Annotated in this window: 97 protein-coding genes, 1 tRNA gene, 3 pseudogenes and 2 riboswitches (1 of these 103 only partly in view); of the genes and pseudogenes, 58 read left to right on the top strand and 43 right to left on the bottom strand. The window is 61.7% G+C overall.

Going from position 1 to position 115343, the window contains the following annotated elements:
* Together ERD78_RS02705 and ERD78_RS02700 are read left to right on the top strand one after the other, a co-directional pair.
* Window positions 1–455: the final stretch of an IlvD/Edd family dehydratase gene (locus ERD78_RS02705; protein ID WP_129967722.1), read on the top strand. It extends 1330 nt beyond the left edge of the window; the window shows 455 of its 1785 coding nt (coding positions 1331–1785); the start codon falls outside the window, past its left edge; the stop codon is at window positions 453–455.
* A 238-nt stretch (window positions 456–693) separates the two neighbouring features.
* Window positions 694–1455 (top strand): IclR family transcriptional regulator, encoded by a 762-nt coding sequence (locus ERD78_RS02700; protein WP_129967721.1) that lies wholly within the window; start codon window positions 694–696, stop codon window positions 1453–1455.
* A 23-nt stretch (window positions 1456–1478) separates the two neighbouring features.
* Here the strand turns inward: ERD78_RS02700 and ampC are convergent, their stop codons facing one another.
* Together ampC and ERD78_RS02690 are read right to left on the bottom strand one after the other, a co-directional pair.
* A complete protein-coding gene (gene ampC, locus ERD78_RS02695) occupies window positions 1479–2642 on the bottom strand; it encodes a class C beta-lactamase (RefSeq protein ID WP_209019933.1) in 1164 nt (387 codons plus the stop codon).
* Between the two features lie 104 nt (window positions 2643–2746).
* On the bottom strand, window positions 2747–3340 hold the full coding sequence (locus ERD78_RS02690; protein WP_218940748.1) for a helix-turn-helix domain-containing protein: 594 nt from the start codon (window positions 3338–3340) through the stop codon (window positions 2747–2749).
* 158 nt (window positions 3341–3498) lie between these two features.
* Between ERD78_RS02690 and ERD78_RS02685 the strand changes: the two genes are divergently transcribed.
* From ERD78_RS02685 to putP, 5 genes are all read left to right on the top strand, one after another.
* The gene (locus tag ERD78_RS02685; protein WP_129967720.1) at window positions 3499–4287 is read left to right on the top strand and encodes an aldolase; all 789 of its coding nucleotides are present in this window, start codon (window positions 3499–3501) and stop codon (window positions 4285–4287) included.
* 12 nt (window positions 4288–4299) lie between these two features.
* Window positions 4300–5388: a TRAP transporter substrate-binding protein gene (locus ERD78_RS02680; RefSeq protein WP_129967719.1), complete on the top strand. Its 1089-nt coding sequence runs from the start codon at window positions 4300–4302 to the stop codon at window positions 5386–5388.
* Window positions 5389–5484: 96 nt separating this feature from the next.
* The gene (locus ERD78_RS02675) at window positions 5485–6099 is read left to right on the top strand and encodes a TRAP transporter small permease subunit (RefSeq protein WP_129967718.1); all 615 of its coding nucleotides are present in this window, start codon (window positions 5485–5487) and stop codon (window positions 6097–6099) included.
* Window positions 6100–6101: 2 nt separating this feature from the next.
* Window positions 6102–7808, top strand: coding sequence for a TRAP transporter large permease (locus tag ERD78_RS02670; protein ID WP_129967717.1), 1707 nt, complete (start codon window positions 6102–6104; stop codon window positions 7806–7808).
* 310 nt (window positions 7809–8118) lie between these two features.
* Window positions 8119–9618, top strand: coding sequence for a sodium/proline symporter PutP (gene putP / locus ERD78_RS02665; RefSeq protein WP_129967716.1), 1500 nt, complete (start codon window positions 8119–8121; stop codon window positions 9616–9618).
* A 169-nt stretch (window positions 9619–9787) separates the two neighbouring features.
* On the opposite strand, the gene pdxR is transcribed toward putP, so the two are convergent.
* A complete protein-coding gene (gene pdxR, locus ERD78_RS02655; RefSeq protein ID WP_129967715.1) occupies window positions 9788–11209 on the bottom strand; it encodes a MocR-like pyridoxine biosynthesis transcription factor PdxR in 1422 nt (473 codons plus the stop codon).
* Window positions 11210–11315: 106 nt separating this feature from the next.
* On the opposite strand from pdxR, the gene ERD78_RS02650 reads away from it, so the two are divergent.
* Window positions 11316–11762, top strand: a complete 447-nt coding sequence (locus tag ERD78_RS02650) for a GNAT family N-acetyltransferase (protein WP_245152302.1) — start codon at window positions 11316–11318, stop codon at window positions 11760–11762.
* Window positions 11763–11867: 105 nt separating this feature from the next.
* Here the strand turns inward: ERD78_RS02650 and ERD78_RS19700 are convergent, their stop codons facing one another.
* The gene (locus ERD78_RS19700; protein ID WP_167668819.1) at window positions 11868–12092 is read right to left on the bottom strand and encodes a hypothetical protein; all 225 of its coding nucleotides are present in this window, start codon (window positions 12090–12092) and stop codon (window positions 11868–11870) included.
* A 5-nt stretch (window positions 12093–12097) separates the two neighbouring features.
* Between ERD78_RS19700 and ERD78_RS02640 the strand changes: the two genes are divergently transcribed.
* Window positions 12098–13111: a CaiB/BaiF CoA transferase family protein gene (locus tag ERD78_RS02640; protein WP_129967714.1), complete on the top strand. Its 1014-nt coding sequence runs from the start codon at window positions 12098–12100 to the stop codon at window positions 13109–13111.
* A 67-nt stretch (window positions 13112–13178) separates the two neighbouring features.
* Here the strand turns inward: ERD78_RS02640 and metG are convergent, their stop codons facing one another.
* Complete coding sequence (metG, locus tag ERD78_RS02635) at window positions 13179–15251, bottom strand: methionine--tRNA ligase (protein WP_129967713.1); 2073 nt, start codon at window positions 15249–15251, stop codon at window positions 13179–13181.
* 285 nt (window positions 15252–15536) lie between these two features.
* Complete coding sequence (locus ERD78_RS02630; protein WP_129967712.1) at window positions 15537–15791, bottom strand: hypothetical protein; 255 nt, start codon at window positions 15789–15791, stop codon at window positions 15537–15539.
* A gap of 167 nt (window positions 15792–15958) precedes the next feature.
* Between ERD78_RS02630 and apbC the strand changes: the two are divergent.
* From apbC to gcvP, 9 genes and pseudogenes are all read left to right on the top strand, one after another.
* Window positions 15959–16804 (top strand): annotated as a pseudogene (gene apbC / locus ERD78_RS02625) (iron-sulfur cluster carrier protein ApbC); the annotation flags it as partial.
* A gap of 5 nt (window positions 16805–16809) precedes the next feature.
* Entirely contained in the window at window positions 16810–18594 is a 1785-nt protein-coding gene (locus ERD78_RS02620) for an autotransporter assembly complex protein TamA (RefSeq protein ID WP_129967710.1), read from the top strand.
* Window positions 18591–22367, top strand: coding sequence for a translocation/assembly module TamB domain-containing protein (locus ERD78_RS02615; protein ID WP_129967709.1), 3777 nt, complete (start codon window positions 18591–18593; stop codon window positions 22365–22367). The genes ERD78_RS02620 and ERD78_RS02615 overlap by 4 nt, the downstream gene beginning before the upstream one ends.
* 78 nt (window positions 22368–22445) lie before the next feature.
* A complete protein-coding gene (gene dcd / locus ERD78_RS02610) occupies window positions 22446–23009 on the top strand; it encodes a dCTP deaminase (RefSeq protein WP_129967708.1) in 564 nt (187 codons plus the stop codon).
* A gap of 15 nt (window positions 23010–23024) precedes the next feature.
* Complete coding sequence (locus tag ERD78_RS02605) at window positions 23025–25286, top strand: arginine/lysine/ornithine decarboxylase (RefSeq protein ID WP_129967707.1); 2262 nt, start codon at window positions 23025–23027, stop codon at window positions 25284–25286.
* Window positions 25287–25342: 56 nt separating this feature from the next.
* The gene (locus ERD78_RS02600; protein ID WP_129968303.1) at window positions 25343–26617 is read left to right on the top strand and encodes a BaiN/RdsA family NAD(P)/FAD-dependent oxidoreductase; all 1275 of its coding nucleotides are present in this window, start codon (window positions 25343–25345) and stop codon (window positions 26615–26617) included.
* A 178-nt stretch (window positions 26618–26795) separates the two neighbouring features.
* A riboswitch (glycine riboswitch) is annotated at window positions 26796–26886 on the top strand.
* A gap of 20 nt (window positions 26887–26906) precedes the next feature.
* Window positions 26907–27011: riboswitch (glycine riboswitch) on the top strand.
* Window positions 27012–27061: 50 nt separating this feature from the next.
* Complete coding sequence (gene gcvT / locus ERD78_RS02595) at window positions 27062–28156, top strand: glycine cleavage system aminomethyltransferase GcvT (protein ID WP_129967706.1); 1095 nt, start codon at window positions 27062–27064, stop codon at window positions 28154–28156.
* 30 nt (window positions 28157–28186) lie between these two features.
* On the top strand, window positions 28187–28567 hold the full coding sequence (gcvH, locus tag ERD78_RS02590; RefSeq protein WP_129967705.1) for a glycine cleavage system protein GcvH: 381 nt from the start codon (window positions 28187–28189) through the stop codon (window positions 28565–28567).
* Window positions 28568–28572: 5 nt separating this feature from the next.
* Complete coding sequence (gcvP, locus tag ERD78_RS02585) at window positions 28573–31473, top strand: aminomethyl-transferring glycine dehydrogenase (RefSeq protein WP_129968302.1); 2901 nt, start codon at window positions 28573–28575, stop codon at window positions 31471–31473.
* A 90-nt stretch (window positions 31474–31563) separates the two neighbouring features.
* Here gcvP and aptA read toward each other — a convergent pair whose 3' ends face one another.
* Window positions 31564–32889 (bottom strand): omega-aminotransferase AptA, encoded by a 1326-nt coding sequence (aptA, locus tag ERD78_RS02580; protein WP_167668818.1) that lies wholly within the window; start codon window positions 32887–32889, stop codon window positions 31564–31566.
* A gap of 193 nt (window positions 32890–33082) precedes the next feature.
* On the opposite strand from aptA, the gene ERD78_RS02575 reads away from it, so the two are divergent.
* The gene (locus ERD78_RS02575; protein ID WP_129967704.1) at window positions 33083–34636 is read left to right on the top strand and encodes an aminotransferase-like domain-containing protein; all 1554 of its coding nucleotides are present in this window, start codon (window positions 33083–33085) and stop codon (window positions 34634–34636) included.
* Between the two features lie 135 nt (window positions 34637–34771).
* Here ERD78_RS02575 and ERD78_RS02570 read toward each other — a convergent pair whose 3' ends face one another.
* The 3 genes from ERD78_RS02570 to ERD78_RS02560 form a co-directional block, all read right to left on the bottom strand.
* Window positions 34772–35266 (bottom strand): dihydrofolate reductase, encoded by a 495-nt coding sequence (locus ERD78_RS02570; protein WP_129967703.1) that lies wholly within the window; start codon window positions 35264–35266, stop codon window positions 34772–34774.
* 10 nt (window positions 35267–35276) lie between these two features.
* Window positions 35277–36257: a thymidylate synthase gene (locus ERD78_RS02565; protein WP_129967702.1), complete on the bottom strand. Its 981-nt coding sequence runs from the start codon at window positions 36255–36257 to the stop codon at window positions 35277–35279.
* Between the two features lie 69 nt (window positions 36258–36326).
* Window positions 36327–36749, bottom strand: a complete 423-nt coding sequence (locus tag ERD78_RS02560; RefSeq protein WP_129967701.1) for an OsmC family protein — start codon at window positions 36747–36749, stop codon at window positions 36327–36329.
* 322 nt (window positions 36750–37071) lie between these two features.
* Here ERD78_RS02560 and ERD78_RS02555 point away from each other — a divergent pair, with 322 nt between their 5' ends.
* From ERD78_RS02555 to ERD78_RS20145, 15 genes and pseudogenes are all read left to right on the top strand, one after another.
* Window positions 37072–38745, top strand: a complete 1674-nt coding sequence (locus ERD78_RS02555; RefSeq protein WP_129967700.1) for a cbb3-type cytochrome c oxidase subunit I — start codon at window positions 37072–37074, stop codon at window positions 38743–38745.
* A 2-nt stretch (window positions 38746–38747) separates the two neighbouring features.
* The gene (locus tag ERD78_RS02550; protein ID WP_129967699.1) at window positions 38748–39365 is read left to right on the top strand and encodes a cbb3-type cytochrome c oxidase subunit II; all 618 of its coding nucleotides are present in this window, start codon (window positions 38748–38750) and stop codon (window positions 39363–39365) included.
* Window positions 39362–39958 carry a c-type cytochrome gene (locus tag ERD78_RS02545; protein ID WP_129967698.1) on the top strand — a complete coding sequence of 199 codons (597 nt, stop codon included), beginning with the start codon at window positions 39362–39364 and terminating at the stop codon, window positions 39956–39958. Before ERD78_RS02550 ends, ERD78_RS02545 begins: the two co-directional genes overlap by 4 nt.
* A gap of 85 nt (window positions 39959–40043) precedes the next feature.
* A complete protein-coding gene (locus tag ERD78_RS02540; RefSeq protein ID WP_129967697.1) occupies window positions 40044–40775 on the top strand; it encodes an SCO family protein in 732 nt (243 codons plus the stop codon).
* Window positions 40772–41392 carry a hypothetical protein gene (locus ERD78_RS02535; RefSeq protein WP_245152301.1) on the top strand — a complete coding sequence of 207 codons (621 nt, stop codon included), beginning with the start codon at window positions 40772–40774 and terminating at the stop codon, window positions 41390–41392. The genes ERD78_RS02540 and ERD78_RS02535 overlap by 4 nt, the downstream gene beginning before the upstream one ends.
* A 58-nt stretch (window positions 41393–41450) precedes the next feature.
* On the top strand, window positions 41451–42224 hold the full coding sequence (coq7, locus tag ERD78_RS02530) for a 2-polyprenyl-3-methyl-6-methoxy-1,4-benzoquinone monooxygenase (RefSeq protein WP_245152300.1): 774 nt from the start codon (window positions 41451–41453) through the stop codon (window positions 42222–42224).
* Between the two features lie 508 nt (window positions 42225–42732).
* The gene (locus ERD78_RS02525; RefSeq protein ID WP_129968298.1) at window positions 42733–43812 is read left to right on the top strand and encodes an MraY family glycosyltransferase; all 1080 of its coding nucleotides are present in this window, start codon (window positions 42733–42735) and stop codon (window positions 43810–43812) included.
* A 70-nt stretch (window positions 43813–43882) separates the two neighbouring features.
* The gene (tviB, locus tag ERD78_RS02520) at window positions 43883–45157 is read left to right on the top strand and encodes a Vi polysaccharide biosynthesis UDP-N-acetylglucosamine C-6 dehydrogenase TviB (RefSeq protein WP_129967696.1); all 1275 of its coding nucleotides are present in this window, start codon (window positions 43883–43885) and stop codon (window positions 45155–45157) included.
* Window positions 45158–45203: 46 nt separating this feature from the next.
* The gene (locus ERD78_RS02515; RefSeq protein WP_129967695.1) at window positions 45204–46229 is read left to right on the top strand and encodes an SDR family oxidoreductase; all 1026 of its coding nucleotides are present in this window, start codon (window positions 45204–45206) and stop codon (window positions 46227–46229) included.
* 1 nt (window position 46230) lies between these two features.
* A complete protein-coding gene (murJ, locus tag ERD78_RS02510; protein ID WP_129967694.1) occupies window positions 46231–47583 on the top strand; it encodes a murein biosynthesis integral membrane protein MurJ in 1353 nt (450 codons plus the stop codon).
* Between the two features lie 32 nt (window positions 47584–47615).
* Window positions 47616–48725 (top strand): glycosyltransferase family 4 protein, encoded by a 1110-nt coding sequence (locus ERD78_RS02505; protein WP_129967693.1) that lies wholly within the window; start codon window positions 47616–47618, stop codon window positions 48723–48725.
* 18 nt (window positions 48726–48743) lie between these two features.
* Window positions 48744–50645 (top strand): asparagine synthase (glutamine-hydrolyzing), encoded by a 1902-nt coding sequence (asnB, locus tag ERD78_RS02500; protein ID WP_129967692.1) that lies wholly within the window; start codon window positions 48744–48746, stop codon window positions 50643–50645.
* A 6-nt stretch (window positions 50646–50651) separates the two neighbouring features.
* Entirely contained in the window at window positions 50652–51785 is a 1134-nt protein-coding gene (locus ERD78_RS02495) for a glycosyltransferase family 4 protein (protein WP_129967691.1), read from the top strand.
* Window positions 51700–52827: pseudogene (locus ERD78_RS20150) on the top strand (glycosyltransferase); the annotation flags it as partial. The gene ERD78_RS02495 and the pseudogene ERD78_RS20150, both read left to right, overlap by 86 nt.
* A gap of 225 nt (window positions 52828–53052) precedes the next feature.
* Window positions 53053–54216, top strand: coding sequence for a glycosyltransferase family 4 protein (locus tag ERD78_RS20145; RefSeq protein WP_306669767.1), 1164 nt, complete (start codon window positions 53053–53055; stop codon window positions 54214–54216).
* On the opposite strand, the gene ERD78_RS02485 is transcribed toward ERD78_RS20145, so the two are convergent.
* The gene (locus ERD78_RS02485) at window positions 54213–55616 is read right to left on the bottom strand and encodes a phosphomannomutase/phosphoglucomutase (protein WP_129967689.1); all 1404 of its coding nucleotides are present in this window, start codon (window positions 55614–55616) and stop codon (window positions 54213–54215) included. The genes ERD78_RS20145 and ERD78_RS02485 overlap by 4 nt on opposite strands.
* 128 nt (window positions 55617–55744) lie before the next feature.
* Here ERD78_RS02485 and ERD78_RS02480 point away from each other — a divergent pair, with 128 nt between their 5' ends.
* Entirely contained in the window at window positions 55745–57157 is a 1413-nt protein-coding gene (locus ERD78_RS02480; protein WP_129967688.1) for an FAD-binding oxidoreductase, read from the top strand.
* Window positions 57158–57239: 82 nt separating this feature from the next.
* Here the strand turns inward: ERD78_RS02480 and fahA are convergent, their stop codons facing one another.
* The 6 genes from fahA to mutM form a co-directional block, all read right to left on the bottom strand.
* Window positions 57240–58559, bottom strand: coding sequence for a fumarylacetoacetase (fahA, locus tag ERD78_RS02475; RefSeq protein ID WP_129967687.1), 1320 nt, complete (start codon window positions 58557–58559; stop codon window positions 57240–57242).
* An 83-nt stretch (window positions 58560–58642) separates the two neighbouring features.
* On the bottom strand, window positions 58643–59944 hold the full coding sequence (gene hmgA, locus ERD78_RS02470; RefSeq protein WP_129967686.1) for a homogentisate 1,2-dioxygenase: 1302 nt from the start codon (window positions 59942–59944) through the stop codon (window positions 58643–58645).
* Window positions 59941–60174, bottom strand: a complete 234-nt coding sequence (locus ERD78_RS02465) for a DUF2783 domain-containing protein (RefSeq protein ID WP_129967685.1) — start codon at window positions 60172–60174, stop codon at window positions 59941–59943. The genes hmgA and ERD78_RS02465 overlap by 4 nt, the downstream gene beginning before the upstream one ends.
* Complete coding sequence (locus ERD78_RS02460) at window positions 60171–61856, bottom strand: FAD-dependent oxidoreductase (RefSeq protein ID WP_129967684.1); 1686 nt, start codon at window positions 61854–61856, stop codon at window positions 60171–60173. Before ERD78_RS02460 ends, ERD78_RS02465 begins: the two co-directional genes overlap by 4 nt.
* Before the next feature lie 21 nt (window positions 61857–61877).
* On the bottom strand, window positions 61878–62831 hold the full coding sequence (locus ERD78_RS02455; RefSeq protein WP_129967683.1) for an MBL fold metallo-hydrolase: 954 nt from the start codon (window positions 62829–62831) through the stop codon (window positions 61878–61880).
* Window positions 62832–63014: 183 nt separating this feature from the next.
* Window positions 63015–63842 (bottom strand): bifunctional DNA-formamidopyrimidine glycosylase/DNA-(apurinic or apyrimidinic site) lyase, encoded by an 828-nt coding sequence (gene mutM, locus ERD78_RS02450; protein ID WP_129967682.1) that lies wholly within the window; start codon window positions 63840–63842, stop codon window positions 63015–63017.
* Between the two features lie 91 nt (window positions 63843–63933).
* Here mutM and ERD78_RS02445 point away from each other — a divergent pair, with 91 nt between their 5' ends.
* The 10 genes from ERD78_RS02445 to ERD78_RS02400 all read left to right on the top strand — a co-directional run bounded on the left by ERD78_RS02445 (window position 63934) and on the right by ERD78_RS02400 (window position 72973).
* A complete protein-coding gene (locus ERD78_RS02445; protein WP_129967681.1) occupies window positions 63934–65715 on the top strand; it encodes a tetratricopeptide repeat protein in 1782 nt (593 codons plus the stop codon).
* Window positions 65712–66296: a lipoprotein insertase outer membrane protein LolB gene (lolB, locus tag ERD78_RS02440; RefSeq protein ID WP_129967680.1), complete on the top strand. Its 585-nt coding sequence runs from the start codon at window positions 65712–65714 to the stop codon at window positions 66294–66296. The genes ERD78_RS02445 and lolB overlap by 4 nt, the downstream gene beginning before the upstream one ends.
* Window positions 66297–66311: 15 nt before the next feature.
* Window positions 66312–67241, top strand: a complete 930-nt coding sequence (gene ispE / locus ERD78_RS02435) for a 4-(cytidine 5'-diphospho)-2-C-methyl-D-erythritol kinase (RefSeq protein ID WP_129967679.1) — start codon at window positions 66312–66314, stop codon at window positions 67239–67241.
* A 3-nt stretch (window positions 67242–67244) separates the two neighbouring features.
* Window positions 67245–67321, top strand: a tRNA-Gln gene (locus ERD78_RS02430).
* 104 nt (window positions 67322–67425) lie between these two features.
* Window positions 67426–68376 (top strand): ribose-phosphate pyrophosphokinase, encoded by a 951-nt coding sequence (locus ERD78_RS02425; protein WP_167668816.1) that lies wholly within the window; start codon window positions 67426–67428, stop codon window positions 68374–68376.
* A gap of 108 nt (window positions 68377–68484) precedes the next feature.
* Window positions 68485–69123, top strand: a complete 639-nt coding sequence (locus tag ERD78_RS02420; RefSeq protein WP_129967678.1) for a 50S ribosomal protein L25/general stress protein Ctc — start codon at window positions 68485–68487, stop codon at window positions 69121–69123.
* 100 nt (window positions 69124–69223) lie between these two features.
* Window positions 69224–69823 carry an aminoacyl-tRNA hydrolase gene (gene pth / locus ERD78_RS02415; RefSeq protein WP_129967677.1) on the top strand — a complete coding sequence of 200 codons (600 nt, stop codon included), beginning with the start codon at window positions 69224–69226 and terminating at the stop codon, window positions 69821–69823.
* Window positions 69816–70769 (top strand): CPBP family glutamic-type intramembrane protease, encoded by a 954-nt coding sequence (locus ERD78_RS02410; RefSeq protein WP_245152299.1) that lies wholly within the window; start codon window positions 69816–69818, stop codon window positions 70767–70769. Before pth ends, ERD78_RS02410 begins: the two co-directional genes overlap by 8 nt.
* A 65-nt stretch (window positions 70770–70834) precedes the next feature.
* Window positions 70835–71926, top strand: a complete 1092-nt coding sequence (ychF, locus tag ERD78_RS02405; RefSeq protein WP_129967676.1) for a redox-regulated ATPase YchF — start codon at window positions 70835–70837, stop codon at window positions 71924–71926.
* Window positions 71927–72268: 342 nt separating this feature from the next.
* Window positions 72269–72973, top strand: a complete 705-nt coding sequence (locus ERD78_RS02400; RefSeq protein ID WP_129967675.1) for a pirin family protein — start codon at window positions 72269–72271, stop codon at window positions 72971–72973.
* A gap of 129 nt (window positions 72974–73102) precedes the next feature.
* Here ERD78_RS02400 and ERD78_RS02395 read toward each other — a convergent pair whose 3' ends face one another.
* Together ERD78_RS02395 and ERD78_RS02390 are read right to left on the bottom strand one after the other, a co-directional pair.
* Window positions 73103–73642, bottom strand: coding sequence for a peroxiredoxin (locus tag ERD78_RS02395; RefSeq protein ID WP_129967674.1), 540 nt, complete (start codon window positions 73640–73642; stop codon window positions 73103–73105).
* 52 nt (window positions 73643–73694) lie between these two features.
* Complete coding sequence (locus tag ERD78_RS02390) at window positions 73695–73916, bottom strand: hypothetical protein (RefSeq protein ID WP_129967673.1); 222 nt, start codon at window positions 73914–73916, stop codon at window positions 73695–73697.
* A 183-nt stretch (window positions 73917–74099) separates the two neighbouring features.
* On the opposite strand from ERD78_RS02390, the gene ERD78_RS02385 reads away from it, so the two are divergent.
* Entirely contained in the window at window positions 74100–74534 is a 435-nt protein-coding gene (locus ERD78_RS02385; protein WP_129967672.1) for a GNAT family acetyltransferase, read from the top strand.
* Here ERD78_RS02385 and ERD78_RS02380 read toward each other — a convergent pair.
* Window positions 74503–75153 (bottom strand): class I SAM-dependent methyltransferase, encoded by a 651-nt coding sequence (locus ERD78_RS02380; protein ID WP_245152298.1) that lies wholly within the window; start codon window positions 75151–75153, stop codon window positions 74503–74505. The two genes, ERD78_RS02385 and ERD78_RS02380, sit on opposite strands and share 32 nt — an antisense overlap.
* Before the next feature lie 52 nt (window positions 75154–75205).
* Window positions 75206–75784: a TetR/AcrR family transcriptional regulator gene (locus tag ERD78_RS02375; RefSeq protein ID WP_129967670.1), complete on the bottom strand. Its 579-nt coding sequence runs from the start codon at window positions 75782–75784 to the stop codon at window positions 75206–75208.
* Window positions 75785–75897: 113 nt separating this feature from the next.
* On the opposite strand from ERD78_RS02375, the gene ERD78_RS02370 reads away from it, so the two are divergent.
* Window positions 75898–77187, top strand: coding sequence for an MFS transporter (locus tag ERD78_RS02370; RefSeq protein ID WP_129967669.1), 1290 nt, complete (start codon window positions 75898–75900; stop codon window positions 77185–77187).
* Between the two features lie 60 nt (window positions 77188–77247).
* On the opposite strand, the gene argC is transcribed toward ERD78_RS02370, so the two are convergent.
* Window positions 77248–78174, bottom strand: coding sequence for an N-acetyl-gamma-glutamyl-phosphate reductase (argC, locus tag ERD78_RS02365; protein WP_129967668.1), 927 nt, complete (start codon window positions 78172–78174; stop codon window positions 77248–77250).
* A gap of 285 nt (window positions 78175–78459) precedes the next feature.
* Between argC and serA the strand changes: the two genes are divergently transcribed.
* On the top strand, window positions 78460–79659 hold the full coding sequence (serA, locus tag ERD78_RS02360; protein WP_129967667.1) for a phosphoglycerate dehydrogenase: 1200 nt from the start codon (window positions 78460–78462) through the stop codon (window positions 79657–79659).
* Between the two features lie 21 nt (window positions 79660–79680).
* Here the strand turns inward: serA and ERD78_RS02355 are convergent, their stop codons facing one another.
* The 4 genes from ERD78_RS02355 to ERD78_RS02340 all read right to left on the bottom strand — a co-directional run bounded on the left by ERD78_RS02355 (window position 79681) and on the right by ERD78_RS02340 (window position 82500).
* The gene (locus ERD78_RS02355) at window positions 79681–80139 is read right to left on the bottom strand and encodes an RrF2 family transcriptional regulator (protein ID WP_129967665.1); all 459 of its coding nucleotides are present in this window, start codon (window positions 80137–80139) and stop codon (window positions 79681–79683) included.
* A 21-nt stretch (window positions 80140–80160) separates the two neighbouring features.
* On the bottom strand, window positions 80161–81420 hold the full coding sequence (locus ERD78_RS02350) for an NnrS family protein (protein WP_129967663.1): 1260 nt from the start codon (window positions 81418–81420) through the stop codon (window positions 80161–80163).
* Window positions 81413–81817, bottom strand: a complete 405-nt coding sequence (locus ERD78_RS02345; protein ID WP_129967661.1) for a group III truncated hemoglobin — start codon at window positions 81815–81817, stop codon at window positions 81413–81415. Before ERD78_RS02345 ends, ERD78_RS02350 begins: the two co-directional genes overlap by 8 nt.
* A gap of 80 nt (window positions 81818–81897) precedes the next feature.
* Window positions 81898–82500: a GNAT family N-acetyltransferase gene (locus ERD78_RS02340; RefSeq protein WP_129967659.1), complete on the bottom strand. Its 603-nt coding sequence runs from the start codon at window positions 82498–82500 to the stop codon at window positions 81898–81900.
* 64 nt (window positions 82501–82564) lie between these two features.
* Between ERD78_RS02340 and ERD78_RS02335 the strand changes: the two genes are divergently transcribed.
* From ERD78_RS02335 to ERD78_RS02325, 3 genes are all read left to right on the top strand, one after another.
* Complete coding sequence (locus ERD78_RS02335; protein WP_129967657.1) at window positions 82565–82906, top strand: protein tyrosine phosphatase family protein; 342 nt, start codon at window positions 82565–82567, stop codon at window positions 82904–82906.
* 105 nt (window positions 82907–83011) lie between these two features.
* A complete protein-coding gene (locus tag ERD78_RS02330; RefSeq protein WP_129967655.1) occupies window positions 83012–83473 on the top strand; it encodes a universal stress protein in 462 nt (153 codons plus the stop codon).
* A 2-nt stretch (window positions 83474–83475) separates the two neighbouring features.
* The gene (locus ERD78_RS02325; protein WP_129967653.1) at window positions 83476–84081 is read left to right on the top strand and encodes a glutathione S-transferase; all 606 of its coding nucleotides are present in this window, start codon (window positions 83476–83478) and stop codon (window positions 84079–84081) included.
* A 90-nt stretch (window positions 84082–84171) separates the two neighbouring features.
* Here ERD78_RS02325 and ERD78_RS19880 read toward each other — a convergent pair whose 3' ends face one another.
* The 7 genes and pseudogenes from ERD78_RS19880 to ERD78_RS02295 form a co-directional block, all read right to left on the bottom strand.
* Window positions 84172–84291, bottom strand: a complete 120-nt coding sequence (locus tag ERD78_RS19880; RefSeq protein WP_209019932.1) for an MFS transporter small subunit — start codon at window positions 84289–84291, stop codon at window positions 84172–84174.
* 9 nt (window positions 84292–84300) lie between these two features.
* A pseudogene (locus tag ERD78_RS02320) lies at window positions 84301–85729 on the bottom strand (L-lactate MFS transporter).
* A gap of 107 nt (window positions 85730–85836) precedes the next feature.
* The gene (locus tag ERD78_RS02315; RefSeq protein WP_129967651.1) at window positions 85837–86082 is read right to left on the bottom strand and encodes a formate dehydrogenase subunit delta; all 246 of its coding nucleotides are present in this window, start codon (window positions 86080–86082) and stop codon (window positions 85837–85839) included.
* Window positions 86079–86945, bottom strand: coding sequence for a formate dehydrogenase accessory sulfurtransferase FdhD (fdhD, locus tag ERD78_RS02310; protein WP_245152297.1), 867 nt, complete (start codon window positions 86943–86945; stop codon window positions 86079–86081). The genes ERD78_RS02315 and fdhD overlap by 4 nt, the downstream gene beginning before the upstream one ends.
* Window positions 86946–86955: 10 nt before the next feature.
* Window positions 86956–89901, bottom strand: coding sequence for a formate dehydrogenase subunit alpha (fdhF, locus tag ERD78_RS02305; protein WP_129967649.1), 2946 nt, complete (start codon window positions 89899–89901; stop codon window positions 86956–86958).
* 11 nt (window positions 89902–89912) lie between these two features.
* Entirely contained in the window at window positions 89913–91484 is a 1572-nt protein-coding gene (locus tag ERD78_RS02300) for a formate dehydrogenase beta subunit (protein WP_129967647.1), read from the bottom strand.
* On the bottom strand, window positions 91481–91987 hold the full coding sequence (locus ERD78_RS02295) for a formate dehydrogenase subunit gamma (protein ID WP_129967645.1): 507 nt from the start codon (window positions 91985–91987) through the stop codon (window positions 91481–91483). The genes ERD78_RS02300 and ERD78_RS02295 overlap by 4 nt, the downstream gene beginning before the upstream one ends.
* A 224-nt stretch (window positions 91988–92211) precedes the next feature.
* Between ERD78_RS02295 and ERD78_RS02290 the strand changes: the two genes are divergently transcribed.
* The 3 genes from ERD78_RS02290 (at window position 92212) to mobA (ending at window position 95213) form a co-directional block, all read left to right on the top strand.
* Window positions 92212–93321, top strand: a complete 1110-nt coding sequence (locus ERD78_RS02290) for a substrate-binding domain-containing protein (RefSeq protein WP_129967643.1) — start codon at window positions 92212–92214, stop codon at window positions 93319–93321.
* An 81-nt stretch (window positions 93322–93402) separates the two neighbouring features.
* Window positions 93403–94497, top strand: a complete 1095-nt coding sequence (gene moaA, locus ERD78_RS02285; RefSeq protein WP_129967641.1) for a GTP 3',8-cyclase MoaA — start codon at window positions 93403–93405, stop codon at window positions 94495–94497.
* Window positions 94497–95213 carry a molybdenum cofactor guanylyltransferase gene (gene mobA / locus ERD78_RS02280; protein ID WP_129967639.1) on the top strand — a complete coding sequence of 239 codons (717 nt, stop codon included), beginning with the start codon at window positions 94497–94499 and terminating at the stop codon, window positions 95211–95213. Before moaA ends, mobA begins: the two co-directional genes overlap by 1 nt.
* On the opposite strand, the gene ERD78_RS02275 is transcribed toward mobA, so the two are convergent.
* Window positions 95170–96363 (bottom strand): acyl-CoA dehydrogenase, encoded by a 1194-nt coding sequence (locus ERD78_RS02275; RefSeq protein ID WP_129967637.1) that lies wholly within the window; start codon window positions 96361–96363, stop codon window positions 95170–95172. The two genes, mobA and ERD78_RS02275, sit on opposite strands and share 44 nt — an antisense overlap.
* 49 nt (window positions 96364–96412) lie before the next feature.
* Window positions 96413–98119 carry a thiamine pyrophosphate-binding protein gene (locus tag ERD78_RS02270; RefSeq protein WP_129967635.1) on the bottom strand — a complete coding sequence of 569 codons (1707 nt, stop codon included), beginning with the start codon at window positions 98117–98119 and terminating at the stop codon, window positions 96413–96415.
* A 110-nt stretch (window positions 98120–98229) separates the two neighbouring features.
* Between ERD78_RS02270 and ERD78_RS02265 the strand changes: the two genes are divergently transcribed.
* Both ERD78_RS02265 and ggt read left to right on the top strand, forming a co-directional pair.
* A complete protein-coding gene (locus ERD78_RS02265; RefSeq protein WP_129967633.1) occupies window positions 98230–99159 on the top strand; it encodes a LysR substrate-binding domain-containing protein in 930 nt (309 codons plus the stop codon).
* Entirely contained in the window at window positions 99156–101045 is a 1890-nt protein-coding gene (gene ggt / locus ERD78_RS02260; RefSeq protein ID WP_129967631.1) for a gamma-glutamyltransferase, read from the top strand. The genes ERD78_RS02265 and ggt overlap by 4 nt, the downstream gene beginning before the upstream one ends.
* Window positions 101046–101070: 25 nt before the next feature.
* Here the strand turns inward: ggt and purU are convergent, their stop codons facing one another.
* From purU to ERD78_RS02235, 5 genes are all read right to left on the bottom strand, one after another.
* Complete coding sequence (gene purU / locus ERD78_RS02255; protein WP_209019948.1) at window positions 101071–101925, bottom strand: formyltetrahydrofolate deformylase; 855 nt, start codon at window positions 101923–101925, stop codon at window positions 101071–101073.
* A 10-nt stretch (window positions 101926–101935) separates the two neighbouring features.
* Complete coding sequence (locus ERD78_RS02250; RefSeq protein ID WP_129967627.1) at window positions 101936–103051, bottom strand: NAD(P)/FAD-dependent oxidoreductase; 1116 nt, start codon at window positions 103049–103051, stop codon at window positions 101936–101938.
* A 33-nt stretch (window positions 103052–103084) separates the two neighbouring features.
* A complete protein-coding gene (locus tag ERD78_RS02245) occupies window positions 103085–103609 on the bottom strand; it encodes a flavin reductase family protein (RefSeq protein WP_129967625.1) in 525 nt (174 codons plus the stop codon).
* A gap of 25 nt (window positions 103610–103634) precedes the next feature.
* Window positions 103635–104264: a pyridoxamine 5'-phosphate oxidase gene (gene pdxH, locus ERD78_RS02240; protein ID WP_129967623.1), complete on the bottom strand. Its 630-nt coding sequence runs from the start codon at window positions 104262–104264 to the stop codon at window positions 103635–103637.
* Between the two features lie 90 nt (window positions 104265–104354).
* The gene (locus ERD78_RS02235) at window positions 104355–105002 is read right to left on the bottom strand and encodes a gamma-glutamylcyclotransferase (RefSeq protein WP_129967621.1); all 648 of its coding nucleotides are present in this window, start codon (window positions 105000–105002) and stop codon (window positions 104355–104357) included.
* Window positions 105003–105268: 266 nt separating this feature from the next.
* On the opposite strand from ERD78_RS02235, the gene ERD78_RS02230 reads away from it, so the two are divergent.
* Together ERD78_RS02230 and ERD78_RS02225 are read left to right on the top strand one after the other, a co-directional pair.
* The gene (locus tag ERD78_RS02230) at window positions 105269–106183 is read left to right on the top strand and encodes a tRNA threonylcarbamoyladenosine dehydratase (protein ID WP_129968294.1); all 915 of its coding nucleotides are present in this window, start codon (window positions 105269–105271) and stop codon (window positions 106181–106183) included.
* A 91-nt stretch (window positions 106184–106274) separates the two neighbouring features.
* Complete coding sequence (locus ERD78_RS02225) at window positions 106275–107456, top strand: acyl-CoA dehydrogenase family protein (protein WP_129967619.1); 1182 nt, start codon at window positions 106275–106277, stop codon at window positions 107454–107456.
* Between the two features lie 16 nt (window positions 107457–107472).
* Here the strand turns inward: ERD78_RS02225 and ERD78_RS02220 are convergent, their stop codons facing one another.
* The 3 genes from ERD78_RS02220 to uvrA are packed head-to-tail and all read right to left on the bottom strand — an operon-like array spanning window position 107473 to window position 115208.
* Entirely contained in the window at window positions 107473–108177 is a 705-nt protein-coding gene (locus ERD78_RS02220; RefSeq protein ID WP_129967617.1) for an aminotransferase class IV, read from the bottom strand.
* A 19-nt stretch (window positions 108178–108196) separates the two neighbouring features.
* Complete coding sequence (gene pabB / locus ERD78_RS02215; protein WP_129967615.1) at window positions 108197–109360, bottom strand: aminodeoxychorismate synthase component I; 1164 nt, start codon at window positions 109358–109360, stop codon at window positions 108197–108199.
* A complete protein-coding gene (uvrA, locus tag ERD78_RS02210) occupies window positions 109347–115208 on the bottom strand; it encodes an excinuclease ABC subunit UvrA (RefSeq protein ID WP_129967613.1) in 5862 nt (1953 codons plus the stop codon). Before uvrA ends, pabB begins: the two co-directional genes overlap by 14 nt.
* Window positions 115209–115343 lie beyond the last annotated feature (135 nt).

Genomic DNA, 115343 nt, shown 5'->3' with positions numbered 1-115343 from the left:
ATGAACACACCCTGCTGGTTATTCGCAACGTGGGCCCCGTAGGGTATCCAGGAGGCTCGGAGGTCGTCAACATGCAGCCGCCGGCCGCCTTGATCGCACGGGGCATCGACACATTGCCCACCATGGGGGATGGCCGGCAGAGCGGTACGTCAGCCAGCCCGTCTATTCTCAACGTATCGCCTGAGGCCGCCATCGGGGGCGGCCTGGCGCTGCTGAAAACGGGAGACAAGGTTCGCCTCGACCTGAATGCGCATCGGGTCGATGTGCTGATTCCCGAGGCGGAGCTCGAACAGCGGCGCGCTGCATGGCGGCCGCCCGAACTGATCAACCAGACGCCATGGGAAGAGATTTACCGCAGCATGATCGGCCAGCACGGCACGGGTGCCTGCCTGGAGCCGGCGACGCTCTACCTGAATATTCTGGAGACGCGCGGAGAGGCCCGCAATAACCATTGAGCGAGCATCGGGTTCCGCACAATCCCGAATGGCACCGTCATGAAACAGGATCGGAACAGGATGGGAAGGCATGAACAGCAGTTTTGAAAATACCAAGCGGCGAAGCCTGCCGCCTCAAGGCGCTGCCGAATTCAAAGAGGCATTCGGGGCTACGATTTGACGCGGCTGTTCGTCGGTCCAGGCAAAGTAGCTGCCTGGGATGCATGACTTTGGGACTTTCATGGTGCAGTAGATAGAAATGAGTGATTTCAATTCCCCAGTGCCCGCAGTGGACAGGGCCGATGCCGTTCTGCAAGTGCTGGCTTCGAGCAGCGAGCCCGTGAGCCCAGCCGACCTGGCCCTGCATACCGGCCTTGCAAAAAGCACGCTTTACTTGTTGCTCACTTCGCTTGAACAGCGCCGATGGATAGAGAAAAAGGGAAGCGGCTACGTCATCGGCATCGGGCTCTACATGCTTGGCTGCTCCTATGTCCATTTCGATAACCTGCAGCATATTTTCCGGGCAGCCGCTGCGGAATTCGTCACAGCGCACAACGAAGTCGTCCAAATGGCCGTGCTGCAGGGCGGAGAGGTGGTCTATCTGGCCCGCGAGGATGCCCACCGCCCGGTCCGCCTGGTGTCCGATGTGGGGACGAGACTGCCTGCTCATACCTGTGCCCTGGGCAAGGCGCTGCTTGCTCAAATGTCCGACGAGGAGGTGCTGCGCTTGCTGCCGCGGGAACTCGTAGCCATCACCGACCGTACGATTACCCGGCATGAAGTATTGTTGGCGGAACTGGCGACGGTCCGCCGATCCGGACTGGCGCTCGATCAAGAAGAGGTGGCCGCGGGGCTGAACTGCTTTGCGGTCTACGCCGGCGAAACCCCGATGGGGCGCAGGATTGCGGTCAGCACGTCGATCCCCACCGACCGCCTGGGTCAGAAGCGGGAAAAAGCTATTGTGCAGGCCATTGTGCGGGTAGCCGAACAAGTCAAACAGTGTTTATCGGCGCGGGGTTGATACAGCGCGCCCCGACTGATGGGTCATTCCCTATCAGCAAGTAGCGCTTCAATCAGGGAGTAGGTCGCCTTGACCCGTGCCTGGATCGGAAAGTTTCTGTTTGCCAGGACGACGACGCCGAGGTTTTCTCCTGGAAGCATAGCCAGGTATCCGCCGAAGCCATTTGTTGATCCTGTTTTGTTGAGGATAACGCTCTGCTGTGGCGCAAGTGCGGGGTTCAGTTTCTCAACGGGTTGGGGGTGCAGGATGAAGTCGTATCCGTTGCCTGATTCCATTGTTTCCACATCGACAGGCCAGGGATATTGCTCCCAGACCATGTCCTGTACGAAGGCGGTTGTCTTGAACTGCCCTTCCTGGGTGCGCTGAATGGCGGCTGCCAGTTCGGGATCAGCGGCTGTACTGCCAAGCTCCGCATCCAGGAGCTTGAGCATGTCCCGTGCGCTTGACTTCACACCGTAGGCCTCGGCATCCAGCACGCCAGGCGTTACGCGTATCGCTTGGTCGGTTTTGCGATCGTAGCCAAAGGCATATCGATCCATGGCTTGATCAGGAACGTTGATCCAGGTGCTCTGCAAGCCCAGTGCCGGGAAGAGCATGGTTTCCGCCGCCTGGGCATAGTGCATTCCGAACGCCTGCGCCGTGATGTGGCCCAACAGGCCTATGCTGATGTTGGAGTAGCTGCGGGTTCCGGGTTGGGGCGGCTGCCATGCTGCCAGCCAGCGCACCAGGCTATCCGTGTCATTCACTTCGTCCGGAACCTGCAAGGGGAGGCCGCCGGAATGGTGTGTGGCCAAGTCCATCAAGGTCATATCGTTGCCGATCTCGCAGGTATCGGCACACAGATAGTGGGCTGCCTTTTCGTTGAGAGACAATAGGCCACGCTGTTCCGCAAGCGCCGCCAATGTTGCGTTGAAGATTTTGCTGATCGAACCCAGTTCGAACAGCGTATCGGGCGTGACAGGCTGTTTGTCGGCGCGCGAAGCAAGGCCGGTTGCATAGAAATAATGCTTGCCATTGCTTGTAACGCCGACGATAAGCCCGGGTATCTTATATTCTGCCAAGGCGTTGGCGAATGCCTTCTGCGCCTTCTCTTGAACGAACTGCTCATTCTGCTCATTCGCCTGGCTGCCTGCCATTGGAAGCAATGCGAGGGCTAGCCCGAACACGAATGACTTCAAGCGTTTCATTTCACCTTTCTTTTGATCAATGCACGGCCCATGCCTGCCAGCAGGCAAGCTACCCATACCAGGCACAGGTGGCAAGTGGATCGCCCAGGCGAACCTGAGCCTGCCTACAGCGTGTCGCCGGCAATTGCGATCAGTACGCGAGCGATTTTAGTGCCTTCCGCACACAAGCTATGGGATAAATAGCCCGGGAAACTTACACTGTCATATCGGGCGAGCACAACGCCGTACTTGTCAAACTGAACGCGCACGCTGCCCTCGAGTACGAATATGACTTCCTCGCCGCCGTGAACGGCGGTTTCCTGAAGGCCTTGCTTGCTGACTTGAACCATCATCATTGACAGATGGCTGTCAAGGCCTCCCACCGGTATGGTTGTGTACTGGCCATGTGGCGCCAGTGTCTTGGGGTTCGTGCCTGGCTGATGTCCATCCGCGCGGGTGACGCGAATATCATCCTTCGGATTGGTTTCGCCCAATAGAAGCGAGAGGCTGGTGTCCAAGGCAACCGCCAGCATATGCAGCGTTCCGAGCGAGGCGGACTTTTCACCGCGTTCGATACGCGACAGGTGCGCTTTGTCTATGCCGGCACGGGTAGCCACGTGGACCTGCGTGAGGTTTTTTCGGCGACGGGTGGAACGAATGCGCAAACCTATCTGGCGTACATCGGGAAGGCCTGTGTTGATGGAGGGGCTTGTAGGCATTAATGACATCATCAATTCAACAATCGGGATTGTATGTTATCGGAGCGAGATATAGGGATAAACCCGATATTGCCCTATTCTCAGATGGGTTATTGTTGGACAACTTGTTGACCTGTGGACACCGGGTATCAAGTGATCTATTTATCAGGACCCATATCATGCAGCCATATACCCCTCAAGAAAAGCACGCCTTGAAAGAGCGTGTCGATCGTGAAATTGAACAGCGCGCCGCGCCGACAGATCAGTGGAATGCCGCACAAAAGATGACGCTGGCGTGTCGCATGCTGGCAGACCAGGGGCATTGGCACAGTGGTCTTGCGGGCCAATTCACTGCCCGAGGCGAAGAGCCGGGCACGTTCTGGACTTTGCCTTTCGGCACAGGCGCGGACGAGGCGCGTGCCAGCGAACTGATACTGATTGACGAGGATCTCCATCCGCTGGACGGGAAGTCTCTGGCAAACCCGGCAAACCGTTTCCATGTGTGGGTATACCGTCATCGCCCCGATGTGCAATGCATTGTGCACACACACCCTCCGGCCACATCGGCGCTGTCCATGGTCGGCGAGCCGTTGGTCGTAGCGCATATGGACGCGACGCCTTTCTTCGAGGACTGCGCCTATTTGCCGGAATGGCCCGGCCTGCCCATTGGCGATGATGAAGGCCAGATCATTTCAGAGGCATTGGGCGACAAGCGCGCGATCCTACTGGCTAATCATGGTCTGTTGACAGTGGGAAAGTCGATTGAAGAGGCCGCCGTGATGGCGCTCTGGCTGGAACAGGTCGCTGCCTTGCAGCTCAAGGCTCGTGCGCTTGGTCCCGTCAAACCGGTGCCCGCTGATCGGGCTCGTGAATCGCATGATTTTCTGGTCAAGCCGCGAATTCTTGAATTGACCTTTGCTTACTTCGCGCGGCGTGTGCTGCGTGAAACGCCCGATTGTCTGGATTAAAAGGAGCCTTCGATGCAACGACGCAAATTCTTGACGCTTGCTGCCAGCACCGCAGGCGTAGCCATTGCCTCGCCGGCTCTCGCACAAAGCGCGCCAACGGTCAATTGGCGTATGCCCAGCAGTTTCCCGCGATCACTGGATACTGTGTGGGGTTCGGCCGAAGTCATAGCGGAGCAGACGTCGGTTTTGACTGATGGGAAATTCACGATTCGGCCCTTTGCCGCCGGCGAGTTGGTGCCGCCCTTGCAGGTTCTGGATGCCGTGCAGAACGGTACGACTGAGTGCGGGCATACTGCAGGCTTCTACTATCTGGGCAAGGAGCCGGCGCTGGTCTTCGACACCGGCGTGCCATTTGGGCTTACCCCACGCCAACAGACAGCCTGGCTTGCCTATGGTGGCGGCAAGGAGTTGATGGAAGAGCTCTATGGCAAGTTCAACGCGATTGTCATGCCCTGCGGGAATACCGGCGCACAAATGGGCGGCTGGTTTAGAAAGGAAATCAAACAGCCGGAAGACTTTAACGGTTTGCGCATTCGCACGCCAGGCCTGTTGAGCATGGTGTACGAGAAGCTCGGCGCAATTCCCCAACAGATTGCCGGCAGCGATATCTATCCGGCGTTGGAGAAAGGGTCCTTGGATGCCGTCGAATGGGTGGGGCCTTACGATGATGAAAAGCTCGGCTTCGCCAAAGTGGCCAAGTACTATTACGGGCCTGGTGTCATGGAGTTGGGGGCCAATTTGGCGTTCAATGTAAATCGCGACAGTTGGGCCAAGCTGCCGCCGCAGTACCAGGCGGCCTTGCGCGCAGCGTGCGCCATTGCCGCTAACGATCTGCTTGCCAAATATGATGCAAAGAACATTCACGCCCTCAAACTGCTGGTGGGCCAAGGCGTGAAGCTCAAGTCTTGGCCGCGCGAGGTGATGGATGCCATGCAGAGTGCGACCAAGGACGTGCTGGAAGATTACAGCGCCAAGGACGAAAGCTTTGCCAAGGTGCTGAAGTCATGGCGGGCCTTCCGTGATGATCAGCTTTTGTGGGCCAGCGTCAACGACGGTACGGCGGAAAGCTATCTGATGGCCACGCGCAAGCAGGGTTTGTAAGCCACTTGCGGTATTGAAACAGCCCGCATGTGTTTGCTGCCCGGCGCAGCAATGCCTGAGGCGTGCCGCCGTTTATTTCCTGAGCCCTATCCAATCATGAAAGCATTTCTCGCGTTGTCGCGGTTGATTGATTCGGTCAATAGCGTTGTTGGGCGTGCGGCGGCATGGCTGATTCTTGTTGCTGTCGTCGTCAGTGCTGCCAATGCGTTGATTCGCAAACTGTTCAGCATGAGCTCCAATGCGTGGCTGGAGCTGCAATGGTATCTGTTTGGCGCGGTGTTTCTTTTGACGGCGGGGTATACGCTGCTTAGGAACGAGCATGTGCGCGTCGACGTCCTGTCACAGCATTTCTCACCGCGTACGCGCATAAAAATTGAAATATTCGGCGTATTGCTGTTCATATTGCCCGCGGCGATAGTCATCATGTGGCTATCGTGGCCCATTTTTGTGGACGCGTTCATTCATAACGAGCAGTCCTCAAATGCCGGAGGGTTGATTCGGTGGCCGGCCAAGCTGTTGATTCCGGTTGGTTTTGCGCTGCTGGTCGCCGCGGCTGTTTCTCATTTGATCAAATGCGTTGCTTATCTGTTGGGGTTATGCGCCGATCCCACTCAGGTTGCCGATAGCGAGTCGAGCGAGCTACAGCTCGCTGACGAAATCAGCCGCATTGCGACGCAATCCGAACGGGCTTCGCCTCGCGGGAAGTCCTGAGCATGGAAGCTTTTTTCCTGGCCAATATTGCGCCGATCATGTTCTGCACGCTGGTCGTGTTGCTGTTGACGGGCCTGCCCGTGGCGTTTTCGCTGGCTGCCAATGGCATGCTGTTTGGCCTGATCGGCATCGAAATGGGCCTGATACCGGTGGCATTGTTTCAGGCGCTGCCGCAGCGCGTATTTGGTGTCATGGCAAACGACACATTGCTGGCGGTGCCCTTTTTTACCTTCATGGGCCTGATCCTTGAACGCTCGGGAATGGCGGAGGATCTGCTTGAAACGGTGGGACAGTTGTTTGGGCCGCTACGAGGCGGTCTGGCGATTGCGGTGGTGCTGGTGGGGGCGTTGCTTGCAGCGACAACCGGGGTGGTATCCGCCTCCGTCATCTCGATGGGTCTCATTTCCTTGCCTATCATGTTGCGCTACGGCTATGACCGCCGCCTCGCGACAGGTGTCATCGCCGCATCGGGAACGCTTTCGCAGATAATCCCGCCGTCGATAGTGCTTATTGTCCTTGCCGACCAGTTGGGGCGTTCCGTGGGCGATATGTACAAAGGCGCTTTTGTTCCGGGCGCATTGCTCACGGGCCTGTATGTTTTATATGTGGTGATCGTTGCGATACTGCGGCCCAAGGCGGCGCCTGCCATACCGCCGGAGGACAGGAATTTTGTCGAGCCCAGCGGCAGCCACGGCATTCCCTCCCTGCTGGCCTTGATGTCAGTGGCGGTGTTGGCCTCAGTGGCGGGCGTCAACATGTTCTTGCCTGGCAGCGCCCATATAGACGAGCTTATCGTCACCGGTGTGTTGATCTGGGGCTGCACGGCTTTTGTATGTGCGCTGCTGAATAAGTATTTGCGCTTGGGCTTGTTGTCGCAGATTGCCGAACGTGTCACGTTCGTGATGATACCGCCGCTGGCATTGATATTTCTGGTGCTGGGAACTATTTTCATTGGCGTTGCTACCCCGACAGAGGGAGGCGCCATGGGCGCGGTGGGGGCGCTGATCATGGCGATTTCCCGGAGGCGTCTGAGCTGGTCGCTGTTAAGTCAGGCCGTCAACAAAACCGCTGCGCTGACATGTTTTGTGGTCTTTATCTTGATTGGTTCATCCGTCTTCAGCCTGTCTTTCCGCGCGGTTAACGGTGATCTGTGGGTGGAAGATCTGCTGATTGGCCTGCCGGGCGGTGAAATGGGTTTCCTGATCGCGATCAGCGTTCTGACGTTCGGCCTCGCATTCTTTCTGGATTTCTTCGAGTTGGCATTTATTGTCATACCTTTGATCGGGCCGGTTGCCGACAAGATGGGCATCGATCTGATTTGGCTCGGGGTGCTGCTGGCTGTCAATATGCAGACGTCCTTTATGCATCCACCTTTTGGTTTCGCGCTATTCTATTTGCGCTCGGTCGCGCCCAAGGATGACTACACGGACAGAGTTAGCGGCCAGCGCATAAAAAGAGTGACCACGGGCGAGATCTACTGGGGCTCGGTTCCCTTTATCGTGCTGCAGATCATCATGGTTATGGCCGTGCTGGCCTTTCCCGGCATGGTGACCCATTACAAGGCGGGCCGCGTCGCGGTGGATGTCGAGAGCGTTGAAATCGACACGTCGTCGTTCGGGAATTTTGGCAGGACCAGGCCTGCCGGCTCGGACAGCGGCCCGCTGTCGGGCTCGTCTCCAGCGCCGGACTTGAATGCGCTGTTCGAGTAAACGTTGCCCTTTTTCCCAGGCTTGAAGACGAGTGCGGGGGCAGATGTCGCCCGATAACTGGATGTGTTGCTGTTATCCAACATGCATTGAAAATTTTGCATGAGCGGCTACTTGTGGTAGTGTGCCGCGATAGCAGTCAGTATCGGTTTATGCGGCACCAATACAACGGCAAGCTGATCAGCACAAGATAGCGCAAGCCGTGACAGCAGAGAATCAAATTGTATGACTGCGCAGCTAATCCCAGTGAACAGCGCGCGATATCGCACAGATGCGAGCTGGGCCGACAGGGTGTAAACCAGGGAGTCGCGTCATGGCGGTTGGTGTCTGGATCAGTTTGGGTCTGTACTTTTTATTGATGCTTGCGATCGGCTTTTATGCCATGCGCCAGGCTACATCGTCGTCGCAGCAATACCTGCTTGCCGATCGGGGTTTGAATCCGGCGGTTGCGGCATTGTCTGCGGGCGCCTCGGACATGAGCGGCTGGCTGCTGCTGGGTTTACCGGGGGCGATTTTCATTGCGGGCCTACAGGAAGCATGGATTGGCATAGGCTTATGGTGCGGAGCACTCGTTAACTGGATCGTGGTGGCACCCCGGCTACGCGAGCAGACCGAGCGTTACGACAATGCATTGACGATACCGGCTTTTTTGGCCAGCCGCTTTCCCACAAGAGCCATGGCATTGCGCGTAGTATCAGCGGTGGTCATCGTGGTCTTTTTCGTGGTTTATACAGCATCGGGCCTGGTCGCGGGCGGCAAGCTGTTTGATATGGCCTTTAGCGGCCTGTTCAACATTGGCGGCCTTAGCGATTATCAAACCGGCGTTTGGCTGACGCTGATCATCGTCCTGATCTACACCTCCGTTGGCGGCTTCCTGGCTGTCAGCCTGACCGACTTCGTGCAGGGATGCATCATGATGCTGGCACTGGTCATCATGCCTGTCGTGGTCCTGTATGGGCAGGGCGGCGGTGGCCTGGCCCAGGCCACGGAAACGCTGTCCAGCATTACCGAGCCGGCTGGCTATCTTTCATGGACACAGGGCTTGACGTTTGTCGCGTGGCTGTCCGCGGTTGCCTGGGGATTGGGCTATTTTGGGCAGCCGCATATCATCGTTCGATTCATGGCTGTGCGATCAGTCAAGGACGTGCCAGCCGCGCGCAACATCGGCATGGCCTGGATGTTTATTTCTCTCTTCGGTGCGATTGCCATGGCTGTATTCGGGCGTGCCTATGCCATCCGCAATGGCCTGGAGATCCAAGACCCGGAAACAATCTTCATCGTCCTTGCGAATTTGTTGTTTCATCCGCTGATTACGGGCTTTCTTTACGCCGCGCTACTGGCGGCCGTCATGAGCACGATCTCGAGCCAGTTACTGGTGTCGTCTTCGTCCTTGGTCGAGGACTGCTACCGCTTGTTCCTGAACAAGGAGGCCACGGAAAAGCAAAGTGTGAATGTGGGCCGCATCAGTGTGGTTGCGGTTGGCATTGTGGCCGCCATCATTGCGCGCAATCCCGATTCCGAGGTGCTTACGCTGGTCAGCCATGCATGGGCGGGCTTCGGCGCGGCCTTCGGGCCTCTGGTGATTCTCGCACTGACCTGGCGCCGAATGTCTGGCGCGGGTGCTGTCGCCGGCCTGCTGGCAGGCGCTGTGACGGTCATTATCTGGATAGGTATGGGCTGGAATAACAGCTTCCTGGGCGGAGACGGCGTCTACGAGATCATTCCGGGTTTTATCGTATCCTGGATCGCGATCTATGCCGTCAGCCTGATGACGCAAAGCCAGGGCGAATTCCGGGCTGTGGAAAGCGCCTGAATGGCGGACACTCGTTTGCGACGCCAGCGGGTGTTTTCCGGAAGGCGATTGCCAGGCGGTTGAAGCCGTTCATCAAGCAGATGGCGTAAGTCAGGTCTGCCAGTTCGCGGTCGCTGAAGTGGCTTTGTGTAGCGTCGGGTGCACCGGCCTGGGCCATGAGAGCCCGGCATCACACCAGCCGCAGTATCCGCTGGGCCAGCGACCGGGCCATGGCTTCGGACGCCACGTTGGTGAAGTTCAGCAGCAGCGCCGGGCTGATCTCCACGTGTTGTGCCCAGTTGGACAGTGCATGTGCGTACAGGCCATCTTTGCGCATGCGTTGCGCAAGCACTGTGTCGTCGATGTGCGGCAGCAGTTGGAGGATGAGATGCATGCCGCCAGGCTGGGGCACGACTCGGGCAAGATGTCCCAGTATCGCGGACAGGCCTGCTGCCGTGGCAGTTCTTCGTTCGCCATAGAGCTTGCGCATGCGCTGGATGTGGCGCCCGAAGTGTCCTTCGGTGATGAAGGACGTTACGATGGCCTGATGCAGGGCTGGAGCGCTGTCTGGATTGCTCTGGACGATATGCCGGAAGCGCTCGATTTCGTTTTCCGGCACGACGAGGTATGCCAGTCGTATTCCCGGATACAGAACCTTGCTGAAAGTGCCGGCATAGAGCACGCGCCCTTCGCGATCCAGGCTCTTCAGGGCTGGAAGCGGTCGGCTGGCATAGCGGTATTCGCCGTCGTAGTCGTCTTCGATAATCCAGGCATTTTCCCGGGAGGCCCAGTCAAGCAATGCGAGCCGGCGCGGCAAGGAAAGGGACACGCACAGCGGGCTTTGGTGTGCAGGTGTGACTACCGCTGCTCGGGCATGCCCTGCGGATCTGATTCCCTCGGTCACGCGCAGCCCGTCTTGATCCACGGGCACTGGCCTGATGTGCAGCCGCGCGTGCGTGAGCAGCGCTCGCGTCATGGGATAGCCCGGATCCTCCATCCATACCTGGTCGCCTTCATGCAGCAAAGCCTGAATGATCAGGCGCAAGGTTTGACTGTATCCGGAGGTGATGATGATTTGCGCCGGCATGCAATGTATGCCGCGGGATACCTGGAGGTAGGCGGCAATCTCGCGGCGCAGGTCGGCCAGGCCATGCAGCGGAGGGTAGGCCATGTCTATGGGGTGCATGGCACGCAGATGGCGCGCGCCAAGCCGGGCCCATATTTTCCTGGGAAACGCATCCAGGGCGGGCAGCCCCAGTTGGAAGGGGAGAAGGGCAGTGGGCGAGGAAGCCGTCTGTTCCGCGGGAGCGGGGGCAGCGGATATGTGTTTGGGCGAACGCGCATGAATGGCGAGGCCGGGTGTCACGATGGTACCTGCCTGGCCTCTGGCTTGTACGTAGCCTTCGGCGGCAAGTACGGCATAGGCGGTTTCTACCGTACCTCGGGCCAGGCCAAGGTCCTTGGCCAATGCCCGAGCCGACGGAATGCGGTCGCCGGGCTTCAGTACGCCGCTGGAGATGGCCCTGCGGAAGCGGTCGTAGATCTGGCGGTACAGCGGATCGGTGGACTGCTGATCCAGGGCTGCAAGCGCATCGAGATGGGGCGAAGACATGGCCTACTTGATTAGATTGTTCATGGCTCTTTCTATTATGGCATCACCTGCTTACCATGGGGTGCTTTCAGGGCGCCGCCGCCCGCAATACTCTGGAGCCGCAAAAGTGACTGACATTGTTCTGAAGCATATCGAGACGGACGAAGCGCTGACTGCCTGCTTTCCGGTAATGCAGCAATTGCGCCCGGCTCTTCAAGGCCCGGAAGACTTCATTGCGCGCGTGCGCCGTATGCAAGGCGATCATTACCGGATTCTTGCCGCATGGCACGACGGCGTGCCGCTGGCCCTGGCGGGCTACCGGCTTCAGGAAAACCTGATCTACGGGCGGTTTCTTTATGTCGATGATCTGGTCACAACGCAGGCCAGCCGCGGGCAGAATCTGGGTGCCAGGCTGCTGGCCGAACTCGATGGCATCGCCATGCGCCTGGGCTGCGTGAAACTGGTGCTGGATACGGGGCTTGCGAACGCGCTGGCGCAGCGGTTTTACTTCCGGCAAGGCCTGCTGACAGGCGCCATGCGCTTCAGCAAGGTGCTCGAGGGGGTTCATGGATGAAGATTCTCCACATAAGCTGCAGCCCTCGCGGCAGCGAAGCCAAAAGCTACCGGCTTGCCGAAGTGGTTATGGGCCATTTGCTTGCGCGGCATCCCGATGCAAGCATTATGCGTCGCGAATTGGTTCCTGCCGCCTTATCTGACCGCTGTCCTGAATACCATGGGTCTGGTCGATATCACCTTCTTTTCCGTGGAAGGAACGGCGCGCGGAGGCGATGAGTTGGCGTATGCGCGGAGCAAGGCGCACGGTTTTGTGACGGAGCATTTTCACCCCTTGCATGCTATGGTTTGCCTCGAACAGCCATAAAATTGAAATCGGATCGAGGAGCATAACGGATGGGGCCTTTGAATGGAATCGAGGTTATTGAGTTTGCAGGCATAGGGCCTGCGCCTTTTGCCTGCATGCTGCTGGCGCAGATGGGAGCGCGGGTGCTGCGTATTTCACGGCCGAATCATGTGGTGTCTGTGGGCAGCCGCGCAACCATTGCGGGACGCGAGGAGATCGATATCGATCTCAAGAGCGAAGCGGGCATGGAGGCGGTTCGCCAGCGTATTGCACAGGCCGATGTGCTGGTGGAAGGCTTTCGGCCCGGCGTGATGGAGCGGCTGGGGCTCGGCCCCGATGCGTGTTTCAAGCTGCGCCCCTCGCTGGTTTATGGCCGCATGACGGGTTGGGGGCAGGACGGCCCCATGAGCGGGATGGCAGGGCACGATATCAATTACATTGCCGTGACGGGCGCGCTGGCCGCGATTGGAGAGCCAGGCCGCAAGCCGTCGCCGCCTTCCAATCTGGTGGGTGATTTCGGCGGCGGAGCGCTCTACCTGGCGATGGGCATCGCCGCCGCCTTGGTCGATGCCCGGGCGAGCGGGCGTGGGCGTGTGGTGGATGCCGCCATTGTGGACGGCACGTTGTCGATGCTGACCGGCGCCTTTGGCATTATGGCGGCAACAGGCAACAGAAACGAGCGTGGCACCTCCATGCTCAATGGCGGCACGCCCTGGTATGACACCTACGAGACCTCCGATGGTGGCTATATGTCTCTGGGCGCGATCGAGCCGCACTTCTATCGTCTATTTTGCGAGAAGGCCGGGCTGGAGCCCGAGTGGATTGAAGCGCAGCATGATACGGAACGCTGGCCAGCCTTGCGCGCCCGGCTGGAGGCGCTGTTTCGCACGCGGACCCGGGAAGATTGGGCCAAGTGCTTTGACGGCACCGACGCGTGTTGTGTACCCGTGCTGACGCTGGACGAAGCAGTACAGCATCCTCATTTGCGGGCGCGCGGCGCATTTCAGGACCGGGACGGACATCCCTGGCCTGTGCCGGCGCCGCGGTTCACGGAGGCGCCTTGAGGCGCCATCCTGGCAAGGTACGGACCGCCTCGCCGTGAAGCGGCGCGGTTGTGTGCGGCCTGCCTTCCTAGCTGATGCGCATGCCCGGCTTTGCGCCAGGCCAGGGTTCAAGAATGTAGAGCCCGCTGTCGGTTTTGCTGTCGGCGTGGCTTGCGGCCAGCACCATGCCTTCGGACACGCCGAAGCGCATTTTGCGCGGAGCCAGGTTGGCCACCAGCACAGTCAGTTTGCCCTTGAGGTCTGACGGTGCGTAAGCGGACTTGATGCCCGAGAATACCTGGCGATGGCGGCCCTCGCCGACATCCAGGGTAAGCCGCAGTAGTTTGTCGGAGCCTTCGACCTCTTCGCATTCGACGATTTGCGCAACGCGCAGGTCGATCTTGCCAAAGTCCTTGATATCGATGGTGTCGGCAATAGCTTCGCCGCCGGGCGTGGGGACGGGCTGCTCGGGCGGCTCGAACAGGTCATCCAGCATCTTGGGCTCGACCCGCTGCATGAGATGCTTGAAGGGTGCGATATGACGGGGCAGTACGCCCGCATCGGCCCACAGAAAGGCGCGCGCTTCGCCAAAGAGTTCGCGCGCCACACGATCGGCTAGCGCCGGCAATACCGGCGTCAACATGACGGTCAAGGCCTTGAAGCCCGCCAGCGCACGCGAGCAGATATTCTGCAGGCCCGCTTTCTGCTCGTCGCTTGCGCTTGCGAGGCCTTTGGCCAGCACCCATGGCTGGGCAGCGTCGAATGCCTGGTTGATCTGGTCGGCATGCGCCATGATACGCCGTATGGCGCGCCCATATTCGCGCAGTTCGAAATCCTTGCGGATATCGTCGGCGATCTGCCTCTGTTCGGCGGCAAGCGCCTGCTCGTCGCCGATGTAGCTCAGCTTGCCGTCGAAGTGGCGGCTGATGAAGTTGGCGGCGCGGCTGGCAATGTTGACATACTTGCCCACCAGGTCGCTGTTGACGCGAGCGATGAAATCCTGCGGATTGAAATCCAGATCTTCCACACGGGCATTGAGTTTGGCGGCCATGTAATAGCGCAGCCATTCGGCGTTCATGCCTATGTCCAGATAGCGTATCGGCGATATGCCGGTGCCGCGGCTCTTGGACATTTTCTCGCCGCTGACGGTGATGAACCCATGCACATGCAATCCGTCGGGTGTCTTGCGGCCCGAGAACTTGAGCATGGCCGGCCAGAACAGAGCGTGGAAGTACACGATGTCTTTGCCGATAAAGTGTACCTGCTCGGTATCGCCTTCCGGATCGAGCAGGGCGTCGAAATCGATGCCCTGTTTTTGACAGTAGGCTTTGAGTGAAGCGAGGTAGCCTACCGGTGCGTCGAGCCATACATAGAAGTACTTGCCGGGCGCATCGGGGATGGGGATGCCGAAATAGGGCTCGTCGCGGGAAATGTCCCAGTCGGCCAGGTTGGCATCGCTGTCCGCTTCGCCGCTGCCCAGCCATTCGCGGGTCTTGGCCAGGACTTCGGCCTGGAGACGCTTCTGGCCATTGGCGTTGCTGCCGGTGGTCCAGTCCTGAAGGAACTGCACACAGCGCGGGTCAGACAAGCGAAAGAAGAAGTGTTCGGACGTCTTGAGGACCGGACGCGCCCTGGTTAGCGTGGAATAGGGTTCGATGAGATCGGTGGGTGCATAGACGGCACCGCAGACCTCGCAGGCATCGCCGTACTGGTCCTTGGCATGGCAGCGTGGACACTCGCCCTTGATGTAGCGGTCAGGCAGAAACATTCCTTTGACCGGATCGAAGAATTGCTCGATGCTGCGGGTGTAGATGAAATCGGCGGCCTTGAGCTTGCGATAGATGTCCTGGGACAGCGCGATATTCTCGGCTGAATCGGTGCTGTGCCAATGGTCGAAGCGGATGTGAAAGCCATCCAGATACTGTGGCCGTTCGCCGGCATAGCGCGCCACCAGCGCCTGGGGCGTGATGCCTTCGCTTTCAGCCTTGAGCATGATGGGGGCGCCGTGCGCATCGTCGGCACCCACGAAATGCACGGTGTGCCCCGCCATTCGCATCGCGCGCACCCAGATGTCGGCCTGGATGTATTCCATGATATGGCCGATATGAAAGGATCCGTTGGCGTAGGGTAGTGCGGTGGTGACGAAAATCGTGCGCGGCATGTTGTGGCGTAAGCGGTGAATGAGTGGAATGGGCGCGAAGCGCAAAAGACCGATTTTAGGGTTTTCGCGGAGATCATGCTTGGGAAGGGCGCGGGTGTGAACAGCCGACGGCAAGTGCGACGGGAGAGTGCCGCATGCCAGACATAGGACGCGGCCGGCAAAAAAGCGCCGGCCAGCCTGGTTGTCAAACGTCAGGAATCGTGAATTTTCGGCGCTGGCGGCGTTGGCTTACAACTCAGCACAAATGCTTACGACCGTATCAAAAGGGTTGTTTGCCCTTTACGCCTAGTGGATTTCGCGCATTTCCACGTCGGTGACATCTTTATTGTGAAAGACCGGCCCTCTCGCGCGAGGCGCTGCGCTGCGCCGTTCTTCCCAGTAGGCGCGTACGCCGAAAGGGCGGCCCTTGATGCGGGCGACGACATACAGAATGCCCACAGCGATCGCCGTGGAAACCATGAAAACAAAGGCCATGACCATGCCGAAGATGGCAAGGACAAAAAACAGTATGCCGCGGATAATCTGATTAAATATATTCATACGTAGTTGGATCCCCGTCAGGGAAAATGATTCATGTAATCCGCTATAGTTACCACTGTACCCCGAGCGCGCCCCCGGCACAACGGTAAACGGCCCGATCGGAAACCTGTTGAAACCGCCGCGACGCCCCGCGCGCCGTTCTGAATGACATACTAACCATTATGCAGATAGTCAGCCATGCCGTCCAACCCGGCCTGAGGCCCATGTCCAACGTGCGCAATATCATTGCGGTGGCATCGGGCAAGGGCGGAGTCGGCAAAAGCACAACCGCCGTCAATGTGGCTCTCGCCCTGTCACGCCAGGGCGCGCGCGTGGGTTTGCTGGATGCCGATATTTACGGGCCCAGCGTGCCCATTATGCTTGGCCTGTCGGGCAAGCCCAAGAGCAATGATGGCAAGACCATGGAGCCGCTGGTGGGCCACGGCCTGCAGGCCAATTCCATTGGCTTTCTCATCAACGACAATTCGCCGGCGATCTGGCGTGGGCCCATGGTTACGCAGGCCGTGCAGCAATTGCTGAATCAGACCAACTGGGATGATCTCGATTATCTGATCGTCGACATGCCCCCCGGCACCGGCGATATTGCCCTGACAATGGCGCAGAAAGTGCCGTTGGCCGGCGCCATTATCGTCACGACGCCGCAGGATCTGGCGCTGGCGGACGCCCGCAAGGGCCTGCGCATGTTTCAGAAAGTGGACGTGGCGGTGCTGGGCGTGGTCGAAAACATGTCCACGCATGTCTGCAGCCAGTGTGGTCATGTCGAACCCATATTCGGCGAACACGGAGGCCAGAATCTGGCGAAGGAGTATCAGGTGCCCTGGCTCGGCTCCCTGCCTCTGATGATGAGTATCCGCACGCAGACGGATTCGGGCACACCCAGCGTCGTGGCCGAGCCGGACGGCGATGTTGCGCGGGCCTACATGGACATCGCGGCGCGCCTGGCCGAATGTGTTGCCAATCTGCCGCCCGACCGTTCGGCTCAGGGGCCCACCGTCATTGCGCGCAAGCGCTGAGCTGCATGCGCAGAGTTGCAGCCTCAGCTCTGCTTCTGGTTGCCGGGTTGGCCCAGGCAGCGCCGGATGTACATGGCCGGCGCCCCGAAGTCGTCATCGATCCGGGCGGCGTGCCGCCTGAGGCCCTGCAGGCGATCAATGGCGCGGTGGAGGCCATAACGCGCCTGGCCGAGGACCAGGATGGCGGCGAAGTGACGCGCCTGCGGCGGCGCGCGCATGACGCCACCGTTTCGGCCCTGGAAACCCAGGGTTATTTCTCTCCCGTTGTAACGCTGGAGGTGGGCGAGGACATCGGCGGCGAAACCTGGGACATCATTATCGAACCGGGCAAGCGCACGACCGTGCGCGATGTGGACATCCAATTCAAGGGCCAGATCAGCCAACCTGAGTTCAAGACACGTCTGATAGGCCTGAGGCACGACTGGGAACTGGTGGCGGGCGATGTGTTCATCAACGAGGAATGGGGCAACGCCAAGACCGCCTTGCTGGACGGCGTGAGCCGCAAGGATTTCTATTTTGCGCGCTATGACACCACGCGCGCGACCGTGGATGCGGAGCAAGCCAGGGCCGATCTTTTTCTGAAGGTGGACAGCGGCCCACGCGTGCGCATGGGGCCCATGACGGTCACGGGGCTCAAGCGTGTGCCGGAAAAGCTGATACACCGCTATATCCACTACACGCCGGGAGATCCATACGATCAGGACCGCCTGGACGAGTGGCAGCAGGCGCTACAGTCCACCTCTTTTTTCCGGGGCGCGTTTGTCACTTTGAGCCAGGACGAGGCCGCGCGCACGCAGTTGCCGGACGGTGAGGTGCAGTTGCCCGTGCGGGTGCAGGTATCCGAGGCTCCGGCGCGGCGCACGGCTTCTTCCATCGGCGCGGACAGCGACCACGGCGTGCGCGTGGAGGGTTTGTACCGGCAGAATGTGGTGTTTGGCCAGCCGGTATGGATAGAAACCGGGGCCGGCGTCGACAAAGATCGCCAGCGCGCTTTTTTCGATGTCTATCTGCCGCCGTCGCTCAGCGGTCACCAGGACAGCGTGGGGGTGCTGTACGAGCACTCCGACATCGAGGGACTTGAAAACAGCCGTGTAGGGCTTGGCTTCAAGCGCACCAAGGCTTGGAAGGCGGGTGGCGCAAGCCGGGTCGACTACGAGTCGGAATGGGGCCTGGTGGCGGCGCACGACGACGTGCACATCAGCGGAGGCTACGGCTACGAGGTGCCCACGCTGACGGCGACGTACCGGCTGCTTCGCCGGGATGTGGACAAGAAATATGATCCGCGCGAAGGCAATCTGATCGAACTTGGTCTGGGTGCGGGTGTCACATTAGACAAGGGGGAGCCCTTCCAGCGCGCGGGCTTGCGGGTGCAGAAGTGGTGGCCGGTGGGCAAGCGCGACGTATTGACCCTGCGCGGCGAGGTGGGGCGCGTGTGGTCCCAGACCGACCGCCTTCCCTATGACTTCGGCTATCGCACCGGCGGGGCCCGCACCATACGCGGCTACCGCTACCAGAGCATAGGCCGCGAAGTGGGTGACGCCGTGGTCGGCGCCTACTCGATGGTGGTGGGCAGCGTGGAGTACACGCACTATTACACAGAGAGTCTGGGCATGAATCTGTTTGTCGATGTGGGCGATGCATCACAGACATTCAGCGGCATGGACTGGCATCTGGGCTATGGCGCGGGCCTGGCGGTACGCACGCCTGCCGGCCCTTTTTTCGTTGACCTGGCCTATGGCCAGCGAGACAAGAAACTGCGTTTGCATTTTTCCCTGGGTATTGCGTTTTGATACGTGCCAAGCGCTGGCTTAGGTCAGTTTTCATCTGGGTGGGGCCTATCGTTGTGCTGCTGCTGGCAGTATTGGCGGGATTCGGCTATTGGGTGCTGGCGACGCCTTCGGGGACGCGATGGGCGCTGGTGACGGCTGCGCAGCCTTTTGGCGCGACAGTGAAAGGCGTGTCGGGCACGGTGTGGCATGGGCTGCGCGTAGGTAAAGTGGATGTGGCGCTGCCCGATCTGACATTGCATTTGGATGACATCAGCCTGCAGGCGCAGTGGCGCGAGCTGCTGGAAGGCAGGCTGCATGTGCGGCGACTGTCGGCCGGCCTGGTCAAGGTGGATCTGGCGAGCGGGCCCAAGAAAGCGCAGCCTTCCGAGCCCTTCAGCATGCCGCAACTGCCGCTGCGGGTCGCCGTCGACAAGCTGGCGCTCGGCAGACTCGAGTTGAGCCAGGATGGCGAGCCTATACCAGTGGACATTGGTGGCCTGGCGACTTCCGTGTATCTGGACAACGAGGGCGGCCAGCTCCGTCTGGAGAACCTGGATGTGGGCAATACGCAAATGCGTGCCTCGCTGGAAGGCGAGGCCCGGGTACGTGCCTTGCAGGATCCCTGGCCCATGGACATCGAACTGGTCACAGTCGCATCGGGGCTGACAGACGACTCACCTTTGTGCGCACGCAATTATCTTTCGACGCTGCCGCCCGAACAGAAGGCCGCTGTGGAGAAAGCGGCCGGGACGCCGGCGGATATATCCCAGACCGGCGCGTCCCACCGTGTGAAGCCGGCACGGGCGGAAGGCAAGCCAGGCGAATCCAACCGGCCAGCGCGCGAAATGGCTGCGCCGGAGGCACCCGGCGCGGCAAAGCTGGCCGTACCGGTTGGCTGCGAGCTGAAGCTGGACACCAGGGTGCGCGGCAATCTGGATCGTCTGGAGGTAATGCTTGATGGGGCGGGCCAAGGGATGAAGGCGCAGGTGCAGGCCGTCGTCACGCCGCGCGCCGCCTTTCCCTTGCAGCATGCCGTAGCGGATATCCAGCTTGCGGACGGTTCGGCACTGAAAGGCGACGTCAACTGGGAAACCGAGCCGTCCGGCGGCGGAGTGCGCGATCGGCTGGCTGGCACGCTGTCTGCGAGCAAACTCGATATAGGCCAGCTGGCGGGCGGCATCATTCCCGACGCTGTGCTGACCATGCAGTCGAAATTCGACATCGCACTGAAGGACCGGCAAGCGCTCGAGCGTGCCGAGCTGGACATCACATTCGCCAAGGGGTCGACCTGGAACCGGCAGGCGCTGGCCGGCCACTTCGGCGCCCAGGTGGTCAGCGATGCGCTTGTACAGCCCGCTTCCGGCGCGACCAGCGCACCTGCTTCGGCGTCGTCCGGCGCGAGCTCATCGGCGGACGATGTGTCTTCCGGCACGGTTGCTACGGACGGACCCATGTGGCAGTCCTTGCGACTTGCCGCGCTGGATATGGATGTGGTTCTGGGCAAGAATCATCTCAAAGCCAAGGGGTCACTGGGCCAGGCAGACAGCCGGCTTGATCTGGACCTGTCCGCGCCGCAACTGTCCGCGTTCTGGCCCGGCTTGCCGGGCGCCGCCGCGCTGCGCGGTGCCGTCACGGGCTCGCTGGCGCGCCACAAGGCCGATCTGACGGCCAGGTACACGCTTGAGCATGTTGCCAAAGGCTCGCTGGGCGAAGGGCCGTTCGAAGCGCATCTGGCTGTGGATGGCGGCTGGGGTCGTGGTGCCGGCGGTACAGAGCCCGAAGGCTGGCGCGGCGTGCTGAACGCGCTGGATGCCAGCCATGCAGGAATGGCCTTGCGCTCCCGCGGTGCGATTCCTGTGTCTTTTGTGCCGGGGGCAACTGCGCCGGCCTGGCAATGGCAGGTGGGCCAGGGGCAAATCGCGCTCATGCTGGACGGGCGATCGCTGTTTGTGCTTGACCACACGCGGTCGCGTGGCGGCGGCGGCAGGTGGGAGACACAAGGGGCGGTCGGCAAGCTGGTGCTTTCGCCTTCCATCATTGATACGGTGCGCCAGAAGCTGGGCTTGGCGCCCGCAAAGAGCAAGGACGAGGAGCGTGGCGGAGTCAAGGTCCGCAATGAAAAGCGCCCCAGGACCAGTGAAATCACCCTGGGCCTGGACTGGAATCTGCGGTTTGATGGCGTGCTTGAGGGGGAGGCCCATGTCAAGCGGCTTGCGGGTGATTTGATGGTGCCCGCCGAACCGCCGTTCCCGCTAGGCCTGAAGACGCTCGCAATTGACCTGCGCGCGAAAAAGGCCGGTGCGGCGAGCAGCGCACTGACAGCGACGCTGAATCTGTCGACCGACCGCAAGGGCAGCATCAAGGCCACGGCGGCCACGCTGCTGCATGCCGATGGCGGGCGTCTGTACCTGAATCCCAAGGATAGCAAGAAGATCAGCCTGGATGCCGATATCGGCGACTTGGATTGGCTCAGTCTGTTTACAGGCGATGCCATGGAGTTTGGCGGGTCGTTGCACGCAAAACTCGATGTGGAAGGGCGGCCCGACGGCACCTGGAACAGCAACGGCGCGCTCCAGGGCGCCAATCTGAAAATCGTGCGCATAGACGACGGCATACGCCTGCTGGATGGCACGCTGGCTGCCCATGTCGAAGACAATATTCTGGTGTTGGACAAGCTGACCTTTCCGGCCCGGCTGCGCGCCAAGCCCAAGGAGTGGCGGACAGCCACATGGGTCAGCGAGAATCCCGACGCGCAGGGCGGCAGCCTGACGCTGACCGGCCATTGGGATCTCTTTGCTTCCAAAGGCATTATCAACGCGGATCTCTACCGCTATCCCATTTTGCAGCGTGCCGATCGCTACGCCATGATTACAGGCAAGCTCTCCCTGGACGCCGAGTTGCCGCGTGTGGCGATCTCCGGGGGCATCACAGCCGATGCAGGGTGGTTCGACCTGGACATGCTGGGCGGCATCCCCACCGTGGACGGCGATGTGGTCGTGGTGCACCCGGGCGATGAGCAGAAGGAGGCCAGCGTGCCCATGGATGTTTCCATGGAACTGGACGTGGATCTGGGGCCGCGCTTCTACCTGACAGGCTACGGTGTGAACTCCGGCCTGATCGGAAAGATGCACATCAGTATGCGCGGCGACAAGATATCGGCCATGGGAGCGCTGCATACGCGCGGGGGCGCCATCGAGACCTACGGACAGCGGCTGCAGCTGCGCCGGGGCACTATCACTTTCCAGGGCGACATCACCAGTCCCATTCTCGATATAGAGGCGCTGCGAACAGGGCTTGCCGTAGAGGCCGGCGTGAGAGTGGCGGGAACCGCAAAGCGTCCGCGCATTGATCTCATATCCTATCCGGCCGTCAGCGAGATCGAGAAGCTGTCGTGGCTGTTGCTGGGACATGGGCCCGACGAGTCGGGTGGCGACATCGCGCTGCTGTTTTCGGTGGGATCATCGTTCTTGAGCGACGGCGAACCCTTCTACCGCAAGTTCGGGATCGACGAGGTGTCGATGCGCTCGGGCGAGTTGGGCGGCGCAGGCAGCGTACTGCCCACCGATACGGTCGTCAAGGGCGTGGAAAGTGGCGTCAGCGACATAGAAAACCGCTTTGTGCAGGTCAGCAAGGGCCTGGGCTATGGCGTGACGCTCAGTCTGCGGCAGGCGCTGGCCGACACGGGTACGGTGGCCCACCTGAGCTACAAGCTGACACGGCGCCTGACGGCCGAGCTGAGCGTTGGGACAGTGAACGGCCTGGCGCTGGTGCACCGCTGGTTTTCGCGCGACTAGCCATGCAATGTGCATGATTCCCGGCACAGGGGGGCGCGTGGGGCTAAAATACGCGCCATTGTTTAAAGGTTGAGGGCTATGAGCATCAAGAACGACCGCTGGATACGTAATGCCGCGCAGGCCGGGATGATAGAACCGTTCGAGCCCGGCCAGGTCCGCTCGGTGGATGGCCGGCGCATCGTCAGTTACGGTACCAGCAGCTACGGATATGACGTGCGCTGTGCTGACGAGTTCAAGATTTTCACGAACATCAATTCGTCGATTGTCGATCCCAAGGCCTTCGACGAGAAATCATTTGTCGATTTCAAGGGCGATGTGTGCATCATTCCGCCCAACTCCTTTGCACTGGCCCGCACCATGGAGTACTTCCGCATACCACGCACGGTGCTGACCATATGCCTGGGCAAGAGCACGTATGCCCGTTGCGGCATTATCGTGAATGTGACGCCGCTGGAGCCCGAATGGGAAGGCCATGTCACGCTGGAGTTTTCCAATACGACGCCGCTGCCCGCCAAGATATACGCCGGCGAGGGCTGCGCACAAATGCTGTTTCTGGAAAGCGACGAGGTCTGCGAGACCTCCTACCGCGATCGCGGCGGCAAGTACCAGGGGCAGCAAGGGGTGACCCTGCCTCGCACCTAGCAGGAGTACAAGCGCATGAAATTTCGTTTCCCCATCGTCATCATCGATGAAGACTACCGCTCCGAGAACGCGTCGGGCTTCGGCATTCGCGCGCTCGCCGCGGCCATTGAGGCCGAGGGCGTCGAAGTGCTGGGCGTGACCAGCTACGGCGATCTCAGTTCATTCGCCCAGCAGCAAAGCCGGGCCAGCGCGTTCATCTTGTCGATTGACGATGAGGAGTTCGTGGTGGCTTCGCCCGAGGATGTGGCCAATGCCATCAAGAATTTGCGCGCCTTCATTGGCGAACTGCGTTTTCGCAATGCCGACATCCCTATTTACCTGTATGGGGAAACACGCACTTCGCAGCACATACCCAACGACATCCTGCGTGAGCTTCACGGCTTCATCCATATGTTCGAGGACACGCCGGAGTTCGTGGCGCGGCACATCATCCGGGAGGCGCGCGCCTATCTGGATGGCTTGGCACCGCCTTTTTTTCGAGAGTTGCTGGATTACGCCTCGGACGGTTCCTATTCCTGGCATTGCCCCGGGCATTCCGGCGGCGTTGCTTTTCTGAAGAGCCCGGTGGGGCAGATGTTTCACCAGTTCTTCGGAGAGAATATGCTGCGTGCCGACGTATGCAATGCGGTGGACGAGCTGGGCCAGTTGCTTGACCATACCGGCCCGGTGGCCGAGTCGGAGTTGAACGCCGCGCGCATTTTCCATGCTGATCACTGCTTTTTCGTGACCAACGGCACATCCACGTCGAACAAGATCGTTTGGCATGCCAATGTGGCCAACAATGATGTGGTGGTGGTTGACCGCAATTGCCACAAGTCCATTCTGCATGCCATCACCATGACGGGCGCCATTCCGGTGTTTCTGCGGCCCACTCGCAATCACCTGGGCATCATCGGTCCCATTCCGCTCGAGGAGTTCGATCCCGAGAACATCCGCAAGAAGATCGAGGCCAACCCTTTTGCGCGCAATGCCGCGAACAAGCAGCCGCGCATTCTGACGCTCACGCAAAGCACCTACGACGGCGTTATCTATAACGTGGAGATGATCAAGGAAAAGCTGGGATCGTATATCGATACGCTGCATTTCGACGAGGCATGGTTGCCGCACGCGGCCTTCCATGAGTTCTACGAGGATATGCATGCCATCGGCGAGAATCGGCCGCGCTCCAAGGACGCAATGATCTTTGCCACGCACTCCACACACAAGCTGTTGGCCGGCTTGTCGCAGGCTTCGCAGATCACGGTGCAGGATTCCGAATCGCGCCAGCTGGACCGCAATGTATTCAACGAGGCGTATCTCATGCATACGTCGACATCGCCACAATACGCCATTATTGCTTCCTGTGACGTTGCGGCTGCCATGATGGAGCCGCCGGGCGGCACTGCACTGGTCGAGGAAAGCATCACCGAGGCCATGGACTTTCGCCGCGCCATGCGCAAGGTCGAGTCCGAGTTCGGCAAGAACGATTGGTGGTTCAAGGTGTGGGGTCCCAACCGCCTGGTGGCCGATGGCATAGGCGAGCGCGACGATTGGCTGCTTCAATCCGGCGACAAATGGCACGGCTTTGGCGACCTGGCAGAAGGCTTCAATATGCTCGATCCGATCAAGGCGACGGTGGTGACGCCAGGCCTCGATATCGAGGGCACCTTTGCCGAGACCGGTATTCCGGCCGCACTGGTTTCGAAGTATCTTGCCGAGCACGGCGTGGTCATAGAGAAGACAGGGCTTTATTCGTTTTTCATCCTGTTTACCATCGGCATTACCAAGGGCCGCTGGAACACGTTGCTGACGGCGTTGCAGCAATTCAAGGATGACTATGACCGCAACCAGCCGCTATGGCGCATTTTGCCCGACTTCTGCAAGGAACACCGGCGCTACGAGAAAATGGGCATGCGCGATCTGTGTCAGCAGATCCATGAAGCCTATCGCAAGTACGACCTGGCACGCCTGACTACCGAGGTATACCTGAGCGACATGGTGCCCGCGATGAAGCCGTCGGACGCCTACGCCAAGATGGCGCATCGCGATGCGGAGCGGGTGGATATCGACGAGCTCGAAGGCCGCGTCACAGGCGTGCTGCTCACGCCGTATCCGCCTGGCATTCCGCTGCTGATCCCTGGGGAGCGCTTCAACCAGCGCATCGTCAACTACCTACGTTTCGCGCGCGAGTTCAATGCCCGTTTCCCGGGTTTCGAAACCTATGTTCACGGCCTGGCTCGCGACATCGGTCCTGATGGCCGCGAGCGTTATTACGTGGACTGCATCAAGGAAGACTGAGGCGCGTGAAAGGCGGCGTTTTCGATGTCGCCATCATCGGCGCGGGAGCGGCCGGGATGATGGCTGCGGCTGTGGCCGGGCAGCGCGGCCTGCGGGTGGCGCTGCTGGACCATGCTGAGCGTCTGGCCGAAAAAATCCGCATCTCGGGCGGCGGGCGCTGCAATTTCACGAATATCGGTGCGGGCCCGGCCAACTTCATCTCCCGCAATCCGCACTTCTGCCGTTCGGCCCTCGCTGGCTATACACCGCGCGACTTCCTCGATCTGGTCGAACGCCATGGGATAGCCTGGCATGAAAAACACAAGGGGCAGCTGTTTTGCGATGAATCCAGCGAACAGATCATCGAGATGCTGCGCGCGGAATGCGACGCCGGCCGTGTTGCCTGGCGCACGCCGTGCACGGTGCGGGACATCGAACGCATCGGGGCGGATGCGCTGGCGGATACACCATTCGGATCCGGCCATGGACGGGACACCCTGGCGCGGGCGGCGCCGCCACAACAGTCCGGGAAGGACAAAGGACTTTTCCTGCTGCATACGAGTCGGGGCGAACTGGTAACGCACCAACTGGTTCTGGCGACGGGCGGTATGGCCATTCCGCAATTGGGCGCCACGGATTTTGCACTTGGCGTTGCAAGGCAGTTTGGCCTGAAAGTGGTGGAGCCCAGGCCCGCATTGGTGCCGCTGACATTCGATTCGGCGCAGTGGAAACCCTATGCCGCCTTGAGCGGGGTGGCCCTGGAAGCCAAAGTGTCCGTGGCGCCGGCAGACAGCGGTGGCAAAGGCGGCATGGTCATTCCCGAGGACCTGTTGTTCACGCATCGCGGCCTGTCCGGGCCCGCCATTCTGCAAATATCCAGCTACTGGAATCCCGGCCAGCCGCTGTCTTTGGACCTGGCGCCGGAGTGCGATCTGGCTGGCGCACTGTTGCGCGCCAAGCCCGGGAATCGCCAGCAACTGGGCACGGTGCTGGCCGGGCTGTGGCCGCGCCGGCTGGCCGAGCAGTGGCTGGCACATGCCATGGCTGAAGTTCCGGGCCTTTCGGCAATGCGCCTGGCGGATGTGCCCGACAAGGTGCTCCGCCGTCTGGCGCAGGCCATTCATGCCTGGGCGCTGACGCCCTCGGGAACGGCAGGATACCGGAAGGCTGAGGTGATGCGCGGCGGCGTGGACACGGACGGTCTGAACCAGAAGACCATGGAAGCGAAATCAGTGCCGGGCTTGTATTTCATCGGCGAGGCGGTTGATGTCACGGGTTGGCTGGGTGGATACAATTTCCAGTGGGCCTGGGCCTCCGGCGTTGCTTGCGGCAGGGCGCTCGGGCGGCGCTGAACAGGCGGCGTTGGCCGCGGCACCTCGGATTGCCGGTGTTTGCCCTCGCTCTGCTGGCGGGGCCGTAAGACGCGGGTCTGATGCGCGCGCCGGGCCTGAATGTCGCCGCCGGCCGACAACCCCGCTTTTTCAATTGTAGGGCGGGTCCGCTTTCGGTTAAACTCATCCGTTGCTGTCTCTGCACAGAGTGGGAGAGCGCCAGTAACTCATGGCCGCCGAAGGCGCAATTCGCCCGGAATCGCTCAGGCACCCCGTACCGCTCGCGTGTTGCGTCCGTTTTCGGCACGCAGGCCAGCATTCTGGAGAGACCCCATGCGCCCGAGCGCCTGGCGGCGCCGAAGGGGAACCCCCGCACCAGGGGCCAACTCTCAGGCAAAAGGACAGAAGGGCGACGCGGCTGGCATGCGCCAGGCCGCATCGTCATTCTCAGCCATAGGGGTCTTCATGTCCGATACGCTCAAGCACACACCGCTGCATTCCGTTCACCTTGAATCCGGTGCCAAAATGGTCGATTTTGGCGGCTGGGACATGCCCGTGTCCTACGGCTCGCAAATCGAGGAACATCATGCTGTGCGCCGCGAGGCGGGTATGTTCGATGTGTCCCACATGCTCAACGTCGATATTGAAGGCGAGGGCGTGCGGCGATTTCTGTCGCGCTTGCTGGCCAACGATGTCGCCAAGCTTTCCGAACCCGGCAAAGCGCTGTATTCGTGCATGCTCAAGCCCGACGGGGGCGTCATCGACGATCTGATTGTCTATTTTTTCGAGGAAACCCACTGGCGTGCCGTGGTCAATGCGGGCACGGCCGACAAGGATGTGGCCTGGATGCGGCAGGTTGCTGGCGAAGAGGGGTTCAAGGTCGACATTACGCCGCGCCGCGACCTGGCCATGGTGGCCGTGCAGGGCCCTCAGGCGCGTGCCGCCGTATGGGCTGTGCGCCCGTCCTGGGAAGCGGCCTCTGCCGGACTCAAGCCATTCAATGGCGTGTTTGTCGGTGACGATACGCTGCTTGCGCGTACGGGCTATACCGGCGAGGATGGTTTTGAGGTCGTTCTGCCCGCCAATCAGGTAGCGGCTTTCTGGAAGGATCTGGCTGGGCAGGGCGTACGGCCGTGCGGCCTGGGCGCGCGCGACACGCTTCGCCTGGAGGCTGGCATGAATCTTTATGGCCAGGACATGGACGAGCAGGTCAACCCGCTGGTGTCGGGGCTGGGCTGGACGGTTTCGTTCAAGAATCCCGAGCGCGATTTCATTGGCCGCAAGGCGCTGGAGGCCGCGCCGGCCGATCGCACACTGGTAGGCGTGCGGCTGCTGGAGCGCGGCGTGATGCGCGGCCACATGAAGGTGCGCACAAGCCTGGGCGACGGAGAGCTCACCAGCGGAAGCATGTCGCCGACGATGGGAGTCTCCATAGGCATGGCGCGCGTGCCTGCCGGCGTGAAGGCCGGAGACGCCATCCAGGTTGAAATCCGCGGCAAATGGTTGCCGGCGGAAGTGGTAAAAATGCCTTTCGTGCGCAACGGCGCCGTGGTGGTCTGAATACAACTATTTTTCTATACGGGGTACAGCATGGATTTTCCGAACGATCGTAAATACACATCCTCCCACGAGTGGGTCAAGGCCGAGGGCGATGTGCTGGTGATAGGCATTACCGAGACTGCGCAGGATCAGCTGGGCGACCTGGTGTTCGTGGGCGATGTCAATCCGGGAACGGCTTTGTCCAAGGGCGATACGGCGGGCGTTGTGGAGTCTGTCAAGGCGGCGTCCGACATCTATGCGCCGGTGGACGGCGAGATCGTGGCCTTCAACGAGGCGCTGAATGACCAGCCCGACCTCATCAACCAGGCTGCATTCGATACCTGGATATTCAAGATCAAACCCAATAACCCGGCCGATGCCGATGGCCTGCTGGATGCCGCGGCGTACGAGGAATTGGTCAACGCTGGCTGATGAATATGTTGCGCAATCTCGATCCCCAATCCGATTTCATTCCCCGCCACATTGGGCCGGGTGCCGACGATCAGGCCCGTATGCTGGCCGTTATCGGGGCGCCGGACCTTGAGAGCCTGATACGGGAAGTGGTGCCCGACAGCATTCTGAAGCGCGGCGCGCTGAATCTGCCCGGCCCCCGCAGCGAGGCGGACGCCCTGGCGGGACTGCGGCGCATTGCAGGGCGCAATCAGGTCTTTCGCAACTATATCGGCCAGGGGTATTACGGCACGGCTGTGCCGAACGTGATCCTGCGCAACATTCTGGAGAACCCGGCCTGGTACACCGCCTATACGCCGTACCAGCCGGAAATCTCGCAGGGCCGCCTCGAGGCGCTGCTCAACTTTCAGACCATGGTGTCCGACCTGACAGGTTTGGACATCGCCAACGCTTCGCTGCTTGACGAAGGTACAGCCGCGGCCGAAGCCATGGCGCTTGCCAGGCGCAGCTCGCGCGCCAAGACCGATGTGTTCTTCGCGTCGAAACACTGCCATCCCCAGACGCTGGAAGTGCTGCGCACACGCGCTGACGGGCTGGGCATAGACCTGCAGATCGGGAACGAGGCGCAGGGCGTGCCGCCGTGCTTTGGCGTGCTGCTGCAGTATCCGCATAGCTTGGGCGATATTGCCGACTATCGTGCACTGGCGCAGTCGGTGCATGAGCAGGGTGGCGTGGTGGCGGTGGCTACCGATTTGCTCGCCCTGGCGCTGTTGGCTGCGCCTGGCGAGTGGGGCGCCGATATCGCTGTTGGCTCGGCACAGCGTTTTGGCGTGCCGCTGGGCTTTGGCGGCCCGCATGCGGGCTTCATGGCCTGCCGCGACAGCTACAAGCGCAATATGCCGGGCCGCCTGGTTGGCGTGTCGCGGGACGCGCAAGGGGCGCCCGCGCTGCGCCTCGCTTTGCAGACACGGGAACAGCATATCCGCCGTGAAAAGGCCACGTCCAATATCTGCACGGCCCAGGTGCTGCTGGCGGTGATGGCGGGCATGTACGCGGTGTGGCACGGGCCCGAAGGAATACGCCGCATTGCGCGGCGCGTGGCGCTGCAAACGGCTTTTGTGCGTGATTCGCTCGCCGCCATGGATGTCAAGGTGGTAAACGATTCCTTCTTCGACACCCTGCTGCTTGAAACGGGTTCGCACACTGCGGCGGTTGTGGGTGCCGCGCAGGCCGCGCATATCAACCTGCGCCAGGTCGACGGCCAGCATGTGGCGCTGTCGTTGGATGAAACGGTTACGTCCGCCGATGTCGATGTACTGCTCGATGTCTTCGCCCAGGCGCTGGGAAAAACCTGGGACGCTGCTGCCGGCAAGGCGGTTCCCGCGCATGACGGCATTCCCGGCGCGTTGCGCCGTCAATCGGCGATACTGTCGCATCCTGTGTTCTCGCGCATCCAGTCCGAGACTGACATGCTGCGGTATCTGCGTGGCCTGGCGGACAAGGACCTCGCACTTGACCGCACCATGATTCCGCTGGGTTCCTGCACCATGAAGCTGAACGCGACGGCGGAGATGATTCCCATCACCTGGCCCGAGTTCAGCAATATCCATCCTTTTGCGCCGGCAGCCCAAACCCAGGGATACAAGGAGTTGGTGGACAAACTGTCGGCGGCCTTGTGCGAAATCACCGGGTACGACGAGGTCAGCCTGCAGCCCAACTCCGGCGCGCAGGGTGAGTTTGCCGGCTTGCTCGCCATCCGCGGCTACCACCTGGCCAATGGCCAGGCGCAGCGCAATGTTTGCCTGATTCCATCCTCGGCGCATGGCACCAACCCGGCGTCGGCCCAACTGGCCGGCATGGACGTAGTGGTTGTCGGGTCCGACAGCCAGGGAAATGTGGACGTGGCGGATCTGAAGGCCAAGATTGCCAAGGTGGGAGATCGCCTGGCTGCGCTGATGATCACGTATCCGTCCACGCACGGGGTGTTCGAAACGGCGGTCAAGGAAATCTGCGCGCTGGTGCACGATGCCGGCGGGCAGGTCTACATCGATGGCGCCAACATGAATGCAATGGTCGGCCTCGCCCAGCCGGGCAAGTTCGGTGGCGACGTCTCCCATTTGAATCTGCACAAGACATTCTGCATTCCTCATGGCGGCGGTGGCCCGGGTGTGGGCCCCGTGGCCGTGCGTTCGCATTTGGCCCCCTATCTGCCCGGTGTGGTTGCCGAGAACGGCGTATTGCCCGCCGATGCGAAGATTGGGCCGGTGGCTGCCGCGCCTTTTGGTTCGGCCAGCATCCTGCCGATTTCGTACATGTATATTGCAATGATGGGGGCCGAGGGGCTGCTGGCAGCATCCGAGATGGCCATCCTGAACGCCAACTATATTGCGACCCGCCTGCGCGATCATTACCCTGTACTGTACGCCAGCGCGAATGGACGGGTTGCGCACGAGTGCATTCTGGATATTCGGCCCATCAAGGACGCTTGCGGCATTTCCAACGAGGATATTGCGAAGCGTTTGGTCGACTACGGCTTTCACGCTCCGACGATGAGTTTCCCCGTGCCCGGAACGCTGATGGTCGAACCCACTGAGTCGGAAAGTCTCGCCGAGCTGGATCGCTTTGTGGACGCGATGATCGCCATCCGCGAGGAGATTGCCACCGTGGAACGTGGCGAGCAGAAGCTGGACGACAACGTGTTGGTGAATGCGCCGCACACCGCGCAGGGACTGCTGGCTCAGGATTGGGCACATGGCTATACGCGCGAAGCGGCCGCCTACCCGGTGGCCAGCCTGCGCGACAGTAAGTATTGGCCGCCCGTTGCCCGGGTGGACAACGCCTATGGCGATCGCAATCTGGTCTGCGCATGCCCGCCCATGTCGGACTACGAGGAAGAGGCTGGCGAGCCGCTTGCTGCCCAGGCTTGAAGCCTAGCCGGTTTGCCGGCTGGGCTGCCTGAACACAAAAAAAGGCCTGCACCCTTGGCGCAGGCCTTTTTGAATGCGGCGTGGAAACCGTCAGGCTATGGTATCCAGCACGTCGCCTATGGTTGAGAAAATGTGCTGAATTTGCGCCTCCTCGATGATCAAAGGGGGTGAAATGGCAATGATATCTCCCGTATACCGCACCATGACACCGGCATCGAAACATTTTCCAAATGCCTCGGCTGCGCGCGCGCCCACCGCGCCGTCGCGCGATTCCAGCTCTATCCCTGCCACAAGCCCCAGGTTCCGCACGTCGATCACATGTTTTGCACCCTTCAGTGAGTGCGCGGCGTTCTCGAATGTGCCGGACAGATCCTTGGCGCGCTTGAAAAGCTGATCGCGCTCATAGATGGCCAGCGTGGCCAGCATGGCCGCAGTGGCAAGAGGGTGTCCGGAATAGGTATAGCCATGGAAGAACTCAATGCCGGTGGCGGCGGCACCCAGAATGGCATCGTGGATATCCCGCTTGACGGCAACCGCGCCGGCGGGCACCGCCGCGTTGCTGATGCCCTTGGCCATGGTAATGATGTCGGGGGTGACGCCGAAGAATTCACTGGCCGTTGCCGCGCCAAGGCGGCCAAAGCCTGTGATCACCTCGTCGAAAATAAGCAGGATGCCGTGTTTTTCGGTAATGGCGCGCAGGCGTTCCAGATAGCCCTTGGGCGGAATGAGAACCCCCGTGCTGCCGGCCAGGGGTTCGACGATGACAGCGGCGATGGTCGAGGCGTCGTGCAGCGCCACAATACGCTCCAGCTCATCCGCGAGATGTTCTCCCCATGCAGGCTGTCCTCTGGAGTAGGCATTCTTCGACAGATCGTGGGTGTGGGGAAGGTGATCCACATGCGGAAGCAGGGCACCGGAGAACGTCTTGCGATTGGGCGAGATACCACCCACCGAGATGCCGCCAAATCCCACGCCGTGGTAGCCGCGCTCGCGTCCAATAAGGCGGGTGCGCTGACCCTCTCCCCGGGCTCGATGATAGGCCAATGCAATCTTTAGCGCCGTGTCCACCGATTCAGATCCGGAGTTGGTGAAGAATACACGGTCCACGCCTTGCGGCATGAGCTTGGCTACGGCCGATGCGGCGCGAAAAGAGGCCGCATGACCCAGCTGGAAGCTGGGCGCGTAGTCCATTTCGGCCGTTTGTCTGGAAATGGCTTCGATGATTTCCTCTCGGCCATGCCCGGCGTTTACGCACCATAGGCCCGCCGTGCCGTCGAGCACTTGATGGCCGTCGGTGGCCGTGTAATACATGCCCTTGGCCGAGGCCAGCATCCGGGGCTTTTCCTTGAAAGCCCGGTTCGCAGTGAATGGCATCCACATGTGGGACAGATCGGGAATATTGGCTTGGCTGGTCATGGCTTGCCTCGGGAAAAAGAAAGCTTGTTGGGAGTTTGTGCTGACGATGCCTGAATATGCCGTAGGCGAATATTGTGTGTCAGCGCTGTGTCTATTCTCATTCGGCTGAGCACGCAAATGAATATACAGTGGTATTGATATTTACCAACTGTACTGGCAATATAAATAAAAGTGTATTGTCAAAGGCGGAATCATGCAGTTTTTCACGCCGGTCCGCAATCGCCGCGGGGCCGAACCGCTTGTTGATCAGGTGGTTGCGGCGGTGGAGAAAGCGATCCGCGGCCAAGTGCTCCGGCCAGGGATGTCTCTGCCGTCCATTCGTGAATTCGCGCGCGCGCATGGTCTGAGCCCATACACTGTATCGGCTGCCTATGGGCGTCTTGTGGCGGGCAATTGGCTGCTTTCACGGCCTGGGTCGGGGTATTGGGTCGCACCCTCGGCCACGGCGCCGCTGGCCGAGGCCAGCGGCGCGAAGCGTGCCGACGCGCGCGCGGGGCCTATTGGCCGGCGTTCTTCGGTCACGGACGAAGCCGGCGGCGCGTCTGCCACGGGGCGAGGCGCCGCAAGCTGGACACCACCGCGTTTGGGTGCCGCATGGCTGTTGTCCGATGTCTTTGCCGATCATTCCATTCCCATCAAATCGGGCTGTGGGTGGCTGCCGCCCGAATGGCTCGACGAAGCCGGCCTGCGCCAGTCGCTGCGCCAGGTCAGCCGTACGCCGGTCAATCAGCTGGCGGGCTACGGCCATCCCTATGGCTATTTTCCATTGCGTGAATACGTGGCGCAGGCCATGGCGCGGCACGGTATGGCGGTGTCCGCTGATCAGGTGCTGCTGACCCAGGGTGCGGGACAGGGTCTGGACATTGCGATTCGCTGCTTGCTGCGGCCCGGGGATGTCATCGCGGTGGAGTCGCCGTGCTATGCCAATATATTGCCTACGCTGAGACTGGCCGGCATGCAGATGCGGGCGATACCGCGGGATGCATCGGGTCTTTCCATTGAGGCGCTGGAACAGGCTGCGCGCGACCGCGCGATCAAGGCCTTGTTTGTGAACACCGTGCTTCAGAATCCCACGGGTGCAAGCCTGAGCATGCACAATGCCTTTCAAGTGCTTCAGTTGGCAGAGCGATATGATTTCCGCATCATTGAAGACGATGTTTCGCGCGATCTGCTGCCCGATCTCGGCCCGTTGCTGGCGGCGCTCGCGCCGCCAGGTCGCGTGGTGTATCTATCGGGCTTCTCCAAGAGCATCACCCCGTCAATGCGGGTGGGCTACATGATTGGGGACGCCCGTTTTGTGCGCGAATTTGCGGAAGCCAAGATGGCGCTTGCGTTGACTACACCCGCGCTCATGGAACGCACGGTATACCAGGTGCTGAGACAGGGCCGTTATCACGCGCATCTTGCGCGCATACAGGCTCGTCTTCGGCAGGCTCATGATGAGGTCTGCGCGTTGATGGACGAGCATGGCCTGGAGATCCATGCCAGGCCTGGCGCCGGACTTTTTCTGTGGGCGCGTTTGCCCGACCCTTGGCGGACGGGCGGAGCGTTGCAACTGGCCGAAATGGCGTTGGCGGACGGCATATGGCTTGCGCCGGGTTCCTACTTCGACCCGGGGCAGGCCGACACAGGATGGCTGCGCTTCAATGTCGCTTATTCGCGCCATCCGGCATTGTGGAAGTTCATCAGCAAGACGGTGCAGGCGGGCATGCTACCGGGTTCAAAGCAACGCAGCCTGCTAGACTGAACGCCAAGAACCGGATGCTCGCGCTACGGATGCCAAAGCCCGCCAGCCCGGTCATGCGGGCGCCGCTGGTGATACACAATGGAAAATCCTGTTTATGGATGCCTACCTCATACCGCTTGCCGCTTGCGGCGCGGCCTATGGCCGGACGCGAGTGTACTCGGCAAAATCGAAGGCATAGCCGTTTTCTTCCGGTTGCGGCTCGCGCTTTGTCTCGCGCCATGCAGCGCCGTCGAGTTCGGGAAACCATGTGTCTCCATCGACGTGTGCATGGATTTCGGTGGCAATGATGCGGTCGGCAAGCGGAAGCGCGCGGTGGAATATCTGCGCTCCGCCGATGATGCATACCGTGTCGGCACGCGCGCAGTCGTCCAGTGCGGCTTGCAATGACGGGTACACCGTGGCGCCTTCCGCCCGATAGGCGGCGTTGCGGCTGACCACCAGGTTGGGGCGGCCGGGCAGGGGGCGGCCCAGCGATTCCCAGGTATTGCGGCCCATGATGATGGGGTGGCCCATCGTGGTTTTCTTGAAATGCGCCAGGTCTGACGGCAGCCGCCATGGCAGGCCGTTGTCGCGCCCTATGACGCGGTTGTCGGTATAGGCGACGACGATCTGGATTACGGGATGTGTCATATTGCTTTGCCTATACCGCCATGGGCGCCGTCAGCGGCGGGTGATGCTTGTACCCGTCCAGCATGAAATCCGAGGGCTCGATGCGCTCGAGCCATTCGGGCTCGTAGCGGCCGGTCTGGGCGTAGTCGGGAATGCGGTCGGACAGAATGAGCTGGGGGGCGGGGTAGGGCCGGCGGCTCAGCTGGGTCTGCAGCATGTCGACGTGGTTCTCGTAGATGTGGGCGTCGCCGATGAAATAGGTGAACCATCTTGGGCGATAGCCGGTCAGCCGGCCGACCAGATGCAGCAGGGCGGCGCCCTCGGTAAGATTGAAGGGCGTGCCCAGGCCGACATCATTGCTGCGGATATACAGGCAGAGCGAAATCTCGCCTGCCTCCTTGTTGACCAGAAACTGATACAGCAGATGGCAGGGAGGCAACGCCATCTCCTCGAGCTGGGCCCAGTTCCAGCCATGAAACAGAATGCGGCGGCTGCCGGGATCCTTCATGATGGTATCCAGGCAGAGACGCAGTTGATCGATCGCCTTGTACAGCAGGACGTGCGTGCCTTCCGTCTGCTCCACCAGGCCTATTCGGCTGTAGCCGCGGGCCAGGGCGTCGCGCAATTGATCCTGGCCGCGCGCAGCCTTGGGGTCGATCAGTTTGTAGGCGGGCCACTGCCGCCACTGCATGCCGTACACCGGGCCAAGATCGTCCTGGCCCATGCGATAGGGATTGGCAAGCCAGGCCGCATTTTCATTGGCATTTTGATCCCATACCTTGCAGCCCAGGTCGCGGAAGTCGGCCGCGCTGCGGGCGCCGCGCAGAAAGCCGACCATTTCTCCAACGGCCGATTTAAATGCCAGCTTCTTTGTCGTGACAGCAGGGAAGCCTTGCTGCAGGTCGAAGCGCATCATGGCGCCGGGAATGCTGCGTGTGCGTATACCGGTGCGGTTTTCCTGCCAGCTGCCGTTGTCGAAAATATCGCGGATGAGGTCCAGGTATTGTTTCATGCGGGGAGGTTGGGAAGGAGTGTGATCGCGCCGTCGAAATGAGGCAGGCGCGATGGCGGCGAGAGCCGTTCAGCCCTCCAGTACAGTGACCGAATGGGTGATCTCGGCTGTTTTCGAAAGCATGGCCGAAGCCGAACAGTATTTTTCGTGCGACAGCTTCACGGCCCTTTCGACAGCCGGCACCGGAAGATTCCTTCCGGTAACGATGAATTCGAAATGAATGCGCGTGTATACCTTGGGGTCGGTCTCGGCGCGCTCGCCCGTAAGCTTGGCTCGGCAATGGCTGACCTCGTGACGGCCGCGCTTCAGGATCAGCACGACGTCGTAGGCGGCGCATCCGCCGGTGCCCGCCAGCAGCATCTCCATGGGTCGGGGAGCGAGGTCATTGCCGCCGCCGTCTGGTGAGCCGTCCATGGCTGTGACATGTCCGCTGCCCGTACGGGCCACGAACAGCATGCCGTCTGGACCATGCCAGTCAATTGTGCATTCCATTGTGGTTTTCCTGCATTCGGAAGACAAAAGGCAATCGTACCCCAACTCCGCCGTGGCGGCCGGACTGCCGGGCATATTGGCTTTGCATCGGGGTCGTCCTGATGTCGAGAACACATGCGGGGTAATGCGGGCTAGTCGGGAGGCATAAACCCGTTATGTTGCACCGCAGCGACACTTATGCCGGATTACCAGTATTGTTTATAGGGTAATTACCTAGTCGAGCGGGGAAAACTGCTTAATATGGCAATGTTTTAAGTCTGAAGTGAACTGTGGAGTTTGGTTATATGTCCCGCGGGACGCTCCCCTCTTCCTGGAAACATTCATGAATACCACCCTGATCCTACTGCTGACATTCATCGTGTCAGTTACCGGTCTTTTTGTCTTCATCTGGTCCCTGAGGCACCATTTGTTCGACGACAATCCGGAAGCGGCCAACGTTATTTTCAACGAGGGCGAAATAGGCCGGATTGAAGAGCCTTCGGCAACACCGGCGCAGCAAGCCGCCCTGCAGAAGACCGTGGACGCCACGCATGCACCCATTGGCGATGTGGCCAGCGATGCGCGTGCCAAGGCCGAGTTGGCCGCGCGGGTCCAAGCCGACCAGTCGACGACCTGGGTTACCTTCGTATTTCTGTCCTGTGCGATCGTATGGCTGATTTTCGCATCGACTGCGGGCCTGGTCAGCTCCATCAAGCTGCATGAGCCGGACTTCCTGACGCAGTACGCATGGATGACCTTTGGGCGGATGCGCACGCTGCACCTGAATGCGGTGGCCTACGGGTGGGCGCCCATGGCCGCTTTTGGCATCGCGCTCTGGACCCTGCCGCGGTTGCTCAAGACGCCGCTGATAGGGGGCCGCTTCGCCCTTCTGGGCGCGGTGCTGTGGAATGCTGCCTTGATCGCAGGCCTGGGCAGTATCGCAGCCGGCATCAACGATGGCCTGGAGTGGCTGGAAATTCCCTGGCAGATCGATGTGCTGTTCGTGATCGGCGGCGCGCTCATCGGGCTGCCGCTGGTGTTCACGTTGCAAAACCGCAAGGTCAAGCACCTGTATGTTTCGATCTGGTACATGGGTGCCGCGCTGTTCTGGTTCCCCATTCTGTTTCTGGTCGGCAATCTGCCCAGCGTTCACTTTGGCGTGGAACAGGCGACCATGAACTGGTGGTTCGGCCACAATGTGCTGGGCCTGTTCTACACACCGATCGCGCTGGCCTCCATTTATTACTTCCTGCCCAAGATCATCGGCCGTCCCATCCAGTCGTACAACCTGTCGCTGCTGGGTTTCTGGGCGCTGGCGTTCTTCTACGGACAGGTCGGCGGCCACCATCTGGTGGGCGGCCCCGTGCCCAGCTGGCTGATCACCCTATCGATCGTGCAGAGCATGATGATGATCGTGCCGGTGCTGGCGTTCTCGGTCAATCAGCACCTGACCATGCGGCATCACTTCAAGACACTGATTTATTCGCCCACGCTGCGTTTCATCGTGCTGGGCGGCATGATGTACACCCTCAGCTCGGTGCAGGGTTCCTTCGAGGCACTGCGCGCAATCAGCACCGTGACGCACTTTACGCATTTCACCGTGGCGCACGCGCACCTCGGGCTGTATGGCTTCTTCTCGCTGGTCATGTTCGGCGCCATCTATTTCGTGATGCCGCGCGTCATGTCCTGGGAATGGCCTTATCCGCGCCTGATCGCCGCCCACTTCTGGCTGGTGGTTGGCGGCTTCGCCGTGTACTTCATCGGCCTGACCATAGGCGGGTGGCTGCAAGGACTGGCCATGCTCGATGCCACACGTCCCTTCATTGATTCGGTTCGCGTGACGATTCCCTATTTGGAGTCGCGCAGTGTGGGCGGAGCGCTCATGACGCTGGGCCACCTGGTCTTTGCCTTCCACTTCGTGGCGATGGCCCTGCGCTATGGCCGCAAGCGCGTGGGTCCGGCGCTGTTCCATAAACCCCGGCATGCCGGTCCGGCTGTCCGCACCCAGGAGGCTTGATCATGGAAAGCGAATACAAGCTGCTATCCGGCGCCATGGTCACGTTGGCGATTGCCACGGCAACCCTGGTTGTGCTGCCTTATATGCAACTGTCGGACGTGACACCGCCCGAGGGGCTGAAACCCTATACGTCGCAGCAGTTGCGCGGGCGCGAAGTGTATATAGAGAATGGCTGCGTCTACTGTCACAGCCAGCAGCCGCGCTCGCAGCAGCAGGCGCCCGACTTCAAGCGCGGCTGGGGACGTGCGCCGGTGGCGGGTGACTATTATTACGATCATCCCCATTTGCTTGGCACCATGCGGACCGGCCCCGATCTGCTGAACATCGGGGCGCGCCAGCCAAGCGCGGACTGGAACCTGGGTCACCTGTATCAGCCGCGGGCTTATGTGCCCGGCAGCATCATGCCCTCTTATCCCTTCCTGTTCGAGATCAAGGACAAGGCCGACAAGGGCGACCGGGTTATTACGTTGCCGCCCGGCTACGAGCCGGTGGGCAAGGTGGTGGTGGCTCGGCCCGAGGCGATCGACCTGGTTGAATATCTGCTGTCGCTTGACCGGACCTATCCGATCAAGCCGCCAGCGGAACTGGCCGACAATGCGGCGTCGGGAGAAGCGAAATGACGGACGAATCCAAGGAAATCCAGGCGCAAAAGCGCGAGATGCCCGAGCCTTACGAGGGCAACCGTCCGGTGCCCTGGATCGTGATCCTCATCGTGGCAGGCCTGTTTGTCTGGGCAATTGGCTATCTTTACGTAACCTATCAACCTGTGCCGCCAGAGTATGGCGACCAGCGAATAGCCGCCGACTTCAAAAGTGCCTCGGGAAGCGAGGGCGGCAAGGTGGATGGCGCTCAGCTCTATGCCGCGCACTGCGTGGCCTGTCATCAGGCAACGGGCGGCGGTCTGCCTGGCGTGTTTCCGCCCTTGGCCAAATCCGAATGGGTGACGGGCAAGGCCTCGACCACGGTGCAGATCGTACTGCATGGCGTGCACGGCCCATTGACCGTGGAGGGCACAACCTACAATGGCTTGATGCCTACGTTCAAGGACAAGCTGAGCGACGCGGAGATTGCCGCCGTAGTCAGCCACATCCGAACCAGCTTTGGCAATGATGCGGGCGAAGTCGACGAAAATTTGGTGGCCAGCGAGCGGGCTGCCACGGCCTCGCACGAAGCACCCTGGAACGGCGACGAGGAATTGAATGCCTTGAAATAAGGCGCGGGGTGGCGCGGCTGCGCCGCGAACGGGCGACCGCTCGAACTGCCGATCCGCGCAGCGGCGGCCGATGTGCTGGAGTTTCATGAAGACCTTGCTGTCTCTGTTGCTGGTTGCGATGCTTGGTGCGGGCGCGTTTCATGCGCAGACGCGCGGGCTGACGACATTCACGACGGAGACGGCACGCCGCGCCGACATCGCGCGCGAGCCGCGGGCCTTGCCGGATGCCGCGTTGACGCTGCCCTCGGGCGGGCAGACTGGCCTGCTGCGTGATCTGCGCGAAGATGGCCGCATCGCCATCGTCAACTTCATCTATACGCGGTGCATGTCGCTTTGCCTGGCCATGGGTTCCGAGATGCAGCAACTGCAAGACGCCCTGCGCCGCAACGGAGGGGCGGAGCATGTTCGTGTACTCAGCCTCAGCTTCGATCCCGCCGACACGCCGCCATACCTTGCGCGCTATGGCGAGGTCATGCACGCCGATCCTGATATCTGGCGCTTTGCCACACTTGGGAACAAGCGGGAGCGCGATGCCCTGCTGAAAGCGGCGGGGATCATCGTTGTGCCCGCACCCTACGGGCAATATGAACACAACGCCGCCTATCACGTTGTATCGCCCGATGGCCGCCTGTTGCGCATTTTTGATCTGAACGACATAGATCCCGTGCTGGACTATGTCATGCGTCGCGCTGAGCGCGGCAATGGCGCCGCCATTGCATTGCCGGATGCTGAAGATGGCGGGCGCGGCGTCCCCGGGCAAAGAGGGGCGTTGTCGACGCAGTCGCCGGCCACGGCGGGCGAAAGGAAACCGCGATGAAACTACTGGCGCGGTTTTCGGGCAAGGCAGCCGCCTGGCTTGGGCGGCCGGCGGCCTGGGGATGGGCCGGCGCGGCTGCGTTGCTGGCAGCTTTTGCATTGCGCGCGCCACTGACGGCAACCATGTTCCTGCACATGCTGGTGCATATCCCCCTGATTCTCCTGTCGGGCATTCTTGCGGGCAGGGCATGGTCCATGGCAGGCATTGCACCGCGCCTGCGCGCGCTGCTTGGATCCTTTGATCCATATGGACTTGCGGGGCTGCTGTTCTTCAGCCTGGTGGTCACCTACTGGATGATACCCAAGGCGCTCGACGAGGTGCTGCTCTTTCATGCGGCCGATCTGTCGAAATTCGCCAGCGTGTTTATCGCGGGACTGGTGCTGTATTTTTCTTTGCGCCGGGCCAATATCGTGGTGCAACTGTTTTTTCTGGGAAATATGTGCTGGATGATGGCGATTGTGGGCTTGTTGTACCGCGAGAATCCGACAAGATTGTGCAATTTCTATTTGATGAATGATCAGGAAATAGCCGGAACCGGGCTGGTTGCCGTGGCCATTGCGCTGCCCGTTATCTGGCTGTGGGCATGGCGCCGTCGTATCTGGCGCTTTCTGCGCTGAACATTGTGCGGGCTTTTGCGATAATGATGAGTAGGTATCATCTGACAGAGGAACGGCCATGACGCGTACTGCGATTCCCTCCACTCCCTCCATGTTCGAGCGTCGCCTCGGTACGGTTGACCGCATCCTGTCGGAAATAGGGCGCGCCGCGCAGGTACTTGCGGGCGTAGCACAGGCCAGCCGGCCCAATCCAGCGGGCAAGCAGGCACCCGTGGCTGCACAGACGCATGCAACGGCCGCCCCCATGGCATCGCCGGAGGACGCCGGGGCGGGAAGGGCGAGCGCGGAGGCGTCGGCGGCTGCGCAGGCCGATGCGCTCACACCCGAACAGGCGCGTCACGCGGCGGGCCTCATGCGGGTAAACCATGTGGGAGAGATCTGCGCGCAGGCGCTGTATCGCGGACAGGCGCTTTTTTGCGGCGATGCATCAATTCGCAATTTGCTGTATCAGGCTGCTTCCGAGGAAGTCGATCATCTTGCCTGGTGCCGCGAGCGCGTCGTGGAGCTGGGTGGCAGACCCAGTCTGCTCAACCCCCTCTGGTATGCCGGGTCGTTCACGCTGGGGGTGGTGGCAAGCCATGCCGGCGTGCCGCGCAACCTGGGTTTTATGGCTGAAACCGAAAGGCAGGTCGAGCAGCATCTGGAAGGGCATCTGCGCGAGCTGCCGCCCAACGATTACCGCTCACGGCGCATTGTTGCACAGATGCGCGAGGATGAAATCCATCATCGCGACACGGCGGAAGTCAACGGGGCGCATCGTCTCCCGGCCCCCGCACGGCTGGCCATGCGCGCCATGTCCCGCGTCATGACCACAACGGCGTACCGCATCTAGCGACCTTTGCCGGCGGCACGCCGGTTCGCAGGGTTAACGTACACCGGGTTAACACTTAATTACGGATTTGCGCTGCCAACCGTGGCATAGTATCCAAAACGCCACAAAGCAGTGCTGTTACAGTTTTTTTGATCTCAGACCTTGCATTGCACAAAAGAAGGCTATACAATTCAGTTATCGGATGTCGCAACGTGATTGCAGCGGGAAAACCCTCATCACAGTCTCGAGCCAAGGTAAACAATCCAGGCTTTTGAAGCGGCGACATGCCAAGGTTGTCTCCTCCACCCTCCTCCTTTGGTGGATTTAGCCCGAGATCTTACGATCTCGGGCTTTTTTTTCGCTTTTTCGTGGGAATCAGTTATTGTTACATTTATTACCCTCGATGTGCCCGATTTGTTCGAGTTGGAGCCGATAATATTGGCTTCCCTCCCCATTGCATAGGATTTGTGTGTTTTCACCTGAGTTCTGGGAATCCTTCACCTGGTTCTATATCTGTATTGTGGCCTTCATGGTGGGTGGGCTGATTGTTGCCTCCGAGCGCTGGCATGGCATGTTCACCGGCGATACAGATCTCTCCAAGCCCCAGGCCAATCACGCGCGGGCAACGCCGCGCGTGGGCGGGCTGGCTGTCGTGGCGGGTAGTCTGGCCGGCTTGCTGGTGCTTGGCCCCAGCAACATGACGCTGACCTGGCTGTGGCCCGTGCTGTTCATCGCCGCGATGCCCGTGTTCGTTGCCGGCCTTCTTGAGGACATCACCAAGGACATTGGTTCGGGCAAACGCCTGATTGCGGCGTTTGTGTCGGCTGCCATCGCCTGGTGGCTGTTGGGCGGGGTATCGCGGGTCGGCCTGCCGTGGGCGGACTGGCTGCTGTCGTTCTGGCCTGTTTCGCTCCTGTTCACCATGGTGGCTGTCGGCGGCTGTACGCATGCGCTGAATATCGTCGACGGCATGAACGGCCTCGCGGGCATGATTGCCACGCTAATGTCCGTCTCGCTCGCGTTGGTGGCGCTGCAGGTGCAGGACATCCCCATCATGCTGGTATCCGCGGCGCTGGCCTCGGCCACGCTGGGCTTTCTGGTGTGGAATTTTCCCTTCGGGCGCGTTTTCCTGGGAGACGGCGGAGCCTATTTCCTGGGCTTCATGCTTGCCGAGCTGGCCGTGCAGCTGGTGGTGCGCAACCCCAGCGTATCACCGTTCTATGCGCTTGCCGTGCTGTTCTATCCAGTCTTTGAAACAGGGTTCTCAATCTGGCGGCGCAGGTTCAAGCGCGGAACGCCTGTGGATCAGCCCGATGCCCTGCATCTGCATCAGCTGGTTTTCCGGCGGCTGGTGCGCGTGACCTTCAGTCGAGATCGGCGGCATGCGGTGCCGGCCCTGTGCAATGCCATGACCTCTCCCTATCTTTGGGTGCTGGCACTGATAGGCTTGGTGCCGGCCACGATTTGGTGGGACAACACATGGATATTATGTGCCAGCATTCTGGCGTTTTCCCTGGTGTACCTGTGGCTCTACTCCCGTCTGGTTTCCTGGCGCCGGCCGTCCTGGCTGTTGCTGCCATCGCTCGGCAGAGGCCATAGGCGGCGCTAGCATCGCGTTCGGCGCCACGCATTAAAATTCCTTATTCCTCTTATTTAGCGCAAAGCGCGGGAGATACAACTTGCAGATCGAAGACGTGAAACTCGCGATAGTCGGGCTTGGATATGTGGGCCTTCCTCTGGCAGTTGAATTCGGCAAGAAGCGGTCGGTGCTTGGTTTCGACATCAACACGCGCCGCATAGCGGAGCTCAAGGAGGGCAAGGATCACACGCTGGAAGTCAGCAGCGAGGAGCTCGCCGAGGCAAAGCAACTGGATTTCAGCAGCGAGCATGAGGCGCTGGCGCAAGCCAATGTTTTCATTGTTACGGTGCCCACACCCATCGACGAATACAAGCAGCCCGACCTGACGCCGCTGATTCGCGCCAGTGAAACGATAGGCAAGATACTCAAGCGCGGCGACATTGTCATATACGAGTCCACGGTCTATCCGGGCGCAACGGAAGAAGATTGCGTTCCGGTGCTCGAGCGGGTGTCGGGCTTGCGGTTCAACGAGGATTTCTACGCTGGCTACAGCCCCGAGCGTATCAACCCGGGCGACAAGGAACACAGGGTCTCGACCATCAAGAAGGTGACATCCGGTTCTACGCCCGAAGTCGCAGATCTGGTCAATGCGCTGTACAGTCAGATCATTGTCGCGGGCACGCACAAGGCTCCGTCCATCAGGGTTGCCGAAGCGGCCAAGGTTATCGAAAACACGCAGCGCGACGTCAATATCGCATTAATCAACGAGCTTGCCCTGATCTTCAACCGCATGGGCATCGATACTCAGGCGGTGCTGGAAGCAGCTGGCACGAAATGGAACTTCTTGCCTTTCCGTCCAGGGCTGGTAGGAGGCCACTGCATCGGCGTCGACCCCTACTATCTGACGCACAAGGCGCAGTCCATTGGCTATCACCCGGAAATCATCCTTGCAGGGCGCCGGCTCAACGACTCCATGGGCGGCTATGTAGTGTCGCAACTGGTCAAGGCCATGACCAAGCGGCGGATTCAGGTCCAGGGGTCCAAGGTGCTGGTAATGGGCTTGGCCTTTAAGGAAAATTGCCCCGATCTTCGGAACACCCGCGTGGTGGACATCGTGCGGGAACTGGGCGAATACAACATCGCCGTCGACGTCTTCGATCCCTGGGTCGATACCGAGGAGGCCCGGCACGAATACGGCATTACGCCTATATCCAAGCCGGAAGCGGGTACCTACGATGGCATTGTCCTGGCCGTCTCCCACAAACAATTTGTCGACATGGGTGTCAAGGCCATCCGCGCGCTGGGCAAGCCTGAGCATGTACTGTACGACCTGAAGTACGCATTGGCCGCGGATGAATCCGATCTGCGGCTTTGATGCCGGCGCATCGGCCGTTTCCGTTTCAAACCAAGGAAAGAGATTTATGAGTACGCGTTATCAGGAGGTTACCGCAAACCTGCAGCAGGACCCCAGAGTCTGGCTGGTGACGGGCTGTGCGGGTTTTATTGGCTCGAATCTGCTTGAGGCGCTGTTGCGGCTGGGCCAGCGCGTGGTTGGTCTGGACGATTTTTCCACCGGACATCAATACAACCTCGACGAGGTGGAAAAAACAGTTGGCCCCGCGCTCTGGTCATCGTTCACGTTCATCGAGGGCGATATCCGCGACATGGACGTCTGCCGCAAGGCCTTGCACGGGGTGGACCATGTTCTGCACCAGGCCGCGCTGGGCTCTGTGCCGCGCTCCCTCAAAGATCCGCTTACGACCAATAGCGTAAACGTCGACGGTTTTCTCAATGTGCTGGTGGCCGCCAAAGAGGCGGAGGCCAAGTCGTTTGTGTATGCGGCGTCCAGCTCCACCTATGGCGACCACGAGGCACTGCCCAAGGTCGAAGACCGCATCGGCAGGCCGCTGTCACCCTATGCCGTCACGAAGTTCGTTAACGAGTTGTATGCCGATGTCTTTGCGCGCGCCTATGGCTTCGGCAGTATTGGGCTGCGCTATTTCAATGTATTCGGAAAGCGCCAGGATCCAAATGGCGCCTATGCCGCCGTCATTCCCAAATGGATCGCCGCGATGATCCGCGGCGAGGATGTGGTCGTCAACGGCGACGGCGAGACCAGCCGCGATTTCTGCTTTATCGATAATGTCGTCCAGGCCAATATTCTGGCTGCGCTGGCTCAGCCTGAAGGCGTGAATCAGGTGTACAACGTTGCCTACAATGCGCGCACCAGCCTGAACGAGCTGTTCGAGCATCTGGCCAAGGCGCTGGCGGGCAACGGCATTGTCTATGACAAGCAGCCTATTCACGGTGATTTCCGCCCAGGCGACGTGCGGCATTCCCAGGCGGACATCACCAAGGCGCGCGAGCTGCTTGGCTACGAGCCCATGCACAATATTATTCAGGGCCTTGAGGTCTCCATGCCCTGGTATACGCAATTCCTACGTTGATTTGAAGTCTCTGAAGCAGCGGCTTGCCGGCCTGCACTCCGACCACAGACGCATTGCCCAAGGGGCGATGCGGGTCGCCTTCTTTCTGTTGCTGGGGAAGGCGGCGGGGGCCTTCAAGGAGATGGCGGTTGCCTACCGCTATGGCGTCAGCAACGCGGTCGACGCCTACCAGTTCACGATGGTCATGGCGAACTGGATTCCCATCACGATCGTGGGCGCGCTGTCGGTGGTGCTCATTCCCGTGCTGGTGCGGGCGCGGCGCGACACTCGCCCGGACATGGCTCGTTTTCTGGGAGAGCTGCAGGGCTGGACGATTGCCGTGGGCGTCGTGCTGGCGGCGGGCCTGTATGTGGCGTGGCCATGGGTGCTGGAGCTGGCCGGACAGGGCCTGAACGCGGAAGCGCGCCGCATGAGCGCGCAATTGATGTTGGCGTTTTCTCCCGCTGCATTATTTACACTCATGACGGGGGTCAGCGCCGCGCGGCTGCGCGCGCGCGAGCGCCATATCAACACTTTGCTCGACAGCGTCCCGGCCCTGGTCATCCTGATCTGGGTCATGCTGGCCGCAACTGTGGACAATGTGGGGCCGCTGCTCTGGGGCACGCTGGTCGGCTACTTTATCCAGTCGGTGTGGCTGCTGAAGCTGGCCGCGAGGGCGGATGGCATGTGGGGGCGGCCACGGCTGGGTTTTACATCGCGCCATTGGCCTGAGTTGGTCAAGGCTTCCGGCGTCATGCTGGTGGGCCAGATCGCAATGAGCTTCGTGGGGCCGATCGATCAGTACACGGCAGCCAATCTTGGCGCCAATGCCAACGCGACGCTGGGCTACGCGAGTAGGCTGCTCTCGCTTGTGCTGGGTGTGGGCGCGGCCTCGGTGGGGCGGGCGGCATTGCCGGTGCTGGCCGATATTCATGAAAGGGGCGATGCGCAGCGCGCGCGCGCGACGGCGCTGAAGTGGTCGGTGATGATGATGGCGGCCGGGGCCGCGGCCACCCTGATTGGCTGGTTGCTGGCGAGCTGGGGGGTTGCCTTTCTGTTCGAGCGCGGCCAGTTCACCGCGCAGGATACCGCAACCGTCGCGGGGGTGCTGCGCTGGGGCCTGCTGCAGCTGCCATTCTACTTTGGCGTGCTGGTATTGGTGCAGCTCTTGGCAAGCCAGAACCGCTATCGCATCATGGCGGCTATCGCAGTATGCAACTTTGCGGTGAAGGCGGCAATGAATTTTTTTCTGGCGCCGGTGATGGGACCGGAGGGCATCATGCTCGCAACCAGCCTGATGTACGCAACGTCATACACATGCTACGCAATCGTGGCCTGGCACGTGCCGCGTGATTCTTCCTTGAAGCAGGTATAGATTTGATTTCGACAGCAACACAACCCCATCTGATGATAGTCATCCATTCCCTGGGCGGAGGCGGCGCGGAGCGGGTGGCGGCGGACTTGAGCGCGTATTGGCGCGATTGTGGCTATCGTGTCACTGTCGTGACGCAGGAAGGACCCGAGAGCGATGCCTATCCCTTGGATGACGGCGTGTCGCGACATGTGCTGGGCACCGCCGGCGCCAGCCAGGGCCGGCTGGCAGGCCTGTTCGCCAACTTCCGTCGCGTGCGGCGGCTGCGCCGCATTATCCGGCGCGAACGTCCAACGATAGTGCTGGGCATGATGACAACGGCTTCCATCCTGGCCATCCTTGCCGCTCGCGGCAGCGGCTGCAAGGTGATTGCAACCGAGCACACGCATCCGCCATCCCAGGATCTGCCTGGCATATGGGAACGGCTGCGCCGCAAGACATATCCGCAGGCGGATGTGGTGGTTGCATTGACCTCGGGCACGGCGCAATGGCTGCGAGATCATGTCCCGGGCGCGAAACTGGCGGTCATCCCCAACGCGGTTCGGTGGCCGTTGGAGTGCGTGGAGCCTGTGGTCGAGCCTCCTGCGCGGCAAGGGCGCTTCCGTATGCTGGCAGTGGGCCGTCTGCATCCACACAAGGGCTTCGATGTATTGATCCGTGCGTTCAGCCTGATAGCGCATTATTTTCCCGACTGGGACCTGATCATCCTCGGGGAAGGCGACGACCGGGAGGTGCTGCAGACGCAGATCGATGAGGCCGGCCTGACGGACCGCATCAGTCTGCCCGGACGGGTGGGCAACGTGGCAGACTGGTATGTGCAATCTGATCTGTATGTACTCAGCTCCCGATTCGAAGGCCTGTCGAATACCTTGATCGAAGCCATGGCCAGCGGGCTGGCGCCTGTGGCTTTTGATTGCGACACCGGGCCGCGGGAGATCATCCGCGACGGCATTGACGGTGTGTTGGTGCGTCCGGTGAACGATCACGAGGCTCTGGCGGCGCATCTCTCGGATATGATGGCGCATCCGGCGCGTCGCGAGGCCTGTGCGCGCCGCGCGGTCGATGTGCGCGACCGTTTCTCCGTGGCGCGGGTAATGGCATTGTGGGGGCAGTTGTTCGAAGGGCAGGGTTCTGCTCGAATTTAGGCGGGAGATGGCGGCGCAATGTGTGGATTCTTGGGAATTTGGGGGACCATGCGGGACAAACGGCCCACGCTGGAGCAGGGTTGTCGCCGCATACGCCATCGCGGTCCCGACAGTGAAGGGTATTGGGAGGACGAGGCGGCCGGTCTCGGGCTGGGTCATGTGCGCCTGGCTGTGCAGGATGTGTCGGCGGCCGGCCACCAACCCATGGTATCCAATTGTGGCCGCTATGTGCTTGTGCTCAACGGTGAGATATACAACCATCTGGCGCTGCGCAGACAGTTGGAGCGCGAAGGATGCACCGCGGCTTGGCGAGGCCACTCGGATACCGAGACGATACTGGCGGCTTTCGCGGCCTGGGGCGTGACGGCCACGCTGCAGGCGCTCACGGGCATGTTTGCCATGGCACTCTGGGACAGGCAGGCACGCGTGCTCACCCTCATGCGGGACCGCTTGGGCGAGAAGCCGCTGTATTGGGGATACACCGGCGGCCGCCTGCTGTTTGCATCCGAACTCAAGGCCATGACGGGGCTGCCTGACTTCGACCGCGAGCTCGACCAGCGGGCGCTGGCGCTGCTGCTGCGCCACAATTACATCCCTGCGCCATACAGTATCTATCGCTGCATCGGCAAGCTCCCACCGGGCACGCTGCTGGTGATATCCGAAGTGGATTTTCACGCTGGGCAGCGACCTGCGGCGCAACCCTATTGGCGCGCTTCGGGCCCATTGACAGATATCGAGTCGATGCTGTCCTTCAGCAATGACACGCAGGCTGTGGATGCTCTGGAGTCGGTGTTGGGCCAGGCTGTGCAGGGTCAATTGATATCGGATGTGAGCCTGGGCGCTTTTCTGTCAGGCGGCATAGATTCCTCGGTTGTGGTGTCGCTGATGCAGCAGCACAATCCGAATCCGGTGCGCACATTCTCCATCGGTTTTGACGACCCTGCCTACAACGAGGCGGAGCACGCGAAGGCTGTCGCCCGCCACTTGGGCACGCAGCACACCGAACTGTATGTGGGTGCGAATGATGCGTTGGCCGTCGTGCCGCATCTGGCGGATATCTACGACGAGCCTTTTGCAGATGCCTCCCAGATCCCGACTTCCCTGGTCATGCGCCTGGCGCGCCAGCATGTCACCGTCGCCCTGTCGGGCGATGGCGGCGATGAATTGTTCGGTGGCTATTCGCGCTACTTCCGGGCGCTGTCGTGGTGGCGCAGGCGCGAAGGTATTCCAGGCATGATGCGCCCTTCGCTGGCGCTGGCGGCCCGCGCCGGCGCGTTGCTGACACCGGGCGGCGAGGTCCGGGACAAGCTGGGCAAGCTCTCCGATGTCTTGTCGGCCCGGCATGCGGGCGCATTCTACCGGCAGTTCGTGTCGTATTGGCGGGATCCGGCCAGCGCACTGCTGCGTGCGGACATGCCTGAGACATTGTTTGACGAGCCGGGTGGCAACGATCTCTTCACGCGGATGCTTATGCTGGATGCGGTCACGTATTTGCCGGATGACATTCTGGTCAAGGTAGATCGCGCGGCCATGGCTGTGAGCTTGGAAACCCGTGTGCCTATGCTGGATCATCACGTATTTGAATTCGCCCGCCGCCTGCCGCAGACATACAAAGTGCGCGATGGCAAGGGCAAGTGGCTCTTGCGTCAGCTGCTGTACCGCCATGTCCCGCAAGAGATGGTTGACCGGCCCAAGAAGGGGTTCTCGGTGCCGCTGGCGAACTGGCTGAGGGGGCCGCTGAAGGACTGGGGGGCTGCATTGCTGGACCCGGCAAGGTTGCAGCGCGAAGAGGTGTTCAGGCCCGACTGGATACAGCGCAAGTGGCAGGAACACCAGGCGGGCAAACGCGACTGGAGCACCCATCTCTGGAGTGTGTTGATGACGCAGGCGTGGCTCGAACGTCATGGGTTGGGAGGATAAGGCTGCATGAGAATACTGTTTTTTGTCAGTTCCATGCATGCGGGCGGCGCGGAACGCGTGGCTGCCACGCTCGCAAGCGCCTGGGCATCCCGCGGAGACACGATACGCTTGGTGCCCACCTATACCGGCAAGGGCACATGCTTCTATACCCTGCACCCTGGCGTGCAACTGGACTGGCTGGCCGACCGCATGGGCTGGCTTGGCCGCGTATGCCCGCCATTGGCAAAGTGGTTTGCCATGCGCAGATTGGTGCAGGAATTCCGGCCTGATGTCGTGCTGTCGTTTCTCACCAACGTCAATGTGATGGTGCTGCTGGCGACACACAAGCTGGGCGTGCCCGTCATTGTCAGCGAACGAACCAATGCCGCATACAGCACGAGCGCGGGGGCTGTGTTCAGTCGACTTCGGCGCTGGCTCTACCCGTGGGCCTCGCTGGTGGTACTGCAGTCGCGCCATGGCCTGGCATCCTTCAAGAAGCTTGAGCCAGGTGTGCACAATCTGGCGGTCATGCCTAATCCGTTGCCGCCCAGTATGCCGGAACCGCCCGAGCCCCGCGCGCAGTCGCCAGGCTCACGCCGCCAATTAATGGCCATGGGCAGGATGGTGCCCAGCAAGCGGTTCGCTTCTCTGATCGAAGCCTTTGCCTCGCTGTCCGGCGCCTTCCCTGATTGGGATCTCACCATCTGGGGGGAGGGGCCGTTGCGGCCCGAGCTGGAGCGACTCGTGCAGGCGCTCGGATTGTCGGGCAGGGTGCTCCTGCCTGGCCGCACCGAGGCGCCCTGGGAGGCCCTGGCCCAGGCCGATGCTTTCGCGCTGGTCTCCGAGGTGGAGGGGTTTCCCAATGTGCTGATCGAAGCCATGGCGCTTGGACGCGCCTGCGTGACCGTGGACTGCCCAAGTGGTCCACGGGAAATCACGCGCGACGGCCAGTTCGCCGAACTGGTCCCGCTGCACGATACGCAGGCGCTGGAAGATGCGCTGGCGCGTCTGATGCGCGATCCGCTGTTGCGCGAGGTCATGGGGCGGCGCGCAGCGGCGTGGGTCAGGCAGCATTATGGTATTGCGGAGATTTTGGCGCGCTGGGATGCGCTGTTTGAAGAAACGGGACGACGGCATTCGGAGCGGATACATGAACGGTGAACGCCGGCCTTTGCGGATCGCGCATATTATTTCGGGCTTGGATCAGGGCGGGGCCGAGACCGTGCTGTACCGGCTGATCAGCGCGCCCGGGCAGACAGACACGCATTGCGTCATCTCCATGAGTGACGAGGGCGTGTTCGGCCCGCGCCTGCGCGAGGCCGGTGTTGCCGTGCATGCACTGCACATGCGGGGCCCGGGCGGCGTGGCGCGCGGCCTTGTGCGCCTGTACCGCCTGTTGCGTGCGCTTGGCCCGGATATCGTACAGACCTGGATGTACCACGCCGACCTTGTGGGCGGTCTTGTTGCCCGGCTGGCAGGCATCAAGGCAGTGGCCTGGGGTATTCGCAACTCCGGCCTGGATCTGGAGAAGGCCAGCCGGTCCGCGCGCATCTGCCAGGCCGCCAGCGCGCCGCTGTCCCGATTCGTGCCGGGCGTAATCATCGCCTGCGCGCAGCAGGCGCGGACGCTGCACCGTCAGGCGGGCTACAGCGATGATCGCATGCTGGTCATACCGAATGGCTATGATTTGTCGCGCTGGCACCCTGATGCGCAGGTGCGCGAGGCTGTGCGCGTGCAGTGGGGCGTGGGCGCGTCGACGCCGGTGCTTGGCAGCGTGGCGCGATTCAATCCCCTGAAAGACCATGCAAACCTCATCGAGGCGCTGTCGCTGTGCGCCCGGGCAGTGCCCGATGTGCGCTGTGTGCTGATAGGCGAGGGCATGGATGGCGCCAATCTGCCTTTGATGCAGATGCTGGACACGCATGGTGTGCGTGATCGGGTCATCCTGCTGGGCCGCAGCGATGAGGTGCCGGCATTGATGAACGGGCTGGATGTTCATGTGCTGTCCAGTCGGGCCGAAGGCTTTCCCAATGTGGTGGCCGAGGCGATGGCAACCGGCGTACTGTGCGCGGTTACGGATGTGGGCGATGCCGCGGCCATGGTGGGCGATGCTGGCTGGGTGGCGGCGCCGCGCAATGCGCAGGCGCTGGCTGGCGCCATGGAGGCGGCGATCAGGGCGCTGGGCACACCCCAGCAGACCGAGCGCCAGGCTCGCGGCAGGGCGCGGGTGGAAGACATGTACAGCTTGCAGGCCATGGTGGATGCCTACCACATGGTATGGGCGCGACTGGCGCGGGATTATCCGGCGCGGACAAGGCCTGAAGCTCAGGCGCATGCCTTATGGTCTGTCGGAAACATGGCGGCATTTGGCGCAGATGAGGCGAAGGCAATGCCGGACGCCGACGGCTTGCAGGGCACGGAACGAGGCATGCCAGGACCTCTCCAGACGGGCGATTCCGCGGCGCGGCGCCTGCTGATGGTTGTGAACAACCCTGCATTTTTTCTCTCCCACAGGCTGCCAATCGCTCTGGGCGCGAAGGCGGCGGGATATGAAGTGCATATTGCCACCATGGATGGCCCATCGGTGCCGCAGATCGTACGGCATGGCTTGACGCATCACGCCATCCCCATGTCGCGCAGCGGGAAAAACCCGGCGCAGGAACTGGCTACGATCCATGCGCTGTGGCGTCTGTGCCGAACTGTGCGGCCCGGCGTCGTGCACGCGGTGACGATCAAGCCTGTGCTGTATGGAGGCATTGCCGCGAGGCTGGCCGGCGTACCCGCCTACGTTGCAGCCATTTCCGGGCTGGGGTTCATCTTCACGCGCAAGAAAAAAGGGCTAGATATCCTGCGTCTTGCCGCGACAGGTTTGTACCGGTTGGCGCTGGGTCATCCGAACAGCCGCGTCATATTCCAGAACGCCAATGATCGTGATGTGCTGATGCGGGCCGGCGTTGTAAAGGCGGGGCAGGCGGTAATGATACGCGGCTCGGGCGTGGATCTGGATCGATACCGTTTTCTACCCGAGCCGCCTGGGCCGCCTGTGGCGGTGATGGCCGCAAGATTGCTGTTCGACAAGGGGGTGAGGGAATTCGTGGATGCCGCCCGCGCCGCTGCAGGGCATGGCACGGGTTTGCGCTGGGTGCTGGCCGGCTCGCCTGATCCCGGCAATCCGGCCAGCGTCACCGAAGCGCAGTTGGATGGCTGGCGCAAGGAAGGCGTGATTGAATATCTGGGCGAGTGTGCTGACGTGGCTGCATTGTATGCACGCTCGCACATCGTTGTACTGCCTTCATATCGCGAAGGGTTGCCCAAGTCGCTGGTTGAGGCGGCCGCCTGCGGCAGGGCGGTGGTAACGACCGACGTGCCGGGCTGCCGCGACGCAATCGAGCCCGGCGTAACGGGCTTGCTGGTGCCCGCGCAGGATGCGCGGGCGCTGTCGGAAGCCGTGCTGGAACTGGCGGAGGATGGCGCAAAGCGGTCCGCAATGGGGAAGGCTGGACGCGCGCTTGCCGAGCGGGCTTTCGATATCGAGGCGATTGCCCAGGCGCACCTGGGCATCTATGACACGCTGCTGCGCTCCCGCTCCTAGAATGGCATTTTAAGCGTCGGATCAAGCGCCTCGAAGGCCGCGCGAAACTCGCCTTTGATGTTTTCCAGATCCTCGGCTGTCTCGGCTTCGAAGCGCAGGACGATGACAGGCGTGGTGTTGGAGGCGCGGGCAAGCCCAAAGCCGCTGCGGTATTCGGCGCGCACGCCGTCTATGGTGCTGAGACTGGTTGCGTGGGGAAACTGGCCTTCCTTCTGCAGGCGCGCGATGAGCGCATGCGGCTGCCCCTCCTGCATCTGCAGCTTGATTTCCGGTGTCGAGACGTCCTCGGGCAGGTCTTCAAGCACGCTGGACGGATGGTCGTGCCGGGAGAGAATCTCCAGAAGGCGGGCGCCGGCATAGAGGCCGTCGTCGAAACCATACCAGCGTTCCTTGAAAAAGATGTGGCCGCTCATCTCGCCAGCAAGCGGAGCGCCCGTTTTGGCCAGCTTGGCCTTTATGAGGGAATGGCCGGTCTGCCACATCATGGGCTTGCCGCCCGCATGCTTGATTTCGCGCGCCACGTGACGGCTGCATTTGACGTCGAAGATGATGGTGGAACCCGGAACCCGCTCCAGTATGTCGCGTGCGAACAGGATGAGCTGGCGATCCGGCCAAATGATCTCGCCCGAGCGTGTGACGACGCCAAGACGATCCGCGTCGCCGTCGAAGGCTAGGCCCAGCTCGCAGTCGGTGTCGCGCACATGGCGGATGAGATCTTGCAGATTATGCGGATCGGCCGGATCGGGGTGGTGGTTCGGAAAGCGGCCGTCCACCTCGCAATAGAGCTCGTCCACAGTGCAGCCCAGTGCCCGGTAAAGCTGCGCAGCAAGCTTGCCGCCCACGCCGTTGCCGCAATCGATGGCGATTTTCATGGGCCGCGTCAGGCGGACGGTGTCGCGGATTTGGGCAATGTAGTCTGGCGCCAGGTCCAGGGCGCGCCGGGTGCCGGGCTTGATTTCCGATGTGGATCCGGGGGCGGCCATGATGCGGCCGAGGGCCTGTATTTCATCGCCATACAGGGCCTTGCCGTCGAGCATGATCTTGAAGCCGTTGTAGTCGGACGGATTATGGCTGCCCGTGATCGCCACGCCCGAGCCGGTTTTCTCGTGGAAGGTGCCGTAGTACACAAGCGGTGTGTGGACCATGCCGATGTCGATCGTGTCCAAGCCGCCTTGGTTCAAACCCTCCTGCAGCGCCGCCGCCAGTTCGGGGCTGCTCAGTCGCCCGTCGTAGCCCACCACCATGGCCGTTACGTCGCGCTCGCGGGCCTGCTGCGCCAGCGCCAGGCCGAGACGGCGCGCGAAGTCCGCATTCAGTTGGTCAGGCACGATACCCCGGATGTCGTAGGCCTTGAATACAGCAGAGGGTGGAGGTGTAGTTGTCACGGCATATCCTTGCATCTTCAATCAATAGTAGGGAATTATCCCGGATTCAGTGAAATTTTGCCGGGCGAAGACCGCGAAGGTGTATGGATCTGCAACTGTCTTAAAATGGCCAGGCTGATAAAACTTTGCAATGAGGCGGGATAATGAGTCGAGTCGACGAGCTGAAACAGATGCTGGGGCCGGACAACGTATTGACGGGTGCGGATGTCGAGTCCTATGTAAACGATTGGCGTGGCCGATACGCCGGTCGTGCGCTGGCTATGCTGCGTCCCGGCTCGACGCAGGAGGTGGCCGAGATTGTGCGCTGGTGCGTCGCGCACAAGGTGCCCATGGTGCCTCAGGGTGGAAATACGGGCCTCTGTGGCGCCGCCACGCCTGATGGCAGCGGCGACGCCGTTGTCATTTCGCTTGTTCGCATGAACAAGGTGCGAAGTGTCGATACGGACAATGACACGATGGTGGTGGATGCGGGCTGCATCCTGCAGTCTGTGCAGCAGGCCGCCCGGGAGCATGACCGCTTGTTTCCGCTGAGCCTGGCGGCCGAGGGCAGTTGCACCCTGGGGGGCAATATGGCCACCAATGCGGGCGGCACGGCTGTGCTGCGCTACGGCAACACGCGCGAGCTCGTGCTGGGACTGGAGGTCGTGACGGCTGACGGCGATATCTGGCACGGCCTGCGCGGTCTGCGCAAGGACAATACCGGCTATGACCTGCGCGACCTGTATATCGGCAGTGAAGGGACGCTGGGCATAATCACGGCTGCCACGATCAAGCTCTTTCCCCTGCCGGTCGCGCAGTGCACAGCGTTGCTTGCGCTCGATTCCGTGGATGATGCCGTTTCAGTACTGTCGCATGCACGCAAGGGCTTCGGCGCGGCGCTTACCGGCTTCGAGCTTATTGCGGGAAATTGCCTGCAGGGTGTGGTGAAGTGTTATCCGCAGCAGCGCATTCCATTCGAGGGTGAGTCGGCCGGCAAGCCCTGGTATGCGCTGCTCGAGCTGTCGGACAGCGAGAGCGCCGAGCATGCCCGCGCGCGCTTCGAGGAGGTCGTGGGCCAAGCCATCGAAGACGGGTTGATCCAGGATGCGGTCATTGCGGAAAACATGGCGCAAAGCAAGGCGCTGTGGCATTTGCGTGAAAGTATACCGTTGGCCGAGAAGGCTTTCGGCAAGAGCATCAAGCACGATGTGTCGATACCGGTGTCCCGCATGGCCGATTTCGTCAAGACCACCAACGCGGCCCTGCAGGCGAAGTTTCCAGGCATCGAGCACGTGACATTCGGTCATCTGGGCGACGGCAATCTGCACTACAACGTGGCGCGCGGACAAGCCTATACGGAGCAGGAGCTGCTTGAGCGCCAGGATGCCGTATACGAGCTGGTGCATGAAAGCGTGCATCAGTTTGGCGGCTCTATCAGTGCAGAGCACGGCGTTGGGCAGCTCAAGCGGGATGTGTTGCCGCGCTATAAGGATCCGGTCGAGATCGCGCTCATGCGCCGCATCAAGTCCGCGCTTGATCCGCATGGTTTGATGAATCCTGGCAAGGTGCTGGCCTGATGCACGGCGGCATCCAGGCCGCCAGAAATCCGAACAAGCATACGCGCCGCAAAGGCGAGGGGATAGCCCCCTCCCGCAACGGTCAGACGAGGGCGGGCAGTACCCGGCCGCGGCTCTCTCCCAGGCTCAGCGTGGGATAGCCTGGCTTGCTGCAATGCGCGCGCAGTATGACCTCGTCCTGGTCCTCCAGGAATGTGCGTTCTTCGCCCCAGGGCAGCGCAAAAGGCTTTTTCCCGCCCTGGCTTGATTCCAGCAGCGAGCCTTCCTGGCCTGCGCCGGGGCCCGACAAGGTACCTGTGCCCAGCAGATCACCTGCAGCCAGATTGCAGCCATTCACGGTGTGATGCGCAATCAGTTGGGCCACGCTCCAGTAGGCGGCGTTGCCGAAGTTGCTGCTGGAGATCAAAGCGGGAGCGACATCACGCGCGCGAGATTGTTCTGTGCTCAACAGCACTTCGAGTTGAATATCGAAGGCGCCATGGCCGGCGTCGGGCATGCGCAGATAGGGCAGCGGCTGCGGATCGCTCTCGGCGCGTTCGAAGGCGGTGCGGAATGGCGCCAAGGCCTCCAGTGTGACTATCCAGGGTGAAATGGTACTGGCGAAATTCTTTGCGAGGAAAGGGCCTAGGGGCTGGTATTCCCAGGCTTGCAGGTCGCGTGCGGACCAATCATTCAGAATGCACAGACCGAATACATGGGACTCGGCATCGGCGATATCCACGCGCGTTCCCTGAGGGTTGCCCTGACCCACGAATATGCCCAGCTCAAGCTCGTAGTCCAGCCGGCGGCAGGGGCCGAAGCCCGGTTCGGCGCCGTCGCCGGCGGGGCGCGTCTGTCCCACTGGGCGCGGAAAGGCCTGGTTCACGCCTATGCTCGAGGCGCGTCCATGGTAGCCGATGGGAACCCATTTGTAGTTGGGCAGCAGGGGATTGTCTGGCCGGAACTGCTTGCCCACCGAAGTTGCGTGATGCAGGGAGATATAGAAATCCGTGTAGTCGCCTATGTGCGCGGGCACGCCCAACTCGGCCTCGGCCATGGGAACGAGCAGCGGCTCGAGCAGGGGCTGCATGGCGGTTTCACCGGTGCGCAGGGCGCGTGAAAGAGCCAGGCGCAGGGCTGACCAGTGCTTCTGGCCCAGGGCCATCAAGCCATTGAGTGTGTCGGTCCGGCAGGCGCGCAAGGCTTCGCCCGCCGGCCCTTCCCAGGGCTGCGCATCGGACAGTGCGGCCAGGTCGAGTACCTGGTCGCCAATGGCTACACATGGCCGGTACGGCTCGCTGCTGCCCGCGTGCCGGAAAACACTGAAAGGCAGGTTCTGCACCGGAAAGCCGTTATCGGCGATGTTGGCGGATTCGACCCAGCTTTTCAGCGCTGGGTCATGGGTTTCGTTCAGGTATGGCATCGGGGAATCCTGTGGTCGAAGTCTGTGGTGATAGAGGCATGCTCGGGGACGCAGCCCTCGGGCTTGCCCCTGCCCGGCGTTGCTCAGGGCTTGGCGGGATCGAAATGCTTTCGTATTCCCGACCATACCGTATCGTAGCCCTGCTGCAAGGTGGCCGAGGCCAGCGCCGCGCGCGTGGGACGGATAATCCGCCGGGTTTCGAACATGAAGGCCATGGTGTCACGAATATAGTGCGGCTGGCTGGTATCGGCCTGTATCGCCTTCTCGAATGTTTCGGCATCGGGTCCATGCGGACTCATGCAGTTGTGCAGGCTGGCGCCGCCAGGCACGAATCCTTCGGCTTTCGCATCATAGACACCCTGGATCAGGCCCATGAATTCACTGGCGAAATTGCGATGGAACCAGGGTGGGCGGAAGGTGTCTTCCGCCACCAGAATGCGGGGCGGGAAGATGGCAAAGTCGACGTTGGCGGCGCCCGGCGTGTCCGAGGGCGACGTGAGCACCGTGAACAGGCAGGGGTCGGGGTGGTCGTAGCTGATTGAGCCGATCACGTTGAAGCGGCGCAAATCATACTTGTAGGGGGCATTGGTGCCGTGCCACGCCACCACATCCAGCGGCGAATGGTTCAGCGTTGTGCGCCAGAGGCCGCCCGAGAACTTGGCGATGAGCTCGAAGCTCTCCTCGATATCCTCGTACCAGGCTACCGGCGTCAGAAAATCGCGTGTATTGGCCAGCCCGTTGGAGCCAATGGGGCCCAGCTCCGGTGGACGCAGCGGAGCGCCGTAGTTTTCCAGCACGTAGCCGCGCGCGGTTTCATCCAGCAGCCTGACGCGAAAGCGCACGCCGCGCGGTATCACCGCGATTTCGCACGGCTCAAGGTCGATGAGCCCAAGCTCGGTTGCAATGCGCAGGCGCCCTTGTTCAGGCACGATCAGCAGCTCGCCGTCGGCGTTGTAGAACACGCGGCGCTTCATGGAGCGGTTGGCTGTATACAGATGGATGCCCACCCCTGTTTGGTCGTTGCTGTGGCCGTTGCCCGCCCAGGTTTGCATGCCATCGACGAAATCGGCGGGCGCTTCGGGCAAGTCCGGGGCGTTCCAGCGAAGGCGGTTGGGCGATATGGGTTCCGTACCGAAATCGCCGGACCAGCCCGCGGCGCCCTCATAGGGTTCGAAGGCATCCTGGAGCGCGGTGGGGCGGATGCGATACAGCCAGCTGCGGCGGTTCTCCGCGCGTGGCATGGTGAATGCCGTGCCCGAAAGCTGTTCGGCATAAAGGCCGTAAGGGCAGTTTTGAGGCGAGTTGCGGCCTGTCGGCAATGCGCCTGGCAATGCTTCGGTGCTGAAGTGATTGCCGAAACCGGTCTGGTAGTCGAGAGAGGTCATGGCTTGGCGTCCTGTTTGGAGGTTGAACCGTCGTTCTGGACAGCAGCGCGGGCGTGGCTGAGCGCCTGGGAGATGATGTCCGGATCGCCGATGTGATTCGACAGCAGCAAGACGAGCGCGGCGTTCATGGCATGGCTTTGGTCTGTGCTGAGGTCGCGATGTGCCTCGATCAGCTGTTCGTAGAAATCGTCGGGATTGGCAAAGGCGGATTGGGTGTTCAGCTGGCTCATGATGCGGCCTCCTGGCTGCCCGCGCCGGTCGCCCGTTTCAGGGCGGCGCGGATGCGTCCGACGTTCAGCGTGCGCCATCGCGCGGCAATATGCTGGTCGGGGCGAATGAGGTAACAGGCGCCGTCGCCCGCGTCATACCGGCGCGCCAACGTCATCTGGCGGTCCACCACGCAATGCAGCCCCGCGGGCGCACGAGGCGCCAGGGCGGGAGAAAGCGCCAGCACGACTTTCATGCCGGGCGTTTCATCCTGCAGGGCAGCCAGTGCCCGCAGCGTGTCGGGCTCCGGTATGCGGGTATTGCAGAACAGGGCAAGCGCAAAGCGGCTTTCCAGCTGCCCGAGCCACCAGCCCAATACGCCGTCCACCGTGACCGGACCATCTGGGGCCACTGCGCCTACAGGCAACTGCGGTGAAAAATCGTCGCTGTCCGGCGTATTCAGGGGTGACGTGGTATAGGCAGCTGGCGTGGACAGGCGGCCGCTGTTGACAAGCTTGCGCGCGAACTCGTGATGCTTGGCGAGCTTCAGCACGGTGTTGCGAAAAAGCAGGCTGATCTCGCTTTTGGGTGTGATGAAATCCGTGGAATGTGTGGAGTGTGCGATATTCTCGTCGGCCGCCGGCTCGCGTTCCGCGGCGTAGCTGTCGATGAGTGATTCAGGGGCTTTACCCTGCACCACCAGCGCGAGCTTCCATGCCAGGTTGTCGGCATCCTGCACGCCGCTGTTGGCGCCGCGGGCGCCAAAGGGTGATACGCGATGTGCCGAGTCCCCCACGAACAGAATGCGGCCATGCTGGAAGTGGTCCATCCGTTCGCAGGCAAAGGTGTAGATGCTGACCCATTCGAGCTCGAAATCCACATTGTCGCCGAGCAGGGCGCGTATGCGCGGCAAGACGTTCTCAGGCTTGACCTCTTCGACGGGATCGGCATCCCAGCCCAATTGGAAATCGATGCGCCAGATATTGTCGGGCTGGCTGTGCAGAAGCACGGATTGTCCGGGATGGAAGGGTGGATCGAACCAGAACCATCTTTCTGTTGGGAAGTCGGCCTGCATGCGGACGTCGGCAATCAGGAAGCGATCGCGAAAGATACGGCCATGGCTTTCCTGGCCCAGCATCTTGCGCAGCGGAGACCGGGCGCCATCGCAGGCAAGCAGCCAGTCCGTGGTGAGCGTATAGGGGCCATCCGGTGTGTCCACGGTCACTTCGGAGTGGGTTTTGTGTCGCGCCAGGGCGACGGCCTTGTTTTTCCATCGCAAAGTGACGTTGGGGTGCGCCGCCACATGCTCGTGCAGATACCCTTCGCAATAGTATTGCTGCAGGTTGATGAAGGCCGGACGCCTGTGCCCTTGTTCAGGCAGGAGATCGAAGCGCCAGACCTCGTCGTCCTTGAAGAAGACGCGTCCCACATTCCACGACACGCCGGTGTTCACCATGCGCTCGCCCACTTCCAGGCGATCCCAGATATCCAGCGTGCGCTTGGCGAAGCAAATGGCGCGTGAGCCGGTAGACAGCCGGTAGTCGTCGTCGATGACAAGGACGCGCAGCCCGTGGCGGGCCAGATCCAGCGCAAGCGTCAGGCCGACCGGGCCCGCACCCACGATCGTGACGGCATGGTGTTCAACGCCTGTTGTGTCGATAGGCGCGTATGTGAACGCCAGGCTCTGATAATCGATGTCTCCCACAGCCTGCTCCTTGACCTTGTATCAGCCTTCGAGTTGCTGCCACATCTCCATGTCGCGCTCCGCGGTCCAGATGCGCGGGTGTTCGTGGCCTGTGGCTTCGTCATAAGCGCGCGACACATCGAATGGCATACAGTGATCGAAGATCACCCAATGCGCATAGCGCGGTTTCATGAAATCGTAGGTTTCGCGATAAATGGTCTTCAGATCCTTGCCTTGCGCCACGCCGTTGTTGACGCTGCCATACAGATCGGTGAGAAAGCTGCGAGTGCCGGCCAGTGCCTTGCGAACTTCATCGGCTGATTTCAGCGCGGGGCCGCGGCCCGGCACCAGCTTTTCGGGGTTGAAGGCGGCCAGGCGATCCAGCGTCTGGGGCCAATCGCGGAAATAGCAGTCGCCGGCGTAGGGCGTGGATTCGTATTCGACCAGATCGCCGGCAAACATAATGCGCTGCTCGGGCAGCCAGGCAATGGTGTCGCCCTTGGTGTGGCCGCGGCCCACTTGCATGATGTGCACTTCCAGGTTGCCCAGGTCTATGGTCATGTGCCCTTCGAAGGTGATGGTGGGCCAGGTGAGGCCCTCGGGCACAGATTCGACGTTTTGGAACAGGCGCGGGAACCGCCCGATTTCACTGTCCTTGTCCTGTTGGCCGCGCTCCACGATGAGGTCGTAGGTGTCGCGGCTGGCAATGATCTGCTGGGCATGATAGGCCGAGGCGCCGAACACGCGCACCGCATGATAATGCGACAGCAGCAGATATTTGATGGGCTTGTCGGTGACCTCGGCAACACGGTGGATGACATCCTGGGCCATCACGGGTGTGGCCTGTGTGTCCACCACCAGCACGGCATCGTCGCCGATGAACACGCCGGTATTGGGATCGCCCTCGGCGGTGTAGGCATAGGCATTGTCTGACAGTTTCTCGAAGGAAACGACCTTCTCTTCGAGGTCGGCATGCGAAGCGAATTGTTTGCTCATGATGTCTCCTGGTTGATGTGGCAACTATAGTAGATAGTTCGTATATATGCAATGAGTTTGTTATTTGTGAATTCGTGTCGACGGATGGCTACCTCACGGCAAGAAAATGTGGCGGCCATGCCGCTGGCGCCAGGCGACGTTCCGTCTGCGCGACAAGGGCAGTGTGCTGTCCAGCAGCTGTTTTCAGCGGCGCTGGCACCTTGGGCAATAATAAGTGGCTCTCTGGCCCTGGACAATGCGCCGGATGGGCGTTCCACACGCGGGACAGGGGCTTCCGGCTTTTTCATAAACCGCGGCGTGCAGCGCGAAATAGGCACCGGGCTGGCCGCTGGCATCCACGTAGTCGCGCAGGGTACTGCCGCCGGACTCAAGCGCCTGGGTTAGCGTTTCCCGCAAGGCCGCCACGAGCGCGGCGCAGCGGGGGCGGGACAGGCTGCCGGCGCTGGCCCGCGGGCTGATCCCCGCCTTGAAAAGCGCTTCGGAGGCATAAATATTCCCGGCACCCACCACGATATTGCCGCCCAGCAGAACCTGCTTGATGGCTTGCCGCCGGCCGCGCAGGGCGGCGTGGAGATAGTCGGGCGTGAAGCCGGGGTCGAAGGGCTCCAGCCCCAGCCGTGCCAGCAAGGGGTGGTCCTGAATGGGGCCATCGGCGGCATCGTGCCACAGTATGGCGCCGAACCGGCGCGGGTCATGCAGGAGAAAGCGCGCATGGGCGAATACCCACTCGGCGTGATCGTGGCGCAGGCGGGGCGCATCGCTGGCTACGCGACGCAGGGAGCCCGACATGCCCAGGTGGACGATCTGCGTACCCGCGGCGAATTCGATAAGCAGGTATTTGCCCCGCCGGCCGCAGGACAATACCCGCTGGCCGGCCATTTTCGCGGCCATATCGGGAGGGACGGGCCATCGCATGCGCGGCTCGTGCACAATGAAGGCTTCCAGGACTTGGCCGGGCATAATCGTCGCTATTCCGCGACGCGTGGTTTCCACTTCTGGCAATTCGGGCATGAGGGGGTGATAAGATCATCAAATCTGTATGAACGAGTTAGATATTTTGCCACCTGACGCTAGACGGGCGCAGCGGCGATGGTTTTCCTGAATGAAATGTTCCCACCCTCTGCTGTTTGCGCTGTGCATATCCGCTCTGTCCCTTGCCTGGCCGGCTGCTGCGAAGCAGGCGCACAAGCTCGCACCCCCTGAGCAAACGGAAACCATTACGCTGCGCGCTGGCGAGCTGCCTGCTGTATCCCTCACGCCCGACATTCTGTACAGGGTGCTTCTGGCCGAGATCGGCGCCGCGCGCGGCTATTACGATCTGGCAAGCAGTACGCTGCTCGGCCTGGCGCGCGATACGTCCGACCCTCGTTTCGCCAAGCGCGCCTTCCAATATTCCATGGCCGACCGCAATGTGGCGCGTGCCCTCAGCGCCGCGCGAGAGTGGGCGCTGTTGTCGCCCAAGGATCCCGAAGCCGTGGCCTCGTCGCTGGCGCTGGCCGCCTCAAGCGGCGAAACCGAAGGGCTGGCCAAGGCGCTGTGGCAGCGCATAGAAAAGGCCAGCAACAAGGAACAGGCCGTGGCGCAGGCGGCCGCCATCGTCGGCAAGATGCAGGACAGGGAACTGGCTCTCGAGGTTCTCGAACAGGCGCTGCACGACCCCGTCATGGCGTTGCCGGTATCGCATCTGGCTCTGTCCGATGCGGCCTGGGGAGCCTCCGACCCTTATCGCGCGGTCGAGGAGGCGAACAAGGCGCTGGAGCTCGATCCCAATCTGGAAGCGGCAGCCCAGCGCCTGCTCGAATACGGCATGAAGGTAGACCCCGACACGGCCGTTGCCCAGGCTCAAGCGTATGTGGCTGGCCATCCCGATGCGGAAAAACTGCAACTGATGCTGGTCAATCGCCTGGTCGAGCGGCGCAGATACGAGGACGCGCTATTCCAGGTGAGACAGATGCGCGCCCGCAACCCCGAAAACTTCGATCTGCTCTACACCGAGGCGGAGGTCAACATCCGGGCCGAGCGCTATAAAGAGGCCAGGGCGCTGCTGAATCAATACATCAGCGTGCAGACGCAAAGGCGCCAATCCATCAATGACGAATCCACGAATGCCGCCGCCGATGCGTCCGATGCGCGGCTGCTGCTGGTGCAGATCGCCGAGAAAGAGGACAACCTGAAAGAGGCCATTGCCCAACTGGACCGCATCGACGACCCGGCGCTTGCCTTTCAGGCCCAGGTGCATAAGGCGGTGTTGCAGGGGCGCATGGGCGATCTCAAGCGGGCCGAGTCCACCATTGGGCGGCTTGATCCCAAGGACAAGCACGAAAGGGCTGTGGTGGCCTTGACTCTGGCCTCCATCTATCGCGAATCCGGCCGGACGGACAAGGCGGTGGAGATCCTGCAGAAGGCCGACCGCGAGATGCCCGATTCCACGGAGATCAAGTACGACCTGGCCATGCTGTATGAGCGCCAGGGCAATACGGATCAATTCGAAAAGCTGATGAAGCGCGTGATCGAGCTGGACCCCGATAATGCCAATGCCTACAACTCTCTTGGCTACACGTACGCGGACCAGAACCGCAATCTGGATCAGGCGCAGGATCTGCTGGAGCGCGCGCTCGACCTGGATCCCGACAATCCCTACATACTCGACAGCGTAGGCTGGTATCTCTACCGCACGGGCGATTACCAGGCAGCCATTGAATACCTGCAGCGCTCCTACGACAACCTGCCGACAGCCGAGGTGGGCGCGCATCTGGGCGAAGTGCTGTGGATGGACGGCCTCAGAGACCAGGCCATCACGGTCTGGCGCAAGGCATATGACATGGACGCCTCCAACGAGATACTCAACGAAACGCTGAAACGATTGGGAGTCACACTGAAATGATGCCTGCCTGGCTGAACCGGAGCAAAGCGGCGCTGGTTGCCGCCGCGGCCGCACTGGTGCTTGCCGCCTGCGCCACGCCGCCAAAGATCGGCGGAAAGCCGGGCGAAGGCGTCTTCGAACGCACAGGGCGCTTCGCCATGAATGTCGGTTATGCCAACGGGCAGCGGGATGCACTGCAAGGCGGCTTTGCCTGGCGCGACGCGGGCACCCGGCTGACGCTGGACTTAGCCAATCCGTTGGGTAGCACGCTGGCGCGCATCGAGGTCACGCCCGGGCGCGCGACGGTGACGCGCAGCAATGGCGAGCAGGAGCAGGCCGCCACGGCGGACGGCTTGGTCGAGAAGGTGCTGGGCAGCCCCCTGCCGGTGTCGGGCTTGCGCTATTGGCTGAGGGGGCAGACCGGCCCGCAGGCGGTGAGCGCGCTCGAGAAGAATGAGGCAGGCCAGCCTGTGTCCTTCACACAGGACGGCTGGCGTGTGCGCCTGTCCCGTTATGATGCGCTGGGTCCGGGCATGCTGCAATTGAACCGCCGCGATGCCAATCGCGACATCAGCGCGCGCCTGGTCGTGAACCCGAACTGATCGCGCAGCTGGACCATGGTGCTGCACGACGTCCCGGCCCCGGCAAAGATCAATCTGTTTCTGCATGTTACGGGCAGGCGGCCGGATGGCTACCATTTGCTGGAAACCGTTTTCCGCTTTGTCGCGCTTTGCGACGTGCTGAATTTCGAGACGCGGCGCGATGGGCGGATAACGCGCGAATTGCTTGGCGCGCCGGACTTGGCCGACATCGATCCAGGCAGCGATCTTGTCGTACGCGCGGCCCAGGCCCTGCAGCGCGCCACCGGCACGCGGCAGGGCGCCCATATTGCCTATACCAAGCGCATTCCAGCCGGTGGCGGTCTGGGCGGCGGCTCCAGCGACGCCGCCACCACGCTTATTGCCTTGAACAGGCTGTGGAATACCGGCCTTGACCGCCATCAGCTCATGGCGTTGGCCCTGCCGCTGGGCGCCGACGTACCGGTGTTTGTTCATGGCAGCGCAGCCTTTGCCACGGGCATCGGGGAAGTATTGAACCCCGTGCAATTGCCCGAGCGAACCTATGTTGTCGTGCAGCCGCAGCAACGCGTCCCGACACAGGCTGTCTTTTCAGCGCCTGATTTGACAAGAAACTCAGCCCACGTCAAAATAGCGGTCTTTACCGATTGGCAAAAAATCAACGCGCCCGTCGAGGGTTTCCATGAAAATGGGTTCTTCGGACGCAACGATCTTGAGCCTGTGGTCTTTGCCAGATACCCCAGGGTTGCAAGGGCGGCCGAATGGCTTTCCGTACAGGGTGTCAGTGCAAGGATGAGCGGTTCGGGAGCCTGCCTGTTTGCGGAGTTCGCAACACCTGGCGAGGCCGCCCGATTCAGCGAAAAAATCGGTAAAATAAAAAGTCGTGCAGGCGGCGAAGCGGTAATCGGCAATGTCTGGGTATGCCAGGGCTTGCAAGACCATCCGCTGAGACACTGGACACGCAATTGAATTTGGGGAATCGCCAAGTTGGTTAAGGCACTGGATTTTGATTCCAGCATGCGAAGGTTCGAATCCTTCTTCCCCAGCCACTCAAGTCCTGAATAAGGCTTAAATGTTAGCGCAAAGCTGTTGAGTCGGCCCCCACAGAAGGTGCTGGTCAACAGCTTTGTCGTTTAACGCCACATATATTGCCATGGCAAACGACCGATTCATGATCTTCACCGGCACGGCTAACACACGCTTGGCCGTCGATGTCGCCAATCACCTGGACATGTCGCTGGGGAAAATGACGGTAGGCCGCTTTTCAGACGGCGAAGTCATGGTTGAAATAAATGAAAACGTCCGCGGCCAGGACGTTTTCGTGCTTCAGCCCACCTGCGCGCCCACCAACGACAATCTCATGGAGATCATGGTCATGGTGGATGCCCTGCGCCGCGCTTCGGCGGGGCGTATCACGTCGGCTATTCCTTATTTCGGCTATGCCCGACAGGACAGGCGCCCGCGTTCGGCCCGCGTTGCCATTTCCGCCAAGGTCGTTGCCAACATGCTGCAGGTCGCCGGCGTCGATCGCGTCATGACCATGGATCTGCACGCCGACCAGATCCAGGGCTTCTTCGATATTCCGGTCGACAACGTCTATGCCGGCCCCATCCTGCTTGGCGATATCTGGCGCCGCAACTACAAGGACTTGGTCGTGGTGTCGCCTGACATTGGCGGCGTGGTCCGGGCCCGGGCGTTGGCCAAGCAGCTCGAGGCCGACCTGGCCATCATCGACAAACGCCGTCCTCGTGCGAATGTGTCCGAGGTCATGAACATCATAGGCGAGATCGATGGCCGCACCTGTATCATCATGGACGACATGGTCGATACGGCTGGCACGCTGTGCAAGGCGGCGCAGGCGCTGAAAGAGCGCGGCGCCGTTTCCGTCTATGCCTATTGCACGCACCCCGTCCTGTCGGGCGGCGCGGTGCAGCGCATCGTCGAGTCCGAGCTCGACGAACTGGTGGTGACCGATACCATTCCGCTCACCGATGCGGCGCGTGAGTGCGGCAAGATCCGTCAGTTGTCCTGCGCGTCGCTGCTGGGTGAAACCATGCTGCGTATTTCCAACGCGGAATCGGTCAGCTCGCTGTTCGTCGACTGAAACATTTTTCTCCCGCCATCCGCTGGTCGCGGCGGATGGCAAACGTACACGGCCGCGAGGTCGTGTTTTATCAATAGGACCCATGGTCCTGATTTTTGGAGCTTTTCCATGCAATTCAACGCCACTACGCGTAGCGTCAAGGGTACGAGTGCGAGCCGCCGCCTGCGCCACGCGGGCCGTGTTCCCGCCATTGTCTATGGCGGCAACGCCGAGCCCCTCAGCATCGAACTGGATCACAACGAGATTTTCCATGCCCTGCGCAAGGAAGACTTTCACTCGTCCATCCTGGATATGCAGCTCGAGGGCAAGGGCCAGCAAGTGCTGCTGCGTGCCGTGCAATGGCACCCCTACAAGCCGTTGGTGCTGCACGTCGATTTCCAGCGTGTCGATGCTGCGCAAACCATCACCACCAAGGTGCCTCTGCACTTCATCAATGGCGACGTATCTCCCGCCGTGAAGCTGGGCGGCCAGATCATCAGCCAGGTGGTTACCGAGCTGGAGGTCACCTGCCTGCCCTCCGACCTGCCGAAGTTCATCGAGGTCGACCTTGCCAACCTGGAATCCGGCGGCAACGTCTTCCTTGAAGACATCACGCTGCCCGAAGGTGTCAAGCATATTGCGCACGTCGCGCATGGCGGCGCGGAAAGCAAGCTGGTCCTGGCTGCGGCGCTGTCCAAGCCTGGTGGCGGTGGCGACGATGGCGAAGCCGATGGCGAAGCGCCCGCGGACGAAGGTACGACCGAGTAAGGCGAATCGTCGCGGAAGCGGCTTCCGCACTTCGCTGTGCTTTGCGACCCCTGTGCGGCCAGCTTGGCCCACAGGGGTTTTTATTGTGTAGACTTCCCCCATGACAACGTCAGCGATCCGTCTCATCATAGGCTTGGGCAACCCGGGCCCGCAATACGAAACCACTCGGCACAATGCTGGCTTCTGGCTTGCCGACCATCTGGCCGACGACCTGGGCGCCAGCTTTTCCATGGAAAAAGGATTCTTCGCCCAGGTGGCCAAGGCCAGGTTCGAAGGCGAGAATGTCATTATCGCCAAGCCCACCACATTCATGAATCGTTCCGGCCAGGCGGCGGGGGCGCTCATGCGCTATTACAAGCTGGCGCCCGACCAGGTGCTTGTGCTGCACGACGAGCTGGACCTCATGCCAGGCAGCGTCAAACTCAAGCGCGGTGGCGGCCATGCCGGGCATAACGGCCTGCGCGACATCCAATCGGCTTTCTCCAGTTCCGATTTCTGGCGCTTGCGCATCGGTATCGGCCACCCTCGCACGCTGGGCCTGGCCGAGCCGGTCATCGCCTTTGTGCTGGAACGTCCCCGTGCCGACGAGCTGAAAGGCATCGAGTCAGTGATCGACCGCTGCCGCGCCATTACACCCGCGCTGTTGCGCGGCGACTTTCCCCAAGCCACCAACCAACTGCACGAGGCCAACCGTGTCTGACAAGCGGGGCCTGCGCGCCGAGTGGCGCGACTTCCTGCGCTTTGTCCGCAAGCCGCAAGTGGCGCCAAGGCTGCCTTGCCGGGGACCAGCGCGCGGCGCCTGGCGCGATTGGTTCCCCGGCGTACCCCTGCGTCGCATCGTGCAATGGGCTGGCTTGCTGTGGCTGGTGAACCTTGTTTTCCTCGGGCCTATTGCGGTGTCCGCGGCAGGCCTAGGAGGGGCGACGCATCGTATTGACATCAACAATATGCCGTGGCTACAGGCCTTGCTCTGGGCGCCTATCGTGGAAGAGCTGGTCTTTCGCTACTGGCTGCGGCGCCCGGTGAATGCATGGTGGGTGCTGCCTGCGGCCATTGGCATCATGCTTTCGGGCCCAAAATGGCCAGCGGTGTTTGCGCTGGCCGCGCTGCTGCTGTTGTGCTGGCGGCCCATGCTCATTGGCCGCAAGGCGCCGATGCGGCGGCCTGCATTCCCTCATGCGTCACCGGCTGAGAAGGAGGCCGTTGTCGCTGGCGATGATACGGCGGCGCCGGCTGGCGCGGCTGCAGGCGCTACATCGGCGTACATGACGAGGGAAATGCCCGAGGCAAGCGGCCTGCCTGGCGGCAAGCGACGACGCCTCGGACCCGATTGGCTTTGGGGACTGCAGCCCACGCCCTGGCGGTACCGGCGTGCCTATCTGCGGCTTTTTCCGCTGATGTTCCACCTGGCGTCGTTGGCGTTTGCCGCCGTGCATCTGTACAACTTCAACCTGCATCAAACGCCCTGGTGGTTGTTGCCGCTGCTGGTGCTGCCGCAATGGGTGACTGGCTTGGTGCTGGGATGGATGCGCGTGCGGCGCGGCATAGGCGCTTCCATGTTGCTGCATGGCGCATTCAACGGAGGTCCGTTGCTGGTGGTATGGCTGCTGCTGCAGTTCACCGATATCGCCACCCAGGCCATGTAGGCCGCCGGCCGTGCGCTACCTACTACAATAGACCCTTTATTCATTCTTCTTTATTCAGGACACTCATGGCTCTGCAATGCGGCATCGTTGGCCTGCCCAACGTCGGAAAATCAACGCTGTTCAATGCCTTGACCAAGGCTGGCATTTCGGCCGAGAACTATCCCTTCTGCACCATCGAGCCCAATGTGGGCGTGGTGGAAGTACCCGATGCGCGCCTTGCCGCCCTGGCCGAGATCGTCAAACCCGAACGCATCCTGCCGGCCGTAGTGGAATTCGTGGACATTGCAGGCCTGGTGGCGGGCGCATCCAAGGGCGAGGGGCTGGGCAACCAGTTTCTGGCCAACATACGGGAAACCGACGCCATCGTGCATGTGGTGCGTTGCTTCGAGGATGAAAATGTGGTGCACGTCGCGGGTAGGGTCGATCCCGTGTCCGACATCGAAGTCATCAACACCGAGCTGGCCCTGGCCGACCTGGCCACTGCCGAAAAGGCTTTGCAGCGCCACCAGAAAACCGCGCGAGCAGGCGACAAGGAAGGCATCAAGCTGGTCGCCATGCTGGAGAAAATCATTCCTGTGCTCAACGAGGCACGGCCCGTCCGTTCGCTTGACCTGGATGAGGACGAGCTCGCGCTCATCAGGCAGTTTTGTTTCATCACCGCCAAGCGCTGTATGTACGTGGCGAATGTGCGCGAAGATGGTTTCGAAAACAATCCACATCTGGACGCCGTCCGCAAGTATGCGCAAGCCGAGCATGCGCCCGTGGTGGCCGTGTGCGCCGCCGTCGAGGCCGATATTGCGGAACTCGATGACGAAGACAAGCGTGTCTTCCTGGAAGACATCGGCATGGACGAGCCAGGCCTGAACCGTGTCATCCGCGCTGCATATGCATTATTGGGCCTGCACACCTACTTCACTGCGGGTGTCAAGGAAGTGCGCGCCTGGACCATCCGCATCGGCGACACCGCCCCCAAGGCAGCCGGCGTCATCCACACCGACTTCGAGCGCGGCTTCATCCGTGCGCAAACCATCTCCTATGACGACTACATCGCCTGCAGAGGCGAGCATGGCGCCAAGGAGGCCGGCAAGATGCGGGCCGAGGGCAAGGAGTATGTGGTGAAAGACGGGGATGTGCTGAACTTCTTGTTCAACGTCTGACTTACGATCGCCATAAAGCCCACGGTCAACGCTTGGCGGCAGCGCTTTGCGGTCCAAGTCGCTTTATTCCTGGATCAGTGCCTTCGCGGATTTGTCCGTGCTGGGGCCGGGGAGCACGAAATAGGGTAATGCCATCATTAAATAGGGTAATTTTGGCCATCAATACCCTATTTGACGGCGGGCATGCATGAAAGCGCCATGCCGGGTGGGTCGGATGCGTTTAGGGTTCAAGCCGCATTAACCATCAAAAATGGAAACTTTGCTATTCGATTGTTTCTATTTTATTTATATAAAAATGCGCCTAGACTGCAAGCATTGAATCCAGTTTTCAAGGAGATCGACATGATCGAACGCCGTCCGTTTGACAGTCTTGGTGCGGCCAATCATGGCTGGCTGAACGCCAGGCATCACTTTTCCTTCGCATCCTACTTCGACGAAGATCGCGTGCAATGGGGCGGCCTGCGTGTCTGGAATGACGATACCATTGCTCCGGGTACCGGCTTTCCGCCTCATCCGCACGCCGACATGGAAATCATCACGTATGTGCGGGAAGGCGCGATTTCGCACCGCGACGATCAAGGCAACCACGGCCGCACCGAGGCCGGCGACGTGCAGGTCATGAGCGCGGGTACGGGCATACGCCATTCCGAATACAACCTGGAGCAGGTGCCGACCCGGATATTCCAGATATGGATCATGCCCGACCGGCGCGGCAATCCTCCGGCCTGGGGAGCCAAGCCATTTCCAAAGGCTGATCGATCCGGCCAGTTCATCGCGCTGGCGAGCGGCATCGACGGTGACGATGATGCATTGCCCATTCAGGCCAATGGCCGCGTGCTGGGCGCCACGCTGAAGGCGGGCGAGAGTGCCACCTATCGCTTTGCAGATAGTGGCCGCTATGGCTACCTGGTGCCGGCTACCGGGCGGGTCATGGTGGATGGCGTCGAACTCAACGCGCGCGACGGCGCGGCCATTCGGGATGTGGACAGCATCACGGTCACGGCTGTCGAAGATGCCGAGCTCGTCCTGGTGGACGTGGCAGGCTGACCCGGCCATGGCAGGCGTCTGGCCGCCTGCCATGGTAAGCGGCGCCTGAAGAATGATGTGGATATGGATACGTCGACCTCGGCGTATCGGCTGCGCAGCGAGATGGAGTCGCTTTTCGCGCCAGGGCGTCTACCGGGCGCCGGGGCGGCGCGGCACGCCTAGCTTGACAAGGTTGGCTATCATGTCTTCGGCCGAGGTGGCCGGATTGATATGCGTGTCGATCTTCAGGATGCGGCCGTCCCGGTCTATGTAGAACGTATGCCGCTTGGCGACACCCAGCATGCCCAGCACGCCATAAGCCTTGGCCACGGATTTATCCTCGTCGCTCAGCAGCGGAAAGTCTGCGTTGTTCTCGGCGGCGAAGCCTGTGTTGGCTTCGAGCGGGTCGACACTGGCCATGAAGTAGGTGACATCGAACTCCTGAATCCGATGCCCATTTTCGGCGAGGGATTTGCATTCGATGGTGCAGCCTGAGGTGTAGGCTTTGGGAAACCAGGCCAGCACAACGGCCTGCTTGCCCCGATAATCGGCGAGTCTGTGCACTTTGCCGTCGGTGCCTGGCAACTGAAAGTCGGGTGCCATGTCGCCCACTTCGAGAGCCTGGACTGGCACCATGTGCAACGCGAGCCCCACAGTCAACAAAATGGGCTTCCACAGTTTCCTGAACATGATGACTCCTGATTGCTTGCGGCGTGTCAGGCTCTGGCTGGTTTCTGCGCGATCAGGCTTTGGATGAAGCGTTGCCGCCCGGAAGGATCTGCGCAACGAACAGCACGGCGGCGCCGACAGCCAGGGTGAGCCATTGGCCGGTGAAGATAGTGATGAGCCCCAGCGCTATGGCGATAATGCCGCCGATGAAACGAGCCGGGACACGAGGGCCGAGTATGGTGCCAAGTGCAGCGCCGGTAAGTATGGCGCCGAGAATTTGAAATATATGGTACATGGGCGTCCCCTTGTGGTCTTGATTTGCGCATTCGTCGTGCCAGAGCGTGGCTCATGGCAAGGTCTGCGAGGAACGAGCCGAGTGTAGCATCGAACGCAGACAAAAGACATGATCGCCGTATTTTGCCGGCGGCGCGAAACACGGATAAGATATTTCGCCTGCACATTGGAAGGCCTCCGTATCATGGAAATCAGACCATATCAATCCAGGGACGAAGCGTCCGTTGTCGCGCTGTGGAATGCGTGCGGGCTTATCCGCCCGTGGAATAATCCGCATCGCGATATTGAGCGCAAACTGACCGAGCAGCCGGAGCTGTTTCTCGTCGGCACGGAAGCGGGGCGCGTCATGGCGACCGCCATGGTGGGCTTCGATGGCCATCGCGGCTGGGTGTATTACCTGGCGGTGGATCCGGCATTCCGCGGTCAGTCCCATGGCAAGGCGCTGATGCGTGAAGCCGAACGGCTGTTGATCGAGCGCGGCTGCCCCAAGATCAATCTGTTGGTTCGCAACACCAACACGCAGGTCATCGCCTTTTATGAAAGCCTTGGCTACGCGCAGGACGAGGCTGTGAGCTTGGGCCGTCGCCTCATTCCCGATCTGCCGGCACAGGCGGGCTGAGCGTGCGCCGCCACACGCTGGCCAGCCAGGGCTGCTGTTCCCTGGGCAGGCCTTCGGGGCGGTAGTAGTGCTCCAGTTCCTCAAAGCCCGCGTGGCGCATCAAGGCCCGCCATCCAGCCAGATCATGATACGCGCCGTAGCGCGAGCCATGCCAGCCCTCGTGGTTATTCCCTCGTGGGTTGGAGGAGAAGAGCACGCCGCCGGGCTTTAGTGAGGCGCGCAAGGCCTTGAGGACTTTGGGCAGGATCCGGGTGGGCACATGAAAAAGCACTGCGTTGGCAAAGATGCCGTCGAAGAAGCCTGGCGGTAAATCGGGATGGAAGAGGTCCTGCTGCCACACTTCGCAACCGGATTCCCGGCGGGCCATTTTCACAAACCGCGCCGCGCCATCCAGGCCGATGGCGCGATGTCCCATGGCAGTGAACGTTTTCAGATCTCGGCCGGGGCCGCAGCCCACATCCAGCAGGGTATAGGGAGGCGCTGCCTCGATATGGCGCAGCAGGGCGGCAATATTCTGGCTGACGTCATGATCGCGTGTACCGGCCTGGAAGCTGTCCGCATTCGCATCGTAGTGCGCCAGGGTCAGCGTGCTGATTCGCCGTAAGGGTTCGTCGCTCATAGTCCTCCCTCGCATTCACAGCCATTGACCCGATGCGCATGGCGCGCGCTGGTCAGTCGCTTTCGCGGGTCTTGATATCATTGGCGCTTGCCGAAAGAATCTCCCTGGCGAGCACGGGATCGTTCACCGCGCGCGCCAGCACCATGGCCCCTACCAACTGGGACATGGTGACGATGGCCCGCTTGCGGCGGGCGGCGCGCGAGCGGCACGGCACAATGCGCGCAAGGACGCCAAGCATGGCCTGCAGGCCATTGCCGAATGCGGTGCGGATCGCGTCCGACTGGCGTGCGGCGTCACTGGCCATGGTGGCATAGATGCAGCCCTTGCCGGGGCTTTCGAGATGGGCTTCCGACAGATAGCGCTGGGCAATGATGTCCAACGCCTTGTCAGGTTCAGCCTGCGCGGTCTGCGCCCAGCGCTGCGCGCCGCCCTCGAGCACGGCCTCGCAGGCCTTGGACAAAAGGTCTTCCTTGGACTCGAAGTGGCGATAGAAGCCGCCATGAGTCAGGCCGGCTGCCTTCATGACCTCCGCAATACTGATGCCGTCGAAGCCCTTCTCGCGGAACAGCTCTCCGGCGGCAACCAGAATATGTTCCCGATTCTCGGCGAATTGTTCTTTGGTGACACGCATAGTGATTCCCGCTGACAACGTGTTGTTTGTTAATCATATGATGGTCATCATCAATATGATAATATTGATGTCAATCATCATCTAAAAAATCCGATACCGCCCGGAGCCGTTTCATGATTTCAAGCGCATTAGCCGCCATGCTGTCGCGTCGCAATATTCATTACGGATGGGTGATGGTTGCCGCCACATTTCTGACCATGTTGGTTGCGGCAGCCGCAGTGGGCGCACCGGGTGTATTGATCGTACCACTGCAGAAAGAATTCGGCTGGAGTGCTGCCGAGGTCTCTTTCGCATTGGCCATCAGGTTGATTCTCTTCGGCGCATTGGGACCGTTTGCGGCCGCATTCATCAATCGCTTCGGCTTGCGGGCCATTGTTGGCACGGCAATGCTGTTGATCTCTGCAGGCTACCTCGGTTCCATGTTCATGACGCAGCTATGGCAACTGTTGTTGTTGTGGGGCATCGTAATCGGTGTGGGCACCGGCCTTGTGGCCATGGTGCTTGCGGCAACAGTGGCTGCGCGATGGTTTGTGCATCGGCGCGGGCTGGTCATGGGCTTGCTCGCCGCCAGTTCGGCCACTGGTCAACTGCTGTTTCTGCCTCTCATGGCGGAGCTGACGGAGCGCCATGGCTGGCGCGCCACCGTCATGTTTGTGTGCGCTGTGCTGTTGGTGGCTGCGGTTGTGGCCATTCTTCTGATGCGCGATCGTCCCGCCGATCTCGGCCTGCCTGTGTATGGCGAGGCGGCCGTTGCGCCGCCCGCGAGCGATGGCATGAGCTTGAGAGACCATATGCTTTCTCCGATACGGGTGTTGAAGGAGGCGGCGGGGGTGCCGGCGTTCTGGATACTGGCCGGATCGTTTTTTATTTGCGGTGCCAGTACCAATGGCTTGATACAAACGCACTTTGTCGCGCTTTGCGGTGACTACGGCATAGCGCCCGTGGCGGCAGCGGGCGTGTTGGCCATGATGGGGTTGTTTGATTTCATTGGCACGGTCGGCTCGGGCTGGCTTTCCGATCGCTACGACAATCGCTGGCTGCTGTTCTGGTACTACGGCCTGCGCGGCATTTCACTGGCGCTGCTGCCGTTCTCGGATTTCACTTTTTATGGCTTGTCGTTATTTGCCGTGTTCTACGGCCTGGACTGGATCGCGACAGTGCCGCCCACAGTCAAGCTCATTGCGCATCGGTTTGGCGCGGAGAAGGCGGGCCTGGTGTTCGGATGGGTTTTTGCCAGTCACCAGATAGGTGCAGCGACTGCTGCCTATGGCGCAGGACTCTCGCGTACGGTACTGTCGAGCTACCTGCCCGCTTTTTTCATTGCCGGGATGCTATGTATCGTGGCCGCCGTGATGGTGCTGGGCATCGATCGGGGACGGCACGCTACACCGCAGGTGGCTTGAAGGGCGGCTTGCGGCATGGTTCGAACCGCGCTTGCGTGAGCCCGCAACCGCGGTTCTGCGCTATACGCCGGCCATGAGCTTGAGATTCTGCAGGGCTGCGCCCGAAGCGCCCTTGCCGAGGTTGTCATAGACCGCAGCCAGCGTGAATTGGGATTCGTCCGCATTGGACAGCACGTACAAGTGGACCTTGTTGGTGTTGTTCAGCGCGTCGGGGCGCAGATACTCTGTGGATCCGGCCTCGATCAGCGGCTGTACGCTGATGAAAGGGCTGTCCTGGTAGTGGCGCGAAAGCACAGCGTGCAGGTCGTCCTTGCTTGCCGGGCGCGCCAGTGCGGAGGCATGAAAAGGGATGTACAGCAGAATGCCTTGCGCATAGGCGCCGACCATGGGCATGAAGTTTGGCGCGGAGGCCAGCCCCGAATAGGCCTGCATTTCAGGCAGATGCTTGTGGCCCATGGTGAGCGCATAGCCACGCAGGGGCGCGATGTCGGCACCGCTCGCCCTGGCGTCCTCGTACTCTTTGATCAGGCTGTTGCCTGCGCCGGAGTATCCTGAAACGGCCACCACGGGTGCGGGGAAGGATGGAGGCAGGATGCCGGCATCGACCAGGGGGCGCATGAGCAGAATGGCGCCGGTGGGATAACAGCCAGGATTGGATACCAGCTTGGCGCCGCGGATGGCTTCGGCTTGTTCAGCCGAAAGTTCCGGCAAGCCGTAGACCCACTCTTTCGAGGTGCGATGCGCGGAGCTTGCGTCGATGACACGCACGTCGCTGTCTATCATTTGCACGGCCTCGCGCGCGGCGGCGTCGGGCAGGCACAGGATGGCGAAGTCGGCGGAATTCAGCGCACGGGCGCGTGCCTCGGGTGACTTGCGGTCCTCACCCTCCAGCTGCACGACCTCGAATTGGGTTTCCGCGGCCATGCGGTCGCGAATTTGCAGCCCTGTCGTGCCGGCTGCCCCATCGATGAATACCTTGATTGCCATGTCTGCTTCCCCGCTTTGCATCCCATTGTGTAGAGGCCGGGCCGCGTTAGGCCGAGCCGCGTTAGGCCAAGTCGCGCCAACGTCGCCTGTAAAGCGATTATTGTACCCCGGCAGATCGGGCTGCCCGGCAATGCGCGCCCGACAATTAGCGCTTTGTTGTCCCTTTGTTGTCCGTATGGCACATCGAACTTTCCCATTGCCTCAGCGGGGTTGTCCCTGCATTCAGTCCCAAAATAGTCCACAATAATCGTTTCCCCTCATTTTTCAGCAATTCCCGGAAATTCAATGACTCGCATCGTTCTCTTTGAAAACATCCATCCAAGCGCCAAGGAGGTCTTTAACGCCGCTGGTTTCGATGATGTCGTCACGCACGTCTCGGCACTCCCTCACGACGAGCTGCGGGAGGCGGTGCGAGGCGCGCATGTGCTGGGCATACGGTCTCGTACGCAGCTGGATGCCGATATCATTGCCCAGGCGCAGGACCTGCAGTTGGTGGGCTGCTTCTGCATCGGCACCAATCAGGTCGATCTCGACGCAGCCATGATGCGTGGCGTTCCTGTATTCAATGCGCCGTTTTCCAACACCCGTTCGGTGGCCGAGCTAGTGCTGGGCGAGGCCATTCTGTTATTGCGCCGCATTCCCGAGAAGAACGACCGCGTGCACCAGGGCTTCTGGGACAAGACGGCCGACGGCGCCTTCGAGGCGCGCGGCAAGACACTGGGTATCATCGGCTACGGCAACATCGGTTCGCAGGTGGGCACGCTGGCCGAAACCGCCGGCATGCGTGTCATCTTCCACGATGTCGAGGCAAAGCTGCCGCTGGGCAATGCGCGCGCCACCACATCCCTGGAAAAGCTCCTGGGACAGTCGGACGTCGTCACGCTGCATGTGCCGGGCGGCAAAGCCACCGAAAATATCATGAACGAGGCGGCCATTCGCGCCATGAAGAAGGGCGCCATCCTTATCAATGCCTCACGCGGCACGGTGGTGGACATCGAGGCCCTGCATGCGGCGCTCAAGTCCGGCCATCTTTCCGGCGCGGCGCTGGACGTCTTTCCCTCGGAGCCCAAGAGTCGCAACGAGCCGCTGCAAAGCCCGCTGATCGGCATGCGCAATGTCATTCTTACGCCGCACATTGGCGGCAGCACACAGGAATCCCAGGAAAACATCGGGCGCGAGGTTGCCGAGAAGCTGTCGCGCTTCCTGCAGACCGGCACCAGCAAGGGGGCGGTCAATTTCCCCGAGATTTCCTATCAGGAGCCGGCCGGCGAGGCGCGCATTCTGCATGTCCATCGCAACCTGCCCGGTGCGATCGGCACGCTGAGCAATCTCATGGCGGAACAAGGGCTGAACATCGTCAGCCAGCAGCTGCAGACGCGCGGCCAGATTGGCTATGCGATTTCCGATGTCGAGGGCAAGGTAGACGACAAAATCATGTCGCTGCTGCGCGAGCATCCCATTACAGTACGCTGCGACCGCGTGTAGCGGCCACAGCGGAATCAGGCGTCAACCTCCAGCAAACTTCACGACATGCTCCACGGGCGCCATCATGTCGGCGCCCGTGGACGGCGCGGGCAGTATGTCGGCCAGGGTATGGTTATCCAGTCGTGCCATGAAGGCATCCAACGCTTCCTGGAAGATGCCTGTCAGTGCGCAATGGCCTTGCAGCGTGCACCGGTTGGCATCGCCCATGCATTCCACCAGGTGCAGGTCGTTTTCGGTGTCGCGCACAACGGCGCCCAGATTGATTTTCTTTGGCGCCAGGGCCAGACGCATGCCGCCATGTTTTCCCCGTACAGTCTCAAGCCAGCCCCGCTGCGCGAGCAGATGCGTGATTTTCATGAGATGGGGTTCGGAGATTTCGTAGGCCTGGGCGATCTCGGAAATCGTACACAGACGATCAGGATGCCTGCCCACATACATGAGCAGGCGCAGCGCGTAGTCGGTGAGTGTGGTTAGCCGCATAACGGACGAGCCGGGTCGGCCTCAGGCGCCTGGCCTGACTACGGGCGCTACCCGCTGCGTGGCAACAGCAGGGCGATGCAACTGTGCATCGGGACGCGGGCGTATCAGCATGGGCACGAAGCGCCATAGGTACAGGGCCATGCTGGCCATCCAGCAAAGTGCCGCGGCATGCAGCACACCCAGGCTTGCGGTGGAAGGCCACAGCGCTGCCAATCGCAGCACGGCGGCGGCGATCATCAGGTAGTAGCTGGCCAGCATGCTGCGGTCCAGCGCCAGCGGCCGGCCAAGATGCCCCAATGCGGTGCGCGTAACCATGCCGATGATGAGCACTGAAAATCCGCCGACGCCGATGATATGTACGTGCGTGGCCGCCCTGGACAGTGGCCCGGACGTAAGGCCGGCCGTGTAGACGGCGGCCCAGATGAGCCCCACGGCCAGCGAGACATAGCCCAGGTAGAGAATCCAGAGCATGGGCTTGTGCAAGACCGACAAAGGCTTCCAGCGCGCCAATTGCCAAAGCGCAATGATGCCGGTTGCGGCGAGCGCGAGCGCGGCGGGCCAGCGCAGGCCGGCCAGGCTGGCGGCAATGGCGGCCACGCCAAGAACCATCTGCGCCTTGCCGCTGCCGGCCAGCATGGGGATCTGCAGGCCGGGCACCATGCGCATGGAGAAAAACGGGATGACGCGGCGCGCGATAAGCAGCGCGATGACGGCCATGCACAATAGCCCTTGCTCGAAATAGTGCATGAGCGATACATAGTTGCCCTGGCGCGCGGCCAGCAGATACAGCACATTGGCGGCGCACAGTCCCGCCAGCAACATGGGCAGGCCGTAGTTTCTCGTGCTGTGCTTCTTGACCACGACGCGCAGCACACAGAGGCTGGCCAGCATGAAAAATGCGGTTTCACAAGCCATGGCCAGCCAGAAGGCCAGCTCGCCGCCGACCAGATAGCCGGCGCGCGCGAGCAGCCAAAGCAGGCACAGCATCCCCAGCCAGCCGCCCTTGAGCGGGTTGATGCCGGTCCATGCGTTGCTGGCCGTGAACAGAAAGCCGACAGCGATGGTGGCGATGAAACCCCACAGCATTTCGTGCGCGTGCCAGGCCAGCCCCCACATGGGCGGGCGCACCAGGCTGGGCGCGAATATCCAAACCGCAATGGAGATCAGCGCCCAGGCGCATCCCGCCATATAGAGCGGCCGGAACCCCAGGCTCAGAAAGGCCGCCATGGCGGGCCTGGAACCGGCCGAGGCCAGGCCACCCGGCATGCCGGTATCAGCCATTGAAAAGCTCCGAAGGCATGCGCTCGGGGTCGCGGCTCATCTGGTAGCCATACCAGAGGCTGCGGGCAATGCGCTGCGCAGCAGTCTCGGCGGACTCGGCGAAAGGACGATTAGGCAGCGTTTCGGTGGTTTCGTGGAACAGCGCCAGCCAGCGTTGGAACATGTCAGGGTTCAGGCCAGGCAGGGCGACATGTTTTGGCATGGGCGTGCCGCGATAGGTGCCGCTGCCCCGCAATACCGAAGACCAGAAGCGGACCATGGTGGCCAGGTGCGAGTCCCAGTCGTGAACATGGGCGTCGAAAACAGGGCCTATCAGCGCGTCCTCGCGCACCCGCGCATAAAACTGATGAACAAGGGTGGTGATTTCCGCTTCGGTACAGAGTTCTTCTCGGGACATGGACGTGGGTATCTGGATGGGGCGCAACCGCGCAATAAGATATATTTTAAAGTAATCTTATTGGCAGTCAAGATGCGGCGTCAGGCCTGTGGCGGCATCCAGGGCTCGGGTTGCGTGCCTGCGCCGTCGCCGAGTGCGCGCTGCATGAACACAACGTCTATCCATTGGCCAAACTTGTAGCCGGTGGCGGGCTGGATGCCCACATGCGAGAAGCCGGCACTGCGATGCAGGGCGACCGACGCCTTGTTGTCCTGGCCTGCGATGACGGCGACCATCTGCCGCCATGGGCCTTGCTCGCAACGTCGTATCAGGGCGGCGAGCAGCGCCTTGCCCACGCCCTTGCCCGCCTGGTCGGGGTCCAGATAAATGGAGTTCTCCAGCGTATAGCGGTAGGCAATGCGCTGGCGGTACTGGCCGGCATAGCAGTAGCCCGCTATGACGCCGTCCTGCTCAGCCACCAGATAAGGAAGGCCCTGGCTGGTGATGTGATTCAAGCGGGCGCGCATCTCCTGCACGGATGGTGCGGCTTCCTCGAAAGTGGCTGTTCCGTTCTCGACATGATGCGCGTAAATGCGCTGCACCGCGTCCATGTCGCCCGGTGTGGCGTCGCGGATTGCGAGACGGCCCGCTGCACCGCTTTTGCCGGCCGCATCCCGGACTTGCACGTCAGGAGAGGTGGTCATACTATTTCCTTGTTGAATATAGCGATATTTTCGCGCTTCTCTTATTAAACACCAGGAGCCATCCATGCCGGTTCAGATCAACGCGCTCAGTGACGATTTCGCGGTCGCCCCGCAGCTTTTTCCCGACGACATGCAGGCCGTCGCCGACGCCGGGTTCAAGAGCGTCATTATCAATCGGCCCGATATGGAAGGTGGCCCCGAGCAGCCGCTGTCGGCGGATGTCATGGCGGCAGCCCGGGCGGCCGGCCTGCAAATTGAATACCAGCCGGTGGTCAGCGGGGGGATGACGGCCGACGATGTTGCGCGGTTCGCTGTGCTGCTCAAGGAGTTGCCCGGCCCCGTTCTGGCATTCTGCCGCACGGGCACGCGCTGTACCCATCTGTACCAGGCAGCGGCCGGCGTCTGAGACGGGCATAAAACGCCCGGTCCGCGCACCCGAGTATTCACCAGTATTATTTTGTCCATATGACGTTAAGCTACGGAGGCAGTGCATTCTATGGGGGCTACCACCATGTTCAAGAAAATTCTTATTCCAACCGACGGCTCCGCGCTGTCGGCCCAGGCGGCCAACAAGGGCGTATGTTTTGCGCGCGAAACCGGAGCTGAAGTCGTGGCGCTTTACGTGACTCAGCCGTTTGCGGCCACGGTGGGTTTTGATGGCATGGCAGCCGCCTACGCCATTACCGATGAAGACTACGACAAGACCGCGCAGGAGCAGGCTCAGAAATATCTGAAAGCGGTACTCGATCGGGCTGAAACGGCCGGTGTTAAGGCCAAAGGCAAGTCCGTGTCCAACTTCAATGTGGCAGACGGGCTGGTGCAGGCCGCCGAGGAAGAAGGATGCGATCTCATCTTCATCGGAAGTCATGGACGCAGCGGCCTGTCCCGTTTGCTGCTGGGCAGCGTCACCATCAAGGTGCTTAGCCTGGCCAAGACGGCAGTGCTGGTCTATCGCGTGAAGGAGCCGGCATAGGCATGAAAATCTATTATTCGCCATCTTCCCCCTATGTGCGCAAATGCATGGTGGCCGCGCACGAGCTGGGCCTCGCCGACCGTATCCAGAAGCTTGACAGCGCGGCCAGTCCTGTGACCATGGACATGAACGTGGCCCAGGCAAATCCGCTGGGCAAGGTTCCCACCTTGCTGACCGACGAGGGCCTGGCCTTGTTCGACAGCCGCGTGGTCTGCGAGTATCTCGACGACCTGGGGCGTGGCAGCCTGTTTCCACGCGAGGGCGCGTTGCGCTGGCAAGTGCTTGCCGAACAGGCGCTGGCCGACGGCATGCTGGATGCAGCCTTGCTGGCGCGATACGAAAAGGCGACGCGGCCGGGCGAATTCCAGTGGCAGGCCTGGATCGATGGACAGATGAAGAAAATCGCCAACGGCCTGCAGCATTTCGAACAGCATGTCGAAACACTTGCCGATCGCGTGGATATCGGCACCATCGCCTTGGCTTGCGCGCTGGGCTACCTGGATTTCCGCTATGCCGACTACGAGTGGCGTGCGGCGCATGGCGGGCTGGGCGAGTGGTATGCCGGGTTTTCGGCGCGGCCCTCAATGAAGGCAACCGCCCCGGGTTAATGTGTGTCCGGGGCGTCCGGCCTGCTTCCCGGCAGGCCGGAGTTCGCAAAAAAGGCCGCATGCGTTGCGGCCTTTTTTGCGTCTGTGGAGTTACTTGAATAGCGCGCCCGCCTTCAATAGCGTCTCCCAGATGCCGATTACCAGCGGAATGCCGACATACAGCCAGAAGACGACGACCAGGGCGGTGGGAGTTGTCGATTTTGTGCTCATGGCGACTCCTTACTTGTTGCCGAGTGAGCCCGCCATGGCGGGCGTGAGTTTCGTTGGATCGCCGATTGCGGCGTCATCGCCCTGATCGGCGCTCATGTGGTGGTGTGCGGACACCGGCTTGACAAGCATGTTGCAGATGAAGCCGACAACCAACAGGCCGGCCATGATGTACATGGTGGTGGTATAGGCTTGGGACGGCGGCACGCCGCTGTCGACTTGGTATTGGCGGATATAGTTCACCAGCACCGGTCCGAAGATACCGGCGGCGGCCCATGCGGTGAGGATGCGGCCGTGGATGCCTCCCACGTAGCGGGTGCCGAAGAGATCGGCCAGATAGGCGGGAATGGTGGAGAATCCGCCACCGTACATGGAAATGATGACGGCATAGAAGAGCACGAACAGCGCCACATTGCCCGCCGATCCCATGCCGGGAACCATGAAGTAGAGCACGGCGCCCAGGACGAAAAAGGTGTAGTAGGTGTTCTTGCGACCCAGGAAGTCGGATACCGATGCCCAGAAGAATCGCCCCAGCATGTTGGCCAGCGATAGCAGGCCGACGAAACCGGCGGCGGCAGCCGGCGTCACTGCGCCCTTGAAGCTTTCCTGGATCATCACCGAAGCTTGGCCAAGCACGCCGATGCCCGCCGTCACGTTCAGGCACAGTGCCCACCACAGCAGCCAGAACTGCGGCGTCTTCAGGGCCTGGTCGATATGCACATGATTGCGCGATATCATCGCATTCTGCGTGACGGGAGGCGTCCAGCCTTCGGGCTTCCAGTCCTTCGCCGGGATGCGTATGGCGAGCGCACCTATGGACATGGAAATGAAATACAGAATGCCCATGACCACGAAAGTCTGCGCGACACCTACGGATGTGGGGCTGGAAAAGTGCTTCATGAGCGCCACAGACATGGGGGATGCGATGAATGCGCCGCCGCCGAATCCCATGATGGCCATGCCGGTGGCCATGCCGCGCCTGTCCGGAAACCATTTGATGAGTGTCGACACGGGCGATACGTAGCCTATGCCCAACCCTATGCCGCCCAGGACCCCGTATCCCAGGTAGACCAGCCAGATCTGATGCCACGATATGCCGACCGAAGCCACCAGGAAGCCGCCCCCGAAGCAGCACGCCGCCGCGAACATGGCCTTGCGGGGACCGACATCCTCCAGCCATTTTGCCGGCGAAGGCCGCAGACAGCCCCAGGAAGAGTATGGCCAGGCTGAAGATCCAGCCCAGGGTAGGCAGGCTCCAGTCCTCAGGCGCGGACTGGGTAATGCCCACAAGTCGCGTCATGGGATTGTTGAATACTGAGAACGCATAGGCCTGCCCTATGCACAGGTGGACGGCCAGGGCTGCCGGCGGAATCATCCACCTGTTGAAGCCGGGTGGGGCGACGATACGTTCCTTGCTGAAAAAGCCATGTTCTGTACTCATTTTGTCTCCTTGCCGCCTGTCGGCGACGGGTGAGTCTGAATATGTGAGAGGGGACGCTGCACAAAGCGGGTCGATGCTGGGTTGAAACGCAGAGTGATGTGTGAGTGTCAGGAGGGCCTGAGCCGCTCCTTGTTGGCTAGAATGGCCTGCAAGACAATCTCGTTCAGGCCGGCATTGCCGGACTGTCCGTCCGGCCTGGATTCCAGGAAGTCAAGCATGGCCCGTCGCATGCGCGGCTCCCAGAATTTCTGTATATGGTTGACGATGCCTTCCTCGCCCTCGGCACGGTCGGGAAACGCTTCGAAAAAGTCGCCAATGCGATTGGCCAGGCGTATGAGGTGTTCGATATTCATGCTGGGCTCCCATCATGCAGATACTCGGCATGGCTGTAGATTGTGTAACGGTCGCCGCGGGCGAATCCCGCGAGCAGTAGGTTCAGGCGGTCCGCCAGGTCCACGGCGTAGGCCGTCGGCGCGGAAACCGCAATCAGGGCACCGATGCCGGCGGCAGCCGATTTCTGCACCATCTCGAAGCTGGCACGGCTGGATATGGCGGCAAACCCGTCCGAAAACGACAGGCCCTGGCGCAGTCGCGCGCCAATCAACTTGTCGAGCGCGTTGTGTCGGCCGACGTCCTCGCGCACCGCGTCGATGTGACCGTCGAGCGCGGCCCAGCCAGCCGCATGCGTGGCGCCGGTGGCTTGATGCAGAGGCTGGCGTTCGCGTAGCTGCGTCACGGCGGCGGAAAGGGCGTGGGCGTCATAGCGCGCCGATTGCCCCGGCACGGGCATCAGTTCGCGCTCGACCGCATCGAGGCTTTCAACACCGCAGAGACCGCATCCCGTCCTGCCAGCCATATTGCGCCGCCTCAGTTTCAGCTGCTGCATGCAGGCACTGGCAATGCGCACATTGAGCACGATACCGACAGGCTGGCTGGACACATTGATTTCATAGATGTCTTCGGGCCCTCGGATGATGCCCTCGGTGTAGGAAAAGCCATAGGCAAAGTCCTCGAGATCCGATGGCGATGCCAGCAAGGTGGCATGGCTGATGTCGTTGAACGCCAGCGCCACGGGCACTTCCTGCGCCAGTACATCGGGCTCGCATTGCGAAAGGCCGGATGCATCGCATCGCATGACCAGTGTCTGCCGTGAACTGGCTGCCTCCGGGGCATCGCTGTTGCGCCATGCCGGCACGATTATTTGCTCCCGTTTCATGCCTGTTCCATCAATCATGCGTACTGGTGACGGGCGACGCCGGCTCGGTTCGCGGCGTGACGGCCGGCTTCTCGGGCCCGGGTGCGGCACCGTGATCCTCGCCCTCCCGCTTGCGCTTGCGCAGCAGCTCCAGCTGGGCGTCGCTGAAACGCGCCCAGCGCGCCTGCCATTGCGAAGGCTCGGTGACGCGTCGCGCCTGAATGGCCGTGACCTTGTACTCCGGGCAGTCGGTGGCCCAGTCCGTGCTGTCGGTCGTGACCACGTTGGCGCCGGATTCGGGGAAATGGAAGGTGGTATAGACGACGCCAGGCTGCACCCGGTCCGTCACATCGGCACGCAGCACGGTCTCACCCGCGCGGCTCTGAACCGCGACCATGTCGCCGGCGCGAATGCCCCGGTCTTCGGCGTCATGGGGATGTATCTCCAGCATATCCTCGTCATGCCACACGACATTTGGCGTGCGCCGGGTCTGGGCGCCCACGTTGTACTGGGACAGGATGCGGCCGGTGGTGAGCAGCAATGGAAATTTACGGGTGCTGCGCTCGTCGCTGGGCACATACTTCGTGATCATGAACCTGCCTTTGCCACGCACGAACTCGCCCACATGCATGATGGGCGTGCCTTCAGGCGCTGCATCATTGCATGGCCACTGCACGCTGCCACCCAGCTCTTCGATGCGGCGGAACGACACGCCCGCGAACGTTGGTGTGAGACGTGCAATCTCGTCCATGATTTCGGAAGGGTGGCTGTAGTGCATGGGATAGCCCAGGGCGTTGGACAGCGCGCAGGTGGCCTCCCAGTCGGCCAGGCCGCCCATGGGCTCCATGACCTTGCGCACGCGCGAGATGCGGCGCTCGGCGTTGATGAAGGTGCCATCCTTCTCCAGGAACGAGGAACCGGGCAGAAACACATGCGCATACTTTGCGGTTTCATTCAGGAATATGTCCTGCACGATGACGCATTCCATGGCCGTGAGCGCGGCTGCCACATGCTGCGTATTGGGGTCGGACTGCACGATATCCTCGCCTTGGCAGTACAGGCCCTTGAAGGATCCGGACACGGCGGCGTCGAACATGTTCGGCAGGCGCAGGCCTGGCTCCGCCTGCAGGGTCACGCCCCAGTCGCGCTCGAATTCGCCGCGCACAACGGGGTCGGAGATATGGCGGTAGCCGGGCAGTTCATGCGGGAAGGAGCCCATGTCGCAGGAGCCCTGTACGTTGTTCTGGCCGCGCAGCGGATTGACGCCAGTGCCTTCCTTGCCGATGTTGCCGGTTGCCATGGCCAGGTTGGCGATGGCCATGACCGTGGTGGAACCCTGGCTGTGCTCGGTGACGCCCAGGCCGTAGTAAATGGAGCCGTTGCCGCCGGTGGCATAAAGCCTTGCGGCGCCGCGAAGGTCGGCCGCGGGCACGCCGGTTTCGGCTTCCATGGCCTCGGGTGAGTTTTCCTGCAGCGAGACGAAGTCGCGCCACTGCTCGAATGCTGGCGTTTCGCAGCGCTCCGCGACGAATGCCTCGTCTATCAGGCCTTCGGTGGCAATCACATGGGCCATGGCTGTCAGCAGCGCTGTATTGGCACCGGGCCGCACGGGAAGATGATAGGCCGCGTTGATGTGAGCGGTTTTGACCAGCTCGATGCGGCGCGGGTCGATGACGATGAGCCGGGCGCCTTCACGCAGGCGCCGCTTGAGGCGCGAAGCGAACACGGGATGCGCCGCGCTCGGATTCGCGCCCATCAGAATGACCACGTCCGTGTGCATGACCGAATCGAATGTCTGGGTGCCCGCAGACTCGCCGATTGTCGTCTTCAGGCCATAGCCGGTGGGCGAATGGCATACGCGGGCGCAGGTATCCACGTTGTTGGTGCCGAATGCCGCGCGCACGAGCTTCTGGACGAGGTAGGTTTCCTCATTGGTGCAGCGCGAGGACGTAATGCCGCCCACCGCGTCGCGCCCGTGCTTGGCCTGGATGCGTCGGATTTCCGATGCGGCATACTGTATGGCTTCGTCCCAGCTCACCTCGCGCCATGGCTCGGAAATATGTTTGCGTATCATGGGCTTGAGCATGCGGTCCTTATGCGTTGCGTAGCCCCAGGCAAAACGGCCCTTTACGCATGAGTGCCCGCGGTTGGCCTTGCCGTCCTTCCACGGCACCATGCGCACCACTTCCTGTCCTTTCATTTCGACCTTGAAGCCGCAGCCCACGCCGCAATAGGCGCAGGTTGTGATGACCGCGTGTTCCGCCTGGCCCATTTCAACAACAGATTTTTCAATCAGCGACGACGTGGGGCAGGCTTGCACGCAGGCGCCGCAGGACACGCACTCGCTGCCCAGGAAGCCGTCGTTCTGGCCGGCGGTGATGCGCGAGGCGAAGCCGCGCCCGTCCACCGTCAGCGCAAACGTGCCCTGCACCTCGTCGCATGCGCGCACACAGCGGCTACAGACGATGCATTTGGACGGGTCATAATCGAAATAGGGATTGGATGCATCGGTGGCGTCGTCCAGATGGTTGGCGCCTTCGTAGCCGTAGCGCACATTGCGCAGGCCGACCACGCCTGCCATATCCTGGAGCTCGCAATCGCCATTGGCGGGACAGGTCAGGCAGTCGAGCGGGTGATCGGAGATGTACAGTTCCATCACATTGCGGCGAAGATCATGCAGCTTGGCGGTCTCGGTGTGAACCACCATGCCGGCTTCCACAGGCGTGGTGCAGGAAGCCGGGTAGCCGCGCTTGCCTTCTATCTGCACAAGGCAAAGACGGCAGGAGCCGAAGGCGTCCAGATTGTCCGATGCACACAGCTTGGGTATATTGATGCCCGCTTCGGCCGCAGCGCGCAGGACGGATGTACCGGCCGGCACCGTGATTTCCTCACCGTCTATGGTAAGCGTCACCAACTGGGTGCTCGTGGATGCGGGCGTGCCAAAGTCGCGATCGCGCTTGAGTACGGTTTCGAGCATGTCGGGCTCCTTCAGGCCACCGGCGTGCCCGCCGTTGTGGCGGCAGGCAGGCCAAAATCTTCGGGGAAATGTTCCAGGGCGGACAGCACGGGATAGGGTGTCATGCCGCCAAGCGCACATAGAGATCCGGACAGCATGGTGTCGCACAGGTCGCGCAGCAGCACCACCTGCGCCTCGCGCTGGTCGTTGTTGCGGATTTTCTCGATCACCTCGGTGCCGCGTACCGCACCGATGCGGCATGGTGTGCATTTGCCGCAGGACTCGACGGCGCAGAACGCCATTGCGTATTCGGCCATCTTCGCCATGTCGACCGTGTCATCGAAGGCAACCAGGCCGCCGTGTCCAATCATGGCGGAAATCCCAACGTAGGCCTCATAGTCCAGCGGCACGTCCCATTGGGACTCAGGCAGATACGCGCCCAGCGGCCCCCCCACCTGCACGGCGCGCAGCGGACGTCCGCTTGCGCTGCCGCCGCCAAAGTCATACAGCAGTTCGCGCAGCGTCAGTCCGAAGGCCTTCTCCACCAGGCCGCCCTGCTTGAGATTGCCGGCAAGCTGGAAGGGCAGGGTGCCGCGAGAACGGCCCATGCCGTAGTCTCGATACCACGCTGCCCCGCGCGCCAGCACGATGGGCACGGATGCCAGCGAAATCACGTTATTGACAACGGTGGGCTGTCCGAACAGGCCCTTGAGCGCCGGCAGCGGCGGCTTGGCGCGCACCAGGCCGCGCCTGCCCTCAAGGCTTTCGAGCAGCGAGGTTTCTTCCCCGCATATATAGGCGCCGGCGCCGACGCGCACTTCCAGGTCGAAGGCCCGCCCGCTTCCGTTCACATCCTGGCCCAGCCAGCCCGTCTCGCGTGCGCGAGCGATGGCGTCCTCCAGGACGGTGATGGCACAGGGATACTCGGAACGCACATAGATGTAGCCATAAGTGGCTTGTACTGCGATACCGGCAATAATCATCCCTTCGATCAGCGCATAGGGATCTCCCTCCATGAGCATGCGATCGGAGAATGTGCCCGAGTCTCCTTCATCGGCATTGCAGACGATGTATTTCTGGTCCGCCGAGGCGGACAGGACCGTCTTCCACTTAATACCCGTGGGGAAGGCCGCGCCACCGCGTCCCCGCAAGCCGGACTCGGTCACCGCATCCACGACGCCCGCCGGTGTCATCGCCAGCGCTTTCTCCAGTCCCGCAAAGCCACCATGCGCGATGTAGTCGTCGATGGACAGCGGGTCGGTGATACCGACGCGCGCGAAAGTCAGACGCTCCTGCTTCCTGAGCCAGGGGATGTCGTCGGTTGGACCGTGTCCGAGCGGATGGTGGCCACCCTGCAGCCAGTCCGCGTCGAACAGGGTGGGTACGTCGGCAGGTTCCACCGGCCCATATGCGACGCGGCCTTGCGGTGTTTCCACCTCTACCAGCGGTTCCAGCCAGAGCATGCCGCGCGAGCCGTTGCGCACGATATGAATGTCCAGGCCGCGCTGTCGCGCCTCCAGATCGATTGCTTTTGCGACCTCATCGGCGCCTACCGCAATGGCTGCGGTATCGCGGGGAACGAATATGCGAGCAGGAGTATTCATGCCGCCCACCCCTCCGCCTTGAGCAAGGTATCCAATTTCTGCGGTGTGATCCGTGCGTGAGGCCTTCCGTTGATCATTACGGCTGGCGATTGGGCGCATAAGCCAAGGCAATAAACAGGTTCCAGGCTGACACTGCGGTCCTGCGATTCGCCATGAAAATCGCAGCCGAGGCGCTCACGGACATGTTGCGCCAACGCATCACTGCCCATGGCCTGGCAGGACTCCGCCCGGCATATCTCCAGCACGATGGGTGCCGGCGCCTTCTCGCGGAAATGAGGATAGAAGCTGATGACACCATGTATTTCGGCGCGCGACAGCCTGAGGCCTTCGGCCAGCACCGGAACGGCGCTGGCCGGTATACAGCCCAGTACATGCTGGATGGCGTGCAATACCGGCAAGAGATTGCCTTTTTGGCCCTGGAAGCGGGCTAGTACCTGGCGCGCGATCTGCTGCGCGGTTTCGTCGGATGGCGTGAATTCGCTGGAATCCGTGGGCGTATGCATGGCGTTTTCCTCCTGCTGGATGCGAGCATGTTTCACAGCTCTCATCGTCTCTAATATGTTTGGTAATGCATATTTACTTGTATTGCGAGCATTACCTTTTTTATGCGGTTGAGGTAATCTAACCCCTAAAACACTTGGCTTCAATAAGAAAAAATTGACATATAAACTTGGCAGGCAGGCAATTCTTATATGCAATATGAAACATATAAAGGCAGAGGAGACACATGACTTACCGCTTCAAGGCCCGTCTTAGTTCTGAGTGGGTGCTGGAGAAACCTTCTGGGGTCCTGCTGCCGCTCAGCGAGGTTTTGCGTCTGCTGGCAGCCGTGGATGCGACCGGTCATATTGCCGGCGCCTGTAAGGCCTGTGGCCTGTCCTACCGGCATGGCTGGGGTATTCTGCGCAATGCGGAAAAAGCTTTCGAGGCGCCGCTCATCGAAACATCGCGAAGGCAAGGTTCCAAGTTGACGACCTTCGGGCAGCACCTGATCTGGGCCAACCGGCGCGTGGATGCGCGGCTCATGCCAACACTGGAGAGCATGGCATCGGAGTTGCAGGAGGAGTTGCAGCGGCTGTATCCGGAGAGCCAGCCCAGGCTGCGCCTGCATGCCAGCCATGGCTTTGCGGTGGAGGGCCTGATGCAACTGGCCAACGGCCTGGATATGTCGCCGCTGGAGTTGCGCTACCGCACGGCCATTGAGGCCCTTGCTTCACTGGACCGCGACGAGTGCGACCTCGCCGGCTTTCAGGTGCCTGTCGGCGAGTTCGAACTGCCCATACTCGAGCGTTACAGCCAATGGCTGGATCCGGCGCGCCATGTGCTCATTCACTTGGCTGTGCGTAACACGGGCATGTTCGTCAAGCCGGACAATCCCAAGAAGATCAGATCGGTGGCCGATCTGGTGAATCCCAATGTTCGTTTCGTGAATCGCCAGATCGGATCCAGCACACGGTATCTGGTCGACTACATGCTGCGCCAGTTGGACATCGACACGAGCCGCGTGCAGGGATTCGACAGCAGTGAGTTCACGCATATGGCCATTGCCGCGCATATTGCAAGCGGCATGGCGGACGTGGGCATAGGCGTGGAGACCGCGGCATGGCGATGCGGGCTTGCCTTCATTCCGTTGGTGGAGGAGCGGTATTTCTTTGCCGCCCATCGCGATACGCTGAGCAAACCGCAGATGCGGCGCTTGCTGGATCTGATGAATGGCGAGCAATACCAGGCCTATGTATCGCAGCTGGTGGGCTATGATGCCGCCTTGATGGGCAAGGTGCAGACGCTGGAAGAGGCTTTCGGGCCCGATTATGCCGCCGCGCTGGCGGGCGCCTGACCAGAGGCGGGCAATGAGGGACAGTGTGTGGCGTGTTGCCGCAGCCCGGCAAAATCAACGTGCAGCGATTATCATGAGGTTATGAGCAAAGTCATTTTTCTTGCGCCCAACGGCGAAATTGCGCAGGACGCGCTGTCGCCCGGCTCGCATGCTGGCGTTCCGCCATTGGATAGGCGCGGCCGGCCCTTGCGTGACCTGCGCATATCGGTCACCGATCGATGCAATTTCCGCTGCGCCTACTGTATGCCGCGGGAAGTGTTCGATGGAAACTATACCTTCCTGCCGCATGCCTCGCTGCTGACCTTCGAGGAGATCACGCGCGTTGCGCAGGCGGCCATCCAACTGGGCGTGCGCAAGATCCGGCTTACGGGTGGCGAGCCCTTGATGCGCAAGAATCTGGAACGCCTGGTCGGCATGCTTGCGATGCTGCGTACGCCGGATGGTGAAGCCATCGATCTGACGCTTACCACCAACGGTACATTGCTCGAGAAGAAGGCGGCCGCGTTGCGGGATGCGGGGCTGACGCGGGTCACGGTCAGCCTGGATGCATTGGACGAGCATTTGTTCGAGCGCATGAGCGACAGCCGCATCAGCGTCAAGACGGTGTTGCGCGGCATTGACGAAGCGGCGCGAGTGGGGCTGTCACCCGTCAAGGTGAACATGGTTGTTCGCAAGGGTGTGAACGACGACCAGATCGTGCCCATGGCGCGCCACTTCCGCCACACAGGCCATGTCCTGCGGTTTATCGAGTTCATGGATGTGGGAACGACGAATGGCTGGAACATGGCCGAAGTGCTGTCCGGTGCGGAAATACTTCGGCTGCTGCGGGCGCATTTTCCCCTGGAGGCCGTCAAGGCGGACTATCGCGGGGAGGTGGCGGCGCGCTGGCGCTATGTTGACGGGGGCGGCGAAATCGGTTTGATTACCAGTGTGTCGCAGCCGTTCTGCGGCGATTGCACGCGGGCGCGGCTGTCGCCGGAGGGCAGTATTTTTCTCTGTCTCTTTGCCGACCGAGGCCATGACCTTCGCGCGCTGGTACGCAGCGGTGCCGATACCGGTGCGCTGGCGGCGCGCATCGCCAATATCTGGTCGGGCCGCGATGACCATTACTCCGAAATTCGTGGACGGGAATCCAGCGCTCATCGCAAGATCGAAATGAGCTATATAGGCGGGTAATGGATCGCAGCCTGCTCACTGGCGTGGTGCTGGCCGGCGGATTGGCCCGGCGCATGCAGGGCGGTGGCGTGTCTGTGCCCGCACCGGATTCATCGCAGCCCGCGGTCCGCGGCGCTTTTGCGCAAGCCGAGACAATGCCGGTCTCACGGCGCGAGAAGGGGCTGCTGATGCTGGCCGGAGAGCCGCTGGTGGCCGGGGCCTGTCGCGTCCTGCGGCCATATGTCCAAACCATGCTGATCAGCGCGAATCGCGAGACGGATCGTTATGGGCTTCATGGTACGGTTATCCGCGACGATCCCGCCCTGGGCGAGGATGTCGGTCCTTTGGCGGGCGTGGCGCGCGCCTTGGCTTGCGCGCAGACGCCATGGCTGGCCGCGCTGCCTGTGGATGTGGTGAATGTGCCGGTGGATCTGGTTGCCATTCTGGCTGCCGCGGCCAGGCGGGCGGGCGTGCGCGCCGCCTATGTCATGCACGGCGGGCGTGCGCATCCGTTGTGCCTTGTGGCACGCACGGATCTGGCCGGTGATGTACGCGATTACCTGCTGCGCGGCGATCGCAAGGTGCAGCTGTGGCTGGACCGCATCGAAGCGCTTGCCGTGCCATTCAGCGCGGACTCCGATGCGTTTTTCAATATCAACACGCCGGTCGATCTCCAGCGTGCCGAGGCGCTGTTCAGAAGAAGGCCTGCAAGCCTGTCTGCGCGCGGCCCAGAATGAGCGCGTGCACGTCATGGGTGCCTTCGTAGGTGTTGACCACTTCCAGATTCACCAGATGGCGGGCAACGCCGAATTCATCCGAAATGCCATTGCCCCCCAGCATGTCGCGAGCCATGCGGGCAACGTCCAGCGCCTTGCCGCAGGAGTTGCGCTTCATGATGGAGGTGATCTCGACTGCCGCGCTGCCCTCATCCTTCATGCGCGCAAGGCGCAGGCAGCCCTGCAGCCCAAGCGTGATCTCGGTCTGCATGTCGGCCAGTTTTTTCTGAATGAGTTGATTGGCGGCGAGCGGGCGTCCAAACTGCTTGCGGTCCATGGTGTACTGGCGGGCGGTGTGCCAGCAGGCCTCGGCCGCACCCAGCGCGCCCCAGGCTATGCCGAAACGGGCGGAGTTCAGGCAGGTGAAGGGGCCGCGCAAGCCTTTGACATCGGGCAGCATCTGTTCCGCGTCCACGGGCACTTCATCCATGACAATTTCGCCGGTAATGGAGGCACGCAAGCCGACCTTGCCATGAATGGCAGGAGCGCTCAGGCCTTTCATGCCCTTTTCCAGGATAAAACCGCGAATTTTGCCGTCGTCCTCGCCGCCAACCACCTTCGCCCACACGACGAAGACGTCGGCAATGGGCGAATTGGTGATCCACATCTTGCTGCCTGTTAGCTTGTAGCCGCTGCCATCTTTGACGGCGCGGGTTTCCATGCTGCCAGGGTCGGAGCCGTGGTTGGGTTCGGTCAGGCCGAAGCAGCCTATCCATTCTCCGCGGGCCAGCTTGGGCAAGTACTTCTGCTTCTGCGCCTCGCTGCCGAACTCGTTGATGGGCACCATGACGAGGGAAGACTGTACGCTCATCATGGACCGATAGCCGGAATCGATACGCTCGACCTCGCGGGCAATCAGGCCGTAGCACGCATAATTCAGGCCTGCGCCGCCGTATTCTTCAGGAATGGTGGCGCCCAGCAGACCCAGTTCGCCCATTTCGGCAAAGATGGCAGGGTCTGTTTTCTCGTTGCGGAATGCTTCCAGGACGCGTGTCGCGAGCTTGTCCTGGGCATAGGCGTGGGCGGCATCGCGCACCATGCGCTCTTCGTCGGTGAGCTGGCTGTTCAGAAGCAGCGGGTCGTCCCAATGAAAGGAGGGAGAGGAAGACATGTGGAGACTCCGATAATGGCAATGAATAAGGTGGCGGCCTGGGCCGGCGTCAGGACTTGGCCTGGTCGCGCAGCGCCTGCTGGCGTATTTTTTGTATGGTGGTTGTCGGCGTGATGGCTTCCGGGTCCAGGATGCAGTGCAGGATGGCCGGCTTGCCGCTGGCCAGCGCGCGTTCGAACGCAGGGGCGAACTGTTCCGTTGTCTCCACGCGCTCGCCATGTCCGCCGAAGGCCTTGGCGTAGGCGGCGAAGTCCGGGTTCTGCAGGCTTGTGGCGGAAATACGGCCAGGATAGTGACGCTCCTGGTGCATACGTATTGTGGCAAACATACCATTGTCGAAAATAATCGCGACAATGGGCAGGCCGTACTGAACAGCGGTCGCGAACTCCTGGCCATGCATCATGAAACAGCCGTCGCCCGCGAAACACACGACGGTTTTGTCAGGCTGTATGCGCTTGGCCCCAACCGCGGCGGGCAGGCCGTACCCCATGGAGCCCGAGGTGGGCGCCAGCTGGGTGCCGAAACGCTGGAAGGGATGGAATCGGTGCAGCCATGTCGCATAATTGCCGGCGCCATTTGTCATGATGGCATCCGGAGGCAGGACGGATTTCAGATAGGCCATGACCTGGCCCATCTGCAGGCTGCCGGGGTTTTCTATTTTGAGCGAGTCGGTCCAGGCCAGATAGCTTGCCCGCATATGATCGGCCTGCGCGGCCCATGCGGGCTGAGCGGGCGCCTGCAGCGCAGCAAGCGATTGCGTGAAAGCGATCGGCGAAGTATTGATGGCCAGCGTGGCCCGGTAGACGCGGTTCAGTTCTTCGGAATCGGGATGTACGTGCACCAGTGCCTGGCTGGGTACCGGGATATTCATGAGCGTATAGCTCTGACTGGCGATTTCCGACATGCGTCCGCCCACAAGCAGAATCAGATCGGCATCGCGGATGTATTGCATGAGTTCGGGGTTGCCACCCAAGCCGACATCGCCAACAAAACAGGGGTGCGTAGTGGGAAACAGCATCTGACGGCGAAACTGCACGCCGACCGGCAGGTGAAAGCGCTGCGCGAAATCCGCAAACCGGTCGACGGCATCCTGATCCCAGCGGCTGCCTCCCAGGATGGCAATGGGCCTGCGCGCCTTGGCAAGACGTTCGCCCAGCGACTGTACCTGCGTCGCGGTGGGCGCATTTTCCACAACCTGGTAATGCGGTGCATCGGCAACCTGTGCATACTCGACCAGCATGTCCTCCGGCAGGGCGATGACCACGGGGCCCGGGCGGCCGGACGTTGCCACGTGAAATGCGCGCGAAATGATTTCCGGAATGCGCTCGACCTGATCGATTTCGGTCACCCATTTGGCCTGAGTGCCGAACACGGCGCGGTAATCCATTTCCTGGAATGCGTCGCGCTCGCGCATGCCGCGCTCGATCTGCCCCACGAACATAATGAGCGGCGTGGAGTCCTGATGAGATATGTGGATGCCGGCCAGGGCGTTCGATGCGCCTGGCCCGCGCGTGACCATGACAATGCCGGGTTCTCCGGTGAGCTTGCCGTGCGCGTCGGCCATCATGGCTGCGCCGCCCTCCTGGCGGCATACGGTGACCTGGATGTTGGCGTCGTGCAGGCCGTCAAGCACGGCCAGATAGCTCTCGCCGGGCACGCAGAACACGTGTCTGACGCCATGGGCAACAAGCTGATCAACAAGCAGATGGCCGCCCATGCGGGCGGGGGCGGGAATTTGATTAGGTTCGGCGTTCATAGATGGAAAAGGATATGTGCGTTGTGCGCACAACGCAATTGATAAAATTGCACAATGTCTTGCCTATTATGCAAGAATACGGCTGTTTATGCCGCAGTCCTGGAGTCTTCATGAGAAACGGCGTACCCAATCTGGGCGCATTGCAGGCATTTGAAGCCACGGCTCGCCTGGGGTCATTCTCGCGCGCAGCCGAGGAGCTGTCACTCACGCACAGTGCAGTGTACCGCCAGGTCACGGGGCTGGAGCAGCGTCTGGGCGTGCAGTTGCTCACCCGAGTGCGGCGCCGGGTAGCGCTGACGGATGCGGGCGCCGAGTATGCGGCGCGTGTGCGTCACCATCTGGAGCAATTGGAGAAAGACACGTTCGGGCTGATGACACGTTCGGGCATGGGCCGCAGCCTGCACGTGGCCGTCTTGCCCACGCTTGCCGCGACCTGGCTGCTGCCTCGGCTGGCTGCATTTCATCGGCAGCATCCGGATATCGCAGTCAGCCTGTCGGCGCGCACCCTGCCATTCCAGTTCAAGGACCATCCGTTCGATGCCGCCATCTATCATGCGACCCAGCTCTGGCCCCAAACCGCTGGCCTCAAGCTGTTCGACGAAGGACAATTGGTTCCGGTATGCCTGCCCGAGCTGCTGGACGCCGCGCCGGGCGTGAGCAAGCATACCGATGCCGGCCCAGCCACGGCGCTGGCCGGACTGACACACCTGCATATGATTTCCAGGCCCGATGCGTGGCGCTATTGGTACGAGGCGCAAGGGCTGGCCTATGCGCCGTCCATCAGCGCGGGGCCCCGCTACGAGCTTTTCACTATGGTGCTGGCCGCAGTCAAGTCCGGGCTGGGGGTGGGCCTGGTCCCCCAATTTATTGCGGAACCCGATCTGGCGGCAGGGCGGCTGGCCATCCCGCATCCTGGCGTGCTGCGCGTTCCCGAAGCCTACTATTTCGGTTATCCCACCGATACCGAGCGGCCAGATGCGCTGCTCGCCTTCGAGACGTGGTTGAGGCAAGTAACTAACGAAAAAGAGAAGCCATCATGAAGCAGCACCATGCGTCATGGATATATCGTACCGCGCGGTGGTGGTCAGGCGCCGCCTGGCGCCGTGCCTGCGCGAGCGCCGGCCTAGCACTTTCGCTTGCGTTGGCCGCCTGCGCCGGGCCTGGGGCGCCGCACTTCGAAGGCCAGGCCAGCGCCTGCCCCGCGTCGCCGCAGCCTGGGACGCGGGTGGCGCCCGTGCCTTCGGCGGACCAGATTCGGGCCAGGTATGCGAATCCGGAAGCGGCCACGGGGCGTATCGAACATCCGGTTGTTCGCGCGCCGCATTATATGGCCAGCAGCGCCAATCCCCTGGCCTCTCGGGCGGGCGCCCGGATACTGGCCAATGGCGGAAGTGCCATCGATGCCGCCATCGCCATGCAGATGGTGCTCAACCTGGTCGAGCCGCAATCGTCCGGCATTGGCGGCGGCGCATTCGTCATGGTGTATGACGCTCAAACGCACGCGCTCCAGGCCTACGATGGGCGCGAAACGGCGCCGGCTGCGGCGCGCGGCAACCGCTTTATGCGGGATGGCAAGGCCATTCCATTCCAGGCGGCCGTCAACAGCGGTCTGTCTGTCGGCGTGCCGGGCGTTGTGCACGCATTGGCGCTGGCACATCAGGCCCACGGCAGGCTTGACTGGGCCGCGCTGTTCCAGCCCGCGATCAAGCTGGCCCAAGAGGGCTTTGCTGTCTCGCCGCGCCTGCATGCGCTGCTGGCCAGCAATACGTGGTTGCGTCAGCAGCCGGCTGCGGCAGCCTATTTCTATGACGCCGAAGGCCAGCCGTGGCCTGTGGGGCATGTGCTTCGCAACCCCGCGTTGGCCGGTACCCTGCGTGCCATCGCGGCGCAGGGACCCAAGGCCTTCTACCAGGGGCGCATCGCGCGCGACATGGTGCGGGCCATCGCATCGCATCCTGTGGCGGGTGACATGACGCTGTCCGATCTCGCCGGATATCGCGCCAGGGTCCGCGAACCCTTGTGCATGCCTTACGAGGGCTATCGCTTGTGCGGCATGCCGCCGCCCAGTTCAGGGCCACTGGCGGTAATGCAGATGCTGGGTATCCTGTCGCACACATCGATTGCATCGCTGCGGCCGCTTTCCCTTGAGTCGGTGCATTTGTTTGCAGAGGCGGGGCGCCTGGCCTTCGCCGACAGAAGCCTGTATGTTGCTGATCCCGATTTTGTCGATGTGCCTGTTCAAGCCATGCTGGACCCGCGTTATCTGCGTCTGCGCGCAGGCCTGATTGATGCGCATCAGGCCATGGGGCATGCCCGGCCCGGCGATCCCGCGGGTTTAAAGGCGGTGCGTGGCCAGGACGCCTCTCCCGAATTGCCGTCCACCAGCCATATTGTGGCGGTGGATGCACACGGCGGCGTGGTGTCCATGACCACATCCATAGAAACCGCATTCGGCAGCAAGATATTCGTCGATGGTTTTCTGCTGAACAACCAGCTTACGGACTTTTCCTTGAGCGATACCGATGATCAAGGCAGGCTGGTGGCGAACCGGGTCGAGCCCGGCAAGCGCCCGCGCAGTTCCATGTCGCCCATGATTGTGTTTCGCCAGGATGCGCCGGTGCTGGCGATCGGCTCGCCCGGAGGATCGTCCATCATCAACTATGTCGCCAAGGCATTGCTGGGCGTGCTGGACTGGGGCATGAACGTGCAGCAGGCCATCGATCTGCCCAATTTCGGCAGCCGCAACCGTGAAACGGAGCTCGAGAAAGGCACGGTGCTGCAAACGCTGCGCAGGCCCTTGGAGGCAATGGGTCATAGTGTGCGAGAGATGGACTTTCCCAGCGGGCTGCAGGGTATTGCCATTACGCCGCAGGGGCTGGAAGGCGGCGCCGATCCCCGGCGCGAAGGCCTGGCTATCGGCGGATGATTGTGCGACGCCTGTACGCAGGCGTCTAGCGGAATACCACGGTGCGCTGCCCGTTGAGCAGTATGCGATGTTCGACATGCCAGCGCACAGCGCGGGCAAGCACGAGAGATTCGATGTCGCTGCCCACGCGCACCAGATCCGATGGGCTCATTTCATGGCCTACCCGTCGGATGTCCTGTTCAATGATGGGGCCTTCGTCCAGGTCTGCCGTCACGTAGTGCGCGGTGGCGCCGATGATTTTCACGCCCCGCTCATGCGCCTGGTGATAGGGGCGTGCGCCTTTGAAGCTGGGCAGAAAGCTGTGGTGTATGTTGATGGCTCTGCCTGAAAGCGCGACGCACAGCGAATCGGACAGAATCTGCATATAGCGCGCCAGCACCACAAGATCCACCTGCGCTTGTTCCACCAGATCCAGAACTCGCCGCTCCTGCGCATGCTTGGATGCCGCGTCGACGGGAATATGGTGAAAGGGAATGCCATAGCCTTCCACCATGCCGCGAAAATCCTGGTGATTGGATACCACACCCGCTATTTCCACAGGCAGCTGGCCGCTGTGCGTGCGAAACAGCAGGTCGTTCAGGCAATGTCCCTGTCTGCTCACGAGAATGAGCAGCCGGGCCTTGCGCCGCGCGTCATGAATGCTCGCCTGCATATCAAAGCGGTCGGCCACCGCCACGAAGCGTTGCTCAAGTTCGGCGGAAGCCACGTCCTGGGGCAGCGAAAAATGAACCCGCAGAAAGAATCGCTGCGTTGCGAGATCGCCGAACTGCTGCGCATCGACGATATTGCCCTGCAGGCCGAGCAGCCATCCCGTCACGTGATGAACGATGCCAATGCGATCAGGGCAGGAAAGGGTCAGTATGTAGTCATTCATGTGCAGGGGAATCCGGTCAGGCAGTGTGTTCCAGCGCCTCGCGGGCAGCCTGGGCAATGGCCAGGCATGCGGTCAGGCCGGGTGATTCTATGCCGAAAAGGTTGAGCAGGCCCGGTATGCCATGCGCAGCGGGGCCGGCGATGACGAAGTCGGCCGCGGGTGATCCGGCACCGACGATTTTCGGGCGTATGCCGGTATAGCCAGGCTGCAGCGCGCCGTCCGGCAGGCCGGGCCAATAGCTGCGTACGGCGTCGTAGAAGCGTTCGCCGCGGCCTGCGTCCAGGGTGTAGTCTTCGCCCTCCACCCATTGTGTATCTGGCCCGAATTTTGCCTGGCCGCCCAGGTCCAGCGTAAGATGCACGCCCAGGCCGGCTTCGTTGGGCATGGGGTAAATGAGGTGTTCGAAAGGAGCACGACCGGTGAGTGTGAAATAGCTGCCTTTGCAGAAGTAGGCGTCGGGTATCGCGTTCGCGGGATGCCCGGCCAGCCTGCGCGCGCTGTCGGGTGCTGATAGTCCTGTGGCATTGACGACCTGGCGGGCGGTGAGCATCATGGCCTCATCGCCGGAAAAGGTCAATTCGAAGCCGCCTTCAGGCAGCACGCGGCCGGCGCTGAAGCGGGTGTGAAAGACGCATTGCGCGCCTGCGTTCTCCGCGTCGCCCTGCAGCGCCAGCATGAGCGCATGGCTGTCGATGATGCCCGTCGACGGCGATACCAATGCTGCGTCGCAAACCAGCTCCGGTTCTAGGCTGCGGGCTTCTTCGCCGCTGATGCGATAGAGATCATTCACGCCGTTATGCCGCGCGCACCGGGCGATTGCGTCCAGCCCCGCACTCTGCGCGGGCGTGGACGCCACGATCAGCTTGCCCAGACGCCTGCAGGGGATGCCGCGTGCGCCGCAATAGTCATACAACATGTGTTTGCCCTGTACGCAAAGACGCGCCTTCAGGCTGTGCTGGGGGTAATAGATGCCCGCATGTATCACCTCGGAATTGCGCGAGCTGGTGCCCGTGCCGATGGCTTCGGCCTGTTCGACCACCAGCACTTCGCGTCCGGCCAAGGCGAGTTCCCGTGCAACGGCAAGCCCGATGACGCCGGCGCCCAGGACGATGGTGTCTATATCTGCACTCATGCTTGTTTATTGAGAAAAGGAAGGTGTCGCCCGTCAGTTGTTGGACAGCGGCTCGGTGGATGGAGTCAGGTCGAAATCACCGGCATGGTAAACCAGCGGCTGGTTGAAGCTGCGTCCGCAGCGTTCGACTTGGCCGATGAAGACCAGGTGATCGCCAGCCTCATGCCGCGTGAGGTTGTAGCATTCGAACCAGGCTGCGCATTCAGGATCATCCAGCATGAGGGTGCCGCCGGGCGCCCGCTTGAGGCGCAGATCGCGGAAACGCAGGGACTGCGGCCCGGAGGCGAATTGCCTGGCCAGATGCAGCTGGCTGGCGGCCAGCACATGTATGACGTAGCGCTCGGCGCGCTGGAAGTGCGCGAGGCTCGACGCTTTGCGTGTCAGCGACCACAACACCATGGGCGGATCCAGCGATACGGAGTTGAATGAGCTGATGGTCAGGCCCACGGGCGTGGCTGGATGGGCTGATTCGCATGTTATGACGGTGACACCCGTTGCAAAGCGGCCCAGTGCGGCGCGAAAGTAGGTCGAATCGAAGTTGTGTGGCTGTGCGGGCATCGAGTGGTCGGCTTTCCGGGGGCGCTCAGGGTGCCAGACGCCGCAGGATCCAGCCGGTTTCGGCGCGCTCGTACACAAGCCGGTCATGCAGGCGGGAGGGCCTGCCTTGCCAGAATTCGATGCGGTCGGGTGCGATGCGGTAGCCGCCCCAATGCTCCGGCCGGGCAGGGTCTTCGCCCAGCGATTCCGTCAGCGCAGCACGCCGGGATTCAAGCTCGTCGCGCGTGATGGGCTGGCTTTGGGGCGATACCCAGGCGCCGATACGCGAACCCAGCGGGCGGCTGCGGAAGTAGGCGTCCGACTCTTCGGGCGCTATCTTGGAAATGCCGCCTTCGATGCGTACTTGGCGCTCCAGCGCCGGCCAGAAGAACAGCAGACTGGCATGCGGATTGGCAGCCAGTTCCTGGCCCTTGCGGGATGTGTAGTTGGTAAAGAAGACGAAGCCGCGCATGTCGAAGCCCTTGAGCAGGACAATGCGGGCGGAAGGCTGGCCATCGGGTGTAGCCGTGGCCAGCGTCATCGCTGTGGGCTCGGGCACCTCGGCCTTGATGGCTTCGTCCATCCATTGGGCGAACTGGTCCAGCGGTGTGTCGGCCACGGCGGATTCGAGCAACTCGAATTTGTCATATTTCTGGCGGATATCGGCAACAGACATGATGCGACGCTTTCTGTAGGGCTGAATGTATAGTGTACTGGATGGCGGGGGCGGCCCGCCCGTTGGTGCCCAGTGTCTTGCTGGGGCGGTTCAGGCGCTGGGTGCGGGCCGCGCCAGTTGTCCCACGAGCGCCTGCAGCCGTTTGTCATGGATATTCGAACGCTTGAGCGCATCGGCGGTCTCGAGCACATACTCGACGCAGGGCCCGTAGCTTCCATGTGCGTTGCGCACGATATGAAGCAGATGTTCGTTGGACAGGCCGCGCACATAGGCATCGGTGTTGCGGTTCATGGTGAAGGCCAGCGCGCTGATGGCGCCTTGGTCCGTGCGGCAATTGATCCATTTCGGGATATAGGCGCCGCTGGGCATCTCGCGCCGCCACAAGGCCTCCATGTCAGCCGGTACGCTTGCGGCAGGAATCCGGAAGGCCATGCCCCGGCAGGATCCCCCCACGTCCAGGCCGAAGACCAGCCCAGGCTGGTCTGGTGTGCCCCGGTTGACACGCGACCACAGGCACAGGGCGCGATGGTAGCCATGCAGCAGGGCGATGCGCTTTTCGGTGAAGTCGAATTCAGGACGCCAGATGAGAGAGCCGTATCCGTATACCCAGACATCCTGATCGGGTTTCCAATGTGCCAGCGCCGCCTGGAGGGAGGCTTTGCGTTCGGCTTCGGTCAGCAGCCGGAAACTGGCTGGGGAAGGCAGGGATTGGGCAGCGGGGGAATAAGCGGTGTTCACGTCAGCGTTGTATTCTGAAGCCTCAGGTGCCGCGTGAGTGCGCGGCCTGGCACTATTTTAGGATACAAGTATCCGGACACAAGCGCCTGGATGAAGATTCCTCGCGACCGATGTTGTTTTTCGGGTGCGGGCGTCGTCCTTGCGGCAGGTCTTGTCTGCCTTTCAGGCGTGCCGGGGCAGCGATGAACCGCCTTGCGCCGGTGCCGGCCGGCGCAAGGCATGGGACAATAAAGCGCTTGACGCAACCAGAAATCAACCCCAACGCCATGAACAGCCTGCCCGGTTCCAGCAACCCTCCCCATGTCAATAGCATCGATGCGGCGCGCCGCTTTGGCGGTGTGGAGCGCATCTTTGGGCAGGCGGGCGCCGCGCGCCTTGGACAGGCAAGGGTGCTGGTGGCCGGCATAGGGGGCGTGGGCTCATGGTGTGCGGAGGCGCTGGCAAGGTCGGGCGTGGGCGGGCTGGTGCTGGTGGATCTGGACCATATCGCCGAATCCAATATCAATCGGCAATTGCATGCGCTTGGCGATACGTTGGGCCAGGCGAAGATCATGGCCATGGCGCAGCGCATACGGGGCATCAACCCAGCGTGCGCGCTCACGCTGGTCGACGATTTCGTCAGCCCTGACAATGTCGGCTCGCTTTTTACGGGACCGCTTGATGTCGTCATTGATTGCACGGACCAAGCCCAGGCAAAGATTGCAATGATACTGGAAGCGCGGCAGCGCACGCTGCCCATCGTGGTGTGCGGCGGCGCGGGCGGAAAGACGAATCCGCTGGCGCTTACGGCAGGTGACCTTTCGCAGGCCGTGAACGATGCGCTTCTGGCCAAGCTGCGCAATACGCTGCGCCGGCGGCATGGTTTTCCCAGAGGGGGCCAGGGTGGCGGCAAGGCGCGTCGCCGCGTGCCGCGCATGGGGGTACGCGCGCTGTGGTTCGACCAGCCCGCGCAATTGCCCGATGTATGGCTGCAGGCTCGCACGGCGCTCAAGGCCGTCGGCGATACGCCAACGCCCCGTGACGAACCGGGTCAGCTGGCTGCCCACGCGCCCGAGGCGGCGATACTGCAAGGCCTATCCTGTGCGGGCTATGGCTCGCTGGTCACGGTCACCGCCTCCATGGGCATGGCCGCGGCGCATGATGCGATGCAGTGGCTGCTTCATGGAAAATTCTCCGCGTGACGTCCGCGCAAGGGCTGCGGATAAAATAATTTAGGTTTAAAGTATTATTTTTGTTCAGAATCGTTGAAGCAGCGGAAAGGAGACACAATTCATGTATCACGACACGAGCTGGCTGGACTGGCCTTTCTTCGACGATGCGCATCGCCGTCTGGCGCGCGATCTTGACGTCTGGTGTAGCCAGGCGGATCTGGAGGGCATGGATTTTTCCGATCTGAATGCCACCTGCCGCAAATTGGTCGGGGAACTGGGCGAGGCGGGGTGGCTGGGCTATTGTGTGCCGGCGGGCGAGCAGGGTGTCCTGGGCGGCAAACTGCCGGATATAGACTCGCGTTCGTTGTGCATATTGCGTGAAACCCTGGGCCGTTATCACGCGCTGGCCGATTTTTCCTTCGCCATGCAAGGGCTGGGCTCAGGCGCGCTGACCTTGGCGGGCACCGATGCGCAGAAGCGGCAATACCTGCCCCCGACCGCCAGCGGCAAGGCTATTGCCGCATTTGCCTTGTCGGAGCCCGAAGCAGGGTCGGACGTGGCTGCGCTTTCCTGCGCCGCGGTGCGGGACGGCGACGACTACATTCTGAATGGGCGCAAGACCTGGATCTCGAATGGCGGCCTTGCCGACTACTACTGTGTGTTTGTCCGCACCGATCCCGAAGCAGGCTCCCGGGGTATCAGCGCTTTTGTGATCGAGGCGGGCACACCGGGCTTCGACATCGAGGAAACGTTGGACGTGATGTCGCCGCATCCGCTTGCCACGCTGCGTTTCAGCGATTGCCGGATTCCGGCCAGCCAGATGATCGGAGAGCTGAATCAAGGCTTCAAGCTGGCCATGCGCACGCTGGACATCTTTCGCTGTTCGGTTGCCGCGGCTGCTCTGGGTTTTGCGCGGCGTGCGCTGGCCGAGGGTCTTGCCCATGCGCGTGAGCGCAAGATGTTTGGACAGACCCTGGCCGACTTTCAATTGACCCAGGCTGCGTTCGGAGACATTGCCACGGAAATAGATCAAAGCGCCTTGCTGACCTATCGGGCCGCCTGGACCCGTGACGTGCTGAGAAAGCCGTCGACCGCGCCCACCGCCATGGCCAAGATGGCATCGACCGAATCGGCGCAGTGGGTCATAGATCGCGTGCTGCAGATGTTTGGCGGGCAGGGCGTGCGCAGCAACACGCCGGTGGAGCGCTTGTATCGGGACATTCGCGCGCTGCGCATCTATGAGGGCGCCACCGAGGTACAGAAATTGATCATCGCGCGCGAAGTGCTTAAGGCCGCCGGCTAGCTGGACGAGCCGGTGCCTATTGCTGCTCTTTGTTTCCCGGCGCCTTGATGGCGCCCAGACGAAGGCGTGCGTCAAGCCAGCCCCGCAGGGCGTTCGAGACGCGCCATGCCGGTGCTTGCAGGAAATCGGCGCGGCTGATGCGCGCTTCGCGCACGTCGCCGCGCTCAATCAGGGCCTGGCGCATCACGCCGGGCAGCAGGCCGCTGTCGGTGTGGGGCGTCAGCCAGACTCCCTGGTCGTCTTGAATATATACGTTGCAGCGGCTACCTTCGCTGAGTTCTTCCCGCTCGTTGCAGAACACGAGATCGAACACCTCGGGATGCATGGCCAGCCACGATTGCGCCAGCTCATACCACGGACGATGCGTTGTTTTATGGGCCAGCCAGAAGACAGGCGCTTCCAGCATCTGGGGAGCAAGGCGGATCTGGACGGGTTCGGGCGTGGGCGTCAGTGGACCGGAAGTGAATGTGAATCGGCCGCTGCGATCAAGCAGCAAGCGGATGCGATGCGATTTGCCCGGATCAAGTGCCGCGGCATGGCGTCCAAGTTCGGCAAAGAGTTGTTCGCCGGGCCAAGGGTAGCCCAATGCCTGGCATGATGTCTGCAGACGGCTTCGATGGCCGGCAAGCAGCGGAATGGCTGGCCCCGGATCCACGCGCATGGTTTCGATGAGGGCGATGTCGATATCCGGGTCTGGTGCGCTGTGCTGGTTCTGAGTCATGTCTGCATCCCTGCCTGTTCTACACCATGGTAATCGACTTTTCCTCCGTCGTGGCTGCTGCGGTGTTCAGTATCCGCGCTTTCCATAAGCATTCTTCCCATTCCAGCGCAGGATCGGAGTCATGGACAATGCCGCCGCCCACGCCCATTACGCCATGGCCAGGCTTGTGCATTTCGATGGTGCGTATGGCAACGTTGAAAGTGCAGTCGCCGTTCGGCGCCAGCCACCCCAGGCTGCCGCAATAGATGCCCCGTGGCGATGCCTCGTGGAGGCGTATCTTGCGCATGGCCGCTATCTTGGGGGCGCCGGTGATGGACCCGCAAGGAAACAGTGCGCGAAGCAGCGTCTCCAGGCTGGCTGCGGGTGCATGCGCCGTCACGGTCGATGTCAGTGTCCACACCGACGGATAGCACTCCAGTTCGCATAGGGACTGCACCTCGACGGAGCCGGGTACCGCCAGCCGACCAAGGTCGTTGCGCAGCAGATCGACGATCATGACGTTTTCCGCGCGATTTTTAATGCTTTGCAGCAGCGCACGGCCCTCGCGCTGGTCTTCCTCGGGATCGGGCCGGCGCGGTGCAGTGCCTTTCATGGGCCTGACCGTGATGGTGCCCGCGCGCCGCTTGAAGAACAGCTCGGGTGAAAACGACAGTACGTGCCGCTCGCCATCTTGAATATAAGCGCCAAAGGCCGTGGGATGCCTGCCGGAGATGCTGCGATAGAGATCGCGGGGCGCCATGTCGCTGATTACATCTATGGGAAAGGTGTAGTTGGCTTGGTAGATCTCACCGCGCGTAATGGCGTTGCGCAGTGCCTGCACATGCGCCATGTAGTGTTGGCGGCCGATACGCGCGGACGCGGTCAGGGCCGGCGGTGCGCCGAGGGCCGGCCAGACGGCCTCATGGTGTGCCTGAGCAAAGACCAAAGCGGTCAGCGGCGGATGATTCGCCGGCGGATGCACGCGTGGAGAACCTGCGGCGGCCGGCTCAAGCCAGTCACCCAGCTCGTAGTCGAGCAGCAGCGCAACCCAGTGGCCCTCCTGGCGCGCTTGGTCGATGCGCGCAAAGGCCAGGCTCAGTTCATCGGATGAGCGCGCCTCGATACGCGTGCGCAATCCGGACAATGCCAGCGCAGTGCCCGAGAGCCGGTTCTCGAACCGGCACAGGACCTCAGGCTGAGGCATGATCATCCTCGCCGAGAGGGGCGGCGGCGTGGCTTCCCGCCTGGCCGGTGCAGGCATGGCCGCGCATGAACTGTGCGAGCGCCGCGCCGGTGTGGGATTGAGGGTTGGCCATGATGCTTTCGGGCGAACCCTGCGCAACAAGCCTGCCGCCGCCCGTGCCACCTTCGGGGCCCAGGTCCAGCACCCAGTCGGCTTCGGCAATGATATCCAGATTATGCTCGATCACGACGACGGTGTTGCCAGCGTCGACCAGGCGGTGCAGCACATGGATCAGCTTTTCGACATCGGCGCTGGACAGGCCTACCGTGGGTTCGTCCAGCACATACAGCGTGTGGGGAATGCGCGAGGCCCTGCCGGTCTTGATGACGCCATCGGTGAGCCGCGCCTTGGCCAGTTCAGTGACCAGCTTGATGCGCTGCGCTTCGCCACCCGACAGCGTCGGAGAGGGCTGGCCCAGCGTCAAGTATCCCAGGCCCACATCCTGCATCAGCTGCAGCGGGCGCAGTATCTTCGAGTGGGCGGAGAAGAACGAAACGGCGTCATCGACTTCCATTTTCAGCACTTCGCCGGCACTTTTCCCGCGCCAGGCGACATTCAGTGTATCGCGGCTGAAACGCTCGCCATTGCAGGCATCGCAAGGCACTTTCACGTCAGGCAGGAAGCTCATTTCCAGTGTGCGCATGCCTTGGCCTTCGCAAACAGGGCATCGCCCGTCGCCGGTGTTGAAGGAGAAGCGGGCTGCCGCCCATCCCCGCAGCCGCGCCTCGCGGGTGCCGGCGAAGAGCTTGCGCACGTCGTCCCAGAATCCGACATAGGTGGCGGGACACGATCGCGGCGTCTTGCCGATAGGGGTCTGGTCCACCTCGAGCACGCGGTCGATCTGCTTCCAGCCTTCGATGCCTGTGCATCCACGCCAGGCCGGCGCCCTTCCGGCGGATACCGCGAGGGCGAGGTTATCGAGCAGCACTTCTCGCGCCAGCGTGGACTTGCCTGAACCCGATACGCCCGTGACGACGCTGAGCCGTCCGATGGGCACGCTGGCCTGTACATTGCGCAAATTATGCATATGCGCATTGTGCACGGTGATCATGGGAACGCCGGCATCGATCGGGCGCCGCGCGCGCAGCGGATGTGGCAGGGGCTCGCGCAGATAGCGGCCTGTGACCGATGCGGCATTATCCATGATTTCCTGCGCCGTGCCTTGCGCCACCACCATGCCTCCGCGCACCCCGGCGCCAGGACCGATGTCAATGATGTGCGAGGCACGGCGTATGGTGTCTTCGTCGTGTTCCACCACGACCAGCGTATTGCCGTTTCCTTCGAGCCTGGCCAGCGCATTGAGCAATATCTGGTTGTCGCGCGCATGCAGGCCGATGGTGGGTTCGTCCAGCACGTAGCATACGCCCTGCAGGTTGGAGCCCAGTTGCGCGGCCAGGCGTATGCGCTGCGCTTCGCCACCCGACAGCGTGGGCGCTGCGCGGTCCAGGGCCAGATAGCCCAGCCCCACTTCCTGCATGAAGTTCAGCCTGCCCCGTATTTCGGAGAGAATGTCACGCGCTATATCCGCCTCGCGCCCGCGGCTGATGAGCCCGGTGAAGAAGGATTGCGCTTCGGACACGGGCATGGCGGCGAACTGCGCAATGGATCGGTCGCGCCAGCGGAAGGCGCGCGACACCGGATTCAGGCGCTCGCCATTGCAGGCGCGGCAAGGTTCGGTGCTGCCTTCGTACCAGGCGTTCCAGGTGATTTCCTCACCCGTCTGTTCCGCATCGAAACCGGCCAGTTGCAGGCCGGTGCCGAAGCAGCTTGCGCACCAGCCGTGTTTGGAGTTGTAGGAGAACATGCGCGGATCGGGCTCGGGAAAGCTGGTGCCGCAGCTCGGGCAGGCGCGCCGCACGGAGAATTGGCGCTGTTGCGGGACATGGGCCAGCCCGGCGGCACGCCTGTCGTTCAGAGAAGGCGATGCGCCGTCGGTCAGGTCGGCGAGCAGCGTCAGCGTGCCTTGGCCATGCTCAAGCGCGGTGCGTACGGCGTTGCGCAGCGCGGCTTCTTCCCGCGGATCCACAAGCAGGTCGGCAACAGGCAGTTCGAGCGTATGCTCGCGATAGCGGTCAAGCCGAGGCCAGGGCGATACCGGAATGAATGCGCCATCGACGCGCAGATGCGTATAGCCCTTGCCGCCGGCCCATTTGGCCAGATCGGTGTAATACCCTTTGCGGGCGGTGACCAGCGGCGCGAGAATGCCGATGTGACGGCCACGGTATTCGGAAAGAATCTGGGCCACGATCTGGTCGGCCGTTTGTGGCTGTACGGCGATATTGCAGGTGGGGCACATCTGCGTGCCCAGCTTGACGTACAACAGGCGCAGAAAGTGGTGGATTTCCGTCATGGTGGCGACCGTGGACTTGCGTCCGCCGCGGCTGGTGCGCTGTTCGATGGCCACCGTGGGCGGTATGCCATAGATGGCATCCACGTCCGGCTTGCCTGCCGGCTGCACAATGGCACGGGCATAGGCGTTGAGCGACTCCAGGTAGCGGCGCTGTCCCTCGTTGAACAGAATGTCGAAGGCCAGTGTGGATTTGCCCGATCCCGATACACCGGTGATCACCGTGAAGGTGTCGCGCGGAATGCTGACATTGACGCCCTTGAGATTGTGTTCGCGGGCATTCAGGATGTCGATGCTGTTCTTGCCCGCGCGGCGGCGGCGCAGAATGCTCTGCAGCGGCTTGCCCGTGTCGTCGCCGTATGCCACAGCCGGTTCGGCGAGCTTTCGCGCCTGTTGCGATTTGTCTTCGTAGACAATGCTGCTGGTGTAGTCGGCCAGCGCGCGGCCGGTATGGGAATCGGGGTTGCGCGCCAGCGTTTCGGGCGTGCCCGCGCCCACCAGCTCGCCGCCCATGTCGCCGCCTTCGGGCCCAAGGTCGATCAACCAGTCGGCGGCGCGTATCACGTCGAGATTGTGCTCGATGATAAGCAGCGAATGCCCGGCCGCAAGCAGTTTGCGGAAGGCTCGCATGAGCTTGGCGACGTCGTCGAAATGCAGGCCAGTGGTGGGTTCATCGAAAAGAAAGAGGCTGCCCTTCTTTGCAACGCGGGCAGACGAGATGCCGCTGCGCGCCGCTTCGGCAAGGTGGCCGGCCAGCTTGAGGCGCTGCGCTTCGCCGCCCGACAGCGTGGGCACAGGTTGGCCCAGGCGCACGTATTCCAGGCCCACGTCGGCCAGCGGCGACAGCGCCCACTGCACATCGCGCAGCCCCTGAAAAAACGCGAGCGCTTCGGTAATGGTCATTTCCAGCACGTCGGCTATGGATGCGCTGCGCCCCATGTGCTCAACGCGCACCTCGAGGATTTCGGGGCGGAACCGTTTGCCATCGCAGTCGGGGCATCGCAAATAGACGTCGGACAGAAACTGCATCTCGACGTGTTCAAAACCAGTGCCGCCGCAGGTGGGACAACGGCCGTCACCCGTGTTGAAGCTGAACGTGCCCGCTGTATAGCCCCGTTCCTTGGCGGTGGGTGCGTTGGCGAACAGCTTGCGGATGGGATCGAAGGCGCCCACATAGCTGGCCGGATTGGATCGCGCCGTCTTGCCTATTGGGGTTTGGTCGACCATGACGACCCCGGCCAGCTGCTCGGCGCCCAGCAGGCGGTCAAAGGGCCCAGGCGCCTCCGTTGGCTTGCCTTGATGCTTGAGCATGGCTGGATACAGGACATCCTGCACGAGCGTGGATTTGCCCGATCCCGAGACGCCGGTGATGCAGACCAGTCGCCCAAGAGGGATGGAAACCGAGATGTTCTTCAGGTTGTTGGCACGGACGCCCTCGAGTAGCAGGCGCGGCGTGCCGCTGGCCACCGGCATGGGGCGCGGCGCCTCGACGCGCAGGCGGCCACCCAGGTAGTTGCCTGTAAGGGTTTCGGCATGGCGCAGTTGTTCGGGTGTGCCATCGAACACAATGTGTCCGCCGCGCTCGCCCGGACCCGGCCCGATGTCCATGATGCGGTCCGCGGCGATCATGACCTGCGGGTCGTGTTCGACCACTACCAGGGTGTTGCCGTTGGCCCGCAGGCGGTGCATGACTTCGACGACGCGGTGCATGTCGCGGGGGTGTAGGCCTATGGACGGCTCGTCCAGCACGAACAAGGTATTGACCAGGGATGTGCCGAGGGCCGTGGTGAGATTGATGCGCTGGACTTCGCCACCGGAGAGCGTGCGGCTTTGCCGGTCTAGTGAGAGGTAGCCCAGCCCGACGTCGCACAGGAACTTCAACCGCGTGCGAACCTCGGTGAGAAGCAGATCGAGTGCAGCGTCCATCTGCTGGCCGAAGCTGATCTGCTGGAAGTAATCGCGAACCCGCTCTATGGGCAGGCGCATGAGATCGTGGATGCCCAGCCCCGGCATGGCATCGAGCTGCGCGCGCGTCCAGGTGGCATGCACGGGCATGAAGCGCGGATAGCTGCCGTCGCCGGCGGCGGCTGTTTCATCGCCGATGCGCCACAGCGTGGCGTCGGGTTTGAGCCGGGCTCCCCCACACGCGGGGCAGGGTGTATAGCTGCGGTACTTGGAGAGCAACACGCGCACATGCATTTTGTAGGCGCGCGATTCCAGCCAATCGAAGAAGCGCTGGGCGCCATACCATTGGTGCTTCCAGGCCTGGGGGCCGCCCTTCCAGTCGGGCGCGCCGTCAATGACCCAGCGCCGTTCGTCGTCGGTGAGGTCCTGCCAGGGGACATCGAGGCGCACGCCCGCCTTGGGCGCATACTGCTCCATTTCGGTTTGGCATTCCTTGTAGCTGGCAGTCTGCCACGGCCGCAGAGCCCCGCCGCGCAGCGTCTTGGTGGTGTCGGGCACCACGAGGCCATAATCTATGCCCATCACGCGGCCGAAGCCGCGGCAGGATTCGCATGCTCCGAGCGGCGAGTTGAAGGAGAAAGTGCTGGGCAGCGGCGTGGCGTATTCGATATCGCATTGCGCGCAGTGCAGGCGGCTGCTGAACCGCCATACGAGGCCATTGGCGCCGGCGGCCTCCGCAGGCGGAGGGCTCTCCGGGGCCTTGGCAGCATCCAGGGGCGCGCCGCCATTTGCATGGCTGGCGTCGTCCGGTATGACATGGATGGCAACATGCCCATCGCCCTGCTTGAGCGCGGTATCGAGCGCTTCCATGACGCGTCCGGTTTCCGCGGAACCGAAGCGGAAGCGGTCCTGTATGACGTGCAGCACACGCAGCTTCTCCGGCTTGGTGGCGGCAGCCTTGCCTTTTTTGCCCTTGCTTCGGGACGACGGCGTGTGCAGGCGTGTTTCCTCGTGGTGTATGCGGGTGTAGCCCTGCTGCTCGAGAAAGCCTCGGACTTCCTCCTCGGTGTAGTTGGCCGGGATGACGATGGGGAAGGTGACGACGAGACGGGGATCTTCGGCCTGGGTGCGCACGGCCAACTGTTGGCGTATGGATTCCGCGTTGTCGCGCAATACGGGTTGTCCGCAGCATTGGCAGTACAGGCGGCCCAAGCGGGCGAACAGCAGCTTGAGATGGTCGTTCAGCTCAGTCATGGTGCCCACGGTGCTGCGGGAGTTGCGCACAGGATTGACCTGGTCTATGGCAATGGCGGGCAGAATGCCTTCGATGCGCTCGACCTGCGGCTTGTCCATGCGGTCGAGGAACTGGCGGGCATACGGGGAAAATGTCTCGACGTAGCGGCGCTGGCCTTCGGCGTACAGCGTATCGAAGGCCAGCGAGCTTTTGCCCGACCCGGATACGCCGGTGATGACAAGCAGCTCACCAGTGTTGACGGCAACATCGAGATTCTTGAGATTGTTCTGGCGGGCGCCAAAGATGCGGATTTGTGAAGTCATGGGTGCGTTGGCAGACTCTGGGCCAGAGGCCCGTTGGGACGGCGGAAACGGCTACAGTTTAAACTGTATACATAAACAGGTGTTTTGTCTGCTGTTTTTCCGTGTCCGCAGGAAAACCGACACGCGTTCTCCAGC

It is taken from the genome of Allopusillimonas soli, assembly GCF_004153445.1.
In the GTDB taxonomy this organism is placed as follows: Bacteria; Pseudomonadota; Gammaproteobacteria; order Burkholderiales; family Burkholderiaceae_B; genus Allopusillimonas; species Allopusillimonas soli.
The sequence above is the reverse complement of the archived record's forward strand: the minus strand, read 5'-3'. Positions and strand labels throughout refer to the sequence as shown.

What these genes read in the sequence shown, in the direction of transcription:
- ERD78_RS02700 (WP_129967721.1), top strand. Translation starts at nt 694, where the DNA reads ATGAGTGATTTCAATTCCCCAGTGCCCGCAGTGGACAGGGCCGATGCC.
- ampC (WP_209019933.1), bottom strand. Translation starts at nt 2,642, where the DNA reads ATGAAACGCTTGAAGTCATTCGTGTTCGGGCTAGCCCTCGCATTGCTT.
- ERD78_RS02690 (WP_218940748.1), bottom strand. Translation starts at nt 3,340, where the DNA reads ATGCCTACAAGCCCCTCCATCAACACAGGCCTTCCCGATGTACGCCAG.
- ERD78_RS02685 (WP_129967720.1), top strand. Translation starts at nt 3,499, where the DNA reads ATGCAGCCATATACCCCTCAAGAAAAGCACGCCTTGAAAGAGCGTGTC.
- ERD78_RS02680 (WP_129967719.1), top strand. Translation starts at nt 4,300, where the DNA reads ATGCAACGACGCAAATTCTTGACGCTTGCTGCCAGCACCGCAGGCGTA.
- ERD78_RS02675 (WP_129967718.1), top strand. Translation starts at nt 5,485, where the DNA reads ATGAAAGCATTTCTCGCGTTGTCGCGGTTGATTGATTCGGTCAATAGC.
- ERD78_RS02670 (WP_129967717.1), top strand. Translation starts at nt 6,102, where the DNA reads ATGGAAGCTTTTTTCCTGGCCAATATTGCGCCGATCATGTTCTGCACG.
- putP (WP_129967716.1), top strand. Translation starts at nt 8,119, where the DNA reads ATGGCGGTTGGTGTCTGGATCAGTTTGGGTCTGTACTTTTTATTGATG.
- pdxR (WP_129967715.1), bottom strand. Translation starts at nt 11,209, where the DNA reads ATGTCTTCGCCCCATCTCGATGCGCTTGCAGCCCTGGATCAGCAGTCC.
- ERD78_RS19700 (WP_167668819.1), bottom strand. Translation starts at nt 12,092, where the DNA reads ATGCTCCTCGATCCGATTTCAATTTTATGGCTGTTCGAGGCAAACCAT.
- ERD78_RS02640 (WP_129967714.1), top strand. Translation starts at nt 12,098, where the DNA reads ATGGGGCCTTTGAATGGAATCGAGGTTATTGAGTTTGCAGGCATAGGG.
- metG (WP_129967713.1), bottom strand. Translation starts at nt 15,251, where the DNA reads ATGCCGCGCACGATTTTCGTCACCACCGCACTACCCTACGCCAACGGA.
- ERD78_RS02630 (WP_129967712.1), bottom strand. Translation starts at nt 15,791, where the DNA reads ATGAATATATTTAATCAGATTATCCGCGGCATACTGTTTTTTGTCCTT.
- ERD78_RS02620 (WP_129967710.1), top strand. Translation starts at nt 16,810, where the DNA reads ATGCGCAGAGTTGCAGCCTCAGCTCTGCTTCTGGTTGCCGGGTTGGCC.
- dcd (WP_129967708.1), top strand. Translation starts at nt 22,446, where the DNA reads ATGAGCATCAAGAACGACCGCTGGATACGTAATGCCGCGCAGGCCGGG.
- ERD78_RS02605 (WP_129967707.1), top strand. Translation starts at nt 23,025, where the DNA reads ATGAAATTTCGTTTCCCCATCGTCATCATCGATGAAGACTACCGCTCC.
- ERD78_RS02600 (WP_129968303.1), top strand. Translation starts at nt 25,343, where the DNA reads ATGATGGCTGCGGCTGTGGCCGGGCAGCGCGGCCTGCGGGTGGCGCTG.
- gcvT (WP_129967706.1), top strand. Translation starts at nt 27,062, where the DNA reads ATGTCCGATACGCTCAAGCACACACCGCTGCATTCCGTTCACCTTGAA.
- gcvH (WP_129967705.1), top strand. Translation starts at nt 28,187, where the DNA reads ATGGATTTTCCGAACGATCGTAAATACACATCCTCCCACGAGTGGGTC.
- gcvP (WP_129968302.1), top strand. Translation starts at nt 28,573, where the DNA reads ATGTTGCGCAATCTCGATCCCCAATCCGATTTCATTCCCCGCCACATT.
- aptA (WP_167668818.1), bottom strand. Translation starts at nt 32,889, where the DNA reads ATGACCAGCCAAGCCAATATTCCCGATCTGTCCCACATGTGGATGCCA.
- ERD78_RS02575 (WP_129967704.1), top strand. Translation starts at nt 33,083, where the DNA reads ATGCAGTTTTTCACGCCGGTCCGCAATCGCCGCGGGGCCGAACCGCTT.
- ERD78_RS02570 (WP_129967703.1), bottom strand. Translation starts at nt 35,266, where the DNA reads ATGACACATCCCGTAATCCAGATCGTCGTCGCCTATACCGACAACCGC.
- ERD78_RS02565 (WP_129967702.1), bottom strand. Translation starts at nt 36,257, where the DNA reads ATGAAACAATACCTGGACCTCATCCGCGATATTTTCGACAACGGCAGC.
- ERD78_RS02560 (WP_129967701.1), bottom strand. Translation starts at nt 36,749, where the DNA reads ATGGAATGCACAATTGACTGGCATGGTCCAGACGGCATGCTGTTCGTG.
- ERD78_RS02555 (WP_129967700.1), top strand. Translation starts at nt 37,072, where the DNA reads ATGAATACCACCCTGATCCTACTGCTGACATTCATCGTGTCAGTTACC.
- ERD78_RS02550 (WP_129967699.1), top strand. Translation starts at nt 38,748, where the DNA reads ATGGAAAGCGAATACAAGCTGCTATCCGGCGCCATGGTCACGTTGGCG.
- ERD78_RS02545 (WP_129967698.1), top strand. Translation starts at nt 39,362, where the DNA reads ATGACGGACGAATCCAAGGAAATCCAGGCGCAAAAGCGCGAGATGCCC.
- ERD78_RS02540 (WP_129967697.1), top strand. Translation starts at nt 40,044, where the DNA reads ATGAAGACCTTGCTGTCTCTGTTGCTGGTTGCGATGCTTGGTGCGGGC.
- ERD78_RS02535 (WP_245152301.1), top strand. Translation starts at nt 40,772, where the DNA reads ATGAAACTACTGGCGCGGTTTTCGGGCAAGGCAGCCGCCTGGCTTGGG.
- coq7 (WP_245152300.1), top strand. Translation starts at nt 41,451, where the DNA reads ATGACGCGTACTGCGATTCCCTCCACTCCCTCCATGTTCGAGCGTCGC.
- ERD78_RS02525 (WP_129968298.1), top strand. Translation starts at nt 42,733, where the DNA reads ATGGTGGGTGGGCTGATTGTTGCCTCCGAGCGCTGGCATGGCATGTTC.
- ERD78_RS02515 (WP_129967695.1), top strand. Translation starts at nt 45,204, where the DNA reads ATGAGTACGCGTTATCAGGAGGTTACCGCAAACCTGCAGCAGGACCCC.
- ERD78_RS02505 (WP_129967693.1), top strand. Translation starts at nt 47,616, where the DNA reads ATGATAGTCATCCATTCCCTGGGCGGAGGCGGCGCGGAGCGGGTGGCG.
- asnB (WP_129967692.1), top strand. Translation starts at nt 48,744, where the DNA reads ATGTGTGGATTCTTGGGAATTTGGGGGACCATGCGGGACAAACGGCCC.
- ERD78_RS02495 (WP_129967691.1), top strand. Translation starts at nt 50,652, where the DNA reads ATGAGAATACTGTTTTTTGTCAGTTCCATGCATGCGGGCGGCGCGGAA.
- ERD78_RS20145 (WP_306669767.1), top strand. Translation starts at nt 53,053, where the DNA reads ATGCCAGGACCTCTCCAGACGGGCGATTCCGCGGCGCGGCGCCTGCTG.
- ERD78_RS02485 (WP_129967689.1), bottom strand. Translation starts at nt 55,616, where the DNA reads ATGCAAGGATATGCCGTGACAACTACACCTCCACCCTCTGCTGTATTC.
- ERD78_RS02480 (WP_129967688.1), top strand. Translation starts at nt 55,745, where the DNA reads ATGAGTCGAGTCGACGAGCTGAAACAGATGCTGGGGCCGGACAACGTA.
- fahA (WP_129967687.1), bottom strand. Translation starts at nt 58,559, where the DNA reads ATGCCATACCTGAACGAAACCCATGACCCAGCGCTGAAAAGCTGGGTC.
- hmgA (WP_129967686.1), bottom strand. Translation starts at nt 59,944, where the DNA reads ATGACCTCTCTCGACTACCAGACCGGTTTCGGCAATCACTTCAGCACC.
- ERD78_RS02465 (WP_129967685.1), bottom strand. Translation starts at nt 60,174, where the DNA reads ATGAGCCAGCTGAACACCCAATCCGCCTTTGCCAATCCCGACGATTTC.
- ERD78_RS02455 (WP_129967683.1), bottom strand. Translation starts at nt 62,831, where the DNA reads ATGAGCAAACAATTCGCTTCGCATGCCGACCTCGAAGAGAAGGTCGTT.
- mutM (WP_129967682.1), bottom strand. Translation starts at nt 63,842, where the DNA reads ATGCCCGAATTGCCAGAAGTGGAAACCACGCGTCGCGGAATAGCGACG.
- ERD78_RS02445 (WP_129967681.1), top strand. Translation starts at nt 63,934, where the DNA reads ATGAAATGTTCCCACCCTCTGCTGTTTGCGCTGTGCATATCCGCTCTG.
- lolB (WP_129967680.1), top strand. Translation starts at nt 65,712, where the DNA reads ATGATGCCTGCCTGGCTGAACCGGAGCAAAGCGGCGCTGGTTGCCGCC.
- ispE (WP_129967679.1), top strand. Translation starts at nt 66,312, where the DNA reads ATGGTGCTGCACGACGTCCCGGCCCCGGCAAAGATCAATCTGTTTCTG.
- ERD78_RS02425 (WP_167668816.1), top strand. Translation starts at nt 67,426, where the DNA reads ATGGCAAACGACCGATTCATGATCTTCACCGGCACGGCTAACACACGC.
- ERD78_RS02420 (WP_129967678.1), top strand. Translation starts at nt 68,485, where the DNA reads ATGCAATTCAACGCCACTACGCGTAGCGTCAAGGGTACGAGTGCGAGC.
- pth (WP_129967677.1), top strand. Translation starts at nt 69,224, where the DNA reads ATGACAACGTCAGCGATCCGTCTCATCATAGGCTTGGGCAACCCGGGC.
- ychF (WP_129967676.1), top strand. Translation starts at nt 70,835, where the DNA reads ATGGCTCTGCAATGCGGCATCGTTGGCCTGCCCAACGTCGGAAAATCA.
- ERD78_RS02400 (WP_129967675.1), top strand. Translation starts at nt 72,269, where the DNA reads ATGATCGAACGCCGTCCGTTTGACAGTCTTGGTGCGGCCAATCATGGC.
- ERD78_RS02395 (WP_129967674.1), bottom strand. Translation starts at nt 73,642, where the DNA reads ATGTTCAGGAAACTGTGGAAGCCCATTTTGTTGACTGTGGGGCTCGCG.
- ERD78_RS02390 (WP_129967673.1), bottom strand. Translation starts at nt 73,916, where the DNA reads ATGTACCATATATTTCAAATTCTCGGCGCCATACTTACCGGCGCTGCA.
- ERD78_RS02385 (WP_129967672.1), top strand. Translation starts at nt 74,100, where the DNA reads ATGGAAATCAGACCATATCAATCCAGGGACGAAGCGTCCGTTGTCGCG.
- ERD78_RS02380 (WP_245152298.1), bottom strand. Translation starts at nt 75,153, where the DNA reads ATGAGCGACGAACCCTTACGGCGAATCAGCACGCTGACCCTGGCGCAC.
- ERD78_RS02375 (WP_129967670.1), bottom strand. Translation starts at nt 75,784, where the DNA reads ATGCGTGTCACCAAAGAACAATTCGCCGAGAATCGGGAACATATTCTG.
- ERD78_RS02370 (WP_129967669.1), top strand. Translation starts at nt 75,898, where the DNA reads ATGATTTCAAGCGCATTAGCCGCCATGCTGTCGCGTCGCAATATTCAT.
- argC (WP_129967668.1), bottom strand. Translation starts at nt 78,174, where the DNA reads ATGGCAATCAAGGTATTCATCGATGGGGCAGCCGGCACGACAGGGCTG.
- serA (WP_129967667.1), top strand. Translation starts at nt 78,460, where the DNA reads ATGACTCGCATCGTTCTCTTTGAAAACATCCATCCAAGCGCCAAGGAG.
- ERD78_RS02355 (WP_129967665.1), bottom strand. Translation starts at nt 80,139, where the DNA reads ATGCGGCTAACCACACTCACCGACTACGCGCTGCGCCTGCTCATGTAT.
- ERD78_RS02350 (WP_129967663.1), bottom strand. Translation starts at nt 81,420, where the DNA reads ATGGCTGATACCGGCATGCCGGGTGGCCTGGCCTCGGCCGGTTCCAGG.
- ERD78_RS02345 (WP_129967661.1), bottom strand. Translation starts at nt 81,817, where the DNA reads ATGTCCCGAGAAGAACTCTGTACCGAAGCGGAAATCACCACCCTTGTT.
- ERD78_RS02340 (WP_129967659.1), bottom strand. Translation starts at nt 82,500, where the DNA reads ATGACCACCTCTCCTGACGTGCAAGTCCGGGATGCGGCCGGCAAAAGC.
- ERD78_RS02335 (WP_129967657.1), top strand. Translation starts at nt 82,565, where the DNA reads ATGCCGGTTCAGATCAACGCGCTCAGTGACGATTTCGCGGTCGCCCCG.
- ERD78_RS02330 (WP_129967655.1), top strand. Translation starts at nt 83,012, where the DNA reads ATGTTCAAGAAAATTCTTATTCCAACCGACGGCTCCGCGCTGTCGGCC.
- ERD78_RS02325 (WP_129967653.1), top strand. Translation starts at nt 83,476, where the DNA reads ATGAAAATCTATTATTCGCCATCTTCCCCCTATGTGCGCAAATGCATG.
- ERD78_RS19880 (WP_209019932.1), bottom strand. Translation starts at nt 84,291, where the DNA reads ATGAGCACAAAATCGACAACTCCCACCGCCCTGGTCGTCGTCTTCTGG.
- ERD78_RS02315 (WP_129967651.1), bottom strand. Translation starts at nt 86,082, where the DNA reads ATGAATATCGAACACCTCATACGCCTGGCCAATCGCATTGGCGACTTT.
- fdhD (WP_245152297.1), bottom strand. Translation starts at nt 86,945, where the DNA reads ATGAAACGGGAGCAAATAATCGTGCCGGCATGGCGCAACAGCGATGCC.
- fdhF (WP_129967649.1), bottom strand. Translation starts at nt 89,901, where the DNA reads ATGCTCGAAACCGTACTCAAGCGCGATCGCGACTTTGGCACGCCCGCA.
- ERD78_RS02300 (WP_129967647.1), bottom strand. Translation starts at nt 91,484, where the DNA reads ATGAATACTCCTGCTCGCATATTCGTTCCCCGCGATACCGCAGCCATT.
- ERD78_RS02295 (WP_129967645.1), bottom strand. Translation starts at nt 91,987, where the DNA reads ATGCATACGCCCACGGATTCCAGCGAATTCACGCCATCCGACGAAACC.
- ERD78_RS02290 (WP_129967643.1), top strand. Translation starts at nt 92,212, where the DNA reads ATGACTTACCGCTTCAAGGCCCGTCTTAGTTCTGAGTGGGTGCTGGAG.
- moaA (WP_129967641.1), top strand. Translation starts at nt 93,403, where the DNA reads ATGAGCAAAGTCATTTTTCTTGCGCCCAACGGCGAAATTGCGCAGGAC.
- mobA (WP_129967639.1), top strand. Translation starts at nt 94,497, where the DNA reads ATGGATCGCAGCCTGCTCACTGGCGTGGTGCTGGCCGGCGGATTGGCC.
- ERD78_RS02275 (WP_129967637.1), bottom strand. Translation starts at nt 96,363, where the DNA reads ATGTCTTCCTCTCCCTCCTTTCATTGGGACGACCCGCTGCTTCTGAAC.
- ERD78_RS02270 (WP_129967635.1), bottom strand. Translation starts at nt 98,119, where the DNA reads ATGAACGCCGAACCTAATCAAATTCCCGCCCCCGCCCGCATGGGCGGC.
- ERD78_RS02265 (WP_129967633.1), top strand. Translation starts at nt 98,230, where the DNA reads ATGAGAAACGGCGTACCCAATCTGGGCGCATTGCAGGCATTTGAAGCC.
- ggt (WP_129967631.1), top strand. Translation starts at nt 99,156, where the DNA reads ATGAAGCAGCACCATGCGTCATGGATATATCGTACCGCGCGGTGGTGG.
- ERD78_RS02250 (WP_129967627.1), bottom strand. Translation starts at nt 103,051, where the DNA reads ATGAGTGCAGATATAGACACCATCGTCCTGGGCGCCGGCGTCATCGGG.
- ERD78_RS02245 (WP_129967625.1), bottom strand. Translation starts at nt 103,609, where the DNA reads ATGCCCGCACAGCCACACAACTTCGATTCGACCTACTTTCGCGCCGCA.
- pdxH (WP_129967623.1), bottom strand. Translation starts at nt 104,264, where the DNA reads ATGTCTGTTGCCGATATCCGCCAGAAATATGACAAATTCGAGTTGCTC.
- ERD78_RS02230 (WP_129968294.1), top strand. Translation starts at nt 105,269, where the DNA reads ATGAACAGCCTGCCCGGTTCCAGCAACCCTCCCCATGTCAATAGCATC.
- ERD78_RS02225 (WP_129967619.1), top strand. Translation starts at nt 106,275, where the DNA reads ATGTATCACGACACGAGCTGGCTGGACTGGCCTTTCTTCGACGATGCG.
- ERD78_RS02220 (WP_129967617.1), bottom strand. Translation starts at nt 108,177, where the DNA reads ATGACTCAGAACCAGCACAGCGCACCAGACCCGGATATCGACATCGCC.
- pabB (WP_129967615.1), bottom strand. Translation starts at nt 109,360, where the DNA reads ATGCCTCAGCCTGAGGTCCTGTGCCGGTTCGAGAACCGGCTCTCGGGC.
- uvrA (WP_129967613.1), bottom strand. Translation starts at nt 115,208, where the DNA reads ATGACTTCACAAATCCGCATCTTTGGCGCCCGCCAGAACAATCTCAAG.